This window comes from Peribacillus sp. 05N428 (assembly GCF_056397085.1).
This window is the reverse complement of record NZ_JBFTMS010000003.1, coordinates 113,905-229,247: the sequence shown is the minus strand read 5'-3', so window position 1 is coordinate 229,247 and position 115,343 is coordinate 113,905. Positions and strand designations below refer to the sequence as shown.

The 115,343-nt window shown below is 43.1% G+C and carries 107 protein-coding genes, 1 riboswitch and 2 other annotated features (2 of these 110 only partly in view); of the genes, 24 read left to right on the top strand and 83 right to left on the bottom strand.

Annotated elements, in window-relative coordinates; genetic code table 11:
• The 4 genes from AC1DIV_RS04420 to AC1DIV_RS04405 all read right to left on the bottom strand — a co-directional run.
• On the bottom strand, positions 1–131 hold the start of the coding sequence (locus AC1DIV_RS04420) for a (Fe-S)-binding protein (protein WP_477575839.1). Its footprint begins 1,195 nt before the window's first position; the window shows 131 of its 1,326 coding nt (coding positions 1–131); the start codon lies at positions 129–131; its stop codon lies beyond the left edge, outside the window.
• On the bottom strand, positions 128–1,540 hold the full coding sequence (glcD, locus tag AC1DIV_RS04415) for a glycolate oxidase subunit GlcD (protein ID WP_477575837.1): 1,413 nt from the start codon (positions 1,538–1,540) through the stop codon (positions 128–130). Before glcD ends, AC1DIV_RS04420 begins: the two co-directional genes overlap by 4 nt.
• A gap of 118 nt (positions 1,541–1,658) precedes the next feature.
• Positions 1,659–2,771 carry a PucR family transcriptional regulator gene (locus AC1DIV_RS04410; protein ID WP_477575836.1) on the bottom strand — a complete coding sequence of 371 codons (1,113 nt, stop codon included), beginning with the start codon at positions 2,769–2,771 and terminating at the stop codon, positions 1,659–1,661.
• Positions 2,772–2,844: 73 nt separating this feature from the next.
• Positions 2,845–4,533 (bottom strand): L-lactate permease, encoded by a 1,689-nt coding sequence (locus tag AC1DIV_RS04405; protein ID WP_072273361.1) that lies wholly within the window; start codon positions 4,531–4,533, stop codon positions 2,845–2,847.
• Positions 4,534–4,788: 255 nt separating this feature from the next.
• Here AC1DIV_RS04405 and AC1DIV_RS04400 point away from each other — a divergent pair, with 255 nt between their 5' ends.
• The 4 genes from AC1DIV_RS04400 (at position 4,789) to AC1DIV_RS04385 (ending at position 8,570) form a co-directional block, all read left to right on the top strand.
• The gene (locus AC1DIV_RS04400; protein ID WP_477575834.1) at positions 4,789–5,520 is read left to right on the top strand and encodes a FadR/GntR family transcriptional regulator; all 732 of its coding nucleotides are present in this window, start codon (positions 4,789–4,791) and stop codon (positions 5,518–5,520) included.
• A 181-nt stretch (positions 5,521–5,701) separates the two neighbouring features.
• A complete protein-coding gene (locus AC1DIV_RS04395) occupies positions 5,702–6,418 on the top strand; it encodes a (Fe-S)-binding protein (RefSeq protein WP_053535898.1) in 717 nt (238 codons plus the stop codon).
• Positions 6,419–6,441: 23 nt separating this feature from the next.
• On the top strand, positions 6,442–7,872 hold the full coding sequence (locus tag AC1DIV_RS04390) for a LutB/LldF family L-lactate oxidation iron-sulfur protein (RefSeq protein WP_340877167.1): 1,431 nt from the start codon (positions 6,442–6,444) through the stop codon (positions 7,870–7,872).
• Positions 7,866–8,570 (top strand): LutC/YkgG family protein, encoded by a 705-nt coding sequence (locus tag AC1DIV_RS04385; RefSeq protein ID WP_249595215.1) that lies wholly within the window; start codon positions 7,866–7,868, stop codon positions 8,568–8,570. The genes AC1DIV_RS04390 and AC1DIV_RS04385 overlap by 7 nt, the downstream gene beginning before the upstream one ends.
• A gap of 61 nt (positions 8,571–8,631) precedes the next feature.
• Here AC1DIV_RS04385 and AC1DIV_RS04380 read toward each other — a convergent pair whose 3' ends face one another.
• Together AC1DIV_RS04380 and AC1DIV_RS04375 are read right to left on the bottom strand one after the other, a co-directional pair.
• Entirely contained in the window at positions 8,632–9,717 is a 1,086-nt protein-coding gene (locus AC1DIV_RS04380) for a M42 family metallopeptidase (RefSeq protein WP_340877168.1), read from the bottom strand.
• A 64-nt stretch (positions 9,718–9,781) separates the two neighbouring features.
• Entirely contained in the window at positions 9,782–10,270 is a 489-nt protein-coding gene (locus AC1DIV_RS04375; protein ID WP_340878566.1) for a dUTP diphosphatase, read from the bottom strand.
• Between the two features lie 110 nt (positions 10,271–10,380).
• Between AC1DIV_RS04375 and AC1DIV_RS04370 the strand changes: the two genes are divergently transcribed.
• Entirely contained in the window at positions 10,381–10,761 is a 381-nt protein-coding gene (locus tag AC1DIV_RS04370; RefSeq protein ID WP_048681192.1) for a hypothetical protein, read from the top strand.
• Positions 10,762–10,814: 53 nt separating this feature from the next.
• Here the strand turns inward: AC1DIV_RS04370 and AC1DIV_RS04365 are convergent, their stop codons facing one another.
• The 26 genes from AC1DIV_RS04365 to AC1DIV_RS04240 form a co-directional block, all read right to left on the bottom strand.
• A complete protein-coding gene (locus AC1DIV_RS04365) occupies positions 10,815–11,384 on the bottom strand; it encodes a TVP38/TMEM64 family protein (protein ID WP_048681189.1) in 570 nt (189 codons plus the stop codon).
• A gap of 60 nt (positions 11,385–11,444) precedes the next feature.
• Entirely contained in the window at positions 11,445–11,720 is a 276-nt protein-coding gene (locus AC1DIV_RS04360) for a DUF1294 domain-containing protein (RefSeq protein ID WP_048681184.1), read from the bottom strand.
• Positions 11,721–11,787: 67 nt separating this feature from the next.
• Entirely contained in the window at positions 11,788–12,147 is a 360-nt protein-coding gene (gene rplT, locus AC1DIV_RS04355) for a 50S ribosomal protein L20 (RefSeq protein ID WP_034309067.1), read from the bottom strand.
• 35 nt (positions 12,148–12,182) lie between these two features.
• Positions 12,183–12,383: a 50S ribosomal protein L35 gene (gene rpmI, locus AC1DIV_RS04350; RefSeq protein WP_034309070.1), complete on the bottom strand. Its 201-nt coding sequence runs from the start codon at positions 12,381–12,383 to the stop codon at positions 12,183–12,185.
• 34 nt (positions 12,384–12,417) lie between these two features.
• Entirely contained in the window at positions 12,418–12,918 is a 501-nt protein-coding gene (gene infC, locus AC1DIV_RS04345; protein ID WP_034309072.1) for a translation initiation factor IF-3, read from the bottom strand.
• A gap of 98 nt (positions 12,919–13,016) precedes the next feature.
• Positions 13,017–13,153: a sequence feature (ribosomal protein L20 leader region), on the bottom strand.
• A 126-nt stretch (positions 13,154–13,279) separates the two neighbouring features.
• On the bottom strand, positions 13,280–13,774 hold the full coding sequence (locus AC1DIV_RS04340) for a GNAT family N-acetyltransferase (protein ID WP_048681181.1): 495 nt from the start codon (positions 13,772–13,774) through the stop codon (positions 13,280–13,282).
• Between the two features lie 53 nt (positions 13,775–13,827).
• Positions 13,828–13,998 (bottom strand): hypothetical protein, encoded by a 171-nt coding sequence (locus AC1DIV_RS04335; RefSeq protein WP_153246102.1) that lies wholly within the window; start codon positions 13,996–13,998, stop codon positions 13,828–13,830.
• A gap of 101 nt (positions 13,999–14,099) precedes the next feature.
• Positions 14,100–16,031 carry a threonine--tRNA ligase gene (thrS, locus tag AC1DIV_RS04330; protein ID WP_048681177.1) on the bottom strand — a complete coding sequence of 644 codons (1,932 nt, stop codon included), beginning with the start codon at positions 16,029–16,031 and terminating at the stop codon, positions 14,100–14,102.
• Between the two features lie 390 nt (positions 16,032–16,421).
• A complete protein-coding gene (ytxC, locus tag AC1DIV_RS04325) occupies positions 16,422–17,282 on the bottom strand; it encodes a sporulation protein YtxC (protein ID WP_054400048.1) in 861 nt (286 codons plus the stop codon).
• Between the two features lie 121 nt (positions 17,283–17,403).
• Entirely contained in the window at positions 17,404–18,342 is a 939-nt protein-coding gene (gene dnaI, locus AC1DIV_RS04320) for a primosomal protein DnaI (protein ID WP_048681168.1), read from the bottom strand.
• The gene (locus AC1DIV_RS04315) at positions 18,329–19,741 is read right to left on the bottom strand and encodes a replication initiation and membrane attachment family protein (protein WP_309138933.1); all 1,413 of its coding nucleotides are present in this window, start codon (positions 19,739–19,741) and stop codon (positions 18,329–18,331) included. The genes dnaI and AC1DIV_RS04315 overlap by 14 nt, the downstream gene beginning before the upstream one ends.
• 64 nt (positions 19,742–19,805) lie before the next feature.
• On the bottom strand, positions 19,806–20,267 hold the full coding sequence (nrdR, locus tag AC1DIV_RS04310) for a transcriptional regulator NrdR (RefSeq protein ID WP_034309080.1): 462 nt from the start codon (positions 20,265–20,267) through the stop codon (positions 19,806–19,808).
• A gap of 268 nt (positions 20,268–20,535) precedes the next feature.
• Positions 20,536–20,916 carry an adenosylmethionine decarboxylase gene (gene speD / locus AC1DIV_RS04305; protein ID WP_034311443.1) on the bottom strand — a complete coding sequence of 127 codons (381 nt, stop codon included), beginning with the start codon at positions 20,914–20,916 and terminating at the stop codon, positions 20,536–20,538.
• A 355-nt stretch (positions 20,917–21,271) separates the two neighbouring features.
• Positions 21,272–22,309 carry a glyceraldehyde-3-phosphate dehydrogenase gene (locus tag AC1DIV_RS04300; protein ID WP_048681161.1) on the bottom strand — a complete coding sequence of 346 codons (1,038 nt, stop codon included), beginning with the start codon at positions 22,307–22,309 and terminating at the stop codon, positions 21,272–21,274.
• A 158-nt stretch (positions 22,310–22,467) separates the two neighbouring features.
• A complete protein-coding gene (gene coaE, locus AC1DIV_RS04295; RefSeq protein WP_477575832.1) occupies positions 22,468–23,067 on the bottom strand; it encodes a dephospho-CoA kinase in 600 nt (199 codons plus the stop codon).
• Between the two features lie 21 nt (positions 23,068–23,088).
• Positions 23,089–23,721 carry a sporulation membrane protein YtaF gene (ytaF, locus tag AC1DIV_RS04290; protein WP_034309090.1) on the bottom strand — a complete coding sequence of 211 codons (633 nt, stop codon included), beginning with the start codon at positions 23,719–23,721 and terminating at the stop codon, positions 23,089–23,091.
• 78 nt (positions 23,722–23,799) lie between these two features.
• Positions 23,800–24,630 carry a DNA-formamidopyrimidine glycosylase gene (mutM, locus tag AC1DIV_RS04285; protein ID WP_048681155.1) on the bottom strand — a complete coding sequence of 277 codons (831 nt, stop codon included), beginning with the start codon at positions 24,628–24,630 and terminating at the stop codon, positions 23,800–23,802.
• A 19-nt stretch (positions 24,631–24,649) separates the two neighbouring features.
• A complete protein-coding gene (polA, locus tag AC1DIV_RS04280; protein ID WP_096337892.1) occupies positions 24,650–27,274 on the bottom strand; it encodes a DNA polymerase I in 2,625 nt (874 codons plus the stop codon).
• Between the two features lie 127 nt (positions 27,275–27,401).
• Positions 27,402–28,334, bottom strand: a complete 933-nt coding sequence (gene hflC / locus AC1DIV_RS04275) for a protease modulator HflC (protein WP_034309097.1) — start codon at positions 28,332–28,334, stop codon at positions 27,402–27,404.
• Complete coding sequence (hflK, locus tag AC1DIV_RS04270; RefSeq protein WP_048681237.1) at positions 28,331–29,365, bottom strand: FtsH protease activity modulator HflK; 1,035 nt, start codon at positions 29,363–29,365, stop codon at positions 28,331–28,333. Before hflK ends, hflC begins: the two co-directional genes overlap by 4 nt.
• A gap of 399 nt (positions 29,366–29,764) precedes the next feature.
• Positions 29,765–31,543 (bottom strand): two-component system histidine kinase PnpS, encoded by a 1,779-nt coding sequence (gene pnpS / locus AC1DIV_RS04265; RefSeq protein ID WP_072273368.1) that lies wholly within the window; start codon positions 31,541–31,543, stop codon positions 29,765–29,767.
• A complete protein-coding gene (locus AC1DIV_RS04260) occupies positions 31,540–32,259 on the bottom strand; it encodes a response regulator transcription factor (RefSeq protein WP_034309100.1) in 720 nt (239 codons plus the stop codon). The genes pnpS and AC1DIV_RS04260 overlap by 4 nt, the downstream gene beginning before the upstream one ends.
• A 240-nt stretch (positions 32,260–32,499) precedes the next feature.
• On the bottom strand, positions 32,500–33,435 hold the full coding sequence (mdh, locus tag AC1DIV_RS04255) for a malate dehydrogenase (protein ID WP_034309103.1): 936 nt from the start codon (positions 33,433–33,435) through the stop codon (positions 32,500–32,502).
• A gap of 121 nt (positions 33,436–33,556) precedes the next feature.
• A complete protein-coding gene (icd, locus tag AC1DIV_RS04250; protein ID WP_260088772.1) occupies positions 33,557–34,885 on the bottom strand; it encodes an NADP-dependent isocitrate dehydrogenase in 1,329 nt (442 codons plus the stop codon).
• 83 nt (positions 34,886–34,968) lie between these two features.
• On the bottom strand, positions 34,969–36,084 hold the full coding sequence (gene citZ / locus AC1DIV_RS04245; RefSeq protein ID WP_048681140.1) for a citrate synthase: 1,116 nt from the start codon (positions 36,082–36,084) through the stop codon (positions 34,969–34,971).
• 540 nt (positions 36,085–36,624) lie between these two features.
• The gene (locus AC1DIV_RS04240) at positions 36,625–37,086 is read right to left on the bottom strand and encodes a DUF441 domain-containing protein (protein WP_034309113.1); all 462 of its coding nucleotides are present in this window, start codon (positions 37,084–37,086) and stop codon (positions 36,625–36,627) included.
• Between the two features lie 193 nt (positions 37,087–37,279).
• Between AC1DIV_RS04240 and ytvI the strand changes: the two genes are divergently transcribed.
• On the top strand, positions 37,280–38,404 hold the full coding sequence (gene ytvI / locus AC1DIV_RS04235; protein WP_057276705.1) for a sporulation integral membrane protein YtvI: 1,125 nt from the start codon (positions 37,280–37,282) through the stop codon (positions 38,402–38,404).
• A gap of 84 nt (positions 38,405–38,488) precedes the next feature.
• Here ytvI and aceA read toward each other — a convergent pair whose 3' ends face one another.
• From aceA to dnaE, 10 genes are all read right to left on the bottom strand, one after another.
• Positions 38,489–39,772, bottom strand: coding sequence for an isocitrate lyase (gene aceA, locus AC1DIV_RS04230; RefSeq protein ID WP_034309118.1), 1,284 nt, complete (start codon positions 39,770–39,772; stop codon positions 38,489–38,491).
• Positions 39,773–39,810: 38 nt separating this feature from the next.
• Complete coding sequence (aceB, locus tag AC1DIV_RS04225) at positions 39,811–41,403, bottom strand: malate synthase A (protein WP_477575830.1); 1,593 nt, start codon at positions 41,401–41,403, stop codon at positions 39,811–39,813.
• Positions 41,404–41,753: 350 nt separating this feature from the next.
• Complete coding sequence (locus AC1DIV_RS04220; protein WP_034309123.1) at positions 41,754–42,146, bottom strand: FxsA family protein; 393 nt, start codon at positions 42,144–42,146, stop codon at positions 41,754–41,756.
• An 81-nt stretch (positions 42,147–42,227) separates the two neighbouring features.
• Positions 42,228–43,988, bottom strand: a complete 1,761-nt coding sequence (gene pyk, locus AC1DIV_RS04215) for a pyruvate kinase (RefSeq protein ID WP_063594385.1) — start codon at positions 43,986–43,988, stop codon at positions 42,228–42,230.
• A 126-nt stretch (positions 43,989–44,114) separates the two neighbouring features.
• Entirely contained in the window at positions 44,115–45,074 is a 960-nt protein-coding gene (gene pfkA / locus AC1DIV_RS04210; protein WP_340877178.1) for a 6-phosphofructokinase, read from the bottom strand.
• A 279-nt stretch (positions 45,075–45,353) separates the two neighbouring features.
• Entirely contained in the window at positions 45,354–46,355 is a 1,002-nt protein-coding gene (accA, locus tag AC1DIV_RS04205) for an acetyl-CoA carboxylase carboxyl transferase subunit alpha (protein ID WP_053535914.1), read from the bottom strand.
• Positions 46,352–47,215, bottom strand: a complete 864-nt coding sequence (accD, locus tag AC1DIV_RS04200) for an acetyl-CoA carboxylase, carboxyltransferase subunit beta (protein WP_063594386.1) — start codon at positions 47,213–47,215, stop codon at positions 46,352–46,354. Before accD ends, accA begins: the two co-directional genes overlap by 4 nt.
• A gap of 90 nt (positions 47,216–47,305) precedes the next feature.
• Positions 47,306–47,935, bottom strand: a complete 630-nt coding sequence (locus tag AC1DIV_RS04195) for a FadR/GntR family transcriptional regulator (RefSeq protein ID WP_105718762.1) — start codon at positions 47,933–47,935, stop codon at positions 47,306–47,308.
• 5 nt (positions 47,936–47,940) lie between these two features.
• Positions 47,941–49,182, bottom strand: coding sequence for an NADP-dependent malic enzyme (ystJ, locus tag AC1DIV_RS04190; RefSeq protein ID WP_323596514.1), 1,242 nt, complete (start codon positions 49,180–49,182; stop codon positions 47,941–47,943).
• Positions 49,183–49,295: 113 nt separating this feature from the next.
• On the bottom strand, positions 49,296–52,655 hold the full coding sequence (dnaE, locus tag AC1DIV_RS04185; protein WP_340877179.1) for a DNA polymerase III subunit alpha: 3,360 nt from the start codon (positions 52,653–52,655) through the stop codon (positions 49,296–49,298).
• Positions 52,656–52,838: 183 nt separating this feature from the next.
• Here dnaE and ytrH point away from each other — a divergent pair, with 183 nt between their 5' ends.
• The gene (gene ytrH, locus AC1DIV_RS04180) at positions 52,839–53,174 is read left to right on the top strand and encodes a sporulation membrane protein YtrH (protein ID WP_034309135.1); all 336 of its coding nucleotides are present in this window, start codon (positions 52,839–52,841) and stop codon (positions 53,172–53,174) included.
• Positions 53,171–53,674 (top strand): sporulation membrane protein YtrI, encoded by a 504-nt coding sequence (gene ytrI / locus AC1DIV_RS04175; RefSeq protein ID WP_251539779.1) that lies wholly within the window; start codon positions 53,171–53,173, stop codon positions 53,672–53,674. Before ytrH ends, ytrI begins: the two co-directional genes overlap by 4 nt.
• Positions 53,675–53,739: 65 nt before the next feature.
• On the opposite strand, the gene AC1DIV_RS04170 is transcribed toward ytrI, so the two are convergent.
• Positions 53,740–54,678, bottom strand: coding sequence for a DHH family phosphoesterase (locus AC1DIV_RS04170; protein ID WP_251539780.1), 939 nt, complete (start codon positions 54,676–54,678; stop codon positions 53,740–53,742).
• 168 nt (positions 54,679–54,846) lie between these two features.
• Here AC1DIV_RS04170 and AC1DIV_RS04165 point away from each other — a divergent pair, with 168 nt between their 5' ends.
• Positions 54,847–55,149, top strand: a complete 303-nt coding sequence (locus AC1DIV_RS04165; protein ID WP_034309143.1) for a YtpI family protein — start codon at positions 54,847–54,849, stop codon at positions 55,147–55,149.
• 27 nt (positions 55,150–55,176) lie between these two features.
• On the opposite strand, the gene AC1DIV_RS04160 is transcribed toward AC1DIV_RS04165, so the two are convergent.
• Complete coding sequence (locus tag AC1DIV_RS04160) at positions 55,177–56,496, bottom strand: DRTGG domain-containing protein (protein WP_034311452.1); 1,320 nt, start codon at positions 56,494–56,496, stop codon at positions 55,177–55,179.
• Between the two features lie 71 nt (positions 56,497–56,567).
• A complete protein-coding gene (locus AC1DIV_RS04155) occupies positions 56,568–56,792 on the bottom strand; it encodes a hypothetical protein (RefSeq protein ID WP_034309145.1) in 225 nt (74 codons plus the stop codon).
• A gap of 642 nt (positions 56,793–57,434) precedes the next feature.
• On the opposite strand from AC1DIV_RS04155, the gene AC1DIV_RS04150 reads away from it, so the two are divergent.
• Positions 57,435–57,686, top strand: coding sequence for a hypothetical protein (locus tag AC1DIV_RS04150; RefSeq protein WP_477575828.1), 252 nt, complete (start codon positions 57,435–57,437; stop codon positions 57,684–57,686).
• On the opposite strand, the gene AC1DIV_RS04145 is transcribed toward AC1DIV_RS04150, so the two are convergent.
• Entirely contained in the window at positions 57,683–58,363 is a 681-nt protein-coding gene (locus AC1DIV_RS04145; protein WP_048681095.1) for a metal-dependent hydrolase, read from the bottom strand. The two genes, AC1DIV_RS04150 and AC1DIV_RS04145, sit on opposite strands and share 4 nt — an antisense overlap.
• A gap of 118 nt (positions 58,364–58,481) precedes the next feature.
• Between AC1DIV_RS04145 and AC1DIV_RS04140 the strand changes: the two genes are divergently transcribed.
• On the top strand, positions 58,482–59,579 hold the full coding sequence (locus AC1DIV_RS04140; protein WP_048681093.1) for a M24 family metallopeptidase: 1,098 nt from the start codon (positions 58,482–58,484) through the stop codon (positions 59,577–59,579).
• An 81-nt stretch (positions 59,580–59,660) separates the two neighbouring features.
• On the opposite strand, the gene AC1DIV_RS04135 is transcribed toward AC1DIV_RS04140, so the two are convergent.
• Positions 59,661–59,846 carry a hypothetical protein gene (locus AC1DIV_RS04135; RefSeq protein ID WP_477575826.1) on the bottom strand — a complete coding sequence of 62 codons (186 nt, stop codon included), beginning with the start codon at positions 59,844–59,846 and terminating at the stop codon, positions 59,661–59,663.
• Between the two features lie 62 nt (positions 59,847–59,908).
• Positions 59,909–60,214 carry a hypothetical protein gene (locus AC1DIV_RS04130; protein ID WP_477575825.1) on the bottom strand — a complete coding sequence of 102 codons (306 nt, stop codon included), beginning with the start codon at positions 60,212–60,214 and terminating at the stop codon, positions 59,909–59,911.
• Between the two features lie 241 nt (positions 60,215–60,455).
• Here AC1DIV_RS04130 and AC1DIV_RS04125 point away from each other — a divergent pair, with 241 nt between their 5' ends.
• The gene (locus AC1DIV_RS04125; RefSeq protein WP_477575891.1) at positions 60,456–60,899 is read left to right on the top strand and encodes a universal stress protein; all 444 of its coding nucleotides are present in this window, start codon (positions 60,456–60,458) and stop codon (positions 60,897–60,899) included.
• Between the two features lie 42 nt (positions 60,900–60,941).
• Here AC1DIV_RS04125 and argH read toward each other — a convergent pair whose 3' ends face one another.
• Together argH and AC1DIV_RS04115 are read right to left on the bottom strand one after the other, a co-directional pair.
• Positions 60,942–62,321, bottom strand: coding sequence for an argininosuccinate lyase (gene argH / locus AC1DIV_RS04120; protein ID WP_323596519.1), 1,380 nt, complete (start codon positions 62,319–62,321; stop codon positions 60,942–60,944).
• Positions 62,318–63,523, bottom strand: a complete 1,206-nt coding sequence (locus AC1DIV_RS04115) for an argininosuccinate synthase (RefSeq protein WP_034309158.1) — start codon at positions 63,521–63,523, stop codon at positions 62,318–62,320. The genes argH and AC1DIV_RS04115 overlap by 4 nt, the downstream gene beginning before the upstream one ends.
• Positions 63,524–63,736: 213 nt before the next feature.
• Here AC1DIV_RS04115 and AC1DIV_RS04110 point away from each other — a divergent pair, with 213 nt between their 5' ends.
• The gene (locus AC1DIV_RS04110; protein ID WP_034309161.1) at positions 63,737–64,051 is read left to right on the top strand and encodes a hypothetical protein; all 315 of its coding nucleotides are present in this window, start codon (positions 63,737–63,739) and stop codon (positions 64,049–64,051) included.
• A 58-nt stretch (positions 64,052–64,109) separates the two neighbouring features.
• Here AC1DIV_RS04110 and AC1DIV_RS04105 read toward each other — a convergent pair whose 3' ends face one another.
• The 4 genes from AC1DIV_RS04105 to AC1DIV_RS04090 form a co-directional block, all read right to left on the bottom strand.
• Positions 64,110–64,622, bottom strand: coding sequence for a MogA/MoaB family molybdenum cofactor biosynthesis protein (locus tag AC1DIV_RS04105; protein WP_323596520.1), 513 nt, complete (start codon positions 64,620–64,622; stop codon positions 64,110–64,112).
• On the bottom strand, positions 64,619–65,461 hold the full coding sequence (locus tag AC1DIV_RS04100; protein ID WP_340877182.1) for an EcsC family protein: 843 nt from the start codon (positions 65,459–65,461) through the stop codon (positions 64,619–64,621). The genes AC1DIV_RS04105 and AC1DIV_RS04100 overlap by 4 nt, the downstream gene beginning before the upstream one ends.
• Positions 65,462–65,676: 215 nt before the next feature.
• Positions 65,677–66,882, bottom strand: coding sequence for an acetate kinase (locus tag AC1DIV_RS04095; protein WP_340877183.1), 1,206 nt, complete (start codon positions 66,880–66,882; stop codon positions 65,677–65,679).
• Positions 66,883–67,060: 178 nt separating this feature from the next.
• A complete protein-coding gene (locus AC1DIV_RS04090) occupies positions 67,061–68,047 on the bottom strand; it encodes a class I SAM-dependent methyltransferase (RefSeq protein WP_034309170.1) in 987 nt (328 codons plus the stop codon).
• Between the two features lie 657 nt (positions 68,048–68,704).
• Here AC1DIV_RS04090 and AC1DIV_RS04085 point away from each other — a divergent pair.
• Complete coding sequence (locus tag AC1DIV_RS04085; RefSeq protein ID WP_241634851.1) at positions 68,705–69,019, top strand: hypothetical protein; 315 nt, start codon at positions 68,705–68,707, stop codon at positions 69,017–69,019.
• A gap of 185 nt (positions 69,020–69,204) precedes the next feature.
• Here AC1DIV_RS04085 and tpx read toward each other — a convergent pair whose 3' ends face one another.
• From tpx to sppA, 5 genes are all read right to left on the bottom strand, one after another.
• Entirely contained in the window at positions 69,205–69,705 is a 501-nt protein-coding gene (gene tpx, locus AC1DIV_RS04080) for a thiol peroxidase (RefSeq protein WP_034309176.1), read from the bottom strand.
• A gap of 179 nt (positions 69,706–69,884) precedes the next feature.
• Positions 69,885–70,403 carry a GerW family sporulation protein gene (ytfJ, locus tag AC1DIV_RS04075; protein WP_477575823.1) on the bottom strand — a complete coding sequence of 173 codons (519 nt, stop codon included), beginning with the start codon at positions 70,401–70,403 and terminating at the stop codon, positions 69,885–69,887.
• Positions 70,404–70,419: 16 nt separating this feature from the next.
• Positions 70,420–71,112, bottom strand: a complete 693-nt coding sequence (locus AC1DIV_RS04070) for a DUF2953 domain-containing protein (RefSeq protein WP_477575821.1) — start codon at positions 71,110–71,112, stop codon at positions 70,420–70,422.
• A 99-nt stretch (positions 71,113–71,211) separates the two neighbouring features.
• Complete coding sequence (locus AC1DIV_RS04065) at positions 71,212–71,751, bottom strand: RDD family protein (protein ID WP_072273375.1); 540 nt, start codon at positions 71,749–71,751, stop codon at positions 71,212–71,214.
• A gap of 12 nt (positions 71,752–71,763) precedes the next feature.
• Positions 71,764–72,765, bottom strand: a complete 1,002-nt coding sequence (gene sppA / locus AC1DIV_RS04060) for a signal peptide peptidase SppA (protein WP_072273376.1) — start codon at positions 72,763–72,765, stop codon at positions 71,764–71,766.
• Positions 72,766–72,972: 207 nt separating this feature from the next.
• Here sppA and AC1DIV_RS04055 point away from each other — a divergent pair, with 207 nt between their 5' ends.
• A complete protein-coding gene (locus tag AC1DIV_RS04055; protein ID WP_034309184.1) occupies positions 72,973–73,773 on the top strand; it encodes an NAD kinase in 801 nt (266 codons plus the stop codon).
• 35 nt (positions 73,774–73,808) lie between these two features.
• Here AC1DIV_RS04055 and AC1DIV_RS04050 read toward each other — a convergent pair whose 3' ends face one another.
• From AC1DIV_RS04050 to AC1DIV_RS04030, 5 genes are read right to left on the bottom strand one after another with little or no spacing between them, the layout of a single operon-like run.
• Positions 73,809–74,579, bottom strand: coding sequence for a TatD family hydrolase (locus AC1DIV_RS04050; protein WP_477575819.1), 771 nt, complete (start codon positions 74,577–74,579; stop codon positions 73,809–73,811).
• Positions 74,580–74,597: 18 nt separating this feature from the next.
• Positions 74,598–75,341: an ABC transporter ATP-binding protein gene (locus AC1DIV_RS04045; protein ID WP_477575817.1), complete on the bottom strand. Its 744-nt coding sequence runs from the start codon at positions 75,339–75,341 to the stop codon at positions 74,598–74,600.
• Positions 75,325–76,107 (bottom strand): ABC transporter permease, encoded by a 783-nt coding sequence (locus AC1DIV_RS04040; RefSeq protein WP_048677939.1) that lies wholly within the window; start codon positions 76,105–76,107, stop codon positions 75,325–75,327. Before AC1DIV_RS04040 ends, AC1DIV_RS04045 begins: the two co-directional genes overlap by 17 nt.
• Positions 76,104–76,388: a thiamine-binding protein gene (locus AC1DIV_RS04035; protein WP_034309193.1), complete on the bottom strand. Its 285-nt coding sequence runs from the start codon at positions 76,386–76,388 to the stop codon at positions 76,104–76,106. Before AC1DIV_RS04035 ends, AC1DIV_RS04040 begins: the two co-directional genes overlap by 4 nt.
• Before the next feature lie 11 nt (positions 76,389–76,399).
• Positions 76,400–77,395, bottom strand: coding sequence for an ABC transporter substrate-binding protein (locus tag AC1DIV_RS04030; RefSeq protein WP_477575815.1), 996 nt, complete (start codon positions 77,393–77,395; stop codon positions 76,400–76,402).
• A gap of 133 nt (positions 77,396–77,528) precedes the next feature.
• Positions 77,529–77,638, bottom strand: a riboswitch (TPP riboswitch).
• 313 nt (positions 77,639–77,951) lie between these two features.
• Between AC1DIV_RS04030 and AC1DIV_RS04025 the strand changes: the two genes are divergently transcribed.
• A complete protein-coding gene (locus tag AC1DIV_RS04025; RefSeq protein WP_477575813.1) occupies positions 77,952–78,779 on the top strand; it encodes a protein-glutamine gamma-glutamyltransferase in 828 nt (275 codons plus the stop codon).
• Positions 78,780–78,873: 94 nt separating this feature from the next.
• Here the strand turns inward: AC1DIV_RS04025 and rarD are convergent, their stop codons facing one another.
• From rarD to ezrA, 7 genes are all read right to left on the bottom strand, one after another.
• Positions 78,874–79,803 carry an EamA family transporter RarD gene (gene rarD, locus AC1DIV_RS04020; protein ID WP_048677941.1) on the bottom strand — a complete coding sequence of 310 codons (930 nt, stop codon included), beginning with the start codon at positions 79,801–79,803 and terminating at the stop codon, positions 78,874–78,876.
• An 80-nt stretch (positions 79,804–79,883) separates the two neighbouring features.
• Complete coding sequence (locus AC1DIV_RS04015) at positions 79,884–81,485, bottom strand: amidohydrolase (RefSeq protein WP_477575811.1); 1,602 nt, start codon at positions 81,483–81,485, stop codon at positions 79,884–79,886.
• Positions 81,486–81,638: 153 nt separating this feature from the next.
• The gene (gene mbcS / locus AC1DIV_RS04010) at positions 81,639–83,222 is read right to left on the bottom strand and encodes an acyl-CoA synthetase MbcS (protein ID WP_421162824.1); all 1,584 of its coding nucleotides are present in this window, start codon (positions 83,220–83,222) and stop codon (positions 81,639–81,641) included.
• A 1,553-nt stretch (positions 83,223–84,775) separates the two neighbouring features.
• Positions 84,776–84,982, bottom strand: coding sequence for an alpha/beta-type small acid-soluble spore protein (locus AC1DIV_RS04005; RefSeq protein ID WP_034309203.1), 207 nt, complete (start codon positions 84,980–84,982; stop codon positions 84,776–84,778).
• 82 nt (positions 84,983–85,064) lie between these two features.
• Positions 85,065–86,276 (bottom strand): tRNA uracil 4-sulfurtransferase ThiI, encoded by a 1,212-nt coding sequence (gene thiI, locus AC1DIV_RS04000; protein WP_034309205.1) that lies wholly within the window; start codon positions 86,274–86,276, stop codon positions 85,065–85,067.
• Positions 86,273–87,421, bottom strand: coding sequence for a cysteine desulfurase family protein (locus AC1DIV_RS03995; RefSeq protein ID WP_477575810.1), 1,149 nt, complete (start codon positions 87,419–87,421; stop codon positions 86,273–86,275). Before AC1DIV_RS03995 ends, thiI begins: the two co-directional genes overlap by 4 nt.
• 218 nt (positions 87,422–87,639) lie before the next feature.
• The gene (ezrA, locus tag AC1DIV_RS03990) at positions 87,640–89,334 is read right to left on the bottom strand and encodes a septation ring formation regulator EzrA (protein ID WP_477575808.1); all 1,695 of its coding nucleotides are present in this window, start codon (positions 89,332–89,334) and stop codon (positions 87,640–87,642) included.
• 167 nt (positions 89,335–89,501) lie between these two features.
• Between ezrA and hisJ the strand changes: the two genes are divergently transcribed.
• On the top strand, positions 89,502–90,305 hold the full coding sequence (hisJ, locus tag AC1DIV_RS03985; protein WP_477575806.1) for a histidinol-phosphatase HisJ: 804 nt from the start codon (positions 89,502–89,504) through the stop codon (positions 90,303–90,305).
• Positions 90,306–90,319: 14 nt separating this feature from the next.
• Here the strand turns inward: hisJ and refZ are convergent, their stop codons facing one another.
• The gene (gene refZ / locus AC1DIV_RS03980; protein ID WP_034309217.1) at positions 90,320–90,964 is read right to left on the bottom strand and encodes a forespore capture DNA-binding protein RefZ; all 645 of its coding nucleotides are present in this window, start codon (positions 90,962–90,964) and stop codon (positions 90,320–90,322) included.
• Positions 90,965–91,118: 154 nt separating this feature from the next.
• Between refZ and AC1DIV_RS03975 the strand changes: the two genes are divergently transcribed.
• Both AC1DIV_RS03975 and rpsD read left to right on the top strand, forming a co-directional pair.
• The gene (locus AC1DIV_RS03975; RefSeq protein WP_477575804.1) at positions 91,119–91,598 is read left to right on the top strand and encodes a GAF domain-containing protein; all 480 of its coding nucleotides are present in this window, start codon (positions 91,119–91,121) and stop codon (positions 91,596–91,598) included.
• A 478-nt stretch (positions 91,599–92,076) separates the two neighbouring features.
• The gene (gene rpsD, locus AC1DIV_RS03970; RefSeq protein ID WP_034309220.1) at positions 92,077–92,679 is read left to right on the top strand and encodes a 30S ribosomal protein S4; all 603 of its coding nucleotides are present in this window, start codon (positions 92,077–92,079) and stop codon (positions 92,677–92,679) included.
• A gap of 401 nt (positions 92,680–93,080) precedes the next feature.
• Here the strand turns inward: rpsD and AC1DIV_RS03965 are convergent, their stop codons facing one another.
• A complete protein-coding gene (locus AC1DIV_RS03965) occupies positions 93,081–93,731 on the bottom strand; it encodes a hypothetical protein (RefSeq protein ID WP_477575802.1) in 651 nt (216 codons plus the stop codon).
• A gap of 723 nt (positions 93,732–94,454) precedes the next feature.
• A complete protein-coding gene (gene tyrS, locus AC1DIV_RS03960) occupies positions 94,455–95,711 on the bottom strand; it encodes a tyrosine--tRNA ligase (protein ID WP_034309231.1) in 1,257 nt (418 codons plus the stop codon).
• Positions 95,712–95,777: 66 nt separating this feature from the next.
• Positions 95,778–95,994: a binding site (T-box leader), on the bottom strand.
• 149 nt (positions 95,995–96,143) lie between these two features.
• Between tyrS and AC1DIV_RS03955 the strand changes: the two genes are divergently transcribed.
• Entirely contained in the window at positions 96,144–99,176 is a 3,033-nt protein-coding gene (locus tag AC1DIV_RS03955) for a transglycosylase domain-containing protein (protein ID WP_477575800.1), read from the top strand.
• A 128-nt stretch (positions 99,177–99,304) separates the two neighbouring features.
• Here the strand turns inward: AC1DIV_RS03955 and acsA are convergent, their stop codons facing one another.
• The gene (gene acsA, locus AC1DIV_RS03950) at positions 99,305–101,023 is read right to left on the bottom strand and encodes an acetate--CoA ligase (protein WP_048682278.1); all 1,719 of its coding nucleotides are present in this window, start codon (positions 101,021–101,023) and stop codon (positions 99,305–99,307) included.
• Positions 101,024–101,346: 323 nt separating this feature from the next.
• Between acsA and AC1DIV_RS03945 the strand changes: the two genes are divergently transcribed.
• Genes AC1DIV_RS03945 through AC1DIV_RS03935 form a run of 3 tightly spaced genes read left to right on the top strand, consistent with a single transcriptional unit; the run spans position 101,347 to position 103,830 of the window.
• Positions 101,347–101,979 (top strand): GNAT family N-acetyltransferase, encoded by a 633-nt coding sequence (locus AC1DIV_RS03945; RefSeq protein WP_034309235.1) that lies wholly within the window; start codon positions 101,347–101,349, stop codon positions 101,977–101,979.
• A 26-nt stretch (positions 101,980–102,005) separates the two neighbouring features.
• Positions 102,006–102,656: an acetoin utilization AcuB family protein gene (locus AC1DIV_RS03940; RefSeq protein WP_048682272.1), complete on the top strand. Its 651-nt coding sequence runs from the start codon at positions 102,006–102,008 to the stop codon at positions 102,654–102,656.
• Positions 102,649–103,830 carry an acetoin utilization protein AcuC gene (locus AC1DIV_RS03935; protein ID WP_318292180.1) on the top strand — a complete coding sequence of 394 codons (1,182 nt, stop codon included), beginning with the start codon at positions 102,649–102,651 and terminating at the stop codon, positions 103,828–103,830. The genes AC1DIV_RS03940 and AC1DIV_RS03935 overlap by 8 nt, the downstream gene beginning before the upstream one ends.
• Positions 103,831–103,919: 89 nt before the next feature.
• On the opposite strand, the gene ccpA is transcribed toward AC1DIV_RS03935, so the two are convergent.
• The 5 genes from ccpA to AC1DIV_RS03910 form a co-directional block, all read right to left on the bottom strand.
• Positions 103,920–104,924 carry a catabolite control protein A gene (gene ccpA, locus AC1DIV_RS03930; protein ID WP_048682265.1) on the bottom strand — a complete coding sequence of 335 codons (1,005 nt, stop codon included), beginning with the start codon at positions 104,922–104,924 and terminating at the stop codon, positions 103,920–103,922.
• Positions 104,925–105,304: 380 nt separating this feature from the next.
• Positions 105,305–106,381: a bifunctional 3-deoxy-7-phosphoheptulonate synthase/chorismate mutase gene (locus AC1DIV_RS03925; protein ID WP_034309244.1), complete on the bottom strand. Its 1,077-nt coding sequence runs from the start codon at positions 106,379–106,381 to the stop codon at positions 105,305–105,307.
• A 517-nt stretch (positions 106,382–106,898) separates the two neighbouring features.
• Positions 106,899–107,225, bottom strand: a complete 327-nt coding sequence (gene ytxJ / locus AC1DIV_RS03920) for a bacillithiol system redox-active protein YtxJ (RefSeq protein ID WP_057276733.1) — start codon at positions 107,223–107,225, stop codon at positions 106,899–106,901.
• A 118-nt stretch (positions 107,226–107,343) separates the two neighbouring features.
• The gene (locus AC1DIV_RS03915; RefSeq protein WP_053535945.1) at positions 107,344–107,916 is read right to left on the bottom strand and encodes a YtxH domain-containing protein; all 573 of its coding nucleotides are present in this window, start codon (positions 107,914–107,916) and stop codon (positions 107,344–107,346) included.
• Positions 107,917–107,963: 47 nt separating this feature from the next.
• Positions 107,964–108,473, bottom strand: a complete 510-nt coding sequence (locus AC1DIV_RS03910; protein ID WP_340877197.1) for a DUF948 domain-containing protein — start codon at positions 108,471–108,473, stop codon at positions 107,964–107,966.
• Between the two features lie 229 nt (positions 108,474–108,702).
• Here AC1DIV_RS03910 and AC1DIV_RS03905 point away from each other — a divergent pair, with 229 nt between their 5' ends.
• A complete protein-coding gene (locus tag AC1DIV_RS03905; RefSeq protein WP_340877198.1) occupies positions 108,703–109,815 on the top strand; it encodes an aminopeptidase in 1,113 nt (370 codons plus the stop codon).
• 47 nt (positions 109,816–109,862) lie between these two features.
• On the opposite strand, the gene murC is transcribed toward AC1DIV_RS03905, so the two are convergent.
• The 3 genes from murC to AC1DIV_RS03890 form a co-directional block, all read right to left on the bottom strand.
• Positions 109,863–111,167 carry a UDP-N-acetylmuramate--L-alanine ligase gene (gene murC / locus AC1DIV_RS03900; protein WP_034309255.1) on the bottom strand — a complete coding sequence of 435 codons (1,305 nt, stop codon included), beginning with the start codon at positions 111,165–111,167 and terminating at the stop codon, positions 109,863–109,865.
• A 284-nt stretch (positions 111,168–111,451) separates the two neighbouring features.
• Positions 111,452–114,277: a DNA translocase FtsK gene (locus AC1DIV_RS03895; protein ID WP_477575798.1), complete on the bottom strand. Its 2,826-nt coding sequence runs from the start codon at positions 114,275–114,277 to the stop codon at positions 111,452–111,454.
• A gap of 423 nt (positions 114,278–114,700) precedes the next feature.
• Positions 114,701–115,343, bottom strand: the 3' portion of a protein-coding gene (locus tag AC1DIV_RS03890; protein WP_048682306.1) for an amidohydrolase. Its footprint extends 545 nt past the window's final position; only the last 643 of its 1,188 coding nucleotides appear in the window; its start codon lies off the right edge, out of view; it ends in the stop codon at positions 114,701–114,703.

Sequence of the window (115,343 nt, the reverse complement as noted above, 5' to 3'; positions counted from 1 at the left end):
AGCCCCGATTCTATGTATGTCGGGCAATGGGGTAAGCAAAAGCCGCAGCGCATACAATTCAACAATTCATCTTCATTCATTTTTTCCGCGAATTGAATGGCAATGGTTTCCCTTTCCTGAACTGTCGTCATGTAGAAACCACCACCCTTTTCCTGGTTTCCTTGGCAAATACTTTGCCGGGATTCATGATGTTATTGGGATCGAAAGCCTGTTTAATCGCCCTCATGGCATCAATCCCTTCTTTCTTCAGCTTCCATTCAAGATACGGGGCCTTCATCGCTCCTACACCATGTTCACCGGTTATCGTCCCGCCAAGGTCGATAGCCGCTGCAAAAATGTCGGCAAAAGCGAGCTCCACCCTCTCCATTTCCTCATGATCACGAGCGTCGGTAATGCATGTCGGATGGAGGTTCCCATCCCCAGCATGACCGAACGTGCAAATGTCCACGTTATGCTTGTCAGCGATCTCATTAATCGCTCTAACCATTTTGGCAATTTCCGAGCGAGGAACGGTAGCATCTTCCAAAATGGTCGTCGGCTTGAGGCGTGCCAATGCGGAAAGTGCTGTCCGTCTTGCCGTTTTCAAGGCGACAGCGTCAGATTCAGTTTCGGCAATTTCCACGGAAACCGCCTTTTCCTCTAGACAGATATCGGCCATTCTTTTCATATCACGTTCCACCACTTCAGGCGGTCCATCCTGTTCAATCAGCAGGACGGCTTCCACATTGGTAGGTAAACCGATTTTCGCAAAGTCCTCAACCACGATCAACGTCGGCCGATCCAGAAATTCCAATGTCACAGGAATGATCTTATTTGAAATGATCTTGGCCACTGACTGGGCTGCAGCATCCAGATCTTGATATAAGGCAAGCATCGTCTTAGTCGTTTCCGGCATTGGAATCAGCTTTAAGGTCGCTTCCGTAACGATGCCCAAGGTCCCTTCCGATCCGACAAAAAGTTTCGTTAAATCATATCCGGCTACATCTTTGGCAAGCTTGCCCCCTGTTCGAATGATGTCCCCATTTGGAAGGACCACTTCAAGCCCGATGACATAATCACGGGTGACTCCATACTTTAAGCCTCGCAGTCCACCAGAATTCTCATTAATATTGCCGCCAATCGTGGAGATTTTCATCGAACTTGGATCCGGCGGATAAAACAATCCCTTCTCTTCAACTGCTGAAATCAAGTCCAAAGTGATGAGCCCAGGCTGTACGGTCGCCGTTAAGTTCTCCTCATCTATTTCAAGTAATGAATTCATTCGATTGAATAAAAGGACAAGCCCCCCCTCTGTCGGGCATGTGCCTCCGCTTAAATTCGTCCCAGACCCGCGTGGAACGATCGGAACATTGTATTCGTTGCAAACTTTGACGATGGCTGCGACTTCAGCTGTGCTGCCCGGTTTGATGACTGCATCCGGCATCGCTTGAAACCCAGGCGTTGCATCATATGAATAGACTAGACATTCCACATTCGAGTCATCGTAATTCTCCTGACCGACGATGGTAAGAAGTAGCTGCTTAACCTGCTTTGTTAACATGTACATCCCCCTCATATAAACATAGGAAATTCTAGATTTTTTATATGATGTAAGTATAAGAAAAAAAACACTCGGCCTTCTATGTATGAACATATAAAGTTTTGAGCTTTACATAGAATTAATTTGTATGTTTATCCAATACACTTACTGCTAAATACATCGTGACTAAATCGGCTAGCTTCCTAGGATTCAGCCGGGTCAAATCCTCTATGCGCTTGAGCCTGTAATGGAGGGTATTGATATGGATATGCAGGGCTCTAGCCGTCTCTTTTAAAGATAGATCACATGCAAAATACATGGTAAGGGTTTTAAGCAGCTCCTCATTAGGAAGCAACTCCTGAATCGTCCGGGATAAATATTCCTGTCTTGTTTCAGCGGTAACTTCATCAAGCAGGACCTCAAGTTTCAAGTCCTCGTCAAATATGATACCTGATGAAGAAGAAGCGATTTTCAAGGAACGTTCCGCTTTAAAAAACGCTGGCCTGAAAGTGGATCCTGATGCACGCGAACTAACTCCTGCACACACTTTATAACCCGAACTCTCTTCCAGCTTTTTTTGCAGTTTACTTAGTTTCATATATTGCTGGTTTTTTGAACCGATGAAATCGACCATTGAAAGAATGACGAATCGGTTCCTTCCCCAACGTACTGCGATGTCATTGGGATGCTGCTGTCTTATGAATATCTGAAGCGTTCTCCATACATGAGGTTCAATGATTTCCTCCGTCTTGAATTCACCAAGGGTGATGATCCGGTCCGCATGAACATCGACCCCAAGTAACTTGGCCTTCTGAAGGAAGTGCTCATTGAACGTCTGCAGCTGATGCCATTCAAACACAAAGAATTCCATCAGACGTGATTGGGATTCTGCTTGTTCAATATGATAGCTTTCCTGAATGAACATCTCCGTCATCTTTTTTAATAGTTCCGCATAAGGGGAAACATGTTTGGGGTCACCTGTAATTCCAATGACACAAACGGCTTCCTGATTAAAGAAAATAGGCAGGTTTATCCCTGCCTTCACTCCTTTCCAATTTCGTTCATCCTGTTTATTGATGATCAATTTCTCACGATTGTTGAAAGCGTGGATGGCCCCTTCATGAAAAGATCCAATACGGCTGCCATCGGTGCTGGCGATAATCATGCCAGCATGATCAATAATGATGATCTCCTCATCAATCAGTTTTCGAACCTCATGCACCAATTTTCCTGCAACAGCTGCCAATTGCATGATATGTCCTCCTTTTTTGAATGGACTTGAAAATATTTCGAGGCTCCCCGATGAAAAGGGAGCCTCATTCTACTTATGGAATCATCCAGGAAAGGACGCCATTTTGCAAGAAGGTAATCACACAAACAAGCAGCAATAAAAATAAGCTATGTTTAAGCGTGAATCTCAATAATTCCGATTCCCTGCCCGCCAATCCTACGGCAGCACAAGCTATCGCTATCGATTGGGGGGAAATCATCTTTCCGGTGACCCCTCCGGAAGAGTTCGCCGCCAGTGCCAGGACCGGTTCCATCCCCACTTTAAGCGCAGTCACTTTCTGCAGACTGCCAAATAAGAGGTTGGCTGATGTATCCGATCCGGTAATGAACACACCCAGCCAGCCGAGAACAGGTGCGAAGAACGGAAATAAATCACCCGATTTTGCCAGGGTCATCCCTAATGTTGTCGACATGCCTGAAGCATTCGTCACATAAGCAAAAGCGACCACGGTAGAAATCATCAAGATTGGTTTGGCCAACTCTTTCATCGCTTCAACAAAGGTGCCATAAAAGTCCTTTGCAGACATGTGTGCGATGAACTTCGTTACGATGGCAGCCAGTAAAATGGCCGTCCCGGCTGCTCCGAGCAGTTCTATTTTATAGAAAGCCGCAATCGGCAATCCATTACTTCCGATTATCTCATTATGCAGACCTGGCACTTCGATTTGGAAGGTTAATAGTTTCCCGATTTCATTGATTCCGCCAAGCAGCACATTGTTGCCTTCATAATGTCCGGATAGTGCCGGCTTTATTGGGTTCATTCCCCATATTGTGATGAAAAGCGTTAACAGAAGGAATGGTGACCAAGCATGGAATATCTGCCATTTCGTGTATTTTGTTTCCGTTTCGGCTGTATATAATGGTTCGACAGCAGCTGCCGTTTCCTCTGATGCAAAGCGAAAGATCGTTTTAGGTTTCCAGAATTTAAGGAAAATCGCCAATGCAAACAGTGACACTAACGCGGATAGGATGTCGGGTAATTCGGGCCCAAGAAAATTCGAACTTAAGTATTGTGTGATGGCAAAGGAAATTCCGGAAACCAAAATTGCCGGCAAGACCTCAAGCGACCTCTTCCACCCAGTCATGATTAAAATGAGATAAAGCGGAATGAAAGCCGAAAGGAATGGCAATTGGCGGCCGACCATTTTGGAAATCTCCATGGCGGCTATGCCAGTAGGGCCTTCCATGGCGATGATCGGTATTCCAACCGCCCCGAATGCTACCGGAGCGGTATTCGCGATCAAGCAAATCCCGGCTGCATATAGCGGGTTAAAGCCGAGACCGACTAAAAGTGCGGCTGAAATGGCGACCGGTGCTCCAAATCCCGCAGCACCTTCTAAAAAGGCCCCGAAAGAAAATGCCACCAATAATGCCTGGAGGCGCCGGTCTTCCGTAAGCGAAAGCACAGAAGAACGAATGATATTGAATTGTCCGCTTTTAACAGTCATCTTGTACAAAAATACGGAAGTGATGATTATCCATCCGATTGGGAGCAGCCCATATACGCCTCCTTGTGAAGCGGACATCACTGCTTTTCCTGCAGGCATCCCATATATCAATACAGCCACTGCAAGAGCTACAAGCAACGTGGTTATACCTGCCATGTAACCTTTCATGCGTTTGATGGTAAGCGCCCAGAAAAAGTAAAGAATTGGAATGAGTGCGGCAAGAGATGATAAAACTAAATTATCGGTAATCGGCGTAAAGTTTTGTGTCCATGTCATTCATTTCGACTCCTTTTTCAATAAATTTTTTAAAAAATTCAGAAATTAAACGCTAATTGAAACCCCTTACATATTCAAATATTCAAAGTCATCAGATGACTTGATGAGTACTCATTTAAATTAAATGATTGAAAATATAAAATCAAGATTTTTTTTATTTTTTGTTGATTTTTTAACGCTTCTGGAAGTGTCAAAGATCATTTGTGTTATATAATATTAACTAGAGAAACTCATAGAAAATAGAGGTGCTACTACTTGGTATATAAAAAAATAAAGCCGAAAAAAATTTATGAAGAAGTCAGCGATGAACTTTATGAAATGATTCGGTCAGGCAGCCTGAAACCAGGTGAACAATTGGATTCCATTCAGCAGCTTGCGGAAAATTTCCAAGTCGGGCGCCCGGCCATCCGCGAAGCATTAAGTGCATTGAGTTCAATGGGTCTTATTGAAATAAAACAAGGTGAAGGAACATTCGTCAAAACCTTCGACCCTGCCATCATGAACCACCCATTGTCTACCGCCCTTTTGATGGATCAAGACAATATCAAGCATTTACTGGAAGTTCGGAAAATCCTTGAGTCCGGTACGGCAGAAGTGGCAGCGAAGAAGAGAACGGAAGAAAACCTTATCGAACTCAAGGACATGCTTTTTAATATGGACAAGGTCTCGGATGATGAAGAGCTAAGTGATAAAGCGGATATCTCCTTCCATGTTGCCGTGGCAAACGCATCACAAAATGAGCTGCTGATTACATTGATGAACCATGTTTCAGAATTAATGACGGAAAAGATGCGTGATATCCGCCGGGTTGCGCTTTATTCCGAAGAGATGACACTCAAGCAGCTTTACCAGCAGCATGTCAGGATATATGATGCAATCGTGGCACAGGATGAAGACGGAGCCCGCAGTGCCATGCTGTTTCATCTTCAAAGCGTCGAGGAATCGCTGGACCGGGTCATCCAAAAAAATCAGCAAAAGAATCATTGACATTCCTTTAAATTTCAAAAATACCCTATACAAAAAAGGATTAAATTGATATATTATTTTGAAAACGATTACTTCATTTAAAAAATCTTGGAAATTGGTATCTTCACTTAGCCATTTCCTTTTTCCATTTCCTAGTCATCAGATGACCTGTTAACCTATTTTGAGTAAGGAGGAGTTCAGATTGAAAGTTACTCTCTTTGCAACATGTTTAGTGGATTTGTTTCAATCCAATGTCGGCAAAGCGACAGTGGAGCTACTCGAGAGATTAGGCTGTGAGATCGATTTCCCGGAGTCCCAGATATGCTGCGGACAGCCGGCATATAATAGCGGGTATACGAAGGAATCGAAGGAAGCCATGAAAAAGATGATTAAAACGTTCGCGGATGCTGAATACATCGTAACCCCTTCCGGTTCCTGTGCAGCGATGTTCAAGGAATATCCGGTTCTTTTCAAAGGCGATGCCGTATGGGAAAGGAAAGCGGCATCATTAGCTGCTAAAACATATGAATTGTCCCAATTCATCGTGGATGTCTTAAAAGTGACCGACGTCGGGGCGACCCTCAAGGGAAAGGCCACTTATCATACTTCATGCCATATGACACGGCTGCTTAAGGTGAAGGAAGCCCCTGCCATTTTATTAAGCCATGTCAGGGGGCTGGAAATGACACCACTTCCGGATGCCCAAAACTGCTGCGGATTCGGGGGGACCTTTTCGGTTAAGATGGGTGACATTTCCGGGCAAATGGTCGAGGAGAAGGTATGCAATATTGAAGCTACCGGTGCCGACTTTTTAATCGGCGGGGATGCAGGATGTTTGATGAATATCGGCGGACGGATCCAAAGGAAGGGGCAACCGGTGAAAGTCCTTCACATTGCGGAAGTCCTGAATAGCATTTAAAGAAAGCGAGGAGGGAAAAACTTATGGCTATGAAAACCAGCTCTGCCAAATTTAAAGACCGGGTGGATGAAGGAATACATAATGACTTTATGCGATTGGCCGTATCCAGTGCCCAAGAACGATTACACGGACGGCGGCTGACTGCCGCTGATGAATTGGGAAGCTGGGAGGATTGGCGATCCCTTGGGGAAGAAATCCGGCAGCATGTACTCAGTAACCTTGATTTCTATTTGCACCAGCTTGCCGAAAACGTTTCGAAAAGGGGCGGTCATGTCTTTTTCGCTGAAACCGCTGAACAAGCAAGCGGCTACATTAAGGATGTCATTGTAAAAAAGAATGCCAAAAAGGTCGTGAAATCCAAATCGATGGTCACGGAAGAGATCAATTTGAATGCAACTCTTGAGGCAGTTGGCCTCGATGTCGTTGAAACGGACCTTGGAGAATACATTTTACAAGTGGATGATCATGATCCCCCTTCCCATATCGTCGCACCTGCGCTCCACAAAAATAAAGAGCAGATCAGGGATGTTTTTAAAGAAAAGCTTGCCTATACGCAAACCGAAAAACCGGAGGAGCTTACCGCCCATGTGCGGGGCATTCTGCGGAAAGATTTTTTAAGCGCCGATGTGGGCATTACCGGCTGTAATTTTGCGATTGCGGAAACGGGCTCGATCGGACTGGTGACGAATGAAGGAAATGCCGATTTGGTCACTGCCCTCCCAAAAACGCAAATCACCGTGATGGGAATGGAACGGCTTGTACCTACATTCGATGAATTCGAAGTCCTTGTCAGCTTATTGACAAGAAGCGCTGTCGGCCAAAGATTGACCAGTTACATCACCGCACTTACCGGTCCGCGTGATGAAGGCGATGCAGACGGACCCGAGGAGTTTCACCTTGTTATCGTAGATAATGGCCGCTCCTCCATCTTAGGGACTGATTTTCAATCCGTTCTTCAATGCATTCGCTGTGCTGCCTGTATAAATGTCTGTCCGGTCTATCGCCAGGTTGGCGGTCATTCATATGGTTCAATATACCCCGGACCAATCGGTGCTGTGCTTTCACCTTTACTCGGAGGATATGATGATTTCAAGGAACTGCCATATGCCTCCACTCTTTGTGCAGCCTGTACGGATGCCTGTCCGGTTAAGATTCCTCTCCATGATTTACTGAGGAAGCATCGGGAAGTCATCGTTGAAAAAGAAAAAATGGCGCCGTTTTCAGAAAAGATGGCCATGAAGGCCTTCGGAATTGGTGCGGCATCGCCTATGCTTTATAAGTTCGGCTCCAAAATGGCCCCAACAGCGATGTCACCTTTTAAAACCGGGGATATCATCTCGAAAGGACCGGGACCGCTCAAAACTTGGACAGAAAGCCGCGAGTTCCCTGCTCCAGGAAAAGAGAGCTTTCGGGACTGGTTCAAAAATCGGGAAAAAGGAGGGAAACCATCATGAATGGAACCATCCATAATGAAGGGACATTTTTAAACAATATAGCCAAAAACCTGGGAAGGGCTCCTATTACGAAAGGCATCTCCGTTCCGGAATGGAAGCATGCCCCCCAAAAAGAAGTTTTGAAACATGCAACACAAAATGATCTTGTCGCGGAATTGAAGGAGCAATGTAAACGGGTGCATACTCCATTTCACGTTACCGATTCCAAGCAAGTGGTGAATTGCTTAACACAGGTGATCGAGGAACTTGGAAACGGACCCGTGATCATCCCTAAGGACGATCGATTTACCGAGTATGGGTTAGAGGGTATCTTAAAGGAAAAAGATGTCCATATATGGGATCACCAAGCCGGGAATGAAAATATCGAAAAAGCAGAAAGTGCTAACATCGGAATCACATTCAGTGAGATGACACTAGCAGAATCAGCGACCGTCGTCTTGTTCAGCGACAAGGACCACGGCCGTTCCATCAGCTTCCTTCCTTCCTGCCATGTTTCCATCATTCCAAAAAGCACCATCGTTCCGCGAATGACCCAGGCTGCTGCGGCCATCCGTTCAAAGGTTACCCGGGGCGAAGTCGTTCCTTCCTGCATCAATTTCATAACAGGGCCGAGCAATTCGGCTGATATCGAAATGGACCTTGTCGTCGGCGTCCATGGACCCATCAAAGCCGTCTATATTATGGTCGAAGACAAGTAGAAATAAGAAAAAGAAAATGGAGAGGACCTAAATTAGGCCTCTCCATTTTTAACTTACTATATTACTCGTAAATGATCCGATCAACCGCTTCACGATCGAGTCGTTTAATCACTTCGACAATGAGCTTAACTGCATTCTCATAATCATCCCTGTGAAGCATTGCTGCGTGTGAATGAATGTAGCGTGTGGCAATCGTGATCGCCAGAGCGGGAACACCATTTGCCGTTAAATGGATGGAGCCGGCATCCGTCCCGCCGCCCGGAATCGATTCGTATTGATAAGGAATATTCATTTCACCAGCCGTGTCGGTGACGAAATCGCGTAATCCCTTATGTGCCACCATCGATGAATCATAGATGACGATTTGCGGGCCTTCCCCCATCTTACTCATCGCTTCTTTTTCGGAAATCCCCGGTGTATCACCAGCAATGCCGACATCGACGGCAAAACCGATATCCGGCTGAATTTTGAATGTGGATGTTTTGGAGCCACGCAGGCCGACCTCTTCTTGCACTGCGCCAATTCCATAAACTACGTTAGGGTGGTCGCTATCTTTCAGCTGTTTAAGCACATCAATGGCGATTGCACAGCCAATTCGATTGTCCCAGGCTTTGGCGAGCAGCATCTTTTCATTATTCATAACCGTGAATTCAAAATATGGCACAACCATATCCCCTGGCTTGACGCCCCATTCCTTAACCTCTTCTTTACTGGATGCACCAATATCAATAAACATATCCTTAATATCAATCGGCTTCTTCCGCGCCTCCGCTGACAGGATATGTGGCGGCTTGGAACCGATAATGCCCGTTATATCACCTTTACCTGTAACGATCGTCACGCGCTGGGCCAGCATTACCTGTGACCACCAGCCCCCTACCGGCTGAAAACGCAAAAATCCTTTATCATCAATTTGGGTGATCATGAAACCGACTTCGTCCATATGCCCGGTAACGACGATTTTCGGTCCGTTTTCATCTCCCGTTTTCTTGGCAATCAAACTTCCCAGGCCATCTGTCGATATTTCATCCGCAAATGGTGTTATGTATTCGGTCATCACTTTTCTTACTTCACTTTCATTTCCTGCAATGCCTTTAGCATCCGTTAAGGCAGCAAGCATCTTTAACGTTTCATCCAATTGAGCCATTCCCTTACCTCCTTATAACTTACATTACAAGAATAATTATACAGACAAACGATTTCATAAACAATCAGTAGCCTTGCTTTTGCCTTTCGTAATTCACTTCATTTTTGCTTACATATGCTTTTTCCACATCCGCTGCGGAGAATCCAAGCAACTCCCCTAACTGTAAATAAGCAGTAAAAACCTTTTGGTAAGATGACTCTGTCAACTGTGTGCGAAATTCACTGATGTAGCCGTAAATGGAAGTAAATTGAACCGTCAAATCCTCCTGATGGAACTTTAGGGCAGATGGAGCTTCCGGTACAAATCCCCGTTCGATCCCGAGTGACAAAATGAAATGAATGCCATCCACGTATTCAGCCAAAATCGTTTCTTTATCAGAGGGTCCTTTAAGACTCCAGAATTTAAAACATCTTGTTTCATTGGCAAGCTCTCCAAGCTCCACTAAAAGAGCAAGTATCTTCCGTTCCACCAAGTCTTCCGCGCCCAAATCATGCTTGGATTGTATATGCTCATCCAAAGCCGCCTGCATTTCCATTAATTTACTTATGTTCATTTTCATCACTTCTTTCCTTCGTCTTCCCCTAAATTATATCAAATAAATGAAACTTATTAAAAACCCATACGTAAATGAAAGGGAATCACTCTGTTTAAGGAGGTAGCTCCATGGTATTGATCATGCGGTTCATTCTTTTGGCTCTCATCATTTTCTTAATTTATACAGTCATTAAATACCTATTTAATCCGAAAAGAAAATTAGAGCTGGCACATGAACAGAAAAAATTCTTTCTGCTCGACGATACAGCCAATATACGAAAGAATTTTCTATTGACGTACAACGGGGTGATGTTTGAAGGGGAAAAGTATTTAGGGACGACGGAACGCTCCTTCGAGGTCATCTCCATCTTCATTTGGCCTAAAAAAGTGGCAGGCCTGAAAGGCTTGAAGCGAAATGATTTCTTAAAAATCGAGGCAGCCATAAAAAAACAATATCCGGATGCCGTTATTGATTGGAAGAGCCCGGTCAAGGAGTTCTTACAAAATTGAAAAAAATCACACATAATGAAGAGCCTTGAGGAAAATGGACTCAAGGCTCTATATTAATCATCTGAACGAAAAAATTCCTTCCAGGGGACGACCGTCTGCTTCTCTCTCAATAAATAGATCAATAAGGTTAAGGATAATAAAATGATGACGATCAGCGTGGGACTGAAATCTGCAATATAGTGGCCAAAAACCGTGTATACGAATGCTACAGGAAGATTGGTCATGAAGGATAGGTAAAAATAATTTTTCAGTCCTTTATTGGATTCCAATAAACAAAGCGACAGTAAATAAAAGTGTATGAATGGTATTAGCCTGAGTACTGCAATTTGCCGGCTGTTCAGCTTTCGGTTTCCAAACAGCTTATTCTTAAGCCTCAGCAGCCTATCCTTTGTTTTCGGAAATTTGCCTATCACGAAATAAAAGGCCAGGCTGGACAGCGTCAAACCGATTACCGAATAGATGGTTCCAAAAGCTGCCCCGAATAATACTCCTCCAGACATGCAAACCACAATGACGGGAATGAATAAAAATTGCCTTAATAAATGAAAAGTGATAAAAATCAACGGTGCAAACACGCTTCCAGATTGAACGTAGCTCATCACAAGTGTCAGTTTATCATTCATGCTCTCCCTCCAGCTACTCTTTGCTGCTTCTACAAGCATATACACTACACGGGCTACATATTACAATTGAATGAATAACTTAATCAGTAAGCCTATCTGAAGAATCATCAATATAGGCAGGCCCCACTTAAAAGCGGCATGCTTCGTCTTATGGCGGAATTGCTTCATCCCCAAAAAGGATCCAGTCCCTCCTCCTATGACTGCCCAAAACCAAAGTGTCTTTTCACTGATCCTGTACTCCCCATTACGCGCTTTCCTTTTATCGATTCCCATTAAGGCAAAGCCGATGATGTTCGTGATGATCATATAAGCAGCAATGAACCATACTCCTTGCATTCCATTCCCTCCTTTAAATATGTAAAAAGCCACCCTCTTGAAAAGAGAGTGGCTGTATCAGTCAGACTTATTTGTCTAATTGTTGTTTAGCAGCAGTTGCTAATTGAGCAAAAGCTTGTTCGTCAGCAACAGCAAGATCAGCAAGCATTTTGCGGTTCACTTCGATACCAGCAAGCTTTAGGCCATGCATTAAACGGCTGTAAGAAAGACCGTTGATGCGTGCTGCAGCGTTGATACGAGTGATCCAAAGTTTGCGGAAATCACGTTTCTTTTGACGACGGTCACGGAAAGCATAGTTTCCTGACTTCATTACTTGTTGGTTAGCTACTTTGAAAAGAATATGTTTCGCGCCATAGTAACCTTTAGCTAATTTTATTACCTTTTTACGACGTTTGCGAGTAACAGTACCGCCTTTTACACGTGGCATGTTATTTCCCTCCTATTTAACTCGATAAATCGAACTTATTTAATGTTGTCTAGCATATGACGAATACGTTTGAAGTCACCTTTGCTTACAAGGCTAGCTTTGCGAAGCTTACGCTTTTGCTTAGTAGATTTGTTAGCAAATAAATGGCTTGTGTAAGCGTTAGAACGCTTAAGTTTGCCGGATCCAGTCTTTTTGAAACGTTTAGCAGATCCGCGGTGAGTTTTCATTTTAGGCATAAGGTATTCCTCCTCATTACAAATTACTTTACAATTACTTTTCGTTTTTCGGTGCTAAGATAATGAACATGCTGCGCCCGTCCATTTTTGGGTGTTGCTCGATTGTAGCCACTTCTTTACATGCTTCAGAAAAACGAACGAGTACACGTTGACCAATTTCCTTATGCGTAATGGCACGTCCTTTGAATCGGATAGAAGCTTTTACTTTATCGCCTTTTTCAAGGAATTTAATACCGTTGCGAAGCTTCGTATTGAAATCATGCTCTTCAATCGTCGGGCTCAAACGAACCTCTTTCAGACTGATGACTTTTTGATTTTTACGTGCTTCCTTGTCTTTCTTTTGCTGCTCGAAGCGGTGTTTTCCGTAGTCCATGATCCGGGCTACCGGAGGCTTTGCATTTGCAGCAACTAAAACTAGATCAAGATTTACACGAGCGGCAATTTCCAATGCTTCGAATTTCGTTTTAATTCCAAGTTGTTCTCCGTTTTGGTCAATAAGACGAACTTCACGGGCTCGGATGCCCTCGTTTACCATCGCGTCTTTACTAATAGTTAGCCACCTCCAAAGATATTGGCGAATACGAATATTTGAATAAATTCGGTCACGCTCACAACTCGCTTACAGGATATAATCATAATAAAAAAGTGTGGATGCATGTTGCACCCACACTGATAGACTCATTCAGAAAGATCCAAATAATCAAATCATGACCTGTTAACTGCATTGTTTGCGTCAACCAGGTGAGAAGCGGGTGCTTCTTCTTTTCCTCAAACACGTATTCAATTCACTTTAGAAATATATCATAAACACTGATGACTTGTCAAATGCTAATTTATTCGTTTTTCACAACAAAACTAATATTATCAGACATTCAGTTATTTGACAATACGTTTTTTTAAAGTAATTTGGACAAAAAATATTCATCATGATACTTTCCATCAAAAAACAGTGATTCCCGCTTTATTCCTTCCTTTTCGAACCCCATCTTTCGATATAAGGAAAGCGCAGGGGCGTTGTTTGCAATCACGGACAATTCCAGGCGCCGTATTTCGTTTGTCCGTGCATGCTCCTCCATTTTCTGAAATAGCTTCGGACCGATGCCTTTTCCTCTATCCTGTTCATGGATGCCGATGACGATTTTGGCGGAATGCCTCGTTCGGCCCATTTGATTGCCCAATAAGATTAGGTAACCATTCAACTCATTGCCGCTAGCAGAAACGAGGACAATGGAAGGGGGATTTTTTTCGATTTGCTCCAATTGCTTTTCCATTTGTTTCGCCGTAGCTTTTCTTTCCCCAGGGTTAAACAGCATATACCCGGAATCTTCTACATGATTGATCAGAGCAGCCAAGTTACCCGCGTCTTTCCTTGAAGCCTTTCTAATCTCCATTTATCCCCATTCCCCCTTTAGTTACAGTCCATACTGGCCAAAGCCATCCAAAGTTAAGAGTCTTCTTTCGCCTTTTTCTTTTTCTCAATGGCGTCCCAAGAAAATAGCGCTATCCAAAAAAACAGGACCGGGACGATGGCATATTGTCGATAACCATCCAATAACAATAAGATGATGATGACAAGGAATGTCGGTCCGAATAGATAAGTAAATTTCTTTTTCATGCTGCCCCTCCTTTTCATTGCTGTACATATTTTCACATGATGATTTCATCATGCCATAATTAAAAAGAGGGACACAACTATATGTGCCCCTCTTTTTGCTGTTAACGGCTCACTTCCGCCTTAATCGCTGAAACGAAATCTTCAAAAGCGATCGTTTCGGATTTTTGTTCACCGTATTTACGTACATTCACGCTGCCTTCTTTGGCTTCATTATCTCCAACGACCAGCATATACGGGATTTTTTGCATTTGCGCTTCACGGATTTTGTAACCGATTTTCTCGTCACGTGTATCCAGGTCGACACGAATGCCTTGCGCTTTAAGTTTTTCCTGTACTTCTTTCGCATAATCCAAGTGCACTTCAGGTGAGACCGGGATCACTTGTGCTTGGATAGGTGCAAGCCAAGTCGGGAATGCCCCCTTGTATTCTTCAATCAAGTAAGCGACAAAACGTTCCATTGTGGAAACGACGCCGCGGTGGATAACAACCGGACGGTGCTGCTTGCCGTCCTCACCGACATAATTAAGATCAAAACGTTCAGGAAGCAAGAAATCAAGCTGAACAGTGGAAAGCGTTTCATCCTTCCCTAAGGCAGTACGCACCTGAACATCAAGCTTAGGACCGTAGAATGCCGCTTCACCTTCCGCTTCAAAGTAATCAAGACCAAGCTCATCCATGGCGCCTTTTAACATGCTTTGCGCTTTTTCCCACATGTCATCATCATCGAAGTATTTTTCTGTATCCTGAGGATCACGATAAGACAGACGGAATGAATAATCCTTGATATCGAAATCTTTATATACTTCCAGAACAAGGTTCACAACGCGCTTGAATTCTTCTTTGATTTGGTCGGGGCGGACGAAAATGTGCGCATCATTCAATGTCATCCCACGTACACGCTGAAGGCCTGAAAGGGCACCTGACATTTCATAGCGGTGCATCAAGCCCAGCTCGGCAATCCGGATTGGCAGTTCGCGGTAGCTGTGGATGCTGTTTTTATAGACCATCATGTGATGCGGACAGTTCATCGGACGCAGTACAAGCTGTTCGTTTTCCATCTCCATGACCGGGAACATGCCGTCCTGGTAATGATCCCAGTGTCCGGATGTTTTATAAAGGTCCACGCTTCCCATTACAGGTGTGTAGACATGGTCATAGCCTAAACGTTCTTCCTTATCGACGATATATCTTTCGATTGTACGGCGAATTGTCGCGCCTTTTGGCAACCACATCGGCAGCCCTTGCCCCACTTTCTGTGAGCTCATGAACAAGTTCAATTCTTTGCCGATTTTACGATGGTCACGTTCCTTGGCTTCCTCAAGGAGACGCAGGTGTTCGGCCAAATCTTCTTTTTTATAGAAAGCCGTACCGTAAATGCGTTGAAGCATTTTGTTTTTGCTATCGCCTCTCCAGTATGCTCCAGCGATGCTCAATAGCTTGAATTCTTTGATTTTCCCAGTTGAAGGAACATGAATTCCACGACAAAGGTCAAAGAATTCCCCTTGCTCATAAAGTGTTACCTGCTGATCGGCAGGAATCGCATCGATCAACTCCAATTTATACTCGTCGCCGATTTCTTTAAAACGGGAAATCGCTTCATCACGACTCACTTCGATGCGGGAGATTGCCAAGTTTTCGTTGACGATTTTCTTCATTTCTTTTTCAATCAATGGAAGGTCTTCGGGAGTCAATGATTCCTCCAGATCCATATCATAGTAAAAGCCGCCCTCAATGACTGGCCCTACGCCGAATTTAGCGTTTTTGTACAAACGTTTGATCGCTTGTGCCATCAAGTGCGCTGTACTGTGACGCAATACTTCAAGAGCATCCGCTGCGTCCTGTGTGACGATTTCGATTGTACCATCTTGTTCAATCGGACGTTTTAAATCATATAATTCACCATTGAATTTTCCGGCAATGGATTTTTTCCTTAAACCAGGACTGATGGATGCAGCGATGTCTTCAGTTGTTGTGCCTTTAGCAAACTCCTTGACCGCTCCGTCAGGAAAAGATATTTTTAGTAGTTCTGACATTCAGTTTCACTCCTTCTTATTTGTTCGAACAAATTACAGGTTTTTGATTCCATTACAACACAAAAAAGCCCGCCCCTGTATAAAACAGGGACGAGCTTAGTAATAAATATCATTAACCCGCGGTTCCACCCTCGTTCCAGCTTGCTTTTCACGGCAAAATGGCACTTGTAACTTGGTAACGGCAGCTTCCCGTCAGCTCATATTCGCAGAATGCCTGCTTTCCGAGCCGAAGTTTAAAGGTGGTAAGTGTTCCATGCGAATAGGAAGCTTACAGCCTGTTGGCTTCCCTCTCTGATAATCGGCGACTAGAATACCCTTGTCCTCATCATAACTTTTAGTTTTTTAATAGTATGTAGGAAATTATAATTTGTTATACGGTGAAAATCAAGGTTAATTTTCTTTTTTCCACGAAAGTTCATTCAACTGCATAGAAAATGACGAAAGTGGCAAGATAGTCGCCCGTTCTTCGAAAATCCTTGAAATGGTCTGGATGAGCCCCTCTTCCTTGTCATCGGTATAGATGCACAAGTTTTCAGGAGCAATCGATAAAAGCGGGGCAAGTATCACCGTATCGAGAAAAAGAGAGCTTTTGGCAAGAAGCCTCCTGTCGATCATACTATTGATTTTTGGACGGTCGAGTTTGCTGAATTTCTGATCATAGAAGTGAAAACCATCCCGGTTGACCAGGTGAAGCTTTCTTAATTTCGACTCCTGCCCTTGAAGGCAATCCCGGAGCGTAGCAATGAAATTTTGATAGTCCTGTTCCAGCTTATATTCATCAATCGCCTTGACGACATACTTTTCCAAAGTGTGCTGAAACGATTTTAAACGGAAGGTCGTAAAAGAATCGAATGAAAAAGATACCTTTCCAGCCAAAATGCTTTGAAGTCCTTCCTCAATCAATCGTTTCTCCGTACTGAATGCTTCATCTTGATTCCTGGCTCTTTCCGCCTCGATGATGGATGATGCAATTTCAATGATGGCTTCAATTTCTTCCCGTTCCCTATAAAAAAATTTACCGACTATTATTTGCTCCAGAACAGGAAGCGTCTTTTCTTCCAATAAAAAAGAATGGAATGCATCACGAAGCAGAATTAGCCATTCATCACCTGAAGATTCCGTCATATCCACATGCATGCCTTGTTGAGGAATAAATCGAATATATGCTTGAAATTCTGCCCCCAGTGGATGGACAGAAACGAAATTCAGTAATTTCAATGCCTCTGAATCGTTTTGAAACAAAATTTGCACTACGACATCCCCCCTTCCCCCTTGCTTCTTTTTTCATGTATATGGGGATGTGGACGTGTTTAGAAGTAGGATGGGGCTTGTAAGAAGAAAAAAGTGACCTCCATTAAGAGACCACTTTTCTTCATCTTCTCCGATTCACGCCATCAAGCTTGACCGGCTCAGCTAAATATTGAATTCTTTCCAGTACCCGGGCCGCCTTCACTTCTTCTTTCTCACCGCGCTGTGAAAAGGTCAGGTGGTTCTCCAGGCCATTCAAGTCAAAATTCGAAGTGAAAAACGTCGGCAGGTTTTCCAGCATCCTAAATTGCAAAATCGGACCAAAAACCTCATCGCGTCCCCAGCTCGTCATGGATTCCGCTCCAATATCATCAAGCATGAGGATAGGTGCCGTTTTCACCATTTCAATTTTTTCATTGACTGTATTATCACCTATCGATCCCTTAAGTTCCCTCAAATAGTCAGGTACATAGACTATAAGGGAGGAAATTTGCCTTTTTGCAAGTTCATTGGCGATCGCACCTAATAAGTACGTTTTCCCAACACCGAATTTCCCATATATATACAAGCCTTTTTGCCTTTTACCCGGCTCATATTCCATAATGAACGACATCGCTTTACTTAGGACAGACAAGCGTTTGTTTTCATTATCCGTTTGGGTAAAATCTTCAATGCTCGCCTTTAAAATATCCTTCGGTACATACAGGCTGCGGATCAGCTTTTCCCGTTTCCGCTTTTCATCCTCTGCCAATTTCCTCGGGCAGACTTCATAATGCAGGTTCAGGGCTTTTCCTTGAACCACCAACTTAGGATAATACCCTTGCATCATATTGATGCAGCCATCCAAGCTCGGACATTTATCACACTTATTGCTCTGTGAAGTGAACTCATAAAGCTTCCCCAAGTTTTTATCAATCATTTCCTTCGTGACCGTCGAGCTGTTGGCATTCATGAATAACCGCACTTGTTCGTTTTCAAAAATCTCCTGTTTCAGCTTTTCATAACGCTGTTGAAATTGATTTGTATTGGCCAATTTATTAAGGGACCTATTAATCTTTTCCATCGTTCATTTCACCTCCCGCTTTCCACAGCTTCCATTTCTCCAGAAGTTCGCGTTTTTGGGCATCCAATTCAGGCTGATCCGCATTCTGCTCCTGCTGTGCTTCTTCTTTTTTCTCAAGCCACTCAGGAACCACTTCTTCCCGTATCGCCTTTTTCCGGCTGCCCTTCGCAGCATTCCTGCTTCCTTGAGCCCAGTCCTGATATTTCCTATGTTCATTTTTGGCCAGTTCCATCGCCTCGACGACTGTTGAGACCTTTAGCCGTGCCCAATGGCCTGCCAGCTTTTCCACATAACCCTTCGTGAACTTCATATCCGTTTTGAGCATGACATATTCAATCAAGACATTGACGACACCCGGATTCAGCTTTTGATTGATCATCACGCCCTCAACCACTTTCAAATCACCGCTTGACGGCTCTGCACCGCCAGACAATTGCATTAGCCGCTCCCTCGGGGAAATCGTCTCCAAATGACGGATTAACTCTTGTTCCTTTGTTTTCGGTTCTTCTTTTTGTGTCCGTTCACGAATTGGCTGCACCCGATTGACAAGGGAAGGCATATCGGCCTGCCGTTCGATCTGGTACCAATCCCTTGCCGCCTTTCTAAGCAATTCCTCATCAATCTCATCATCCAATGAAACGGCATCCATTACTAGTTTTTGCATTTCCAGCGGATCAATGCCATATAAAAAAGCGAGTTTGGCAATCGTACTTTTTATTTTCGGAGTAAAAGCCTTTTTCGGCACGATCGAGGATTTCATCCCGGCAAATAAAAGGTCAAAATCGAATAAGTCATCAAACCCCGATGGCTCAACGCCTTCCGCCCGATCGATGTATTGCTGTTCAGGCACCGGTTTCCATTCGTTTTTCGCTTCATCCGTTACATATAAAGAGTCCAAATGATCTGATGAGAATACTTCCGCAAAAGATTTAGTCACACCTTCATATTGATCGGTTAAGATATGGTCATCACAAAAGAATCTCTTTAACCGGTTGAATTGAGCTTTACCGATTTTTTTGTATAAGTAAATATTCAGCATTCCATCCGTGAAAAACTGCTGAGGTGAAAGCGGCGGGTTTAACTCATAAATGAATTCCTTCGTTTCATTTTTCGATTTCTTATATACATTCAACAGGCCGATTCCTTCAAGTAAAAGGCGTGCTTCGTAAATATCACCTAACTTAAGGCCGATGGTATTCATTAATTGATAATGCGAGGAGGTTTCCGACCATAGCCTGTTTTCCTCCAACTCACTCCATAACGTCATATATAGGCTAATGCAGATAGGTCCAATAAGAGGTTGATATAGTCGGGTAAGTATTTTCCGATCATAATCATGAAGCAGCCCCGCAGATGAGACCAAATATGAATCAGCTGGGAGCAATTCTTGCCAATGCATTGACATCTCCATTCAAACCTTTCAAAAGATGTAGTGAAAAAAGAGCCAAAGTGAATCTTCAGCTCTACTTTCTTTCTTTATTTATTAAATCTTTCAGTTCATCAATAAAGACATTGATATCTTTAAATTGTCGATAGACGGATGCGAACCTTACATAGGCAACCTCATCGACTTCTGCCAGCTTGTCCATTACCATTTCGCCGACACTGTCGCTTTTCACTTCCGATATGCCCTGGTTGCGTAGTTCTTTTTCTACATAACTGGTAATTTGCTCTAGTTCTTTCAAGGGAACCGGACGTTTTTCGCAAGCCCTGATTAAGCCACGCAGGATTTTATCACGACTGAACTCTTCACGTGTCCCGCCCTTTTTCACTACAATAAGCGGTGTTTCCTCCACCTTTTCAAATGTCGTGAATCGAAAACCACATGCCTCACATTCACGGCGTCGTCGAATCGATTTACTTTCATCGACTGGCCTGGAATCGAGCACTCTTGTTCCGTTATATTGACATGATGGGCATTTCATCATTATCAGCTCCGTATTTTATGTAGGATCCCCTATCTAAATGTTCCCCAAGGAATTACTTCTCTATCTTAATCTTATATTAAAAGGAACGGACAGTACAAGTAAAAAGTGTAACTTCCGGCAGCAGGCACTTTTTGTTCTGCCGTTGAAGCACCGTTGCCAAGGGCATTGTGCTACAAGGCAATCCTCTCCAATAAAGTGAAGCAGACTGCCGATTCATTGCATTAAAAAAGAGATGCACCCATGGCATCTCTGTGTATACATTTTTTTATAGGGCACTTATATTGGCTTTTTTCATTTGTACAGGACCTAATCCACGTGGTAATTCTATGTTTTCACGTGTTTGCGCATTCAAAGCTTCTGCAATATAATCTGCCGCAATATTCGGATCCAAGTTACCGCATGTATAGACATCAATGCTCGCATAGCCGTGTTCTGGAAAACTGTGAATCGTTAAGTGTGATTCAGAAATGATGACAACCCCGCTGACTCCTTGTGGAGCAAATTTGTGAAAGGCAACTTCTCGTACCTCTGCACCTGATTTCAAAGCAGCGTCAACAAAAATCTTTTCAATTAAATCGATATTGTTCAGTTTTTCAAAGTCACAACCCCAAAGTTCAGAAATGACATGTCTACCCATTGTTTCCATAGTGTAAGCTGTTTCCATATTAAGCTTCCCCCTTACCATGATTTAAAAATAAGTTCTGATAACTACCACGGGGGAAAGTTAGTCCAAAGAGGTCCTAACCCTTTAAGTAGCCATCATGCAAACCGTTTTGAAGAAGTTCACGATTCATAGTATATATGGTTTGAATTTTTTTTGCAACTCCAAATTTAATTTTTGGAAAGATAAACTTTATATGTAATGGGGATATAGCGAAGGTTCCCATGTGGACCAAATTCCGTCTTCGGTTTATTCAGCAGCATAAAGCAGGCGGGAATTCATTGATCACTGCATGAAAAATAGCCCGCTAAAAAATTTTAGCAGGCTCGGGTTTTTCATTTTATTTTACTGATAATTCGACTTCGGACATTTTTTTCAACTCGGAGCCAACCAATTTTACAAGGTCCACTACACGGTTGGAGTAACCCCACTCATTATCATACCAAGCAAGGACCTTCACTTTCCTGTCCCCGATCATCATCGTCGTCAATCCATCGATGATTGCAGAGTGTGGATTCGTTTTGAAATCACTGGAAACTAAAGGTTCCATCGTGAATTCCATGATTCCTTTGAGTTCATTTTCTGAAGCATCGATGAAGGCTTGGTTCACTTCTTCAATCGTGACATCACGGTTTAAATCCACAACAAGATCGACTAAAGATACGTTTGGTGTCGGTACGCGTATCGCCATTCCATGAAGCTTGCCTTTTAATTGCGGCAACACTAGTGAGATGGCTTTTGCAGCTCCTGTAGTCGTAGGAATCATGCTTTCCGCAGCGGCACGGGCACGTCTCAAGTCTTTGTGCGGGTTATCGATATTATTTTGATCATTTGTATAAGAATGTATCGTTGTCATTAAACCGTTGTCTATGCCGAATTTTTCATCAAGCACTTTTGCAACTGGTCCAAGGCAGTTCGTTGTACAAGATGCATTGGATATGACGAAATGCTTGTCAATTTCCAGCACCTCCTGATTCACTCCCATTACAATGGTAACGTCTTCATTTTTACCCGGGGCTGATAATATAACTCTTTTTGCTCCTGCGTCTAAATGAAGAGCCGCTTTAGAACGATCATTGAATTTGCCAGTGGCTTCAATTACAATATCTATGTTCATCTCTTTCCAAGGCAATAGCTTTGGATCGCGGTTATTTATTAGTTTTACTCGGCGGCCATTCACTACTAGTGAATCATCTTCAGCTATAATGATACCGTCGAATTTACCATGTATCGTATCATATTTTAGTAAGTGTGCTAAAGTTTCAGCTGGATAGCTTGCATTTATGGCAACAATGTCCAAACTCTCGTCTAATATGGCTTTTCGGAAAACCATTCTTCCAATTCTCCCAAATCCGTTAATCGCTATTCTTGAATTCATTGTTCGGACCCTCCAGAAATATTAGTGTTATACTTATTACCTTTCACATGTAATTAGTATAACATAATTCAAAGGAATTGTGCTAATAAAAATGCGGATTGTTCTTATTTTTTCAACATAAAAAGAAGAAACCGGGTGGTTTCTTCTTTTTATCATGATTATATGACATACCATTCACTAAGTATGGCCTTCACTTGCCGCTTCGTTTCATTAATGTCACCATTATTATCGATGACGGCATCCGCTAAGGCCTTTTTATCGGCCAAGGGCATTTGCGAATTGATCCTGGCAAGTGCCTCCGTCTCCGAAAGACCATTCCTGTTCATTAATCGCTCCAATTGAACTTGCTCATCCACATAGATCAAAAGCGTTTTATCCACCATGAATGTCAGCTTGCTTTCGAATAGGAGCGGAATATCCATGAACACCGTTTCTTCTCCTGATGATAGTGCCGCTTTCGTTTTCAGCCGCATCCAATTCCTGACGGCAGGATGCACGATGCCATTCAATAGCAATCTCTTTTCTTGATCATTAAATATGATCGACCCGAGCTTTACGCGATCTATATTCCCATCCGTCAATAAGATATCTTCTCCAAATGCCTTCACAACTTGGTGATAGGCTTCTTCACCTGGCTCAACGACAGCACGGGAAGCCAGATCTGCATCGACAATCGTGAATCCGAGTTCCTGTAAATAGAGGCTGACGGTGCTTTTCCCACTGGCAATGCCTCCGGTGATTCCGATGATTTGTCCCATAAGCTCCCCCTTTTACCCTTATCATAACTTGAATAAACCGATGATAATCAATAGTACCCCTGGAAGAAAGGTCAAATGCTGGACAACTTTATTATTCGAAAGCAATTTTCCGCTTTGAATTCCGCTCCAAATGAAAATCGAACTCATAACAGCGATGCACCCTGCGAGGATGATCGGTGAAATCCCGATCATAGCCGCTCCAACTCCGGCCCCGAACGCATCCAGCGAAAGTGCAAACCCCAGAACAAGCGCTTCAACACCTGTAATCGTACCTGATTTATCAAAATCGGCATTCAATGGTTTTTGTAAAATATTAATGACTACCCCAAGTGATTTAATTTCAAAATTAAAGATGATCTTTTCATGATATCTATCATCTTTCAAATCTTTTTCAGGCTTAAAATACTGGTATACCATCCAGGCACCAAGAAAAATGAGGATGATGCCGCCTGTTTTTTCAGCAGCCCCGATAGATATGAGCTGACTGATGAATTGTCCGATGACCATCGCTATACCTAAACTCAATGCAGAACAAAATGAGATGACCGCTATTGACCTTAAGGGGATTTTCATCTTCCGCATACCGAATGTCAAACCGACGCCAAATCCGTCAATACTAACTGCAAAAGCGAGAAAAATAATTTGTAGCCACATCGGAATATTACTCCTTCCCTACTCGTTGCTACCCTAGTATATGGAAGGAGCCCATCCGATGTGTTTGAAAAAACTGACCTATTTTAACGGCTGGCATGACGGGCAAATATGTGTGCCGCGTCCTGCAACAACCAGTTTTTCAAGTGGCGTGCCGCATGTTTTGCAGTTCTCGCCTTTTCGTCCATAAACATTCAGTTCCAACTGAAACATGCCGATTTGCCCTTGGGAATTAATGTATGAACGAATCGTGCTTCCGCCTTTTTCCACAGCTTCACCTAACGTCGCAATGATTTCAGCATGCAACGTTTCGATTTCCTGCAACGAGAGTGAAGATGCCATTCTCTCCGGATGGATACCGGAACGGAATAACGACTCGTCCACATATATATTCCCAATCCCGACGACAACGGTTTGATCAAGGAGAACAGGCTTGATTTTCCTGTTGGTTCTTGCCAACTTCCTGCTTAGCCCCTCGACAGTAAAATCTTCGGACAACGGTTCAGGCCCTAAGTGCAAGAGGGGCAACTGTTCAAATTCTTCCCCTTTGGCAAATAGATGCATCGTTCCGAATTTCCGGACATCCCTGTACCGAAGTTCACTGCCATCGGTGAAAGTGAAGATCACATGGGTATGCTTATCATACGGCTCTTCTTTTGGATGGACGCCGTATTTCCCTTCCATCCTTAAATGCGAAACCATCGAATAATCATCCAAGGTGAAAATGAGGAACTTGCCCCGACGGCCTATTGCAGAAATCGTCTGCCCCCTTAAGGCATCCTGAAACTGTTCGACAGGCTCAGGCGCTTTAATGATCTTTGGCCAGAAAACGGACACTTCCTTGATCTCTTTTCCGAGTACGAGCTGCTCTAGCGTTCTTCTGACTGTTTCCACTTCTGGAAGTTCTGGCATTGAAATCACCTATCTTTTATTATTTGGCATCAAACCATGTTGGCCCGAAAGCATAATCCACTTTAAGGGGCACGTTCAATTCAATGGCATTCTCCATTTCCTCCGGAACGATCACTTTAAGGATTTCGAGTTCCTCAGGAGGGGTTTCAAAAATCAATTCATCATGCACCTGTAGAAGCATTCTCGTTTTGAGCCCTTCCCTTTTCAGGCGTTTATTCATGTTGATCATGGCAAGCTTGATGATATCAGCGGCACTGCCTTGAATCGGCGTGTTCATCGCTGTCCGTTCGGCAAAACTCCTGATGTTGAAATTCCTGCTTGTTATCTCAGGTATATATCGCCTTCTTTGCATCAGAGTCGTGCTATATCCTTTTTGACGGGCCTCATGTATGCTTTCTTCCATATATTCCTGAACACCTGGAAAGCTTCGTAAATACTTCTCGATGAACTCTCCAGCTTCTTTTCTCGTGATTCCAAGACTTTGCGATAGTCCGTAATCACTTATACCATAAACGATTCCGAAGTTGACCGCTTTGGCATGACGCCTCATGTTCGAAGTGACTTGATCTGCCGATACATGGAATACATCCATGGCTGTCCTTGTATGGATGTCCATCCCTGCCTGGAACGCTTCCACCAATCCGCTGTCATTGGCGATATGCGCCAGGACACGTAACTCGATCTGGGAGTAGTCGGCAGCAAAAATGATCCAATCCTTTTCGGAAGGAATGAAGGCCTGCCTGATTTTCCTTCCTTCTTCCAGTCTGATCGGGATATTCTGGAGATTGGGATCTGTAGAACTTAACCGACCGGTCTGGGTCAATGCTTGGTTGAACCGGGTGTGCACCTTGTCCGTTTTGCCATTGACCACTTTAAGCAATCCTTCAATGTAAGTGGATTGCAGCTTACCAAGTTGGCGATACAGCAGTATCTCCTTAACGATATCATGCTTGCTCTCCAGTTTTTCCAGCACATCGGCTGAAGTCGAATAACCTGTTTTGGTTTTCTTCATGACCGGAAGCTCCAACTTTTCAAACAGGATGGCCCCAAGCTGTTTAGGTGAATTGATATTGAACGCCTCTCCAGCCAATTCGAAAATTCGCGCTTCGATATTTCTTAGGCGAATGGCTAATTCCTGTCCCATGTTTTTCAGTCGGCCTATGTCCACCTTGATTCCCTGCCATTCCATATTTGCCAGGATGATCGACAATGGCAGCTCCAGTTCCGTAAATAGGTGATACTGCTCGAACTCTTGCAGCTTATCTATCATCGGTTCTTTCAGAGAAAAGATCGCCTTCGATTTTCTGGCGATATGCTCCCTCAATTCCGCTTCCTCAGGTATTTTGCGTTTTGCACCTTTTCCATAAAAAACATCATCTGTTTCAAGCCGGATCGTACCTTGGGTTTTCGTGATTTCTGCGACTTCGTCCACTGACTCTGCCGGATCAAGGATATAGGATGCCAAAAACACATCAAAATCGATGCCTTTTATTTCGACTCCCCGATGACGCAGTGCCACGACCGTACGCTTCGCATCGAAAACCGTTTTCTTTTTTGTTTCATCCTCTGCCCAGGATTTAAATGCATCGGAACTCAGAGCATCCTCTCCATTGAAGTAAAAATGACCTTGTTCATTACTGATAGCGATCCCTATTATGTCGGCTCGATGATAATTATCTTCTAAAATTTCAACATACAAGGCACTTTCATCCGCAAACATTCCTTCTGTCATTTCAGCAGTGTGCACCTCTATCTTCTCCTGTTCAAGCGGTGCGCTTTCCGTTACATCCAATTTATCGAGCAAAGTCGAAAAACCAAGCTCCTTATAGAATGAGATGACTCGATCCTGATCCATGCCAGTGTACTCGGTCTCGTTAACGGAAACTTCAAGCGGCGCTTCCCTCGTTATCGTAGCCAGCTCTTTACTTAATAAGGCCAGGTCTTTATGTTCTTCAATTTTCTCTTTCAATTTTTGTCCGCTTACCTCATCAATCGACTGCAGAAGGTTTTCAACCGTTTCGAATTGATGCAATAATTTAAGGGCAGTCTTTTCACCAACACCCGGAATGCCTGGGATATTGTCGGAGGCATCTCCCATCAGCCCTTTCAAATCAATGATTTGCAAAGGGGATAGACCGTATTTTTCATGTATATGCTTTGGAGTGTATTCCTCAATTTCAGTAATCCCCTTTTTCGTGATGGAAACTGTCGTACTAGGAGAGGATAATTGCGTTAAATCCTTATCACCGGAAATGACCTTCACTTCAAAACCATCTTTTTCCGCTTGTAAAGACAGCGTACCGATAATATCATCGGCTTCGTAGTTCTCCAGTTCATACCTTTTTATTTGAAAACAATCAAGCAGCTCCCGAATGAAAGGGAATTGCTCGGATAATTCTGGCGGCGTTTTTTGGCGCCCCCCCTTATATTCTTTAAATGATGCATGCCTGAATGTCGTTTTACCCGCATCGAATGCCACAAGTATGTGCGTCGGCTTTTCTTCTTCAAGAATGCGGTTGAGCATCATGGTGAATCCGTACACGGAATTCGTATGGACCCCCTTATCATTATTCAAGAGCGGAAGCGCAAAAAACGCACGGTATGCGATGCTGTTTCCATCTATGAGCACTAGCTTTTTATCCAAATCCGTCTTCCTCCAGTCATACAGGTTTATGTAGTTATAGCTTCTATATAAAAACGCAAAAAGCCGTTCATTTTCCTTCTCTATTCTACCATGAGTAGAAGAGGAAAGAAAAATGACGGCATCAAGGTTATTTAGTATTTCCCATTAACAAGCTGGCATAAGGGGAATCAGAAGGCAGAACGATGACCGTTTGATCTCCAATCGTTTTCTTGTAGGATTCAAGAGTCCGGTATAGTTTATAGAATTCGGGGTCTTTGGAAAACGATTTATTATAGATTTTCGCTGCTTCCCCTTCTCCTTCTGCCCTGATCACTTCTGCATCAGCCTCCGCAGTAGAAAGCAGTTCCTTCACTTTCCGATCGGTATCCGCAATGATACGGTTTTTCTTCGCATCACCTTTGGACAGGTATTCTTGCGCTTTCGATTCCCGCTCGGAAATCATCCTCTTGAAGACGGATGCTTCGTTTTCGGAAGGCAGGTCAGTCCGCTTGATCCGGACATCCGTCAAGCTGATTCCATAACTGTCCTTTTGCAGCAAATCATTGACTTTTTCGGTTATGCGGTCGTTTAAACTTCCCCTGGATGACTTCTCATCATTGATGATCTCATCATAATTCAGCTGGCCCAACTCTGAACGAACTGCCGAATAGATGAACTCTTCCATTTTCGTTTCGGCATTCTCAAGTGTCCTTGCATTTGTAATCAATTTCTTCGGATCTTCTATTCTCCAAACTGCATAGTTATCGATCAGCATCCGCTTTTTATCTTTCGTATTGATTTCCGCTTCGGAAACATCGGAAGTCATCTGATACTTCGGTAAGGTCATGATACTCTGAATGAATGGCACCTTCGCCTTCAATCCCGGGGTCTTATCGATCCTTACCACCTCACCGAATTGGCGGACGACCTTGTATTCGCCCTCTTTGACTATATAGACATTGGTGAAGATGATTAGCAGCAGCGCGATGAAAATAATCAGGAAAATGCCGATTCTCACATAGCCCCTCCAATGAAAATCCCCTTTTTTCAACTCAGAGAAATCTATTATTTTTCCACTCATTGTTTAGTGCCCCCTTCCCCTGTCGCTTTTTCTTCCGATGCATTCCCTTTTTTCGTTTCTTCTTCAGGTATGGCGGCTTCATCAGGGGCAGGAGTTTTTTTCGTTTCCTCCTTTTCAAGCGAGCGAAGCGGCAAGTACTTCATTGTGTTTCCATCATCATTCATAATATAAATCTCTGCATTCGGCAATACTTCCTCAAGGGTCTCAATAATAAGGCGGTCCTTCGTAATCCCCTTATTGCCTTTATACTCACTGAGTAATTTTTCAAAGACCGCAACATCTCCGCGGGCAGCTTCCGTACGGGCAGCTTTATCCCCATTAGCCTGTGAAATGATGGCATCTTTTTCCCCTTCCGCTTCATTCATACGCTTATTTTCATATTTATCCGCTTCGTTGATTTTCGTATTCGCCGTTTCACGGGCATCCGTTACATTGGTAAATGCTTTCCGCACTTCTTCATTCGGTAACTCCACGTCCTGGAGTTTAACCGCAGATATGGAAATCCCGACATCATACTTCTCCATTAGCTGTGACAATAAATCGCGTACATCCGCTTCGATTTGCGCTTTACCAGATGTAAGGGCATCATCGATTTTCGTGCTGCCGATTATGCTCCGTAATGCAGCTGAAGTCGTATCGTATAATATTTTTTCTGGATCTTCTGCATTGTATAGATATTTTGGAGGGTCGGTGATTTTCCACTGAACGACTAGGTCGGCCAGCACAATATTTTCATCACCCGTAATCATTTTGGTCTCACTCGGGTAATCCGTCACCTCTCCATCCTCTTCCTTATATCCAAATTTAAGACTGAATGTTTCTTTGGATAATTTCTCGACCGATTGAACTGGCCAAGGCAGTTTAAAGTGAAGTCCTGGTTCCGTTATCGTCTCCTCCACTTTACCAAACGTCATTATGACAGCTTGATCGGATTCATCAACCGTGTACCAGGTCGATATCGCAACTACACCCAAAATTAAAATAAGAAAGACAAGTCCTGTAATTGTATATATTCTTTTTAAGCTAACGATATGTATCACCCCTTCTTTGCAGTTATATCTTATTTACGCAAGAAAGGGCCTAAAGTTTCATAAAAATCAAATATTTTCCTGGAAAAATAGGATAGAGGAATGGTTCCCGGGGAATATAGCCAAAATTAAAAGACAGAGACCATGTCTCTGCCTACAGTTTATTAAGGGTGTACGATTTGAATGTTGATTGGGAACTTAGACGCTATTCCTACAGGAGTTTTGTCTACCTGTTCCAATCATCTTTGCTTTAAAATTTTGGTTGAACTTCTAAATAATCAAACAGAGACTATGTCTCTGTCAATGTTTAACTCCTTGGATGAGGGGTTGTACAACCATTGTACCCCTGCATTATGAAGTCCGTTTTAAGGAATTGTAAAGGACATGTAAATAAGATGCCCGCTACATTTTCCCTTTTAAGCTTTTATTTAAAGTCACTGTAAAAGTCGTCCCGGTTCCAGGTGTGCTTTCCACGTTGATTTTACCTTTATGGACTTCTATTATATGCTTGACGATTGCCAGTCCAATGCCCGTTCCTCCTGAATCGCGGCTCCTCGCCTTATCGATCCGGTAGAACCGTTCAAAGATCCTTGGAAGTTCTTTTTCTTCGATGCCGATCCCGTTGTCTTGAACTGTAATATCGACGGTCTGTTCATTTTCAATGATGTCAACGGTGACCCTGCCGCCATTTGGTGTATAGGTCAATGCGTTCGTAATCAAATTGATGAAAACCTGTTTGATCCTGTCAGATTCCCCTTCAATGAAAACTGGTTCCGGTGATGTTTTAATTTCAAGGGATACCTCTTTTTCCTTCAGCTTGCCTATAAGCATCTCTTGTATTTCGCCAAGCACTTTCGTAATATCCACGACCCCTGCGTTTAAAACGAATTCCTGTTGCTCCATTTTGGATAAATTCAGAAGCTCCTGAATGAGTTCTTGCAGCCGGTCACTTTCTTTCAAGATAATCGATAAAAAGTGCTTTAAGGTCTTTTCGTCTTTTAAGGCGCCATCTAACAATGTTTCAGAGAAGCCTTTAATGGAAGTGATCGGAGTCCTCAATTCATGGGACACATTAGCCACGAAATCCTTCCGCATCTGCTCGAGCCTTTTCAATTCGGTGATATCATGGAAAATGAGGAGGATCCCCTTCCATTCATCATGATTCCCGATTATTGGAGCGCCGTAAATCTCAAAATGCTTACGTTCTATGGCAAGCGGTATCTTCACCTGCCGTTTTATCGTCTTTTCCGTTCGAAAGATCTCTTCGATGATGGCTATCACTTCCTGGTCTTTAATGACCGAATAATATTCCTGAAACAAAAACGTAGCAGCGTTCACACGGAAGCTTTTCTTGAATTCCCGGTTGATCAAGGTCGTATACCCTTTACTGTCTATCAGCAAGACCCCGCTACCGATATTCTCAACAAGAGTTTCCAAACGATCCTGATTCATTTCCCTCGCTATCTCTGTTTCCTGAAGATTCCTCGCCAATATGTTCAAGGAAGTTGTCAGCATTCCCGTTTCATCGGAATGCCTACCGAATGTCCGGGTTCCGTAATTCCCTTTTGCCAGTTCAATGGCTGCCATCGTCGCCTCTTCGATCGGACGGGTATAATATGAAGTGATTTTACTCGCAAGCATCAGGATGATGATCAAGGCAACCCCTAAACAAATGATCAATATTTGCCACATTTGTTTATTCACTTGATGGATGGCCTCTATTTCATTGCTATGGACGACAAAGCCTTCGATCTCGCCGTCCTTTTCAACCGTCTTCCAATAATAATGGAGGTCCGATTCGCCTTCGACCACTTCATACCCTTCCCCATTCTTAAGCCCTTTTTCCAAAGTTATTTTGCGAAGGACATTGGCATGGCTTTTAAGTATTTCATTGGATGATGTCGAATCGTATAATATTTCCCCACTCGCGGAAAGAATGGTTAAATTAGAATCTAAAAGGGGTGTCAGTTTTGCCGTCTTCCCTTTTTCCAAAAAGGACTCGATCCCGCCATGCTCCTGAATATATGTAGAAATGAAAAATGTTTCGTTCTGTATACGCTCATTGAACGTTTTAATATAATAACTTTTGAACAAGTGCCCTAATAAAAAGCCCACGGCCATCAGGACGACCATCACCAATGTGATGAGGGTATATAAGAGCTTTTTACGATAGGTCGTCATTCTTTTTTAGGCTCCTCAAGCTTATACCCCAAGCCCCTTATCGTTTTAATATAGAGTGGTTTTTTTGTATCTTTCTCTATTTTTTCACGAAGATGGCTAATATGGACATCGACGATCCGTGAATCTCCCGCGAAATCATAATTCCATACCGCACTGAGAAGTTGATCCCTGGTCAGCACTCTTCCTTTATTCTTCGCCAAATATAAAAGTAATTCAAATTCCTTTGGAGTCAATTCTAATTGCTGTTCATCAAAGAATGCTTCGTATCGTTCCGGGAACACTTTCAATTCCCCTAATTTCAGGAGACCCTCTTCCTGATCCTGATTTGACTCACTTCCGTTCGATTGCAACTGGGATCTTCTTAAAATGGCTTTAATCCGGGCCACTACCTCCCTGGGACTAAATGGCTTGGTCAAGTAATCATCCGCCCCCAGTTCCAGTCCCAGCACCTTGTCAAATTCATCGTCCTTAGCTGTCAGCATCAAGATCGGTATATTGATTTTTTGCTGGCGAAGCTGCTTACATACTTCAAGCCCGTCCATTTTAGGCAGCATTAAATCCAATACCACTAAATCGGGTCGTATATCCACGGCAGCCTCCAGCCCTTGTTCTCCATCCAAAGCTGTGATCACCGTATAGCCTGATTGTTCTAAATTGTACTGAAGTAAGGTAACTATTGATTGCTCATCATCCACTACGAGAATTTTCTTTGACATTAGATCCTCCTGAATTATGTATTACCCAAAAGACCAATTTCTTGGTCTACTCATCCAATTCCATTATAAAGAATATTATATGAAATTTACACATAAAAAAAACGGAAATAAAGTTATTCCTATCTTCAGCAGGGAGATTATAAGTTCCAGGGTTCTTTTGAAGCGGATTAAAAAACTGCCCGGAGTCGGAATAAGGCCGTGCCTTTTCTTCCAATATCCGGGCAGTTCGATTATGATCTCTTATTGAAGGACTTGCATGACTGCTTTAACTGATTCAACTGATTTTGAAAGTGCCGCTTTTTCGCCTTCAGTCAAATCAAGTTCGATGATTTGTTCAATGCCGTTTGCACCAAGTACAGTCGGCACTCCAAGGTAGATGCCTTCAAATCCGTATTCACCTTCGAGATAAGCGATTGACGGAAGAACGCGACGTTGATCTTTAAGGATCGCTTCAGCCATTTCCACCAGGGATGCAGCCGGTGCATAATAGGCGCTTCCGTTTCCTAGAAGGTTTACGATTTCCCCGCCGCCAGTGCGGGTACGAGCCACAATTGCTTCTAAACGATCTTGAGGGATCAATTTTTCCAAAGGAATTCCGCCTGCATAAGAGTAACGCACTAGAGGAACCATATCGTCTCCGTGTCCGCCAAGTACGAATCCAGTTACATCTTTAACGGATAAGTTTAATTCTTGAGCCACGAAAGTGCGGAAACGAGCTGTATCAAGAACACCTGATTGCCCGATAACGCGTTCTTTAGGGAAACCGGATTCTTTGTATACAGTATAAGTCATTGCATCTACAGGGTTAGTCAAAACGATGATTGTTGTATTAGGGGAATATTTAACGACTTCTTTAGTTACTGATTTCATAACTTTTTGGTTAGTTTGAACTAAGTCGTCACGGCTCATGCCGGGCTTACGGGCAATTCCGGCAGTGATGATCACCACGTCGGAATCAGCTGTTTCTGCATAGTCGGATGTACCGATGATGTTAGCATCGAAACCTAGAACAGGTCCTGCTTCCGCCATATCAAGAGCTTTACCTTTTGTAGGGTTTTCAGCTTGCGGAATATCAACTAAAACAATATCACCAAGCTCTTTTTGAGCTGCCAGGAATGCTGCTGTAGCACCAGTGAATCCAGCACCTACAACTGTGATTTTTTTACGTTTAGACATGTTATTTCCTCCTTAAAATATATAAATACTTTTGGAATACTTTTAACATCCTCTGAAAATATATATAAGCCTCCTGGAAAAGCAGCCCGTTCAGGCACTTTTCCAGAAAGCATATAATGAATTATTTAAGGTTTTTGATAAGCTCATCAGCGAACTCAGAACATTTAACTTCCGTTGCACCATCCATTAGGCGGGCAAAGTCGTATGTAACAACTTTAGAAGCGATTGTTTGTTCCACTGATTTAGTGATGCTGTTTGCAGCTTCGTTCCAGCCAAGGTGCTCAAGTAAAAGAACGCCTGAAAGAAGAACTGAAGATGGGTTAACTTTATCAAGACCAGCATATTTAGGAGCCGTTCCGTGAGTTGCTTCGAAGATGGCATGTCCAGTTTCGTAGTTGATGTTTGCTCCTGGAGCGATACCGATTCCGCCAACTTGTGCAGCTAATGCATCAGAAATGTAATCTCCGTTCAAGTTCATTGTTGCAACAACATCAAACTCTTTAGGACGAGTCAGGATTTGTTGTAAGAAGATATCTGCAATGGAATCTTTAACGATGATTTTGCCTTCAGCTTCAGCAGCAGATTGTGCTTTGTTAGCAGCTTCAGTGCCTTCAGCATCTTTAATTTTGTCATATTGGTTCCATGTGAACACTTTATCGGCGAATTCTTGTTCTGCAACTTCATAACCCCAAGTTTTGAATGCACCTTCAGTGAATTTCATGATGTTACCTTTATGAACAAGCGTTAATGACTTACGGCCTTCTTTGATCGCATAGTTAAGTGCAGCGCGAACAAGACGTTTTGTTCCTTCTTCGGAAATCGGTTTAATTCCGATACCTGAAGTTTCAGGGAAACGAATTTTTTGAACACCGAATTCATTTTGAAGGAATTCGATTAATTTCTTAGCTTCGTCAGAACCTTTTGCATATTCGATACCAGCATAGATGTCTTCAGTGTTTTCACGGAAGATGACCATGTCAGTGTCTTCTGGACGTTTAACTGGTGAAGGTACACCATCAAAGTAACGCACTGGACGAAGACATACGAATAAGTCCAATACTTGACGCAATGCAACGTTCAATGAGCGGATACCGCCACCGATTGGAGTTGTAAGAGGTCCTTTAATAGCGATTAGATATTCGTTAATGACATCAAGAGTTTCTTGTGGAAGCCATTCGCCCGTTTGGTCAAATGCTTTTTGTCCAGCTAAAACTTCTTTCCATTCGATTTTCTTTTCGCCATTGTAAGCTTTTTCAACTGCTGCGTCTAAAACGCGGGATGCTGCAGCCCAGATATCAGGACCGATTCCGTCTCCCTCAATATAAGGAACGATTGGGTTGTTTGGTACGTTAAGTACACCGTTAGTAACTGTGATTTTTTGGCTTTGTGTCATGTCTCTTACCTCCGATTCAAATTCAAAGGTTAGATGGCCTGCCCTTAAATAAGGCAGAACCACTAACCTTTTTTACTCACATCTATTAATTTACTACAAATTCGATGAAATAAAAAATGATTTTTCGAAAAAACTTTTAATTAGCGGTTTTCAATCGGTACATATTTTTGCATACCTGGTCCAACATACTCTGCACGCGGACGGATAAGGCGGTTGTTTGAATATTGCTCAAGGATATGAGCGATCCAGCCTGAAGCACGGCTTACAGCAAAGATTGGTGTAAATAGGTCATGCTCGATGCCTAAACTGTGGTATACGGAAGCAGAATAGAAATCCACGTTCGGCGGAAGATTCTTTTGACCGGTTACGATTTCATGAATTTTGATGGACATATCATAATATTGCGGTTGTCCAGTAAGTTCAGTCAGTTTTTGTGACATTTCTTTAAGGTGTTTAGCACGAGGATCACCTTTACGGTATACACGGTGGCCAAAGCCCATGATTTTTTCTTTATTGGCTAATTTTTCGTTGATATATGGCTCAACGTTATCAACTGAACCAATTTCTGTAAGCATTTTCATGACTTGTTCGTTAGCTCCGCCATGAAGTGGGCCTTTTAAAGCGCCGATGGCAGCAGTTACACCAGAATAGATATCAGCTAATGTAGCCACACAAACGCGTGCAGTGAATGTAGAAGCGTTTAATTCATGGTCAGCATGAAGAACCAATGCTTTGTTGAATGCTTCTTCTTCGATTGCCGTTGGTTCATTACCGCTTAACATATATAAGAAGTTAGCAGCAAAGCTTAAATCTGTACGCGGAGCAACAGCTTCTTTCCCTTGACGGACGCGAGCGAAAGTTGTTACCAATGTAGGGATTTTTGCTTGGATGCGGATTGCTTTACGATAGTTAGCTTCTTCACTCATTACATCTGCTTCTTCATCATAAAGACCAAGAAGAGATACTGCAGTGCGAAGAGCTCCCATTGGATGTACTTTATCAATTGGGTATGTTTTGAAGTGATTAACCACTTCAGCTGGAATTTCAGCATTTTCAGCAAGTTGTTTAGTTAATTCTTCTAGTTGGCTTTTGTTCGGAAGAGCTCCGTGCCATAAAAGATAGATTACTTCCTCGAATGTTGCGTTCGAAGCCAAATCATCGATGTCATAACCTACATACGTTAATGTGTCATCGATAATGGAGCTTACTGATGAAGTTGTTGCTACCACACCTTCAAGACCTTTTGTTGCTGTCATACTAAATCTCTCCTTTTCCTAGATATTCCCCTATGCCCTTGCTATTAGCGTATAAATGTAGCGCTTCCAAGAAATTAGCTATTGTAAACAACCATCTATTTTTTAGCAGAAGACATACATCTTGTATTGGAAGCGTTCACAGAATATGACCCCAACAATAGTAAAATGTACGATAATCTTTAATAAGAAATTCTAAAAATAATGCTTGTAGCTATTCCTAGTGAGCGCTTGCTCAATAACTACATCTTTTTTTTAAGATTCCTCAAAAATATCAATGATATTCTGAATCCCAATTTTAATAAATCAGAGCAGTTACATGATTATTATAAACAATAAACACTTTTTTGGGAATGAAAAGCACTTAAAATGTGAAAAAATTATTATTTTATTAGAAAAATTAGCTACATATTCTCTTGCTTTATTCATGCGTTTAAAATCGTTTTTTTCAAAAAAAATGTCTCAAAGCAGAATAAACGAAACATTAAATAGAAAATTTACATTTCCAGTACTGACGGACTTTTCTCCCCTTAGCCTCTCGCTTCATTTAAAAAAATTGAAGATCTGCATGCATAAATAAGCAATTCCTGCCCCGATTAACGGGCCGACAGCCACACCTTTGAATAAGGCGACCGCAAGAATCGTCCCAAATACAAGAGCGGTGGTAATGTGCGGATCATGCGACAGCAGTGTAATCCCATTTTTTGCTATGAGCGCAACGGCTATTCCGGATGCAAGTGCAATCCAGGCATAAGGGGATTTTATCGCGTCTCCTAGTTCCTTGAAACCAATCGCCCCGTTTGCTATGGGAATGAGTACGGAGATCGTGATGATCGTGACGCCCAGGTTGATTCCTTTCGCTTCCAGGTATGGAAACACTTTAGCGTCAAGGCCAATCAGTTTCATGCTTAAAAGAAAACCCGCAGCCATGATCAGTGAGGTATTTTTCCCAAACCAACCGATTGCAGCAAGCAGAATTAAAAATACGACAGGACCGTTTATCATTATCCCTTCACCTTCTTCCTTCTGTTTTTTGTTATTTTAACATAACAAACTCCCTTCTTCTTGGGAGAAAAATGATTTAAGGAACGATGCATCTGCAGAAAAAATTCAAAACGAAAGATGAAAGAATCTTTCCTTTCTTTTCCATCATCGTTACAATTATAATACAAACTTAATGGTTGAAGGAGGATATGACTTGAATCCGGTATATATGTATCGTTTCATTCGTTCTTTACTGGTCGTCGGAGGGATAATTTTAGGTGGAATTGCCTTGTTTTATTTATCTAAATATACATATCCTTTCATCATTGCCATGATCATCGCTTTCTTGATGAATCCCCTGGTCATTTTTTTCGAAAGGAAAGGACGGCTGCCACGGGGGTTGGCTGTATTCGTTTCCCTTTTACTCATTTTCCTTTTATTTGCAGGTCTTATCACCTTACTGGTCACCGAGATCATTTCAGGGACCAATTACCTTGCCGGAGTCATCCCGAAACACATTGAAACCATCGTGGATTATATAGAAACATATATCGCTACCACCGTCATCCCTTTATATAATCAAATAGCTGCCATGTTCAATAATTTGGATACCGAACAGCAAGACACAATCCTCAAGAATATCCAAAATATCGGTGAATCCATCACGACGGGAGTAAGCGGCTTCATTCAAGCCTTCTTGAAGAACATCCCCACAATCATCGGATGGTTTCCAACTACAGCAACGGCACTCCTTTTTACTTTGCTTGGCACATTTTTCATCAGCAAAGATTGGGATACCTTCGGCCGCATGACCGGAAAAGTGTTGCCTGATAAGATTTTTGCAGGTGCAAAGCGATTATTCAGGGATTTAAAACGGGCTTTATTCGGGTTCATCCGGGCACAATTCACTCTTGTTTCATTGACGACTGTCACGATTTTAATCGGATTTCTCATTTTAGGGGTGAATTATTCAATTACCATTGCCCTGATATGCGGACTGGTCGATATTATTCCCTATTTAGGGACAGGTACGATTTTCATTCCTTGGATCATCTTTGAATTCATCGCCGGGAATACAAGTCTCGCAATCGGTTTGTCCGTCCTGTACATAATCGTCGTTGTCCAGCGTCAGCTAATAGAGCCAAAAGTACTTTCATCCAGTATTGGTTTGGATCCGCTTGCCACTCTCATCGCCTTATTCATCGGATTCAAATTGATCGGTTTTCTAGGACTGATTGCAGGACCTGTCGTACTTGTCATATTCAATACACTTCAGCGTGCCAATGTCTTCAAGGCCATATGGACTTTCATCATCGGGGATACAAAGAAAACCACTTAAGGCAATCCAGACATCTATTAGCCACTCTTTTCCATTTAAAAATCCGCCTCGGGTACAAGGCGGATTTTTGGTTTTAAACTAGAATTATTTCGACGTCTCGAATTGTTCTGTTTCAGTAGATCCTGCAAGTGCTGTTGTGGATGATGTTCCACCAGAAACGACTTGTGCCACTTCATCAAAGTAACCCGTTCCCACTTCACGCTGATGACGTGTTGCTGTATAGCCGTCCGGCTCACTAGCGAATTCCGCTTGTTGAAGTTCAGAGTATGCAGCCATGCCGCGTTCTTTATAACCAAGAGCTAGGTTGAACATGCTATGATTCAATGAATGGAAGCCTGCAAGTGTAACGAATTGGAATTTATAACCCAATTTACCCAATTCCACTTGATAATTGGCAATCTCTTCATCACTTAATTTCGCTTTCCAGTTAAATGATGGGGAACAATTGTAAGCAAGCAATTTTCCCGGGAACTCTGCATGGATGGCCTCGGCAAAGCGGCGAGCATCCGCTAGATTAGGTTCAGAAGTCTCACACCAAATAAGGTCGGCATATGGCGCATAAGCAAGGCCTCTTGCAATTGCTTGGTCAAGACCTGCATTTGTGCGGTAGAATCCCTCTGGAGTCCTTTCACCAGTGATGAATGGTGCATCGACCGGATCTATATCGTCGGTGATCAAATCTGCAGCATCAGCATCCGTACGGGCAATCAAGATGGTCGGTGTACCCATTACATCGGCTGCCAATCGGGCGGAAACTAAATTACGTACTGCCGTTTGGGTTGGAAGAAGGACTTTACCGCCTAGGTGACCGCATTTTTTCTCGGAAGAAAGCTGGTCTTCGAAGTGAACGCCAGCCGCTCCAGCTTCGATCATGCCTTTCATTAATTCGAAGACGTTAAGGGAACCGCCAAAACCTGCTTCAGCATCCGCCACGATTGGAGCGAACCAATCGATATCATTTTTCCCTTCAGCAAAGCTGATTTGGTCTGCACGCTGAAGTGTCTGATTAATGCGTTTAACAACTTGCGGCACGGAGTTGGCTGGATATAAACTTTGGTCAGGGTACATTTGCCCTGCGATGTTAGCATCTGCCGCCACTTGCCAGCCGCTTAAGTAGATTGCTTTTAAACCAGCTTTCACCTGCTGCATGGCTTGGTTACCGGTCAATGCTCCTAATGCATTGATGAAATCCTCTGTTTTTAATAGATTCCATAGTTTTTCTGAACCGCGGCGTGCCAATGTTTGTTCAATATCGATGGAACCTCTCAGTTTAATGACTTCCTCGGCCGTATAAGGACGTTTAATACCAGTCCACCGTGAGTCATTTTCCCAGCTTTGTTGTAATTTTTGCGCTCTCTCATTCATCATCATTATTTCCTCCTAATTCATATTATATATTTTGAATATTAAGATAATTTTTCATATGCCTCGTTAGTTAAGAAATCTGCAAAGTCCTCGGCTTCAATCAATTGTTCAAATAGTTTAGTAGACTCTTCAAACTTTCCTGATTTGAAAGTTTCTTCCCCTACTTCCGATTTAATGACCGCCAATTCTTCTTCTTTGATTTGATGGAATAATTCCTCGGTTATTTTCCTGCCATCTTCGAGAATGCCTTTTGGATGACGGATCCATTGCCAGACTTGAGCCCTTGAAATTTCAGCGGTTGCAGCATCTTCCATTAAGTTATTGATAGGTGCCGCACCTCTGCCGCTTAACCATGAGGCGATATATTGGATGCCTACATTAATATTCGTCCTTAAGCCTGCCTCTGTGATCGTTCCTTCCGGTACAGCCAGCAACTCTTGTGCTGTTACATGGACATCTTCCCGTTTCCGGAAAATTTGATTCGGTTTTGGGACGAGCAGATCAAAAACCTCTTTTGCCGTGCTTACCATACCTGGGTGGGCAACCCATGTTCCATCATGACCGTCTCTTGCTTCGCGTTCTTTATCTGCCTTAACTTTCGCAAAAGCCTCATCGTTCTTAACCGGGTCATTTTTAACGGGAATTTGTGCGGCCATCCCGCCAATTGCAGGAGCATTACGGCTGTGACATGTTTTGATTGCCAGTAAGGAATACGCCCTCATGTTCGGGACGGTCATCGTGACCTGCTGTCGATCTGGGAAAATGACATCATCCGAGTTACGGAATTTTTTCAGGAAACTAAAGATATAATCCCAGCGGCCACAGTTCAGGCCTGCCGAATGTTCTTTCAGCTCGTACAGAATTTCGTCCATTTCGAATGCAGCAAGAATTGTTTCTATCAAGACCGTTGCCTTGATGGTTCCTTGCGGGATTCTCAAATCGTTCTGTGCATATACGAATATTTCATTCCATAATCTTGCTTCGAGATGGCTTTCCATTTTCGGTAAGTAAAAGTATGGACCGCTTTGTTTTTCGACCAATGCTTTTGCGTTGTGGTAAAAGTATAGTCCAAAGTCAAAAATGCTGGCTGATATAGGCTGTCCATCCAAAAGGACATGTTTTTCCTCCAAATGCCAGCCGCGTGGCCTTACCTTTAGCACAGCTGTTCTTTCATTTAATTCATACACTTTGCCATTTGGATTTTTAAATGATATGGTTCCGCGGATTGCATCGCGCAGATTCAATTGGCCATCGATGCAATTCTCCCAAGTGGGTGAATTGGCATCCTCAAAGTCCGCCATGAATACATTGGCACCTGAGTTCATGGCATTTATGATCATTTTACGATCAACAGGTCCAGTGATTTCAACCCTGCGGTCCTGCAAATCATTCGGGAGGTGCGCAATCGTCCAATCACTTTCACGAATATGCTTCGTTTCTTCAAGGAAATCAGGAAGCTTGCCTTGATTCAGTTCTTCCTGAACGCTTTTCCGCCGTTCTAGAAGTTCTGACCTTCTTCCACTGAAATGCCGTTCCATTCTTTCGATGAATTGAAGAGCTTCCGTTGTAAGTATTTGTTCATATCCTGGCTTAATGTTGCCTGTAATCTGTAAGCCTTTTGCTTCCGTAATCATGTTGCCTCTCCACACCCTTTCCAACTCTTTTATGTTATAATACAGATGTTTTATTTCCTGTTTGTATTATATAACACGTTGTATAAATTTGTCACCAGTTTTTTCTAAAAAATCTAAAAAAAGATTTTTTAGCATGGAAAAGCCTTATTTACCAATGTTTCCAAGGGTATCATTTAAAAATCCTGTTATTATACACATTTCATTCTCGTGGAAATCATCATTCAATGGTGAAACAGAGAGCCATTTGTAAAGCAAAAAAGCACCCCATAAAAAAACGGGATGCTGTTGCGGATCTTTTTCAAAGACCAAAAAGGCTGCCTAAAAGCTTACGCCTTTAGACAGCCTTATATTTATTTATGCCGAATAATGGTAACTTTCCCTTTATTCATCCTGTTCATGATAAACCGGATAACAATCGGTTTGAGGAGATTCCGGGTTGGCGGAAACACAAGGATCAATCCCATGATATCCGAGATGAGCCCAGGAGACAGCAACAGTGCAGCTCCGATAAAGATACAGATCCCATCAATGATTTCATTTCCTGGCATCATTCCGTAACGAATCTGTTCCTGTGCCTTTTTCCACGTTTCCATCCCTTGCCGTTTAGCCAAATAGGCTCCGATCAAACCTGTGGCTACAATCAGGAACAGCGTTGGCCAAAAACCAATCAGATTGCCTGACAGCAAAAGGACAATAATTTCAACGACCGGCATCGCAATGATAAACATTAAAAAATATTTCATCTTCATTCCTCCTGCACAGCCCATTTCTGGTGCGGTACATCCATCTTACCTCATTGGCAAGGAATCAGCCAAAATTTCGTTTTACAGAACGTTTGCATGTCCATCATAAATGACTCCACGACCTGCATCGACCGTTATTCTTTGACCATCCGTGAAAACCTTGGTTGCGTCCTCCGCCCCAACGATGACCGGTATGCCCAATGTGACTCCTACAACAGCTGCATGGCTTGTCAAACCGCCTTCTTCCGTAATCAATGCCGCACACTTTTCAATTGCCGGCATCATTTCGCGGTCAGAACCGATTGTAACCAATACAGAGCCTTCCTTCACTTTTTCCAAAGCTTCCTTGGCATTCTTAGCGATAACCACTTCACCTTTCGCTGATTTCCTGCCGATTCCTTGAGCCTTCAAAAGAACCTCTCCTAACACATGAATTTTCATCAAGTTAGTCGTACCTGTTTCACCTACAGGCACACCGGCTGTAATGACGACTAAATCCCCATGGGAAACTAAGCCAGAATGCAGGCTTTCATCTATTGCGGTTTGAAGCATTTCATCGGTAGTCGTCGCTTTTGGACCAATCTGCGGATAGACTCCCCATGCCAAAGCAAGCCTTCTTGAAACATGATCATTGGATGTAACCGCAATGATCGGTGCTTTAGGGCGGTATTTGGAGATCATCCTTGCCGTATGACCGCTTTCAGTAGGCGTGATGATTGCCCCGGCATTAAGATTAAGCGCAGTGTGGGCAACGGATTGACCAATAGCATCCGTGACATTATGACGGTTCACTTTGCTTCTGACTGATAAGATATCCCGATAATCAAGGGCAGTTTCAGCACGTGAAGCAATGTTATGCATCGTTTGCACCGCTTCGACAGGATAGGTTCCAGCAGCTGTTTCGCCAGAAAGCATGATTGCATCCGTTCCATCAAATATGGCATTGGCCACGTCACTTGCTTCTGCACGGGTCGGCCTTGGATTACGCTGCATCGAATCGAGCATTTGTGTAGCCGTTATGACTGGTTTCCCGGCATTATTACATTTTTTGATCATTTGTTTTTGGACTAATGGCACTTCTTCTGCAGGAATTTCCACTCCCAAGTCTCCACGTGCCACCATCAAGCCATCTGAAACTTCCAAGATCTCATCAAGACGGTCCACGCCCTCTTGATTTTCGATTTTAGGGATGATTTGAATATGTTCCGCACCATTTTGCTGCAATAATTCACTTATTTCAAGCACATCGGAAGCCCTGCGTACAAATGAGGCAGCAATGAAGTCGATACCCTGTTCGATCCCAAAAAGGATATCCTGTTCATCTTTCTCCGTTATGCCAGGCAGGTTAACCGAAACTCCTGGAACATTGACGCCTTTTTTGTTCTTAAGTGTACCGCTATTCAAGATTTTCGTATGGATTTCTTTTCTGACCTCATCAATCTTCAACACTTCAAGCCCGATCAATCCATCATCCAAAAGGATTTTAGATCCTAGGTGAACATCATGCAGAAGCCCTTCATAGGTAATGGAGAATTTTTCAGGTGTTCCCAGGACTTCATTCATGGAAATAATGACTTCATTGCCGGCTACAAGCTCCATAGAATCATTTTCCATATTATTTGTCCGTATTTCAGGTCCTTTTGTGTCCAACAGGATGGCAACCTGTTTACCCGTTTTTTCGCTCGCTTCTCTGATATTGCGGATTCTAGCTGCGTGTTCTTCATGATTTCCATGAGAAAAGTTAAGCCGTGCTACATTCATTCCAGCCTCTATTAATTGAACCAGCTTTTCTATACTTTCACTTGCGGGGCCAATCGTACAAACAATCTTGGTTTTACGCATAGTGTCATCCTCCTTTAAGGAAAACTCGCCGCCTGTCCACTTCTTGAAGACAGGGGGCGCAGTGTTTTATGTCTTCTTTTAAATACCCATTACTAAAAAGCGATTCCTATCGGTCAATAAAAATGATTAAATGGATAGCTCAGCGGATAATTCATACATTTTCTTGTCAATTGTATGCGGTTTAGCAAGAGCTTCGATGATATCATAATCAACAAGTTGATTTTGTTCGATTCCGACTGCCCTGCCCCCTTTTCCTTCAAGAAGCAATTCAACGGCTCTTGCCCCAAGCCGGCTTGCCAATACCCGGTCATTTGCAGAGGGAGATCCTCCGCGCTGAACATGGCCCAGGACAGTTACACGGGTTTCAATTCCTGCTTTCGCCTCAATACTCCTGGAGATATCAACGGCACTTCCAACACCTTCAGCTACTATGATGATACTGTGCTTTTTCCCTCGGTCATGTCCTCGGTTCAGCTTTCCAATCAAATCATCTATTTCATATTCATATTCAGGACAAAGAATCGTTTCAGCTCCGCCAGCCAATCCAGCCCAAAGTGCAATATCGCCGGCATCTCTTCCCATCACTTCAACCACATAAGTCCTTTCATGAGAAGTAGCCGTATCCCGAATTTTATCGATAGCATCGATGACTGTATTCAGGGCCGTATCGAAACCAATCGTAAAGTCCGTACCCGGTATGTCGTTATCAATCGTTCCAGGAACCCCGATACAAGGGTAACCCCTTTCCGTTAAAGCTCTCGCCCCGCGGTAAGAACCATCGCCACCAATTATGACAATGCCCTCGATACCATGTTTATTCAATTGTTCAATCGCTTTCAGCTGGCCTTCCTCCGTCTTAAATTCCGGACAGCGAGCCGTATGTAACATCGTGCCGCCTCTATGAATGATATCCCCGACCGACCCAAGTTCAAGCTTCTTTATATTGCCATTTATCAGACCCTGATAGCCATGATAAATACCGAAGACCTCCATTTCATGAAAAATTGCTTTCCGGACAACTGCTCGGACTGCCGCATTCATTCCTGGAGAATCTCCTCCACTTGTCAATACACCTATTCTTTTCATAAATGTCACCTCTCTACAGCACTAATCAATTTTAAGCTTCGCTATATCATTGTACCCTTTTTCAAGCTTCAATAAGCAGTAACTGTTTCACTTATGCATACTTGATGTTATAAGCCTAACCGATTCTCTTCAGAAATTGAAGTAAAATGGTGTGAAACTTTACATTCTACACACAAACCATATTCTTTACTCGTTTCGGTAATGAATACATATGCGCGAATGAAAGGATGAAAAAACGTGTTGCCCCAGGCAGCACGTTTTTCCTTTTCCAAAATGTGTTTATGAATGCTGTTCCACTTCCTTAGGTTCGCCCTCAGGTTGTTGTTTTGCAAATTCATATTCACCGATTTTCTTGAATTTCATATAACGCTGGTTGATAAGATCATCACTATTTAATGGCAACAGTTCATTGAATGAACGTTTCAGGATTTCCTTGATGGCTTCTGCCTGTAAATTCGAATCCCGATGGGCGCCGCCCCTCACTTCAGGAATGATCTCATCGATGACTCCTAAGCGGTTTAAGTCGGGAGCCGTGATTTTCATCGTTTCCGCAGCCCTCTTAGCCTGAGAGGCATCCTTCCACAGCAAGGCTGCAGCCCCTTCAGGGGAAATCACGGAATATGTTGAGTTCTCAAGCATGAAAATTCGGTCTCCGACGCCAAGCGCCAATGCACCGCCGCTTCCGCCTTCACCAATGACAATACTGATGACCGGGACCTTCAGTCCTGCCATTTCGAAAAGGTTTTTCGCAATGGCTTCACTTTGCCCGCGCTCTTCAGCAGCTTTACCAGGGAAAGCTCCCTTCGTATCAATGAAACAAATAATCGGCCTGTTGAATTTTTCAGCCTGTTTCATCAGACGCAAAGCTTTTCGATAGCCTTCAGGATGGGGCATGCCGAAGTTACGACGGATGTTTTCCTTCGTATCCTTCCCGCGTTGATGACCGATGACAGTCACGGCAAGTCCATTGAATTCTGCGATTCCAGAGACAATCGCTTCATCATCCCCATAATAACGATCACCATGAAACTCGATGAAGTCATTGAATAACAGCGGAATGTAATCAAGCGTCGTCGGACGGGCTGGATGCCGGGCAATCTGAACACGATCCCACGGTTTAAGATGGTTGTAGATATCCACTTCCAGCTTCTCTAAACGCTTTTCCAATGTTTCGATTTCTGCTGTAAGGTCTACATCAGCATCCTTCGAAATTGTCTTTAGCTCTTTAATTTTATTTCTCAGGTCCGTAATGGGACGCTCGAACTCTAATTCGTAAATCATAACCACTCACCGCCCGGGGCATGGATTTTAAGGATCGTCGTCAAGGTTTCCTTCATTTCCGTACGTTTGACGACCGCATCCAATTGACCGTGCTTCAACAAGAATTCAGCCGTTTGGAAATCTTCAGGAAGTTCTTCACGAATCGTCTGCTCAATGATTCTTCGTCCCGCAAATCCAATAAGGGCTCCAGGTTCGGCTAGATTAATATCGCCAAGTGACGCGAAACTTGCCGAAACCCCGCCTGTGGTAGGATGGGTCATCATTGATATGATCAGTCCGCCTTCATTGCTGAATATCTTGAGTGCTGCACTTGTCTTTGCCATCTGCATCAAGCTCAAAACACCCTCCTGCATCCGGGCGCCGCCTGATGCCGTAAATATGATGAACGGAATCTTCAATTCACCAGCACGTTCAATGGCACGGGTAATTTTTTCGCCAACAACGGATCCCATGCTTCCCATCCGGAAATTCGAATCCATGATGGCAGTTGAAACTTGGTACCCATTGATGCTTCCGACTCCTGTAACAACCGCCTCATTAATCTTGGCTTTCTTTCTATCTTTTTCCAATTTTTCCAAGTAATCCGGAAAATCAAGCGGGTTAACGGAAATCATTTCTTTATCAAATTCATTAAAAGTGCCTTCGTCGAATAAAAATTCGATGCGCTCATGGGAAGACATCGGATGATGGTACCCGCAATGCAGACAGACTTTCTTGTTTTTCACCAATTCTTTTGTATACATGATTTTTTTACAGCCGGTGCACTTTGTCATGATTCCTTCTGGTACATCTTGTTTCTCCCGATCTAAAGGAACCGTTGCATATTTCTTCTTAGACTTCGCAAATAGCTCTTTAAGCAAGCTTAATCCTCCCTTTACCACCAATTATCTATTTTATGATACTTGGTACAAACTATATCAGAAATAAAATTAGTATCGTGTAAAAAGGTGTCATTCGCCCTTCGACATATTTCTAATTCTAATAAGATACGTTTCGATGGCTTTTTCTTCATCACGTTCGAGCAAATATGTAAGAAGTGCCAGATAATCTTCTTTTTTCACATTACCCTGTACCATCTCTGATGTTCTAGCATAGCTGTTGACAATGCGCCAAATTCTTTCCAGCAAACGATTGCGATTCATAATGGCAATTCTTAAAAAGAAATCATCATCATGAAACTTATCCGCTTTGACCCAGGCCATTAATCTTTTGATATCCTCAGCCGTAGCGAAAAAAGCGACGATCCGCAAACAGTCAATTTCAATCAGCCTTTTCGTCTCAGCCAAATCTTCTTGTACTTTTTTATCTTGCAAAAAAAAGGTTCCCAGAAGCTCGACTAGCTTATGCTCCTGGAAATCCCTAATAAACGTCCCTTCACCACGCCTTGTTTCTATTAAACCTAATAGCTCTAAGGCACGCAATGCTTCACGGACAGAGGAACGCCCAACATTAAAACGATCCGATAACTCCCGTTCTGATGGGATTTTATCTCCCGGCAGGAGGCTGTCCGCTTCAATCATGCTACGTAGGCTCTCAACGACATCGAGATAAATTTTGGATGAAGAAGTACGACCTGCCAAATTAATTATTCCTCACTTTTTCCAATGATCGCTAATTTCTTTGTTTTTTCTTTAATTACCTCTGGATCTACATTGATTCTAGCTACTCCAGTTTCCATCGCTGCCTTGGCAACAGCAGCCGCAACGGCAGGTGCCACCCTCTCATCAAATGGAGCAGGGATCACGTAGTCTTCGTTCAACTCATGCTCCTGTATTAATCCAGCAATGGCTTTTACTGCAGCGACCTTCATTTTTTCATTGATATGAGTCGCACGTACATCCAAGGCACCACGGAAAATCCCTGGGAAAGCAAGGACGTTATTGACCTGATTCGGGAAATCCGAACGGCCAGTTCCAACAACCTTGGCACCCGCTGCTTTTGCATCTTCCGGCATGATTTCCGGATCTGGATTAGCCATCGCGAAAATGATCGCATCCCGATTCATCGAAGAAACCATTTCTTTTGTCAATGCACCTGCGGCAGAAACACCTATAAATACATCAGCGTTTTCAATGACAGATTCCAAAGGTCCTGAAACCCTATTTCGATTGGTCACTTTCGCCACTTGTTCTTTTGTATCATTCATACCTGTCGAACGGCCCTCATAAATGGCACCCTTCGTATCACACATGATGATGTCGCGAACTCCATAGCTATAAAGCAATTTAATGATGGCAATGCCCGCAGCGCCTGCGCCATTCGCTACCACTTTAATTTCTGACATTGATTTATTCACCAGTCGTAACGCGTTCACAAGACCGGCAACAGTAACAATGGCTGTACCGTGCTGATCATCATGGAAAACAGGAATATTCATTTCTTTCTTGAGTCGTTCTTCAATTTCAAAACAATTTGGTGCGGCTATGTCTTCTAAGTTCACTCCACCGAAAGTCGGTTCGAGTAATTTAACGGTCTCTACAATTTTGTCCACATCCGTCGTTTTTAAACAAATCGGGAAAGCGTCCACTCCGGCGAAACTTTTAAATAAAACGGCTTTTCCTTCCATGACCGGCATAGCAGCTTCCGGACCGATGTTTCCAAGTCCCAAAACAGCCGTTCCATCAGAAATGACGGCAACCGTATTCCCCTTCATTGTATAGTCATAAACGGTTTCCGGCTTATCGTAAATATCTTTACACGGTTCTGCGACACCAGGAGAATAAGCCAGGCTCAAATCTACTGCGTTCCTAACCGGCACTTTCGAAACTGTTTCTAATTTTCCTTGATTCAAGCGGTGCATATGTAACGCTTCTTCTCTTAATGTCATAGTTTCACTCCTAAAACAAATTGGGTAACCCATTATCTTATATGCTGAAATCTAGTGGTCAGACCACAGCGGCCTGTTTTCAATATAACATAACTATTAAAGTTGTAAAACAGTTATTCTTTCTTGTAAACCACATTCCCTTTTCCCACCAAGTCAAATAATGCCTGCATCAATCTATCTGTAGGATTGACCCAATCCCAATAAGATAGCTGTACATAGCGGTTTTCCCTCTCGTAAAAAAGCATGACCTTGGTTTCACCGCTATGCTGCATTAAAATTTTTTTTATTTTTTGCAGTGTATCCTTCGTTTGCTTGCCAGCCTCAATTTTCAGGAATATCGTTCCGTTTTTTTCCTCTTTCATCTGCTTCACTTTTTCAAGCGGGTACACGTTCCGGATCAGGAATTGAGTTTTTCCATCCCGCTCTTCCAATGTCCCTTGCAGCATAACGAGTTGTCCATGATTCAAGTCGGCAGAGTGGTTTTTATAAACATTTGGAAAAACGACCGCTTCAATATCCCCCTCTTCATCACTGACGCTCAAGAAAGCCATCACATCGCCCTTTTTTGTCCTTATGGTTTTAACCGAGGTGATGTAAGCGCCAAGTAAGACTTTCGATTCCTTTTTATTAATAGCTTCATCTATTGTCAAACAGCCGAAGTGCTGAAAAAGTTCTCTGTAGCTTGTCACAGGATGATTCGATAGATAAAGCCCCAATGCGCTTTTTTCCAACGAGAGTTTGTCCTCGATTGGGATAGGATCGACCCGGTGGTATTTCGGTTTGAGTGAAAACTCGCCATCCGAAAACATATCGAATAGGTCATCATCCGGATTAACCAATTCCGTATGATTGATCGCTACGTCCAAGCTCGCCAACAATGTTGCCCGGTCTTCACCGAATTCATCAAATGCACCTGAATGGACAAGCGCTTCCAACACTTTTCTATTTACGATTTTCCCCGAAACGCGCAAACAGAAATCGAATAAATCAGCGAACTTCTTCTGACGCCTCGCAGCAAAGATATCTTTTAGGACCGTCCCGCCTATCCCTTTTATGGCTCCAAGGCTATAACGGATCCCTTCCTTTTCCGGTAAAAACGGGTAACCGCTCCGGTTAATCGAGGGAGGCAGAACCGCTATCCCTTTCTTCTTTGCTTCTCGGATATATTGCGAAATCTTTTCATCATTCCCGACAACCGATGTCAAAAGTGCTGCCATGAAATATTCCGGATGGTGGGTTTTCAAGTAACCCAGCTGATAAGCGATGAAACTATACGCCACCGCATGACTTCGGTTGAATCCATAGTTAGCGAAGCGGACAATCAAGGAATAAATCTCATCTGCCGTTTTTTCGGAGTATCCTTGTTTCAATGCTCCGCTCACGAAATGCTGCCGCTCTTGATCCAGAACATCCTTCTTCTTCTTCGAAACGGCACGTCGGAGCAGGTCAGCCTCCCCTAATGAAAACCCTGCTAAGCGGGAGGCGATTTGCATGATTTGTTCTTGATAAACGATGACCCCGTATGTAGGCTCGAGGATATCCTTCAAATCCTCGTGCAGGTAATCAATCGGAGCAAGTCCATGCTTTCGCTCGATGAACAGCGGTATATTTTCCATCGGACCTGGACGATATAGGGCATTGACCGCAACGATATCCTCGAATCGGTTCGGTTTCAGCTTGATCAAAACCTTTCGGATGCCATCCGATTCAAATTGGAACACTCCGGTTGTTTCGCCTCTGCCTAAAAGGGCCAGCGTCTCAGGGTCATCCATCGGAATATGGGACAAGTCGAGCTTTTTCCCCGTTCCCTTTTTAATGTTATTTATAATATTATCGATGAGCGTTAAATTGCGGAGTCCAAGAAAATCCATTTTAAGAAGTCCCAGTTCTTCGAGAAGGTCCATTGGATATTGAGTCAGGTGGATGCCCTCATGGCCTCCCTGAATCGGGATATGCTCGGTCAGTGCCTGGTCACTGATGACGACGCCGGCGGCATGTGTCGAAGCATGGCGAGGCAGCCCTTCAAGCAATAGCGCGGTTTGAAATAGTTTTTGATTCAGGTCACTCTCATTAACAAATTCCCTAAGCCTTTTCGATTCCTTGAAAGCCTCGGGAAGCGTGATGCCCAGACGGCCTGGAATCATTTTCGATACCGCTTCCTGTTCCTTTGAATTCAGGCCGAAAACACGTCCTGTGTCCCTTAACGCAGCCTTGGCAGCCAATGTTCCGAATGTAATGATCTGTGCTACATGAAGTTCCCCGTACTTCTTCGCGACATAGGCAATCACTTCTTCACGGCGGTTATCCGGAAAGTCAATGTCGATATCCGGCATCGAGACACGTTCCGGATTCAGGAAACGCTCGAACAGCAAGGAATGTTCGATTGGATCGACATCCGTGATCGACAGCACATAAGCGACCATCGACCCTGCGGCCGACCCCCTTCCTGGACCAGTCAGGATTTGATGATCCTTAGCGAATTTCATGAAGTCCCAAACGATTAAAAAGTAATCGCTGAATTTCATCTTGGTGATGATATCCAATTCATATCGCAGGCGATCTTCATATTGAATGGATGGTTCCGGCACTCTTTTCTTCAGCCCTTGGAAGCAGATGGTTTCGAGCATTTCCTCGGCTGTGGCTCCATCCTCAGTAGGGTACTTAGGCAGAAGTGAACGATGAAATGAAATGTCCAGATTGCATTGCGCGGCAATATGCAGTGTATTTTCGAGTGCATCCGGCCTGTCATGGAATAGTTCTGCCATCTGAGACCGGCTTTTCAAATAAAATTGATCCGATTCAAGGACCATATGCGTCTCATCCGCCAGCTTGTCGCCATTTCCGATTGCCAATAAGACTTCATGAGCGAGTGCATCGCTTTCGTTCAAATAATAGACTGGATTCGTCGCGACAATCTTTATCTCTAAATCTCTCGCCAACTGACTTATGGCTTCGTTACCTTTTTCCTCTTCCGCAATCGAAAGTCTCTGTATGGATACATAAAAGTTATCATGACCAAAAATTTGCAGAAATCGCCCTGCTGCCTGTTTGGCTTCTTCAGGGTTTTCTTCTCTCAATAGCGTTTCTATTTGCCCCTCTGCACCTGGTGTGATTGCAATCAAGCCCCCGGAATAGGCTTTAAGCCAATTCATTGGAATGCCTGACGGGGATTTCGTTTTTATGGCACTGCTTATTTTAAGCAGGTTTTTATATCCTTGCAGACTCTTTGCCAATAAAAGAAGTCCATGTGGAGATTCCCGTTCATCAAGGACATCCGCAAGTATGCCGATAATCGGCTTAATGCCCTGCTTCTTGCATTCTTTATAAAAATAGACCGAACCGTACATAACATTTCGATCGGTTAAGGCAAGACTTGTACAGCCATCCGCTTTCGCTTTGGCCACAAGTTCAGTGATCTTCACCGTACTTGTCAGCAGGCTGTATCCGCTCTGAATATGGAGATGAGTATACACGTTTTTTTCTCCCACCTTTGTAAGGCATGTTTCTTTTCATTATAGTGTTTATTTCAAAAAAAGAAAATATGTTCTCATTACCAATGCAATTTAACTTCCTGATTTCCGGCGACTATCATAATACCTCTGAACATCCCATATAAATGGAATAGAAGAATATCAAGCAAAAAAGGATGATGATATATGAATGAAGCCTTTGTTCCAGCCTTCCTCAACAGCTTTTTCATATCGCTTGGCGTATTGCTTGGCGGCTCGATAATCGGGGGCCTCGCCGCTTTTTTTACTGGACAAGCCCCGATGACGACTGTATTCCGGCTGTCGGACAGCCTTCGTATTTGGGCGATTGTCGCTGCGATCGGGGGAACTTTTGATATGGTCTATAATTTTGAACGCGGTATTTTCCACGGGGAAACGAAGGATATAGTCAAGCAGGTCCTATTGATACTATCTGCACTTGGAGGGGCACAGACAGGAGCACTGATCATCAACTGGTTCACGCAGGAGCATATTTCACCATGAGGATTCCTCCCTATCACCGGACTCCTACCTGGCAGCGTTTTTTTGCCGGGGCCGCACTTGGCGGATTGATCAGCTGGGGGATATTCTTTTATATGCATGGTGTCCAGCAGGAGAAGCAGATCCTGACCCTTCACGAACAAAGAGAAAAGATTAAGGATTTAAACGGGAAGATCGCAATTTGGGAGCAGGATTATAAAAAATTGAACGAGAAAAACGAGGAAATCCTGACGATTCAGGAAGTGGAAGTAACGATCACGAATGAAAAATACAGTCTGGATCAGCTGAGTATTGCAGAAGCGGAGGATGTAATTGAGGACGACCTATCCTCTCTTCTCGCCAAAGATGTCGCCAGTGTCTATGACGGAAAGATGCTGTTGAAAAAATCGATAGAAAACAAGATCATGACCATCAATAAAAAGCGCTATCGACTTGAAGTCGTTGAAATCATGTTTTATACGAAAATGAATATAGAAATCAAACTAAAAAGGACTACTTCTTAAGGATGGGTGAGTATCCACCGAATTTAAAAGACCAAATCATTTGTGATTTGGTCTTTAAGTTTTTATCATTCCGCTTTATTCAACTCTTCCATGTCGGCAAGGATATTATCCACTTCATCCCAAGAATAGATCGAAGCCCCTGCTGCAAACGGGTGGCCTCCGCCGTTATATTTACGGGCAATCGTATTGATAATCGGTCCTTTAGAACGGAAACGGACCCTGATTTCTTGATCCTCTTCAATGAAAAAGACCCATGACTTAACATTTTTAATGGAACCTAGCGAGGAGACGAGCTGCGATGCCTCAGATGTGGAAGCATTGAATTTTTCAAGTATATCTTTCGTGATGATCATTTTCCCCGTTCCATATGGAAGGATTTCAAAATGCTGCAGCACATATCCATTCAACCGGACTATGCTTTCCTCGACGTCATACATCTCCTGATATAACTGCGGGCGGGAGAACGAATAGTGAATCAATTCACTGGCATAGGCAAATGTCTTTTCAGTTGTGCTTTGGAATAGAAAACGACCTGTATCGCCAACAATGCCTGCATATAGAAGGCGTGCCGCTTCATCACTCATCTTCAAGCCTTGTTCTTTACCGAACTGGTAAAACTCGTAAATCATTTCACTTGTGGAACTTGCCGATGTATCGACCCAACGCATATCCCCATACGGATCTTCATTAGGATGATGATCGATCTTAATCAGTTTATCCCCCGTCGTGTAACGTGCATCACATATCCGGTCCGTATTTGCGGTATCACAAACGATGACCAAGGCACCTTGATATGTTTCATCCGAAATCACATCGAGCCTTCTTAAATAATTCAATGACGGTTCCTCTTTCCCGACCGTATAAATTCGCTTTTCGGGGAAAGATGCTTTCAGGATTTCCGCCAATCCCCCCTGTGAACCATAAGCGTCCGGATCTGGACGGACATGACGATGGAGAATGATAGTATCATAACGCTTTATATCTGCTAATATTTCAGCTTTCATATTGATCTCCCCTTAACATATGTATTATCGAGCCTTATAAAGATGATATATTTCATTTAATCAAAAAATTGCGGAAATAGGAAGACTCATCTTGTTTACTGTGGCATTCTCTTTCATTTCCCGCTACAATAAAAAGGTACATATGTTAAATTGGGGGAATTTCAAACGATGCCTATTCTTGTCACCTTGATCGTTCTTTCACTAGGGGTCTATCTGTTTTATAAAATCAAATCGGTCCGAACCAGAATGCCGATGGAGAAAAAGTGGATTTCAGGGAAGTCTTCCATTGCCCTCGGTGCGTTTGTCGCACTATTCGGAATCAATCAGCTTTTTCTATTCCACACGACCATCACTTATATCATTGCCGCCGTTTTCATCTTCGTTGGCTTATTCAGTATTTGGGGCGGCTATAAAATGTATAAATTTTATTTGCCGCATGCAATCGAAGAAGCTGCAAATCAAAAAGGATAATCGAATTTCGATTATCCTTTTTATTTTTCATGATCGGTCCAGCAATTGACAAGTCAACATCGCCTTGCCGACAAGTTTGCCTTGGTTAAACACCTCGACATCGACTTTTCCGAATTTACGTCCTACATCAAGGACACGCGGATGGATTTCAAGCGTACTGTCGATCTGGACTGGCTTGATAAAGTAGATCGTCATGTTTTCCACGACCAAGTCACCGCGCTTATAGCTTCTAAGTGCACGATTTGCCGAGTCGGTGACCAATGTCGTGAACACACCGCTTGAAATGGTGCCAAGGTAATTGGTCATCTGCGGGGTGACGCCATAGTTATACACTTCCTCGCCCTTGCCGCGATTCGAAGTCATCACAAGCTGGCTGGTGATCGTATCGTCGATCGTTTCGCCGACCTGAGGCTGCCTTTGACTCATTTGCAATGCCTTCAGCACATCCTGCCTGCTCACGATACCCTTTAGGATATGACTGTCATTCACGACCGGGATTAACTCGATCCCTTCCCAAACCATCATATGTGCAGAAGATGCCACACTCATTTTATCGCCTACGGTCATCGGGTTTTTCGTCATCACCTTATCGATGAGCGTCATCTCTTCCTGTCCGATGATATCTTTTGATGTGACCATTCCTTGAACCTTCATATTGTCATCGACAACAGGGAAACGGCTATGCCCCGATTCCTGATTCAGTTCATGCCAGGTCTGAACCCGGTCACCCACTGTCAAAAAGGTCGTTTCCTGTACGGGTGTCAAAATATCCTCCACCAGCAAGATTTCCTTTTTGATCAATTGGTCATAAATCGCCCGATTGATCATCGTTGCAACGGTAAACGTATCGTAACTCGTTGAGATGACAGGCATCTCCAATTCATCGGCTAACCTTTTAACAGGCTCTTCAGTATCGAATCCCCCGGTGATCAGCACCGCTGCACCCGCTTTTAACGCGTGCTCATGGGCCTGTGTACGGTTCCCGACGATCAGCAGGTTTCCTGCCCCTGTATATCTCATCATGGCATCCAGCTTCATCGCCCCGATGACGAATTTATTTAATGTCTTATGAAGTCCCGTTTTCCCTCCAAGAACTTGTCCGTCAACAATATTGACTACCTCTGCAAAAGTGAGCTTTTCAATATTCTCTTTTTTCTTTTTCTCAATGCGGATCGTGCCTACCCGCTCAATCGAGCTCACGTAGCCCTGGTTCTCCGCCTCTTTAATTGCCCGGTATGCCGTACCTTCACTAACATTCAATGCTTTAGCTATTTGACGGACGGAAATCTTTTCGCCGACAGGGAGCCCATCGATATGTTTCAATATTTGTTCATGCTTTGTAGCCAAGCGCTTCACCCTTTTCACGGTATTCCTATTCTCCATTATAAGGTCAAAGAGCCTAGTTTATCAAACAACTACTAGTATTGGCGCAACCTTTTGTATTCCGGCTGTCGTTTTACCTTTTGTTTCTTAGGAGAGTATAGTATGCCCGTCAAGTTTCCAGCTACCGCCAACAATGCAAACAACAGCCAGGATCCAGCAAACAGGCCCTCCAGACCGCCACTTTCCAACGACAAACGCGGCACGGCATAATACAGCATCACACCGCATAAAAGCAAACACAGTAATAACCTCTGTTTCATCCAATCCCCCCTTTTTTTCATCTATTCATTTTATGCCTGTGAAAGGAAAAAAGACTTGGCTGCTGAGCGAGAGTTTACTTTCAGATAGATTCACTTTGTATGGATTCTTTTTTCATAAAAGAGGAGTGCATTTACTCGATATACATAAGGAGGGATTAGTTTTTGTCAAACATATCAATTCAATAATAGTTGCTTTGAGCGCCCTAACTATAGATGGATGTTTCGAAGCAGGTACTAAAGTGGCAGTCAATGGAGAGGAAAATGATTCTAAACAGACAGATAATAAAAAAGTGTCAGAAATAAAAATGAAGTTTAGAAAAGAAACTCACTGTACGGGGTAGTTTGCAAGGAAAACAGGAAGCAGTAGTATTGTAAAACACCAATCATCACTTGGTCTACAGCGGTGCAGACAAACGCACCAACAACCACGACTTTCCCATGCATTAGATTTGGAAACTGGACGCTATCTCGATAATGAGATATACGGAAGTGTATATGTAAAATAATGAACTTGACTTATTTTCCTAAAGTACTCCTTTTCTAGTAAAAAACAAAAAGTCTTTAGTAAAGGCGGATATAAATTGTTAAGTCTTAATGGAGAAAGAAAAAGTCAACTCACAAACCTTCCAAAACTGAGGGCAATTGGGTTTCTCTCTTAGTTTTAATGCAGAGTTGATTGGAGCGGGTGTGCGAGACTCCTGCGGGAATGCAAGTCCAAGGGAGACCCCGCAGGCGCATAAGCGCCAAGGAGGCTCCCGGACCGCCCGCGGAAAGCGAGTGCCTGCAGTGGAAAGAAACGGTCAAATATTACAAACCAAACTGTCGACACACTCCATTATCATCGAACTTATCTATAGTCTGATGGAAGCACCTGCAGGCTCCCGCTCCTTTTAAAAGTCTATTTCATCCCCGGCTTCCATGATCAGTCCATTTTCCTCTTCAAGCAAGTCGAGGAATTTTTCAGGATCCTGTTTGATGACAGGGAAAGTATTGTAATGAATCGGCACGACTTGTTTGGCTTGAAGGAATTTCGCTGCAAGTGCTGCATCTTCCGGGCCCATGGTGTAATTGTCGCCGATAGGCAAGAATGCCAAGTCAATCGGATGTCGTTCCCCGATCAGTTTCATATCGGAAAATACCGCTGTATCCCCTGCATGATAGATCGTTTTCCCTTCTATCGTAAGCAATATTCCAGCAGGCATTCCTAAATAAATGATTTGCCCCTCTCCATTATTGAATCCCGTTCCATGGAAAGCTGGCGTCAGTTTCACTTTTCCAAAGTCGAACTCGAAAGCTCCGCCGATGCTCATCCCGTGGGTCCTGACCCCTTGATCACCCAGGTAGTCGGCAATCTCTGCAATGCCGATGACAAGCGCATCATGCCTTTTGGCCAATTCAACCGTATCACCGACGTGGTCATTATGGCCATGTGTTAAGATGATCACATCCGGTTTCACATCTTCCACCTTCAAATCGGTCAATTCGTTTCCAGTAATGAATGGATCGATTAAAATCGTTTTACCATTCGTTTCGACTTTTACAACTGCATGTCCATGAAAAGATACTTTCATTTTTGATGCTCCCTTCCCATACCAACAATTTTTTTATGTAGCTTTCTTAGGCCTTTCCCATTTACTATACTTTTAAATATTGCTAAGGTAATTATATCTTATTAATGGAGGTACCGTCATGAATGAACGTTTGAAAGAACTACAAACTTGGCTACAGGCGAATGAAGCTGAAGCCGCTTTACTTACATCTACAGAGAGCATCTTCTATTTGAGCGGGTTTTTTAGTGATCCTCATGAAAGACTGCTGGCACTTGCCATTTTTGCAAATGCCGAACCTTTCCTTGTCTGCCCGCAGATGGAAGTTCCGGATGCTAAACAGGCTGGATGGGATGGAGATATCATCGGTTACACCGACATTGAAAATCCTTGGGAAAAAGTTAAGCAAGCAGTCAAGGATCGCGGTTTAACCATTCATACAATGGCCATTGAAAAAGAGCATATGAATGTGGAACGTTATGAAAAGGTCCAACAACACTTCGGAGCACCGAAGCTTGTTTCCGCAGAAGAAAAACTTCAAAAGATGCGAATGATCAAATCGGAAGATGAAATGGTCAAAATCCGTGAAGCATGCCGCCTTGCCGACTTTGCGATTGAAGTGGGTGTCAGCGAAATTCATGAAGGTAAAACGGAAATGGAAATCCTTGCAGCGATTGAATAYGAATTGAAAAAGGCCGGAGTGAGCCAAATGTCTTTCTCCACCATGGTCCTGACTGGTAAAAATGGCGCTTCCCCGCATGGCACACCTGGGAATACGAAGGTTCAGCGCGGCGACCTTGTACTCTTTGACCTTGGCGTCGTTCATGAAGGGTACTGCTCTGACATTACTAGAACAGTTGCTTACGGAGATATCAATGATAAACAGGCAGAAATATATGAAACTGTACGTAGAGCACAAGAAGCTGCCGTTGCAGCCAGTAAACCTGGTGTATCCTGTTCCGAGATAGACTTGACAGCCAGAAACATCATCAGGGATAAAGGATACGGTGAATTCTTCCCGCACAGGCTCGGCCACGGACTTGGGATCAGTGTCCATGAGTATCCATCCTTGACTGAAACGAATTCCCTCGAACTTCAATCCGGAATGGTTTATACCATCGAACCTGGCATATATGTTCCAAATGTTGCAGGTGTCAGGATTGAAGATGATCTATTGATCACCGATGCCGGCTGTGAGGTTTTGACCAAATTCCCGAAGAGCCTGCAAATCATAAAGTGATAATGCATGAACCATTTAATATAACGAAATCCGAATACCCCCGCCTTCATTTAAGACGGGGGTATTTTTTCAACATATCAACTAATCGGTCCGCAGTTCATACTTCATTGCTTTATCACTGCCGTCAAACCAAATGACCAGCCATTCACTGTCTATTCTTATGATTCCCCTCTCGTCACCGAGATAATAAACAACATTATCTTCCTCTTTAAAATATTCCGTTTCTGTTGGAGACCCTAAAAGCGTGAACACTTCATCTTTTGTCATGCCTATCAATTCATGTTCATTGGTTAAGTCATCTACCAGGTAGACTCTTCCTTTATCATCATTTAACCATCTTTCAGTGGTGAACCTTGATCAGATTCATTTACCCCTAACAGAACCACACAAAAAACTAGAAGGGCAAAGCCAAGGCTTGATATGACTATAAATCTAATCTTGAGTTTCCTTTTATTATGCTTATTGGTATATTTCCATGAAATCCATTGAAAAAATAGTAATAGAATAAATGGAAGCAGCAGTGCTGCTATACTCATAAAACTGATCGGAGCATGTATAAAATTGATGAAGAAAATATAAATGAAATAGATCAAAGCATAAATTAAAGCATAGTTTACTATTTTTGAAACACTCAAAGAAAAAACTCCCCTCTCACATCAAAGGTTACCATTAATAAACAAATAAGGTAAAAGGGAGAGATTTTCGTTATTTCATGATTCATTACATCATAATAAGGTTGGAATCATATGGTTTCATTTGCGATTTCCAGATTATTGGCATAAACATTCGCTAATTTGTTACAATTGAAATCAGATCCATAAGGTAAATCATTGTATAATAGGAATGAAATAGAAGGAGGAGATTCACTTGAATAGTATAGATTATAAAAATATTCTTGTAGCAGTGGACGGCTCGGAAGAAGCAGAGTGGGCCTTAAAAAAGGCCATCTACCTAGCAAAACTCAGTGACGCTACCCTTGTGCTCACACACATCGTGGATACAAGGAATTTCCCTACTGTCGAAGCTTATGATATGACTATCCGTGATCACTCTGAAACCTTTGCCAATGAGCTCTTGGACAAGTATAAAACGGAAGCCATTGCCTCCGGGATTACAAAGGTCCAAACAGAAGTTGCCTATGGTTCTCCTAAAGTTCAAATTCCAAGGGATTTAGCGAAAAAGCATTCGATCGATTTAATTGTCTGCGGTGCAACAGGCCTTAATGCAGTCGAACGTTTCCTTATCGGCAGCGTGTCGGAAGGCATCGTTCGCCATTCAAACTGTGATGTAATGGTCGTTCGTACGAATCAAAGAAAATGATAAAAAGCTCGTTCGCCAAATTGGTGAACGAGCTTTTTCCTGTTATTCACTTACCAGTTTTTCCGCTTTTTCAATCGCCAGCAGGACTTGGGCAAAACCTGTACCGCCCGCACTGTTACGGCGTTTAACTGCCTCATAAGGATTTAATGCATCATAAATATCCTGATCAAACAACTCGGAAGCTTCCTGGAATTGTTCAATGCTCAGGTCGACTAAATAGCAGCCATTCTGGACACAGAACAATACAAGCTTCCCAACCACTTCGTGCGCCTCACGGAAAGGCATTCCCTTTGAAGCCAGGTAATCAGCTAATTCCGTCGCATTCGAGAAGTCATTTTTTGTTGCTTTTTCCATTACGTCCGTTTTCACTTTCATCGTTGAAATCATGCCGGCAAATATTTTAAGTGAACCAACAATGGTCTTAACCGTATCAAAAACGCCTTCTTTATCTTCTTGCATATCTTTGTTATAAGCAAGCGGCAGTCCTTTCAAAACAGTCAATAACCCCGTTAGGTTCCCATAAACCCGTCCAGTTTTACCACGGATCAATTCCGCCATATCAGGGTTTTTCTTTTGTGGCATAATGCTGCTTCCAGTGGAAAACGCATCATCCAATTCAATGAATTGGAATTCCTGGCTTGACCAGAGAATGATTTCTTCGCTGAAACGGGATAAATGCATCATCATTGTCGCACTGTTGCTCATGAATTCAATGGCAAAATCACGATCACTTACCGCATCAAGGCTGTTTTCGTATATTCCATCAAACCCCAATAGCTCCGCACTGAGGTCACGGTCAATCGGGAAAGTCGTCCCAGCTAATGCCCCAGCACCCAATGGAGAAATGTTGATTCTTTTGAAACTCTCGGTGAAGCGCTGCTTGTCACGCTCAAGCATCCAAAAATAGGCCATTAAATGGTGGGCAAACGAAATGGGCTGTGCACGCTGTAAATGTGTATAACCTGGAATCAGTGTTTCCACATTTTTCTTGGATTGTCCCAAAATCGCTATTTGCAAATCATTGATGAGTTCCAGAATCACTTTCGTTTGGTTCCGCATATACAGATGAAGGTCGGTTGCAACTTGGTCATTACGGCTTCTTCCTGTATGAAGCTTTCCGCCAACTGGACCGATTTCGCTTATTAGCATACTTTCCAGGTTGAGGTGGATATCTTCCATCTCAACCTTAAAAGTCAATTCACCCTTCTCAGCTTTTTCCTGTAAACTTTTCAGACCCGCAATGATCTGATCCGCATCTTCTTCAGGTAAAATGCTGCATTGCTTTAACATGGTTACATGAGCTAAACTGCCTTGAATATCTTCAAGGACAAGTTCCTGGTCAAAGGAAATGGAAGCTCCGAACTCATCTACCCATTCTTCGGCAGATTTCGTAAATCTTCCTCCCCAAAGCTTGCTGCTCACACTGTCACCTTCTTGCTATTGACCATGCTGTTCACTTTCGTTGGAAGTCCCCATAGCTTAATGAATCCAACTGCTGCATCATGATCGAATTCGTCCGCTTTTGTATAGGTAGCCAATTTTTCGTCATATAGGGAGTACTCGGATTTTCTTCCTTCAACAATCGCATGACCTTTGAATAGTTTTACACGTACCGTACCCGTTACATTCACTTGTGTTTCTTTCAGGAATGCAGCCAAAGCTTTTTGAAGCGGAGAGAACCAAAGTCCCTCATAAATCAATTCAGTCATTTTCTTCTCGATCACCGGTTTGAAGTGAGCCAGTTCTTTAACAAGCGTGATATCTTCAAGTTCTTTGTGGGCAGCTATCAATGTCATCGCACCAGGAGCTTCATAGACTTCACGTGATTTGATCCCTACTAATCTATTTTCAACGTGATCGATACGTCCAACTCCGTGTTTGCCGGCAATTTGATTCAACTCGACGATCAGGTCAGCCAATTTATAGTTTTTATCATTCAATGTAACCGGCACACCTTGTTCAAAACCAATTTCAATGATATCGGCAGTATCTGGCGTACATTCAAGGCTTGTAGTCAAATCATAGGCCTCTTCCGGCGGAGCTGCCCAAGGATCTTCCAGGATTCCGCATTCGTTACTTCTTCCCCAAAGGTTTTGGTCAATCGAGAACGGGCTCGCCATGCCAATCGGAACGGGAATGCCATTTTTCGCTGCATATTCAATCTCCTCTTCACGAGACCATTTCCAGTCACGGACAGGTGCAAGGACTTGCAAATTAGGGTTCAATGCGGAGATGGATACTTCGAAACGCACTTGGTCATTTCCTTTTCCCGTACAACCGTGTGCAACGGCTACCGCGTTTTCCGCTTCAGCCACTTCCACTAATTTCTTCGCAATCAGCGGACGTGATAAAGCAGATACCAATGGATATTTCCCTTCATACAAAGTATGTGCCTGAAGAGCCGTCAATGCGAATTCATCAGCGAATTCGTCCTTCGCATCAATGACATAGGAACTTACCGCACCGACAGTGATCGCTTTTTCCTTAATGAAGTCCAAATCTTTTCCTTCTCCGACATCCAAGCAGCATGCCACAACTTCGTACCCTTGATCTTGTAACCATTTAATTGCAACGGAAGTATCCAAACCTCCGGAATATGCTAAAACAACTTTTTGATTTTCCATTTCCATCGTCCTTTCGTGTGAATAAAAATTCATCGTTTGTTATTTTTATTCAATCTATGATTAGTACTTTATCATCTTTATTAATGGAATACAAGGGGTATTTTAAAGATTTCGCTAAATAATCCGCTAATATTTTCAGGGAATTTACACATTGGATGCTTCCGCGAGAATATAGTAAACTAGGAGTATGATAAATCGAAAAGCGGAGGGCATATGAGAGAACTATTTATCTATGATGAAAGGCTCGGCATCTCCATTCCCGATTTGAATCTGGAGTGGGATGAATATACAAAAGGCGAGCAGCAGCAAATACTCGTACATTGGGAGAATATCCGGGGAAGCATCCCGGACCGCATCAAGGAACTGGAATCCACGATTAACCGAAAGCAGTTTCGGCTCTCCGATGAGAGTAATTTCGCCAAATCATGCCAGCTCAATTCCGAAATTGCGGAACTTGCTTCCATCATCAATGATTTATGGCTTTGGTATCGTGCCAATCAAGCCGTGACGGAAAAGATGCATAATTAAGGCCTATTCCATGCAAAAAAGCCACAGTTTAAAACTGTGGCTTTTTTTTGCATCCCTCTTATAAATCCTTGCGGAGTTCACCGACGACATGTCCCAATTCCGGAAGAATCAATTTATTCATCGCAAGCCGAACCGCCCCTGATGAACCCGGGGTGGAAAAAACCGCTTTGTTGTTCACGACTCCGGCAATCGCCCTGGAGAGAATGGCAGCTGCCCCGATATCCTCTTGATAGCTGAGCATACGGAAAATCTCACCAAAACCGGGTATTTCCTTGGTCATCAATTCTTTGACCGCCTCGATCGTTACATCCCTTTTGGCGATGCCAGTGCCCCCATTTGTTAATATGACATCAACCATACCGCTTTGGCTGCCAGAAGTGACCGCATCCTGAATCGCCTTTTGCTCATCTTTAACGATTACATATTCCGTCACTTCATGACCACTCGATTTCAATAATTCCTTCATCAGTGCCCCGCTTTTATCCGTTTCTTCATCACGCGTATCGCTGACGGTTATCACCATGCAGCGAACTGCCTCCGTGACGGCTTTTTTATGATTCTTGACACTCATTCTCCATCAGCCTTCTTCTCCAGTAAATAACGATATTGATAGAACTTCTGTGCAAATTCACTGACATTCCTGGTCATTTGATAATTGGATCCAGCCCCGATGGCCATGCTGATGAACGGTATGCCCCGAACCAGTTTTTTGCGGAAAACGGCAATGGATAATGCTTTCAACAGCTGCTTGAGCGGCTGTTCCATCCATGTAGGGTTTGTCAATTCTTCGATTCCTAAATAAAAATAGTCATCTTCTGCGGTCTGGACCTCCCGGATCAATTCTTCCCAGGCTATTCCTTGGAGCCTCTTTGGCATCGCTCCTGCATTGAATACCTTAAGGGCCAGCATCATTTCAAACGGTGTATTCACCTCGACACCATAAGACATCGCAATCAGCTGTACGATCCTGACATTGATGACGGTCATGGCCGGAATATCGCTCCCCAGCAGAAGCAGGCCTCCTGATCCGCTCATCCCTCCTTGTGCAAAAGAATATAAACGATGCTTAGCGATATGCTGATTGGCTATGTAATTCAACTGATCGATCGATAAGTGATTCAAATCACTCAACGTTTCGATTTCTTCATTAAACACGCGCGCAGATGCTAAAATCCGCTCTCTTGCATCTATTTGAACTTGTGAGCTCTGAACCATGGCATGCAAATGAAAAAGCCAAGTATCAAGCTTTTCAAAAAACTGTTGTTGGACGTTTTCCGGAAGCAGGGCAAACCCCTGCTCCAACCATTTATCATAATATGCAGCAAGGTCCGTTGGCTCATATTGATAGAGTTTTTCCTGCCATTCACTAATTTCATTCCAAACTTTCATTTCCCGGTTCGTGAATTCCATGCATCAAGCCTCCTATGTACAGAATTGGTGGATTCTCCCTTAAGTATACCATAGAAGGAAGCATTTCCGAGAATAGATGATGGCGATCCGGCGTTCAAGGGTATGGATTGCCAGTACAAAAAATCCATGAGAAGGCGAGAAATTCGATAGACTGCATTCACTGGAAAGACCCCCTTACCAGAGAGATAAGGAGATCATTATAAAAAAACAGGAAGTCATGCTTTCCAGGTTTCTTTCAAAGCTATTTTCACGGTATCCCTGACAATCATGATTTCTTCATTGGTTGGGATGACCATGACTTTGACAGGGGAATAAGGTGTATTGATGAACGCTTCCTTGCCCTTGGTATGATTGAGATCCTTATCCCAATATACCCCCATGAATTCAAGTCCCTCCAAGATACGCCCTCTAATCTTTTGGCTGTTTTCACCGATGCCCGCTGTAAAAATGATGCCGTCCACACCTCCCATTTTAGCTGAATAGGAGCCTATGTACTTGTGAATCCGGTCTGCAAATACTTTAAGTGCAAGTTCAGCCCGCTCATTTCCTTTATCCGCTTCAACTTGAATATCGCGCAGGTCGCTGGAAAATCCGGAAAGGGCTAGCATGCCGCTTTTCTTATTCAGGACATCCAGCACTTCATCTGCTGTTTTTCCCGTCTTCTCCATGATATAAGGAATCAGTGCAGGGTCGATGTTCCCTGAACGCGTTCCCATGGTAACACCGGCCAAGGGAGTAAACCCCATTGATGTATCAATTGATTGGCCTCCCTTTATGGCCGTAATGCTTGCACCATTCCCTAAATGGCAGGATATCAATCGAAGCTGTTCAATTGGGCGGCCAATCATTTCGGCAGCACGCTGCGATACATATTTATGTGAAGTACCATGAAACCCATACTTCCTTATTCCGTACTTTTCATAATATTCAAGAGGTAAGCTGTATAAATAGGAACCTGCTGCCATCGTTTGATGGAAGGCCGTATCGAATACCGCAACCGCTGGCACATCATCAAGTATTCGCCTGAAGGCTTGGATCCCGGTGATATTGGCTGGATTATGAAGGGGCGCCAACTCGGAAAGCTTTTCGATTTCCTCTATTACATCCTCCGTGATCAAAACCGATTCACTGAATACCTCACCGCCATGCACCACCCGATGCCCTACGCCATCTATCTCTTCAAAGGAGTCAATGATACGATGGTCAATGAGCTTTTTCAATAAAAGCCCTACAGCCACTTCATGATTGGGTATATCCACCGTTTCAGAAACATTTTCGCCTTCGACGCTTAAAGTGAATGCGGAATTTTTCAAGCCGATTCTTTCTACAATACCTTTTGTAATTACTTTTTCACTAGGCATCTCAAAAAGCTGAAACTTCAATGAAGAGCTGCCCGCATTAATAGCCATGACTTTTGACATCGATCCTGCTCCTTTACTCTAAGTTAGTTCTTCCATATGCATCTCAATGAAGACGTGCAGTGTATTGTACAATCTTATCATGGCATGCGATTACAACCAAATAATAACGAAAAATTGCCAATCATCACTTTTCCAAAAAAAAATGAAAGCCAATGCCTGCGGCATCAGCTTTCATTGATTATTTTTCCTCTTTAAACCAATCATCCATCTGTTGCATGACAGACCTTGTCGCTTCGAAATCCGACAACTTCGGAAGTTGTACAAGCAATGCCTTCTTCGGAGCTTCGATACCCTCTTTTTTCTTTTGAAGAATCAGGATGCTTTTGGCAGCCGATTCATTCTTGAACATGGAAAGCGGCAGTTGCACCATCCCTTGAATATGTGTATGCTTCTTCAGGAAATCATTGAGTTTCGGAGCTTCTTCCGAGACGAACAGGTTATTCGGGACAATGAAGAATAGGTGTCCGCCATCCTTCGCGTGTTTAACACCTTGTTCAATAAACAAATGATGTGCATACGAATGTCCCTTGTCGGCCTTCAATTCATATTCAGCTGCACGCACATCATTCGGGTAATAACCAATCGGCAAATCACTGACCACAACATCTGAAGGATCGATGAAAAGTGGCTCCAAGCTGTCCTGATTGAAAAATTCCAGTGGATGTTCTTGCAGGTTGGCACCAGCATAAGCAAGCCTGATCAAGGTTTCATCAATCTCGACACCATATGAAGCGATGTTTTTATCAGTAAGTTGATTCATGATCGCAAATAGTAAGTTCCCCGTCCCAATGGCTGGATCGAGCATGACTATCTCTTTTTGGTCCTTGGTGAATTTACCGACTAAATAGCTGACGAACATGCCGACTGCATCAGGAGTCATATGATGATTCGGCTGAACGCTTTGCTGCATGCCTTTTAAAATGGCAAGCTGATACGCCTTACGGATTGCTTCCTTCTCATATTTCTCTGGTGAAAAATCTGCATAATGCTTCGCTAACCTTTTCTTCGATACTTCACTGATTTCATCCTGCAGGACTTTCCCTTGGAAGAAATTCTCGCCCGTTTCGCCCAAGGCGTCCAGATACGTACATGATAGTTCACTTTGCAATATTTGAGCTGTTTCATCAAATTCATAAAATAATTGTTCAACTGGGGTAGACTTCACTTATTAATTCCTCCTGTTTGCTTCTGTCCCTATTTTAAAGGTAAGAAGAAAGAGATACAAGCCGTACGTCCTGCTCATCATTCTTCGATTATTTAACGTACCGTTTTCCGTTTTGAAATTCCTCCTATAAGGAATCTCGCGCGCCCACTCCCTTTTCAAAATTTTAACCATGAGTAAGTAAATAAATACGACGTTGATTTCCACTTCAGGCACTCGCTTTCCGCGGGCGGTCTGCCCTCGGCTTGCGCCTGCGGGGTCTCCCCTAGACACGCTTTTCCCGCAGGAGTCTCGTACCTTACGTCCAATCAAATTTGTTTTGAAATTAGATAGAAAACCTTTTATCTAAAAAAGTGGCTAGGACTGGTCACACCCCAAACCATGAAATGTTATTGGGGGACTTGATTTCCGTTCCAGGCACTCGCTTTCCGCGGGCGGTCTGCCCTCGGCTTGCGCCTCCGGCGGGGTATCCCCTGGACACGCTTTTCCCGCAGGAGTCTCGTACCTTACGTCCAATCAACTTTGTTTTGAAATTTAGATGGAAAACCTTTTGTCTAAAAAATCAAATACGGGTTGTGTTGTTGCCCTGTATTTTTTTATTACTTGGATAGGCTCAATGAAGGCCCAAACAGAATACCATGCATGAGGTGGTGATTATATATGGATAATCAATATCAAAACTATCATGGGCAGGTTAATCCGATAAATCAGCAACATGATATTCAGTCAGCAGATGAATTTAACAGGCAACAGCAGGGGTTTCAACAAGGTTTTCGACAAGGATTTCGACAAGGGTATCGACAAGGGTATCGAGAAGGTTATCGAGCAGGGCAACAAGCGGGGTTTTTCCCAGGAGGACCAAGACAAATGCCGTCGTGGCCTAATGAAATTGACATAAGAGTTGGAACACCTAATGGTCAGGAATGGTCTGGCAAGGTTGTTTTACCACAAAATGGTCCGACTTTCGAGCCTTAACTGAATCCAGATATAAAAAATGATACCCTTCAATAGAAATGAAATGTATCGATCGACACAACTCCAATGAACATTAAATCCTAAAAAGGACCTGTCCACTTCAACGACAAGGTGTTTATCAACAAGAAAATCAACATTATAACAAAAAACCGGGCACATTGTGCCCGGTTTCTTAAATTCGCATCTTATTTTGCCGCTTTCGCCGCTTCGATTGCACCTTCGTAATTTGGATGGTTGGTACCTTCACTCACATATTCTACATATGTGATTTCATCAGAGCTGTTCACAACGAATACAGAGCGAGCCAATAGACGAAGTTCTTGCATGACGACACCATATGCTTCACCGAATGAAAGGTCACGGTGATCGGAAAGAACTTGAACATTGTCCAAGCCGCTGGCAGCACACCAGCGTTTTTGCGCGAAAGGAAGGTCGTTACTGATCGTCAGTACTTTCACATTATCCAATTTTGCCGCTTCTTCATTGAATTTACGTGTCTGTGCATCACATACGCCTGTATCCACGGATGGAACAACGCTGATAATGCGGACAGAACCTTTGGAGTCGCTTAAAGTAACCGGTGATAAGTCATTAGCCAATACTGTAAAATCAGGTGCTTTGTCCCCAACTTTTAGTTCTTGTCCCACTAAAGTGATCGGGTTGTTTTTAAATGTAACTGAAGCCATTAATAATTCCTCCCTTTTCTGCTATATGTACAAGCATAATAATATTTGTTTTGCCGGAATTTTGCAATTAATTGAATCAGGAAATGTGAATGGTGCTTGCACAAGTTCTGCATCCGAGCTTTTTTTGTGTAGTGGAAGAATGCAGCAAAAAGAAAAACTCGGCGGATGCCGAGTCGCAATTAGAAGTCTATATCCTGTTTAGGTTCTTGGTATCTGTTCACAGCTGGTTGACTGCCGCCTTGGTATTGATTATTTTTTTGGTTTTGATTATTGCCTTGCTTTTGATTATTGCCTTGCTTTTGATTATTGTCTTTCTTGGATAGCATGGACTGAATCTTATCGACGACTTGAGGAGCTAAATCCATCATTTTTTCGAGAAGATGCGTCCCTTCATCAAGATGAATCATTTTCACTCCATGGGAACCGACAATCAAAAAGGCAATTGGCGTTATGGAAACCCCACCGCCGCTACCGCCGCCAAAAGGCTGCTTGGAACCACCTTGCTGTCCTTGATGGTTTCCATCCATCACAAATTCGCTGCCACCGGCTGCAAAACCAAAACCCACTTTGGATACAGTTAAAATGACACTTCCATCCGGAGTTTCTACCGGATCCCCAATGATCGTGTTCACATCGACCATTTCTTTAAGATTTTCCATAGCTTCTTTCATTAAACCTTGGATCGGATGATCTGACATTTAAATTCCCTCCACTCTAGAACGATTGTTTATTGGAATCATCTGATAGCTTCGCTAATTTCCTCGACTTGAAATGCGGCTTTCCGCCTTTCCAATAACGAAGCAGTTTTATTCCAGTCACCATAGCCTGCCCGATTCTGAATTGTAATATGCAGGAAAATGACGTGTTTGCCTGCCATCTCTGAAAGTCGGGTGTAATGGAATAGGAGGGCATGATCCGAAAGTTGAAATAGGTTGTCAGCAAACCGATGATTGAACCTTTAAGTGCCCAGCATGCACCAGTTAAAACACCGGTGTGTGCAGCATTTTTAGTACCGACCTTACTATGCCAGGTGAATTTTTTGACTTTGACTTTCCCAGTGAATTGACGGACGATCTTATGGAATCCGATTATATGCTGAAGCATCTCCAGAATGTCTGCGAATCCGTCACGCAAATCTTCGGCTGTGATTTTTTTCTTTTCTTCCTTTTTTGTTTTTCCGTTCATTTCTTGCTCTTCCTTTACAACTACGGTTGCCGAGTCATCTTCCATTTTCATGACCGGAACCTTGAATGTATAGTGAAAAAGCCCGTACCAAGCTGATAATTTAATATGTATTAGGTCATTCTTTTGGACACGTTTGTAGTCGATGGACACTTTTACTTTAGTGAAAACAACAATAAGCAGCACCAAAATGAGGATACCCATAATCAACAAAAGCCACTTCATGCACCCACACCCCTTCAGCCTATCATTATCGGCATATGCAAAAAAAATAAACCTGCAAAAGCGAAAATCACGCTCTTACAGATTTATGAATGGAAAAAATCATCTTCTGATCAACACAACGCCCGTGTCAGCAAAGACATCATGCAAAGCCTGTTTCTTCGGTAATAGGCCTGCCAAGAGATAGCCAATCCAAGTGACCTTTGAAATATAGCGGCCAATCAGCTCCCTGAACAATATCGTACCCCATGAAATGGTTTTTTTCTCTTCCTTCAAGGCAACGACTTTCAATCCAAAAATCATCTTGCCTAAGGTTTGGTTCCAGAATTTGGTCATCAAAACAAAGTATAGGAAGAATACGACCCCCGTTAAGAACCCCTCTGCGGAGAACCAAAGGTCATCTGTCCCTTCATAAAATTTAAAGATGGGATGAATCAAAATCCGGTTCAAGCTTCCGATAACCAATAGATCCGCTAAATAGGCCCAAAACCTCATCCAAAAACCAGCAAAATGCACTTTCTTGACTTCGTCATCATCCACGGCCTTTTTGGCTGGTGTAAATTCCTGCTGAACGGGAACCTCTTGATCTGCCATTAGATTGGATGAAGCGATTTGTTCATTGTTTTCATTTCGTTCCGTCATCCTTCAGCCCCCCTATTCCGCATACAAATACATTAAGCGTGGAGAATTTGAAGAGGAAAGGATTTTTGTCAAGACTGCCGTTTCCACATCATTTCCCAACATTTTTTGCGCACCCATACTGAATAATGAACCGAAACCTGCCTCATCTGTATAACGGATAACTTGAGCATCCTTTTTACCGATATCAGTTTTCATAGCGGCAATTACATCATCCAAATGGCCGAAATCATCGATAAGATGGTTTTCTTTAGCCTGGCGTCCATCATAAATGCGTCCATCGGCAATTTCCCTTACTTCCTTCTCAGTCATCCCGCGGCCGTCTGCAATGATTTTTACAAATTGATCATAAGAATTATCGATCATGTCTTGGAGTATTTCACGTTCTTCACCAGTCATTTCCCGGGTTGGACTCATAATATCTTTGTGTGGTCCGCTTTTGATGGTTTGGAACTCAACACCATACTTCTTGGCCAATTTCTCGTAATTATACCCCTGCATGATGACTCCAAGTGAACCGGTCATCGTTTCTGGGCTGGCATAAATCTTATCGGCTGGTGCAGAAATATAATATCCGCCTGAAGCAGCCATAGACCCCATTGATACATAAACAGGTTTTTTCACTTTCTTGATATCAAGGATCTTTTCATGAATCTCTGCACTTTCGACGACACCGCCGCCTGGAGAATTCACCCGAAGGATGATTCCTTTGATATCATCATTTTCCTCTGCCATCTTCAGCTTATCCATGAAGGCACGGTGATTATATGTTGTTGAACTAAGTAATGAGGCTTCTCCTGTATCTTGAATCGTGCCCTCTACATCAAATACGGCAATAACATTAGTGTAATCATCGCCTTCTATGACTTCCTCGTAAAATGCACTTTCGGAAGCAAATAATTCATCAATGATATTTTCCGTATCCGCTGTAAATAGAGTAGTGGCCGCCCCTACAGCAATAGAAACAAAAAATAAAACGGCTGCGATTCCAAGTGCAGCCCAACGCTTTCCATTCATCTGTTTTCCCCCTTAAATATATGTATCCTTCTTACCATACGAACTAATACCAAAAATGTTTCATTCCATGATAAACTAAGACATATAAAATTGTAGCAAAGAATCCTCAAATTGGAAATGCATTGGTCCATTTTGCACAAATTGCATTTATCGTAAACAGGTTAAAGAAAGCCCTTTCATCACCATACATACTAGGGGGGAAACATGATGAACACTCGAAGGAATATTTATTTTTTCCATGCACCGAATGAAGAGATGCTTAGCAAGGTTGAATACTTATCAGACTTGGCGAAGCAACATTCGTATGAAGTCATCCAGGATTTCACAAAAGCGAACATTATCGTAAGCATCGGTGATGACGGCACATTCCTGCAGGCAGCCCGTAAAACCGGGTTCAGGGATGACTGTTTATATGCGGGCATTTCCACGACAGGTAACTTGAATATGTATTGCGATTTCCACTTGGAAGACAGTGATAAAATGATTGATGCCATGACAAGGGAGCAAATCGAGGTGCGTAAATATCCAACCATCTCTATCCAATTGGACGATCAGCCCTCCTTCTATGCCCTTAATGAACTCAGTATCCGCTCTTCGATCACCAAAACGTTCATCATGGATATTTTCATTGATCAACTCCATTTTGAAACTTTTCGCGGGGACGGGATCATCATTGCGACTCCGACCGGAAGCACCGCCTATAATAAATCGGTCAATGGGGCCGTTGTCGATCCCCTTCTCCCTTGCTTCCAAGTGAGCGAGCTTGCTTCCGTCAATAATAATACCTATCGGACCCTAGGCTCCTCATTCATCTTAAGCGGTGCTAAGACGTTGACCGTCCACCTTGAACAAAACGGACCAAGCTATCCGATCGTCGGAATGGACAATGAAGCGTTAAGCATCAATCATGTCGAAAAGGTAAAGGTCCGGTTAAGCGGTAAGGTCATCAAGACCGTTAAGCTAAAAGACAATTCCTTTTGGGAAAAGGTTAAAAGGACCTTTCTCTAAACGAAAAAAGGTACCGGATATGATAACCGGTACCTTTATATATGATAAAAATCTTTCGTATTTTGATAAAGGGCTTCATAGACATCCTCAATCGGCAATCCTTTAATCGAAGCAATTTGACGCACACTTTCATGCATCATGCCGGGATGGGTCCATTCCCCATTGAAAACCCCTTCAAACGGCCATGGTCCATCCGTTTCTATCATCATCAGCTTAAGTGGATAGGCCGAAACTAATTCCTGTATTTCCCTCTCATAACATACATCAGGTGTAATCGAAATGCGGTAGCCCTTTTCTGCCATTCTTTCAACTGTCCGGATATCCCCTTTAAACCAATGAAAGTGTGCCCTTGTGATTTGATGCTTATCCAAAAGGTCGCAAACGATAGGTGCATCGTCATGGACGGCATGAAGGATAACCGGCTTTTCTATCTCTTTAGCTAAGGTCAGGAACCTCTCCAGTATCACTATATATGCTGAGTTATCAATATTGGGGTTTTCCTGCCTTAAGTAATAGGGCAGCCCAACCTCGCCTATGGCAACCATATTGTGACGATGTTCCCGCATCCAGCTCAATAATTCATTCACTTCTTCATCACTCGGGAGGGGCTGCTCTGGATGAAAACCAAAGGCAGGCTTAATTCGTGAATCTTTAAGTGAAAGCTGATAATTGTTAATCGAAGAAGCCAAATTCATGGAAACAGTCAGCAAGGATTCCAACTGAACCTTTTCCATGTCTTTCAGGATCTGCTTCCGCTTATCAATATCATACTTATCCAAATGGATATGGCTGTCGATGATTCTCAAATGGTATCGCCTCCTTACTTAAGTAGTGAAAGTTGGCTTGAGTGCTGCATATAATTCTCTCTTCAAAAGAATAAATTCATCACTAAGAAGCTGTTCTTCTCTTCTTGGCCTTGAAAATGGAACTTTCACTTCTTTGATAACAGCAGCCGGTTTTGCTGATAACACATAAATTCTATCTGATAGGAAAACCGCTTCATCTATGCTGTGAGTGACAAAAAGCACCGACCTCCGATTTTCTTCCCAAACCGACAACAGCCATTGTTGCATTTGCAATCTTGTCAGTTCATCCAAGGCAGAAAAGGGTTCGTCCAGGCACATCAAGTCCTGTGGACTTAAGATACTCCGAATGAATGCGGCCCTTTGCTTCATGCCTCCAGATAATTCATGCGGATATGCTTTATCGTATTCTTCTAAACCAGCTTTCATCAAAAGGGTTTTTGCCTTTTCTTTATCTCTGGTCCCAGCAAGTTCACTTCCAAGCAAAACATTTTCCAATACCGTTCTCCAAGGTAAAAGGGAAGGCTGCTGAGGCATATAGCTGATATGTCCCTTTAAGCCATTTATCTTTTTACCATCCAATGAAATGATGCCATGATCAGGCTTCAAAATCCCGCCGATCAAGTGGAACAATGTACTTTTACCGCTTCCCGATGGCCCAAGGATCGTGACAAATTCCCCATCATTCACATGGAAATTCATATTCTCCAATATATTCTGCTTACCATCGAAAGAATAGGAGACGTCTTTAATTTCCAGCTTCATCCTTTTCGCCCTCCTTTCTCTTCCAAGAAACCAAGTATTTCTCCAGGAAAGTGATGATTCCAAAAAAGATCAGGCTCATTCCCATAATGATGAAAATGGCTACAAACACCCGATCTGTCCTGAACGCTGAAGAAGCGAGAGTCATATAAACACCAATCCCCGATTTTGCCCCAAGCCATTCCGAAATAACAGCACCCATTACACTATAGGTAGCCGAAATTTTCAGGCCGGAGAAAATGAACGGGATCGAGTGAGGAAGTTCCAGCTTCCAAAATAACTGGTTTTTCCCCGCTCCCATCATCTTGAAATAATGCTTAAGCTCGTATGGTGTCTGGCGAAAACCGTCCAATGATGCGACCGCAACCGGAAAAAAACATACAAGTGAAATCACGATTAACTTAGGCAGCATGCCAAAGCCAAACCAGATCACCAAAAGCGGCGCCAAAACAATGATGGGTATATTTTGTGATAGTATGAGCAGAGGATAAACCGCGTCCTTCACACCTGGAAATAGGTGTAGGATGGCCGCGATCAATAAGCCGATGCAGCTTCCAATAAAAAATCCCGACAACGCAAGCTCGGTTGTGGATATAAGGTGTCCGTAAAGATTGCGGGACGACTCAATTCCTTCAATGAAAATGGCCGATGGAGCGGGAAGCAGCCATTCTTCAACTTTCAATAAGACTGTCACTGACTCCCATACAATCAGCAACAATAATAAAAGAAAGAAGGGAGCCCCCTTCTTCCAAATTCCCCTTCCGATCATGCCCGATATTTCTCCGTTAACGTATCCATCGTAATCCCGCTTGGCTGATATAATATTTTCACTTGGGAAATGACATTCGGCGATCCTATTTCAATCATTCTTACATTCATTTTTTCTATCACGGCAAAAAGTTCGGAAAGCTCCCCCTCCATTGTCGTTTCAAGCGGGTGAACCTCATACTTGACACCTGATTCTTCAATGATCTTGATTGCTTCATCGACCATAGGGATGACATTTTCCCCTTTAGGAATAATTTGTATACTAATTAATGAATTGGCCATTGTATTTCCTCCTAATTTGGTAAAAATTCATTGGTAAATGCCTTTTCAGGATCGAAATCACCTTCAAGAAGCTTATTTTCAGTCATCCACTCACTGTAATTCTTCCAAATTTCAAGCTTTTGTTCACCCCATCGCGGAGCATCATCCTGATACTTGGCTGCAAGCCACTCCTGGCTTTTCTTCACTAGTTCTGGATCAAGATCCGGTGCAGACTCAATTAACACTTCCGCTGCATCATCAGGATTCTTAATCGCAAACTGGTACCCTTTCGAAGCTGCATGAACGAATGCTTTAACAGTCTCGGGATCTTCTTTTATCATCTTTTCATTTGTAGTCAAAACAGGCGTATAGTAATCAAGCTTATCAGAGTATTCGGTTAAGTACACCATATTAAGCTTTTCATTTCGCAACTCAGCCTCAATGCCTGTCCAACCATAATAAATCCAGGCAAAATCTATATCCCTTTTAACCGAAGTGAAAAAATCCGTGTCTCCTGTATTGACTATGTCCACTTCATTTACATCCGCATTATCCTTTTTCATGAGTGAATCAATAATGGCCTTTTCAACCGGAGATCCCCAGCCACCATAAGTCTTCCCTTCAAAATCCTTGGGAGTCGTAATGTCCTTTGCCTCAGGGGAAGCGAACCCCGAGGTATTATGCTGGATGACGGCAGCTACCGAAACAATCGGCACGCCCTGCACGCGGGCCTGCGTTATGCCCTCCTGGTAGCTCACGCCAAATTCAGATTTCCCTGAAGCGACAAGCTTATCAGCTCCCGCTTCACCTGGCATGATAATCTCCACATCAAGACCTTGTTCTTTAAAATAACCTTTTTCCTTGGCTACATACAATCCTGTATGGTTTGTATTCGGTGTCCAATCGAGCACGACCGATACCTTTTTTAATTCTTCATTTTTAGATGCTTCTTCTTTTTCATTAGTTCCGCCTGCTCCGCATCCAGCTAAAAGGAAGAACGAAGTTAACAGTGGTAAGAATTTATTCAAGTCATTATCCTCCTACACATCTTATAAGATTCATATGCCGGAACCATGATGGGGCTCCAGGGCTATTCAAATACTGGATAAAAAAGCAAAAAACGCCCGAAGATGAATTCGGACGTTAACATACAAAACAGAAAATCAGTCATAATATGTTCCCTCCGCTGGCATCACCCAGATCAGGTTCAAAGAGTCAGCATCTAATGGATGCAATCTCAGCCAGCAGTACTGGCCCCCCTACATTTCTCGCACATATGAACTTTTCTCTCTCATTATATCAATTCATAGGGAAAAAGGAATACTAATTTGCTTCTACTCTCTAATTGGAAAGGTATTCCTTGCACTTCAGGATGTCTTGCAAAACATCTTTTGGAACGAAAATCATTGAAAGCAAAATAATTCTGCCTCTTTCTGTTCCAATCATTCCTGGCTGCAACGGTGGCGGACACGTTCCAAATAGTCATTTCTTTGCAAGCATTCATATAATGAGCATTACGTGTAGACATTTTTGTTTACTGGTTTTATTAAACCCTTAATTTCATAAGCAAAAGGTGGATATGTCATGATAAAGATTAATCACAAATGGTTAGATGTCAGTCAAATCCAACCAGGTACAGCCTCTGCCAAATCGCTTGAAACTCTTCAATGCTTGGAGGAAGATTCTAACGTTTTTGAATACCGGAACTTTGGGGATTTTAATTTCGAGATACAGCTGAGGAACCGGGTCATAGAGGCAGCTATTGCGTTGGATAAAAGCGGGCCGGAATTTTCCACACTTGAGGAGTCTCAATCCAATCAGCGTTATTGGCACCTTTCAAAGGATGGCACCTTTACCCTTCAGCCAGGGATTCTCCCTCATGATGCGCTCGTTGACATTTTCATGAATGGGGGGCTTTATGCCTTCGAATGCGGGACAGCAATAGTCGTCACTTTTTTAAAGGCGATTTTGGATTTAATCGGCCCCAGGAATTTCGACTATCTTTTTTCAGACCTATTTTTATATGACTGGCGCCCTCCAAGGAATATGGCTCTCAGCGTTCACCAGGGAAGGGACTATTTACCAGGTGATTGCGTTTACTTCAAAAACCCTGATCACGACTTGGCAACCCCTGAATGGCAAGGTGAAAATGCCATATTATTAGGGAATAACCTCTTTTATGGCCACGGGATCGGGATTACCACTGCACAGGGAATCATCGATGAATTAAATAGCAATAGAAAGCCGTACGCCACCATATCAGCATTCCTGACAACGCATATCATTTTCCTGGATAGTTCCTTCTATAGACAATTCCAACTGAATTCCCCCCGTGCCAATCCCGATAACAGTCCTGCCTGCCTTTCCAATTGTATTGTTTCTGAAATAGGTTCGAAGATATACCTTTCATGACCCTGGCATTTCGCCTATGCCATAAAACCGTTTTATTGAGTAACGACATAAAAAAAATGCTTGGGCAGAAATCTCCCCAAGCATTTTTTTCTTTTCACGCACCAATATTCCCTTTGCCTTTGAACCTGCGGGCACTTGCCTGCCCCCATTTCGTTATGGATAGTGTATAAACAGCCAAAGCTGACCATATGAACAAAAAGGCTAAAAGATGTGCTTTGGTGAAACTTTCATGATAGACGAATACCCCGATCAATAAAGATAAGGTCGGAGCGATATACTGAAAAATGCCAAGCATCGATAACGGGATCTTCTCCGCCCCTTTTGCAAAATATAAAAGAGGCAATGCCGTGGCAATCCCGCCGCCCACCAACAGCAAGCTTGTGCTTCCGTCTGTAAAGAATTGCATTTCCGACCTGTTCATCAAGTAAATCAGGTAACCTAGGGCCAGAGGCGTTACCATCATCGTTTCAAGCGTCAGCCCGATTGCCGATTCGGCCTTGATCATTTTTTTTGCCAGACCGTATAATCCAAAGGTCATGGCCAAAACAAGAGAGATCCACGGGATCGTGCCGAAATGAATGCCAAGGATCAAGACTCCGATTCCTGCAAGCAGGAATGAAATGATTTGGGCCCCGCTCAATTTTTCTTTTAAGACTATCACTCCCAATAGTACACTGACGAGCGGATTGATATAATATCCAAGGCTCGTGTCGAGGATCCGTCCTGAGTTAACGGCCCATATGAACACTCCCCAATTAGCTGTAACAAGCAGGGACGCCGTTAGCAATGCCGTAAAGAGTTTCGGATTTCCCATTATGTTTTTGACATAATCTAGAAACGCCTGCCATTTTTTCATGAACATCAATAAAACCAGCATGAACACGAAAGACCATAATACCCTCTGAGCTAAAATTTCTATTGCACCGACTCCCTGAAGGAACTTCCAGTAAACCGGCACAACTCCCCACATCATGTAAGAAAGGGCTGCATAAATCGCCCCTTCTTTTTGTTGATCCACTTTCATAACAAGCCTTCTTTCCATTTACATTCCTTTATCTAATTCCATCTAACAATTTTGTATTTCCATTTCTTTTTTTGCAACTGTTAATTTTTATCATACATGATTTTGTCATCGATGACCGTCATGACCGCCTCAGCTTTCAGGAGATCATCCGGTGCAACAGCAAAGACATCCAGATTAAACACGGTAAAATCGGCATCGTACCCTTTATTGATCACACCGCGGCGTTTTTCCTGGCCGATTGCTGCAGCACTCCCTTTGGTATACAATGCGAAAGCCTCGAAAACGGAAAGCCTTTCAGACAAACCATATACGGTACGGTCCTCACTGTTGATTTTCATCCTTGTGACAGCTGCATGAATGCCCAAAATCGGATTTAATGGTTCAATGGGTGCATCCGACCCTCCCGCACAAATGATGCCCAAGTTCAAATAGGTTCTCCAGGCATAGGAGGATTCCAATAGATCGGCTGGCACCTTTTCTTCCACCCACGGAAAATCGGACGGAACGAACCCCGGTTGGATATCAAAGATTACCGGCAGCTTCGCCGCCCGCTCCAAAAGCTCCGGCCGTACAATCTGCGCATGGATGAGCCGGTCCCTCTGTCCCTTTTTCGGGGGGAGGGCTTCAATTGCATTCAAGACGTATTCAAAAGCGAGATCGCCAATCGCATGGACAGCAATCGGCATTCCGCCAGCCCTTGCTTTTTTCACCCATTCCTGAAGCTCGTTTTCAGTGAATATCGCGACTCCATTTGTATTCTCTTGATCTACATAAGGTTCGCTCAACAGGGCTGTGCGTCCGCCTAAGGAGCCATCGGTAAAGATCTTCATGCTGTCGAATTTGATATATCGCGTACCTTTCTGATAGCCGCCGCCTGCTGCCAGCATTTCTTCAAACGCTTCGTAATGGACGAGCAAGTTGGCGCGAAAGGCCATTTCCCGGTCCTCGATTACCGATTTAAACGCCTGATATGTCGGCATGAAGCCATTGTAGTAATGGAGGTCCTCGGTATGCCCGCCAGTCAAACCTAGCTTATATGCGTCTTCTATGGCCTCTGTGAGCGCGTTTTCGATATACTCTTGATCAATGCCTGGAAGGCTGTCTAAAATGAGGTTCTGCGCCTGGCTTTCTTTAAATAATCCATTTAAACGTCCGTCAGGATAACGGCAGATCACCCCGCCTGAAGGTTCTTTTATATCTTCTTTAATATCCGCTTCCAAAAGGGCGCGCGAATTGACCACCAAGGCATGACGGCAGATCCTTTTCAATACGATGGGATGATCTGCCGATATCGCGTCAAGCTCATCCCGTAATATCAATTCAGGTCTCGGCCATTCATTTTCATTCCACCCTTCGGCAACGATCCACTTTCCGGCCGGGGTCTTTGAGCACTTTTCCTTCAAGGATTCCATGATCGACTCCCTGCTATCCATCAAAGAGAGGTCTAGACGAAGCAGCCTTTCACCATGTCCGACCAAATGAAGGTGACTATCCACTAATCCCGGCAGCATCGTTTGTCCTTTTAAGTCGATTTCCCTGGAAATATTGCCGGCATGTTCATTTTTCAAATGGTCCAGGCTGCCGGTATCAACAATTACCCCCTTTTCAGTGAAGACTGCCTCCACTTGATCATTTTCTTTAACCATCGTATAAATCGACCCATTGAACCATAACGTTCCCATTCCGGCTTTACACTCCTTATTAAATGATTGTTACTGTGCAGATATGCAGTAAGTGTACCATCTCATATCATGAATTCCCATATTTATGCTTTTACCCAAGCCCCTGTCAATAAAAAAAAGCCAGCCTTGGAGGCTGACGGTCATGCATTTCGATCAATTGTTAAGGAGTGCTTCTTCCCTTTTCCGTAAATCCACCCGTTTGATTTTACCTGATGTCGTTTTGGGCAGCTCTTCTAAAAATTCGATTTTCCTTGGATATTTATATGGAGCAGTCAATTCTTTCACGTGCGATTGAAGCGTCTTGATCAAGTCCTGGCTGTTCGGATCGATATCATCCATCAAGACGACATACGCCTTGACCACATTTCCCCTTATTTCATCAGGACTTGCTATAACGGCACACTCTTTAACATATGGATGCTTAACGAGTGCATCTTCCACTTCAAACGGTCCGATCGTATATCCCGAACTGATGATGATATCATCAGAACGACCCTCAAACCAGAAATAACCATCCTCATCCTTTTTCGCTTGATCGCCGGTGATATAATAGTCCCCGCGGAACTGCTGCGATGTCCGCTCGGGATCTTTAAAATATTCTTTAAATAGGGCAGGTGTATCGACATGTACGGCAATATCCCCCACTACGCCAGGTGAACAAGGTTTACCGGAATCATCGATGATTTCCACATGGTTGCCCGGAGTCGGTTTGCCCATGGAGCCCAATTTAATTTCCATGCCTTTCGTTACACCAACCAACAAGGTATTTTCGGTCTGTCCATACCCATCACGCACTTCAATCTGGAAATGGTTCTTAAAGACCTCGAACACTTTTTGATTTAAAGGCTCTCCCGCCGATACAGCACTGTGAAGATGGGATAAATCATAATCATCAAGGTTATCCACCTTTGCAATCAATCGATATTCGGTTGGCGTGCAGCATAATGCATTCACTTTGTAGTCCTGTAGCAGCTGAAGATATTTTTTCGCCTCGAACTTTCCATGATAGGCAAGGCCTGTCGCTCCTGTTCCCAGAACCGCCAGGAAAGGACTCCAAATCCACTTTTGCCACCCTGGGCCTGCCGTTGCCCAAACGACATCCGTTTCGCTGATCCCGAGCCAGTTTGCAGCAGACGTTTTCAAATGGGCATAAGCCCATCCATGTGTATGGACGACCCCTTTTGGATTCCCTGTCGTTCCGGAAGTATACGATAAGAATGCCATATCCTCACTCTTCGTGTCAGCGATGGTCAGCTGATCGGATTCCTCATCGGCGAGCTCATTCAAATCCAGCCAATTTTCAATTCGTTTTCCGATTGAAAACTTCAGGAGGCTTTCCGCTCCTTCTATTTCATTCAATTCGTCAGTATATTCATGATAACTGATGATTCCTTTGACATCACCATGGCTGACTCGGTACTGCAAGTCCTTCGCACGAAGCATTTCAGAACAAGGGATGACAATCATGCCAATTTTCAATGCGGCTAAATACACTTGATAAGCTTCCACCAAACGGGGGATTATGATGAGGACCGTATCACCTTTACCCAGTCCTTTTTTCTTGAAGGCATTTCCAATTTTATTTGCACTTTTTAATAAATTCTCATATGTAAGTTGTTTTTTATCTCCGGTTTCGTTCTCCCAAAGTACGGCAACTTTACCTGGATCTTTTGCATAACGTTCCATTTCACTCACTAAGTTGTAATGTTCCGGAGCCAATAAGTCTTCACGCTTCATATTCTTCCCCTCCAATTATGAACTCTTAGTACCTACTCATTATACAAGATACTTCTCTAAAATTTCTATTTATTTTTACAAATTAAAAAGAGAGCGGATTCCTACACCCGCTCTCTTTTAGCCTGTAGACAATTCCTAAAGTGAGTTTGCCTGCAGTTTTTCTTTTTAAAAATTCCGCTGATTTTCGAAACCCGCTCCCTTTCCGCCGACTGTCTGCCAAGCCTCATCAAAGCATGAACCTGTGGGGTCTTGGCTAGCCGTTATCCGGCAGGTGTGTCGCAAATCTCTTCCATCCTTTAAGGATTACAGAATAAAAACTATGAAGAGTAATCTAGTTTACCTTTAAAATTTTGGTTCGGGGCGAGAGCAATTCGGAACTCCTTTTGCCGAAAAATTGATGAAACCGCCAGACTAAAGACGAATTGGAGAAGAGGAGCCAGTTTCCCTACATATTTCTTAAAAAAGAAGTTCCAGTGATTGGAACGTAAGGTACGAGACTCCTGCGGGGAAAGCGTGGCCAAGGGAGACCCCGCAGGCGAGCGCCGAGGAGGCTCACGGACCGCCCGCGGAAAGCGAGTGCCTGGAGTGGAAATCATTACACATACCCACTTTCAGAAACTCGTTCCCTTTCCACCGACTGTCTGCCAAGCTCATCAAAGCAGCGCCTGTGGGGTCTTGGCTAGCCGTTATCCGGCAGGTGTGTCGCACATCTCTTCCATCCTTTAAAAACTATGAAGAGTAATCTAGTTTACTTTTAAAATTTTGGTTCGAGGCGAGAGCAATTCGGAACTCCTTTTGCCGGAAAATTGATGGAACTGCCCAACTGTAGACGAATTGGAGAAGAGGAGCCAGTTTCCCTACAATATTTCTTAAAAAAGAAGTTCCAGTGATTGGAACGTAAGGTACGAGACTCCTGCGGGAAAAGCGTGGCCAAGGGAGACCCCGCAGGCGAACGCCGAGGAGGCTCCCCGGACCGCCCGCGGAAAGCGAGTGCCTGGAGTGGAAATCATTACACATACTCCCTTTCGGTGGGGTCTCGGCTAGCAGGTGTGTCGCACATTTCTTCCATCCTTTAAAAACTATGAAGAGTAATCTAGTTTACCTGGTTCGGGGCGAGAGCAATTCGGAACTCCTTTTGCCGAAAAATTGATGAAACCGCCAGACTAAAGACGAATTGGAGAAGAGGAGCCAGTTTCCCTACAATATATCTTAAAAAAGAAGTTCCAGTGATTGGAACGTAAGGTACGAGACTCCTGCGGGGAAAGCGTGGCCAAGGGAGACCCCGCAGGCGAACGCCGAGGAGGCTCCCCGGACCGCCCGCGGAAAGCGAGTGCCTGGAGTGGAAATCATTACACATACTCCCTTTCGGTGGGGTCTCGGCTAGCAGGTGTGTCGCACATTTCTTCATTCCAATAAGGTTTAATATTATATAAAACAGTAAACAATTATGTAGTAAAACTAAGGAATTTATTAAATCGGCGTCCACGAATTCAGTCCGCAAACGTAAAGAGAGCGGGTGTTAAAACCCGCTCTCTGTAGCCATATTTATGAAATTATCTGTTGAAACCTCCGCCTAATTGTTGTTCAGCCATTTGAACAAGGCGTTTTGTGATTTCTCCACCAACTGAACCGTTAGCGCGAGATGTTGTGTCGGCACCAAGTTGTACGCCGAATTCTGTAGCGATTTCATATTTCATTTGTTGTAGAGCTTGTTCAACTCCAGGTACCAATAATTCGTTTGAGCTGTTGTTGTTTGCCATGTGTGTTTCACCTCCTTGTGATTATAGAGTGTGTTAAAACACATGGCTTCATTCGCACATTTTTATTGGTAATTAAAGGATATCAAAATAAGTCTTCCATCGCTTCTTCCTTATCGAAAGTCTGGCCCGGTTTAACCGTTAATATTTCTGTTTCGGAGACCGCTTTTTCGATCAAGGATTCAAAGTCGACGAAACTTTCATAGTAATTGACTTTTTCACGTTTCGGTTTCGTTTTTGGGCTTGCCGGCGTAAAGACCGTACAGCAATCCTCGTAAGGCAGATTGGATATTTCAAAAGTATCGAGTTCTCTTGCTATTTTGATGATTTCTGTCTTATCCATGGTAATCAGCGGACGCAGGATCGGTGTATTCGTCACCTCATTGATGGCAAACATGCTGCTCATCGTCTGGCTCGCAACCTGTCCAAGGCTTTCACCGGTAATCAGTGCCATGGCTTCTTCCTTTTCACGGATTCGATCGGCGACCCGCATCATTAAACGACGGGTTGTAGTCATGGAGTAGTTTTCCGGGATTTGTTTTTGAATCAATAACTGGATTTCCGTAAATGGAACGATATGCACTTTCATGCTTCCATTTATTTCTGCCAGCTTACCTGCCAAATCAATGACCTTTTGACGTGAACGCTCGCTTGTGAACGGCGGGCTGTAAAAATGGATCGCCTCCACGTCCAATCCCCGTTTCATCGAAAGGAACCCTGCAACAGGGCTATCAATCCCGCCTGAAAGCATCAGCATCGCCTTCCCGCTTGAACCGAATGGAAGACCGCCTGCACCCTGGATGATTTCACCTGTCAAATACACGGCTTCGCGTCTCACTTCCACTAGCAGGTTCAAATCAGGGTTCTTTACATCGACTTTTAAATCTTCTGTATTTCGGAGCAAATGCCCGCCGATTGCCCTGTTAATTTCATCGGTATTATATGGAAAATCCTTATCGGCGCGTTTTGTCGTGATTTTGAACGTGTTTACCTCTTCAAGGGTATGATTAAGGTAATACAAGGCTGCCGTTTTCATCACTTCCAGATCACGCTCTATTTTTATTGCAGGGCTTAATGACTGTATTCCAAAAATGCCTTTTAACCGGTCAATGACCGGCACATGGTCAGCACCGTTCAGGAGAACGTACATCCGCTCCCGGTTGGCTGTCAGCACTACGCCTTCTATATCTTTTAAACTCCAGCGGATATGTGCCTTCATTTTGTCTACAAAGCCTTTACGGTTTCTTTTTTTAGTGGAGATTTCTCCATAACGGATAATTATATGATCAAATTTCATTTAGCAACCCTCATTATTTTTTCTAAATTAGCGACTATTTTCTGTATCGCCGCCAGAACTTGCTTTGCTTCTTCCAGTTCATTTCCATAGGTAGTACTGATACGGATGACGCTTTCGGAACGAGCTGAATGATGGAACATCGCGTCCACCGTTTTGCTTACCGTCCTTTTTTTCGAAGAACAGGCACTAGTCGTCGAAACATATATTCCTTCCGATTCCAGTGCATGCAGCAATACCTCGGATTTAAGTCCCGGCACGGAAAAATTCAGAATATGGGGTGCACCCTTTTCGGGACTGTTAACCAACACCCCGTCCATTTCCTTCAAACCTTTATATAAATAAGTTTTGATTTGCTGAAGCTTATCATGATACAGCAATTGATTGTTCATACTAATACGCAAAGCCTTCGAAAGGGCGACGATTCCCGCAACATTTTCGGTGCCGCTCCTGATTTTCGTTTCCTGATTGCCACCATGGAAAAGCGGATCGACCCGAACGCCTTCACGAACATACAGGATGCCCGTCCCTTTCAAACCGTGAACCTTGTGGCCGGAAATTGTACATAAATCCACATTGGCTTCACGCAATGATAAGGAAACCTTGCCTGTTCCCTGTACATTATCGACATGAAAGAGCACGTTTGGGTATTGTTTTAACAATTTGCCCACTTCAGCAATCGGCTGTATCGAGCCAACTTCATTATTAACATGCATGACGGAAACCAAAATGGTATCTTCCCTCAATGCATCCTTAAGATCGGTTACATCAATTTGTCCAAATTCGTTAACGGGAAGATATGTGATCTCATATCCCATTCTCGTCAATGATTGGCATGCATCTTCTACAGAAGGATGTTCAATCGCTGTCGTGATTATGTGTTTGCCGCGATTTCCCTGAGAGTGGGCGGCCCCTTTAATGGCAAGATTATTTCCTTCCGTTCCCCCGGAAGTGAAATATATTTCCGAACTCTTCACCTTTAATAAATCAGCAATCTGCTTTCTGGCAGCGGAAAGCAGTTTTTCGGATTGCACCCCAAGTCCATGAAGCGAAGAGGGGTTCCCGAAATAGTCCGAAGTAACCTTCATGAATGATTCGATTACTTCGGGATACGGTTTTGTTGTTGCACTATTGTCAAAATAAATCATGGGTTCACCTTCCATGTTTTTATATCTATGATGGTCACTCTTCTAAATATAAGTTTCAATGTTGCTGTTGCAACTTCTAATATTAACATAATTGAATTTGAAAGAGAATGTAAAACACTGGTCCAAGAATGATAGGATACCTGCTTCTTTTTATTCCCGAGAATGATTTAACTTCCCACCTAAGCTATAAAAAGAAAAAAACCCGCCATGGCGGGTTTTCAGGAAAGGACTTCTTCTATGTTCGCCCCGATTTTTCGTAAACTGCCTGGGTCGACCTTTTCTATGGCTGTGGCTGCCGTTTCCAATGCGGCTTGATATTCATAGCTTCGGAATTTCGCTTCGGCTTCCCTTAGGCTCTCGGCTACCATATCGTGGCTGCTTCGATAACGATTTCCGAATTGGATCACCTTTTCGGCCAAATACATATGCTCGATCAATTCTTGGGCTTTTTCGTGGACCTTATCAACCTGTTGAACCGCTTTTTCCAAATAAATATAAACAGCGGCCATCTCAAGCGGCTTTTCTTCAAGTTTACCCTGAACGTCATCCATGCTTTCTTTGGCATCCTGAAGCACCACTTTATACTCTTCTGGAAGACCTGGAATATTGCTTTTTGAAATTAAACGTCCAGTATCGACCATTTTGCGCTTCAATTCTGCCAGTGAATCCCTGGCATCCATTTCATCTTTTCGTAAAGCCTGTAATTTAACGGTAAATTCTTTCTGATTTTCCTGTAATTCCTTCAACTGTACTGCAAGCCCCTGCATCTCTTCGCTGATAAGCGAGCTTGCCATCACATTATCCTCCATTTTCAAGACGAGCAATTGATGGCGTTTTGAAATCTGGGCAATCTGCTTTTCCATTTTCCGTTGGGCATCGAGCTCATTTTCCGTCAGATGATACGTGTGTTGAACATGTATGGTTTCAACTTTAAGTTTATCGTTTTCATATTCAAGGTCACTAATCGTTTTCCTGAGAATTTCATCATTTTTCAAGATATACTGTTTTGAAAGTACTTCTTTTTCCAAAAGGTCATAAAGAACCTCGATGCTTTCGCGCATTTCTTTAATGCCTTTTTCCACTGCTTCCGTTTCGGCATTTTCCAATTGTGTTTTATATAGATCCAGTTCTTCCTCAAGCCGTGATATCTCCTGCTCGAATTGGATATGGCTCAACAGGTACCCCTGTCCTGACATCTCCTCATAACCATCCTTCAATTCATTAAGCTGGGAATGCAGCTCGGATTGGCTATCAACCAATAATTTTGGGAGCATTTCCATTTTAACTGACAGAACCGCCAATTTGTCCTTAATGGTGAGAACAAGCTCCCTCGCATTCAAATAATTGCCGTTCACGGTCTCTTCTTCATATTTTTGAAGGATCTGCAACACTTCATCCAAGGAGCTTTCCAGCTTATCAGCCGCTTTCCCATAATTATGCCTGTGTGCAAGCAGGGATTTCTTCAATTGACGGTAGGATTCTTTGATATCCTCAATTTCCAATCGATTCTTTTCCTCACTGCCTACGAGTTCATTCAGTTCGTATAGGATCTTTTTGATCATTTCCTCTATTTCATTCAGCTTGACTGTAATTTTGCGCTGTATCTCTTTTGATCGGCTGAAACGGTATTTATCGACGAATTCCTCGGCATCGAATAAAAGCTCTTCGACTTCGGGCATATGATCCGTAATGATGGCATCCCATTCAATGCGCCAGTTTTCGAACATTTCCTCTGTTTCACCTGTCATGTTCAATTGTTTGACTTTAGAAAGCTCTTCCAGCACGGGGCGGTGCGTGATGCTTATTTTCCAGGATTCCAGTCGATCGATTTCTTTAAAATATTTCTTTTTGAAAAAATAACCCCAAATGATGAAAATCAAAATTAATACAATTACCCCAATTATGTAATCCATGGTAAGCCCCCTGTTCTAGTCCTTACAGTCTTGCTATTTATATATGAATTGTAAAAATGTTAAATTTAATGCTTTTATGATACCATGTTAGCAATAATTTTTGACGAGAAAAATGATTTTTTTGTAGAAAATTGCTACAAATACCTGTTTTTTGGGAGGGAAGGACCATGAAAGCTGACGGTCATGTGCACACTCCGTTTTGCCCTCACGGCTCTACGGATAAATTCGATGAATATATTACGCGGGGAATCGAGCTAGGATTAAAGGAAATCACATTTACGGAACATGCTCCATTGCCACGAAATTTTCAAGATCCTACGCCTGAAAAAGACAGCGGGATGGACGCTGCCCTGCTCCTGGATTACTTTCAAGAGCTCCGCGTACTGAAAGAACGCCATAAAGACAAAATCCTGATCAAAACAGGTCTGGAGGTTGACTTTATAGAGGGGTATGAAAAAGAAACAAAAGAATTCCTCGACGAAATCGGAGAATTCCTTGATGATAGTATACTTTCCGTTCACTTCATCAAGCATCAAAATAGCTGGCATTGCATCGATTTCAGCGAAAATGGGTTCGCTGAGATTGCCAATGAACTAGGTTCAGTGGAATCGGTTTATGCCAAATATTACGATACAATGGAAAAATCAATAGAAACTGATTTAGGCATTTATAAACCAAAACGGATCGGGCACATTACGCTTGTCCATAAATTCCAGCATCGATATCCGCCGGCATCAAGTTTTGACGAGCGGGTTTACAAGGTTCTCGAAATGATCAAGGATCAAAGGTATGAACTGGATTATAATGGAGCTGGGCTTGTAAAGCCGCTATGCGGTGAACCCTACCCTCCTGAACGATTTGCAAAGCGTGCTTTAGAACTCGGCATTCCGCTCATTTACGGTTCCGATGCCCATCAGGCTAAAGATTTGGGTCAGGGCCATCAGGCACTGATTGAAGGGTATAATGGGTAACTCATGTTTACACTTCAGCCCCGGCCAGCTAACAACGGCTGCAGGTCTTCGGCAATGAAAAGGGTATCTTGCAGAAAACGCCCGACTTCATTGGCATAAATATTAGTATAATACGCTTCCTGCGGGAATACATGAAGCACATCCATCGCATAATGGGTATGCAGGACAGGGGCCGTCAATAATCCCTTCAACTGCAGCATATACATGGGAACGGAGACCTGCTGGAAACTCCTGCTCTTGATTCCTTGTTCCAATATATATTGAAAATAAGACTTTTCCTTTGTAAAATAAGTCGAATGAATTTCACGGTTTAAATTGGAATCGAGTGAAGATTCCCCATATATGAACCGTGCAGCAAGGAAGTTTTCCCTCTGGAAAGCGAGGATATCCTTTACAAGGTTCATCAAGCAATGCTGCGGGCCTTTAAGTTCAAGCAGCGTCATGTTCGTCTCAAGGACCAGGATATATTCTTCTAAATAGGAAGTGAAACAGAATTCCAGCAACCCCTGCTTATTCTTGAAATAGTAGGCAATATTGGCAGCGTTCACTTTCGCTTTATTCGCAATATCCCGTATGGATGTAGCATGATAGCCTTTTAAATGAAATAAATGCAATGCAGCATCCACAATGGCTTGTTTCGTTGGCGTCTGGCGATTCATTCAGGCAATCCCTCGCTTTCTTTGAGACAAGTCTTATGGACTACTTCTTCACGAAAGAGCCTGAATCCTTTAGTAAGTTCTCGACAATTTCCCAACAATGGAGCATCATGATTAGAAAGTGCTGTAAAAATTTGAGGAAGACAGGTGAACGCTTTTGTTTAATGTCGAAATGTATCAAGGAAAAAAAGAAAAAAACTATGAACTGGTCCAAAAACAACTACTTGCCTTAATCGAAGATGAAACGAACAGGATAGCCAATTTAAGCAATGCGGCAGCTTTACTTAATCAGTTTCTCGATGAGATTAACTGGGTTGGCTTTTATTTATATGAAGAAGACCAATTAATACTAGGACCCTTCCAGGGGCTTCCGGCCTGTGTACGCATTCCAATGGGCAGGGGCGTATGCGGCACTTCAGCGGCAACTGAAAAAACCCTGCGCATTGAGGATGTCCACCAATTCCCTGGACATATCGCCTGCGATGCGGCATCAAGATCTGAAATTGTCATCCCGCTCATGAAGGATGGCAAATTGCTTGGTGTCCTCGATATCGACAGCCCAATAACGGGCCGTTTTGACGAAATGGATCAGCAAGGACTGGAGAAGTTCGCTGAAATCCTTTCCAATCATCTATAAAAGTTAAAGGGAGTGGCAACCCATGCCTGCTCCCTTTTCCATTTCAGTTCCCAGGTACAAGCCCTTTCCTGAACCCTTCTCAATATATAACTTCTCACCGGCCCTTTTGACATTTCACTTTTAAATGATGCAAAGGAAACCCGTGGCAAGGGCTCCCAAGTAATCCCGGAAACCATCCATAATTGTTGCATTCATACTCTCATGATAAAATTGTATTTTTCCTGCCGCCATTCTCTATTCTATAATTATCACAACTGTCCTTGACTCATTGAGCAGAATATTATACAATACTCTTTGTGTAAAATATTGCAGCCTATGTGATAGCCTTTATGTTCTCATTTTGTTCCTCAATCCAGAGGTGTATCTCGTAACCCTCTGCTGCTAGGGCGAAGGTACATGAAAACAAAATGGTCATGATCGTACATTCACACGGTTTTTATTTTACCAAAATAAAAACATTTAAAGGAGGAGTCATCCTATGGCTCGTTATACTGGCCCAAGCTGGAAACTATCCCGTCGTTTAGGAATTTCCCTAACAGGTACTGGTAAAGAATTAGAAAAACGCCCTTATGCTCCAGGACAACATGGTCCTAACCAACGTAGAAAAATTTCTGAATACGGAATGCAACTACAAGAGAAACAAAAACTTCGTCACATGTACGGAATCACTGAGCGTCAATTCCGCACAATGTTCGACCGCGCTGGCAAACTTAAAGGTGTACATGGTGAAAACTTCATGATTCTTCTTGAATCACGTCTTGACAACCTAGTTTACCGTCTTGGTTTAGCTCGTACACGTCGTCAAGCACGTCAACTTGTTAACCACGGTCACATCACTGTAGACGGAAGCCGCGTAGACATTCCATCTTACAAAGTGTCTCTTGGACAAACAATCTCAGTTCGTGAAAAATCACGCAACTTCTCAATCATCAAAGAATCAGTTGAAGCAACTAACTTCGTTCCTGATTTCCTTACTTTCGATGCTGAGAAATTAGAAGGTACTTTCACTCGTTTACCAGAACGTTCTGAATTGCCTGCTGAAATTAACGAAGCTCTTATCGTTGAGTTCTACTCTCGTTAATAAAAACGCTTTGTTAACAGCCATTAAAAAAACCCTAAAAACATTGATACATCAGTGTTTCTAGGGTTTTTTCTTTTTCTCCTAATTTTAGAATGGTGTATGATAACCTGTTTAATTAGGGGAGGTTTAGAAAACTCCACTAAAAAAATAGGTTGTGGACTGTCGCTTATTTTTACGTTCTCTTGAAATAGGAGGACGTTTTTAATATCAGAGAAGAATACTTTATAAAGTAGTGTAATAATTAAAAATATAGCGAAAGCCAAGTCACCACCACATTACTTAAATTATAAATGTAGGAGAAATACAGTAACGAAATAGGCTAAGACAATTATTGTAGATAATATATTCATTTAAAATAGATACTGTATTTGTTCTCCAATGATTTATAAACTGATGATTTCTTATTTATATTTAACTTTTATATAGGGAGCACCAACACCGTATGCAGTATTTGAATAATACGTATTTATAACCTTTCCAGTCGGGCTTTTTACTATGTGTTTAAATCTCTTGAAAGTAATGTCTGACCAAACACCTAATCTACTGTATTTTTTTGAATTAGCTGGGATTGTTGTAGAAACTGAGGTATTATGAGCTACGCTAACACCCACATTAAATCCATCATAACTATAAGAACCAGAAATAGTATATGATTTCCCACGAGAAATAGTATAACTGCTAGCTTTAGCCCAAGCGTTTGTAAGAGGGTGGTAGTGTACCCATTTTTCTTTTGCTGTATTAGTAGTAATGGTTGTTGTTGTTGTTGTAGTTTTATTACACGTTGCGCATATAGGAACAATTTTTATAATTTGGCTATCTAAATAAGCATTATAGTCTTCTACTGTATCAAAAAATACTAAGGTTCCATCGTCTTTTGTTAAACTGTAAGGAGCATCAACTGTTAATTCCACATTAGCTCCTTCAATTTCTACAATGGAATCGTCTCCACCTTCTGCAGAGACCCTTGATAAATTCAGGGATCCTATTAATAGAATAAACAGGCTGAAAAGACTAAGAAGTTGAATGTAAAACTTTTGGTTATTAATTCTCATTTTTTACCCCTCCGTTTTTTCTAAATTTTCTGATAATTATAGTATACACTTTTTAGTATATAATACAAATTAACCAAAGAGAGGTGATATTATGAAATTAATAGCCGGAACTATAGCATTATCTGTTTCTTTTATCCTATTTATTTATTTGTATGGCTTAAAAGTAGATCACTCTATTAAATACAACGGAAGCTTTTATACGTTTCCAGCAATACTATTATTGATAGCCATGTTTTGTTTTGTATCAATTATGAGGAAAAACAACAAAGACTAAACAAAAAAAAAATGTTGATTAGCTAAAAATCCTGACTCAAATTCGAGTAGACGTGATGGAGATTCCAGAAAATCATGATAATCAGTTACAGCATACCATTCAATGAAAGTAATTCTTACCTCCTTCTTATCTGCAGAAATCTCTTGCCTATTGGAGCTTAGACATAGCTGTTTCGGTACCTTTTCAAAGATAGGATCAAGTTCCAGGGTTAAACCCTTCCATGTAAGATTGGCTTTTGCACCCTTTTAAATCGTGACTACTGCAGATTTAGACTTAGGTTTCCATTCTCCTCCCCCCATTAAAATCATAGCTTATCCTCCCGACGGTTGCGGGTAAAGCTCCTCTAGGGGGTGCCCGCGGAAAGCGAGTGCCCACGTTCCAATCAACGTTTTTTTCAAAAAATTTTTGCAGAACAAAGCCCGGCTGGGATTCAGCCGGGCTTTGGACAATCATTTCACTAATGTGTATTTCTTCTTGCCGCGACGAACGAGGATGAACTCCCCTTCAATCTTGGCAGCTTCCGTCACTACATATTGCAGATCGGTCACTTTCTCCCCATTTATGGAGATTGCCCCGTTCTGAATATCTTCACGGGCTTGACGCTTTGATGGCGAAATTTTCGCTTCAACGATTAAATCGACCAAACCGATATCTTCCTTGCTTTCACGTTCGAAGCTAGGGACATCTTTAAAGCCCAATTTGATTTCCGCTGCACTTAAATTCTTCACCTCACCGCTGAATAGGGCGGCAGAGATTTTGATGGCTTGGTCAAGAGCTTCCTGACCATGAATCAAACGGGTCATTTCTTCCCCTAAAGCTTTTTGCGCTTTACGCAAATGCGGTTCGTTTTGTACGGATTGCTCTAACTCTTCAATCACCTCACGAGACAGGAATGTGAAGAATTTCAGGTATTTCACGACATCTGCATCTGCCGTATTGATCCAGAATTGGTAAAATTCATACGGAGTCGTTTTTTCCGGGTCAAGCCAAATCGCTCCGCCTTCCGTTTTACCGAATTTCGTTCCATCCGCTTTCGTTACGAGCGGGATCGTCATACCGAAAGCTTTGGCATTCTCGTCATTGGATTTCCTGATCATTTCAAGGCCGGTCGTAATGTTGCCCCATTGATCACTGCCGCCTATTTGCAATTTACAGTCGTAATTGCTGTATAAATGACCGAAATCAATTCCTTGTAAAATCGTGTACGCAAATTCAGTGAAGGAAATTCCCGTATCCAAGCGGGAAGCAACCGTATCTTTTGCCAGCATGTAGTTAATGCCGATGTATTTCCCGTAATCACGCAGGAACGTAACCATATCGATTTTGCCTATCCAGTCATAGTTATTGACCATGACCGCACCATTTTCACCGTCGAATTCAAAGATATGGGATAGCTGCCCTTTTATGCAGTCTGCATTATAAAGCACTTTTTCCAGCGTTTGCAGCTGACGTTCCTCTTTTTTACCGCTTGGATCACCGATGAGTCCTGTCGCACCGCCCACCAGCACAAGGGGACGATGACCGTGCTGCTGGAAACGGCGCAATGTCAAGAATGGCAATAGATGACCGATGTGCATGCTATCCGCAGTTGGATCGACACCACAGTATAAAGAAATTTTCTCTTTTTCCAAAAGGTTCTTAAAACCTTCTTCATCCGTTTGTTGATAAATAATTCCTCTCCACTCGAGGTCTTTAAGCAATTCCATTAAATATTCCTCCTCCATCTTAGAAAAAACCCGCAAAAAGCACACAAAAACGCCCCTTCATAAATATGAAGGGACGAATGAATTCGCGGTACCACCCAACTTGAGGACATAATATGCCCTCCGCTCAAGACGAATAACGGTCGTCAGCCGTTTCCTGCTACTAATCATTTCACAGCAAATGCTCCAGGAAGTAATTCATCATACCATTTGTACCGATTTCCACTAACCACCGGCTCTCTGAAACAGGGATAGTCTGACTACTGGGTCCTATCATCGCGATCACTTAATCATTTTATTGTTGTTAATAAACTTTTATCATACATAAGAATCCTTGTCAACATCACCCTTACAGATTATAGAAAAATAAGAAAGATGCCCTTTCCCCTACCTGTTATATGCTATAATATATGTGATTTCAGGGGGTATGATACGATGAATAATAATCAAAAAGATAGATTTCAAACAGTCTGGAAGCAGCTGACCCGTTTTTTCCAAAGTGAAAAAACACATAAGAACGCGCGGGTTACATACCAAGTCATTTGGAATTTAACACTGATCCTCATTATTGTCGGGATCCTAGGATTCTCATTCGCCGGCGGCGTCGGAGCCGGCTATTTCGCTGCCCTCGTCAATGATGAGCCAGTACGCTCAAAAGAAGATTTGAAAAAAGACATTTACAATTATGAAGAGACCTCTGAAGTATACTTTGCAGATGAAGTATACTTGGGCAAGCTTAAGAGTGACCTTGAGCGTGAGGAAGTGTCCATCGATAAAGTTTCCAAGCATCTTAAAAATGCAGTCATCGCTACAGAAGATGAGTATTTTTATGAGCATGACGGGGTTGTCCCGAAAGCCATCCTGCGTGCGATTTACCAGGAATTTTCGAATGCAACCGTCCAATCGGGAGGAAGTACATTAACACAGCAGCTCATTAAAAACCAAGTCCTGACCAACGAAGTATCGTTTGAACGGAAAGCAAAAGAAATTCTTCTTGCACTCCGGGTCGAAAAGTTCTTTGAAAAAGAAGAAATTTTGGAAACGTACTTAAACGTCTCCACTTTGGGACGAAACTCTTCAGGCCGTAACATCGCCGGAGTCGAGTCCGCCGCTGAAGGTATTTTTGGCGTGGAGGCCAAAGATCTGACACTGCCCCAATCAGCCTTTATCGCTGGATTGCCGCAAAGCCCTTTCGGCTATACACCATATACCCAGAAAGGAAAATTGAAGGAAAATCAAGAGCCCGGCATCAACCGGATGAAAACCGTTTTAAAGCGGATGTATAGTAACGGGTACATAACAAAAGCAGAATATGATAAAGCAAACGCATACGACATTACAAAAGACTTTATCGGTAAAACGGAGATGCCATCCGAGAAATATCCATGGCTCACCTATGAAATCGAAAAACGCTCCATCGAAATCCTCTCTGTCAGTCTGGCAAAAGAAGATGGATATGAAGAGAAAGATTTAAAGAATGATGATTTAAAAGCTCAATATCTAGCACTTGCCGACCGTAAGCTGCGGCAAAATGGCTATAAGGTTTATACGACCGTCAACAAAAAGATTTATGACAAGATGCAGGAAGTAACGAAAAACTATCCGAATTTCGGGTACGATAAACTGGCGCAAGTCCCCGACCCGGATACGAAGGAAATGAAGACCGTGAGCCAGCCCGTAGAGGCCGGAGCGATACTTATCGAGAATAAAACAGGGAAAATCATCAGTTTCGTAGGCGGCCGCGATTTCAAGCGGGAACAGACGAACCACGCCACCGCATCATTGCGCTCGAACGGATCAACGATGAAGCCGCTGGTGATATATGGTCCAGGCATCGAGCTAGGCAAGATCTCGCCTGGCAGCGTATCGGCCAACGTGCCGATCTCCATTCCAACAGGCGGCAAACCGTGGAGTCCAGGAAACTATGGCGGCGGCAGCTATACGGGAGTATCGACTGCCCGCGAGGCCCTGAAGAATTCCTATAACATCCCGGCAGCGCTCTTTTACAAGAAAATAATCAACCTGAGCCCCGCTTCGTATTTGGAAAAAATGGGCTTCTCCACCGTGACGAAAGGGGATTACTCCAATCTTGCCGTGTCATTGGGTGCGATGGAAAAAGGTGTAACCGTTGAAGAAAACGTCAATGCATATGGCACTTTTGCCAATTCAGGAGAATTCATCGATGCTTATATGATCGATAAAATCGTTTCGAAAGATGGTAAAGTCATCTATCAGCATAAAGTGAAACCAGTGGATGTTTTCTCTCCGCAAGCCGCTTACCTGACGCTTGATATGATGCGTGATGTCGTAAACAGCGGGACGGCGGCCTCGGTCAGGAACCGCCTTGCCTTCTCAAGTGATTGGGCAGGTAAAACCGGTACTTCACAAAACTATTGGGATGCCTGGTTTGTAGCCAGCAACCCGAATGTATCGTTCGGGACATGGCTCGGTTATGACAAGCCGAAATCCTTGCAAGGGACTTATAATGGTCTTGAATATAATAAACGTAATATGTATTATTGGGCAGATTTGATCAATGCCGCATATAAAGTCGACCCTAAACTCATCGATCCCGATAAGCGATTTGAAAGGCCTGGCGGAATTGTCAGCCGTTCCTTCTGTGGCGTTTCAGGACTGCTGCCTTCAAGCTCATGCCAAAAGGCCGGGCTTGTCAAATCGGATTTATTCATCGCGAAATATGCTCCATCCAGGGCGGATGATAGTTTCATAGATGGTCAATATGTATCAGTCGGCAGCAAACGCTACGCAGCCCTTCCGCAAACGCCTGGTGAATTCACAAGCGGCGGGTTCATGTTGAATCCCGATTCCTTTGCAGATATCGGATTGAAATATGTCGTTGACCCGGGATCTGTGATTCCCGGAGCCGAAAAATCAGGAAATGTCGTCGGGGCGACAGCGAAATTGAATGATAATGGCAAAGCACCAGATCCCCTATCCATAACGATCAGCAACGATAAGATTACATGGGGCTTGCATCATGAAGGGGATGTCGTCGGTTATCGTGTCTATAAAGACGGCAAAAAAGTGGCGAGCATCAATGCTGGGGAGAATCTCGTTTACAAAGTCGGCTCTGGCGGATCTTATTACGTAACGGCCGTCGACATTGTCGGTAAAGAATCAGCCCCTTCCCAACATGTTGAAAGCGGCGCTAAAAAGACAAGTTCCAAAGAAGACTCCACGAAAAATAAAGATGATCGCGGAAAAGATAAAATAGTTAACGAAGTTAAAAAGACTGACTCAAAAGAAGAGAACGGTCCAGATAAAAATACAGATAAACAACCGGAAAAAGATATACAACCAGAAAAAGAAACGGAAACGGATAAAGAAAAAGAGCCAGTTCAAGACAAAGAAAATACAGATAAAGAAATTCAAGAGACTGACAAAGATCAAGGTACAGTCAAGGATCAAGAGCAAGAAACGGATAAAGCGGAAGAAGAGGAAGAATGACACTCTTGAACTAAAACAGGCTGCCGGGATTACCCGACAGCCTGTTTCCTTATAATCTTCCAAAAAGGCATCCATGAAAGTGACAATGGATGCCTTTTCATTTTCAATAATCAGTATGACTCAGTTTCTCAATCCTCCATCGATGATAAATCACCGGTTGGCAAATCAAGTTCCCAAGCTTTCAAGACACGGCGCATGATTTTACCGCTTCTTGTTTTAGGAAGTTTATCCCTGAATTCAATTTCACGAGGTGCTGCATGTGCTGCTAGACCATGTTTTACAAATGTACGAATATCCTCAATCAACTCATCGTTCGCATCGTATCCGTCACGAAGGGCGATAAACGCTTTGATAATTTCCCCCCGAACCGGATCCGGCTTACCGATGACCCCCGCTTCAGCTACAGCTGGATGCTCGACCAACTTGCTTTCCACTTCGAAGGGTCCGACCCTCTCCCCTGCCGTCATGATGACATCATCAACACGGCCTTGGAACCAGAAATATCCATCTTCATCCATATATGCGGAATCTCCGGAAACATACCAATCACCTGGCATAAAGTAAGATTCATATTTCGCTTCATTCTTCCAGACGGTCTTCATCATCGAAGGCCAGCCTTTCTTGATGGCAAGGTTCCCCATTCTATGCGGCGGAAGCTCGTTGCCTTGATCATCCACTATTGCCGCTTTCACGCCAGGAATCGGTTTACCCATCGAACCCGGTTTGATTTCCAGGCAAGGATAATTGCAGATGACCTGAGCCCCGGTCTCCGTCATCCACCATGTATCATGGATCCGGTGATTGAATACCTTCATTCCCCAACGCACCACTTCCGGGTTCAACGGTTCACCGACACTTAAAATATGGCGGAGAGTGCTTAAATCGAACCGCTTAACGATCTCGTCACCCGCGCCCATCAGCATCCTGAAGGCAGTCGGTGCACTATACCATACCGTGACACCAAAGTCCTCCAAGGTCTTGTACCAGGATTCAGGCTTGAACCGCCCGCCTACAATGACATTCGAGGTCCCTGTCAGCCAAGGTCCAAAAATCCCGTAAGACGTCCCTGTCACCCAACCAGGGTCCGCTGTGCACCAGTACACATCCTCTTCCTGCAAATCAAGGACCCATCTTGCCGTTTGATAATGCTGGATCATCGCATTATGAACATGAAGCACCCCTTTTGGTTTTCCTGTCGAACCGGAGGTATAGTGAAGAATCAAACCGTCATTCCGATCGACCCATTCAATGTCGAATTTTTTGTCGGCTTCTTTTAATTTCTTATTGAAGTGATGGTACTTTCCTTCTTCTTTTATATTTTCCCCCACCAAGAAAATATGCTTTAAATGGGGCAATTCATCCACTGGCACGCGCGGCAAAAGTTCAGGTGTCGTCACAATCACACTTGCCTCACTATCTTCAAGACGATCCCTTATGGCACCTTCCATGAAGGCTTCGAACAACGGCCCTACGACCGCTCCCGTTTTAATCGCACCCAACAATGCAAAATACAGCTCCGGGGAGCGAGGCATGAAAATGAAAACACGATCACCTTTTTCCACATTGGCAATGTTCTTGAATACATTGGCCGCTTGGTTCGTATAATCTTTCATTTCCTTGAATGTATACTTTTCATTTCTTTTATCGTCTTTGTAATAAAGGGCCACTTTATTCTTTTTGTATGTTTCGACATGGCGGTCAATGGCTTCATACGCAAGATTCACTTTACCGGTTTCAGACCAGGAGAATTCCTTTTCCGTCTCAGACCAGTCAAACTTATTGTATTTTTCATCATAATTCTTTAAATTAAAATTACCTTCCACTACTGGTAACGCTTTCACATTCATACGACAAACTCCCCCTTCATTCGGCTCTATATTTTTATTATAGTATAAGAATCGAATTATCTCAATTTTTAAAATATTAATCGCTTCCATATTAGGGAAATCCCTTCTTGGTGAATGTTGAAAGATACTGGTATATGGTTATGGTCAAGGTGGATCCATATGATAGCCGGGGAAGAAGGAGCACTGTAACAAAAGCGCCTTGAACTTTCTGAATTATGCCCCTTGTTTTCATGTATAATTTATGTAAGCTTTCCATTCGGTTTAAAAGCGATGCTTCGGAATGCGAGAGTGTAAGATTACTATATAACAAGGGTGGTGAAAGAATGGAATATAGTAAGACCTTCTACACTAAGGAACTGCAGACATTAAGCGGAACGCTCATCATCGAGGGGCCGTTAAGCGGCGAGAAAATGTCCGCTTATGAGTTTCACGAAGACTTGGTCGCCTTTCGCCCCCCTGCTTTGCAGCATAAAGCGTTAATAGAGATAGCAGACTTGCCTGAGGGCAGGATCTTCATCGCCCGTGAAAATGAAACAATCGTGGGTTATGTAACTTACTTATATCCCGATCCCTTGGAGCGCTGGTCGGAAATCAAGATGGAGGACCTGATTGAGCTTGGTGCAATCGAGGTCATCCCTAAATACCGGGGTGCCTCCGTCGGGAAGAACCTGATCCGCCTTTCAATGGAAGACGATTCGGTTGAAGACTTCATCATCATCACCACTGAATACTATTGGCATTGGGATTTGAAAGGGACAGGGCTGAATATTTGGGACTATCGCAAGGTCATGGAAAAAATGATGAGCGCGGGTGGCTTGGTCTACTTTGCAACAGATGATCCTGAAATCAGTTCCCACCCGGCCAACTGCCTGATGGCCCGAATTGGCAAAAGAGTCCCGCCGGAATCCATCCAAAAGTTCGACCAATTGCGTTTTATGAATCGGTTTATGTATTAAAGAGGAGAGGAAGAGGAGGAAGGAAAATGATTGTTGAAACAATAATGAATGAGGATATCATCACCCTCACTCCAACGGATACCATCCATAGCGCTGTCTTGATCATTAGGGAGAAACGAATTCGCCATATACCCATTGTCGATGACAGCTTTCAACTTGTGGGATTAGTCAGCGACCGTGATATTCGGGATGCTGCCCCTTCTATTTTCCGTACCGAAGAATACAAAAATGATTTACAAAAACCATTATCAAGCATCATGAAAACGGAAATAATCACAGGGCACCCGCTTGATTTCGTGGAAGAAATCGGGGCTGTTTTTTGTGATAACAATATCAGCTGCCTTCCAATCGTAAAGGGCAGGAAGTTAGTGGGCATCATAACCGGTTCTGATTTACTTCATTCATACGTTGAGTTGACAGGAGTCAATCAGCCCGGTTCCCAAATCGAAATCAGAATCCCGGATAAGGCAGGTTCCCTTCATGATATTGCCCATATTTTCAAAAAGCGCAATACGAATATCCTGAGCACCCTTGTTTATCCTGAAAAAAATGGAACCGATTATAAAATTCTTGTAATTCGTGTACAGACGATGAATCCATTTATGGTGGTGGAGGATTTGAAGAAAGAAGGCTATACCGTTTTATGGCCTAGTCTACCGGGGATTTCACATGAATGATACATCCCTTTTCGTCTATTCGGATGAACTCCTTACCTACAAATTCAACGATGAGCATCCATTCAATCAAAAACGGCTTAAACTCACGCTTGATTTATTAAAAAAACACCATGCCATCAATGATGATCAAATTATCAAGCCCAGAATGGCTACCGATGCAGAATTGGAACTGATCCATGATCACCATTATGTAAACGCTGTCAGATTAGCGGGCCAGGGAAAGCTTCCCCCTGAAAAGGCAGTAAATTATGGACTGGGAACAGAGGATACCCCTATCTTCCCCAAAATGCACGAAGCAAGCGCCTTGCTTGTAGGCGGTACCTTGACCGCTGTGGATGCCGTCATGACCGGTCAGTCCCTGCACGCACTTAATCTTGGCGGTGGCCTGCATCACGGTTTCCGCGGGAAAGCCTCGGGCTTTTGCATTTACAATGATAGTTCGGTCGCGATTAAATACCTGCAAAAGAAATATGGGGCGCGTGTCTTGTATGTCGATACCGATGCACATCATGGTGACGGAGTCCAATGGTCATTTTATGATGATCCCGATGTATGCACCCTATCCATTCATGAAACGGGGCGCTACTTATTTCCCGGCACCGGCACGATTAACGAGCGGGGCCAGGGAAAAGGCTACGGCTATTCATTCAACATCCCGGTCGATGCGTTCACTGAAGATGAATCCTGGCTCGAATGCTATAGGGCTTCCTTTAAAGAGGTCATTGAATACTTCAAACCGGATGTCATATTAACGCAAAACGGAGCCGATTCCCATTATTACGATCCGCTCACCCATTTATCTGCGACCATGAAGATTTTTAGGGAAATACCAAAGTTGGCCCATGAAATGGCCCATAAGTATTGCGAAGGACGCTGGATTGCAGTAGGCGGCGGCGGATATGATATATGGCGCGTCGTCCCGAGGGCTTGGGCGAGGGTCTGGCTTGAGATGACGAATAATGATATTTCAGGTCCCCTATCAAAGGAATGGCTCGATAGCTGGCAGCCTGAGTCCCCTGTTCCCCTACCGACTGAATGGGATGACATGGAAGATATATACGAACCCATTCCGAGAAAGCCTGAAATTACCGAGAAGAATGCCCTGACGCTTGAAAAGGTCCTTTATCCCATCAGGTCTTCCAAGCAAACATCGAAAAGCAATGAACAAAGTTAACCAAAAGATCGTTGAAAAACGATCTTTTTTGTTCGGTCAAACATTTGGGAAACAAAAAGAGAGTGCCTCGGGACACTCTCCAAACCAGTTCATTTCGTTGATTGACGGTTTTCAATCCGATGCGGCAGGATCACCTTTTCAAGACCTTCCTCCACTTGTTCTTTATTCATCAACTTTGTAAGAAGCCTCATCGCAACCGCACCAATATCATATAAAGGTTGAACGATCGTTGTGATTTGCGGTCGCACCATCAATGTCAATCTTGTATTATCGAAGCTGATCACTTCAAAGTCTTCCGGCACATTATACCCTTTGTCCTGTGCGGCATGGACAATACCAAGCGCCATTTCATCAGCACCGGCGATGAATGCCGTCGGCCTGTCTTCAACTTCCAGGTACTTTTCAAAAGATTCAATTCCTGAATCATATGTATAATCACCTTCAACAATATACCTTTCATCAAATGAAAGACCAGCTTCTTTCAATCCTCGTTTATATCCAGTCAGTTTCATTTCATTAATCAGCGCGGAAGGGTTTCCGCTTACAAAAGCGATATGCTTGTGGCCTTTATTAGCAAAGAAGGTCACTGCGTCAAATGCCGCCGCCTCATAATCAATATTAACAGATGGAACTTGCCCGCTTTCATCCACCGAACCTGCCAGAACGATCGGAACCGGTGAATTAGTAAACTCTTTGACATGCTCATCAGAAATGTTGCCGCCCATGAATACGATGCCATCCACTTGTTTTCCAAGCATCGTATTCAGTAAATGGAATTCCTTATCTATATTCTCATCAGAACTGCTTAGAATGATATTGTATTTATACATGGTGGCTATATCTTCTATGCCCCGTGCCAATTCGGCAAAAAAGATGCTCGAGATATCCGGGATGATGACCCCGACAGTAGTCGTTTTCTTTGAGGCAAGTCCCCTTGCCACTGCATTCGGACGGTACCCTAACTTTTCAATCACATCGGAAACTTTCTTCCTTGTTGCAGGCTTTACATTTGGATTCCCGTTAACTACGCGGGAAACGGTGGCCATGGAAACATTCGCCTCACGTGCCACATCATAAATGGTTATATTATTCATTCATCCATTCCTCCATTTCTTTCATTTTCCCCATAAAAGACCCGAATTATTTCGGAAAAAAATCTTTTATGCGTTTTTCTCTATAAGGAAGATTATTTTAGGAACGATCTGCCTAACAAAAAACAGTCCTACTCTCTTCTCAGTCAAATATTCAATACCCTATTCAAGTATAAAATTCACATAGATATCACTTTATGTATGACTCAATCTTCCGAACAGTTCTCATTCTTGTTATTTATCATACGATAGTCGAATCTTTCCTGCAATCCAATAGTGCTTATTTCGAAGGTTTTTCTGTAAAAACTAGTATTTTACCATTAAAAAAAGCCCTTGCCAAGTTGGTAAGGGCCGTAAGTAAATCAATTCAAGACATTCTTAGCTTAAACAGTTACCCAGTTCAAACGTTTAATTTCATCGTAGAATTCATCAAATTGTTTGAAGTCCATTTGCTGTGCAGAATCCGATAGAGCAACGGAAGGATCCGGATGCACTTCAGCCATAACACCGTCAGCACCGATTGCAAGAGCCGCTTTAGCCGTAGGAAGCAATAGATCGCGACGTCCAGTTGAATGCGTTACATCAACCATGACCGGTAAATGTGTTTCTTGTTTTAGGATCGGTACAGCAGAGATATCAAGTGTATTTCTTGTTGCTTTTTCGTAAGTGCGGATACCGCGTTCACAAAGGATGATGTTGCCATTGCCCTGCGACATGATGTATTCCGCTGCATGAATGAACTCTTCAATCGTTGCAGCCAGTCCGCGTTTTAACAGAACGGGTTTATTTACTGCACCTGCCGCTTTTAGCAAGTCGAAATTCTGCATGTTCCGCGCCCCGATTTGGATGACATCGATATGATCGATCGCCGCTTCAATATCATTGGCACTCACGATTTCACTGATGACAGCCAAGCCGTATTCATCAGCAACGCGTTTAAGTATTTGTAAACCTTCCAAACCAAGCCCTTGGAAGTCATATGGAGATGTACGTGGCTTAAAGGCACCGCCGCGCATCAATTTCAAACCTTTAGCTTTAATGACTTCCGCCACCGCAGCTGTCTGCTCATAAGATTCAACGGCACATGGTCCGAAAACGAAGCTAGGGATCCCGTTACCTACCAATTCACCCTTGATGTCGATGATCGTGTCTTCAGCTTTTTGTTTTCTTGATACAAGAAGCGTCTTCTTCTGATCATCCTTTTGCAGCTCCAAGCCCAATTTAAAGATTTCTTTGAAAATATGTTTAATCGAACCAAGATCAAGCGGTCCTTGATTATTGGCTTCGATAAGATCCAGCATTGTTCTTTCACGGACCGGATCGTAACGGTTTACACCTTGTTTTTCTTTAACGCGACCAATTTCCTGTACAAGTTCAGCACGTTGATTAATAAGATGTAATAACTGAAGGTTCACATCATCCAGTTGATTACGAAGTCCATCAAGCTCTTTGTTGCTCATTACAAATCCATCCCTTCGTTTTTTAAAATAGAAATCGGTTCAGCGGACTCAAACTAAAAAAAATCCCATCCGGATTCTAGAACTTCCACCCCGATTGTTTTATCAATGAAAAATTTAGAATATTTCATGTATGATTAAATCAATTATAAATGAAGTGTCCATAAATGTCACGATATTTTTCTTTAATAATTAAACGCTTTTAAGCATTAAAGTTATAAATGCATAAAACTAGGTGCATTCATTCCAGAAAAACGATTACACAGAATATTGAAACACATCCATTGTAGGAATTATATTGGAAATAGAACAGGAAAGCTATCATTTAATTGATCATTTTTCACAAAAGCATAGAAAAGTTTAAATCTTCTGCCACTTGTCCGAAGCTGAGAAATGTTTAAAGAGTCTTTACGGAAGGGCCACTCTAGAAAAGGTTTCCCCAGGATAAACATCCTTAGGCCCGCCAATCAATGGAATAATAAAAGGCCGGACCCCTTACCAAAGGGATCCGGCCTTCCATTCATTCTGTAATGGCTTTGCTCAATGAATCATATGTAATCCGCCAATGAGATTCATTCCAGACAGGTTTTCCACCTTTAAAAAGGATTGCCTGAGGTGATTGATGTTTGACATCAAAGGTTTCCGCCACATAATTGGATAGTGGACGAGCTTCCTGGACGGCCAAATAGGCCGTTTTAAGTTGTTCGTTCCCTAAGATGTACCTCTCATATTGTTCAAATGCTTCAGCACTTACAGGGCATGTTACGCTATGCTTGAAAAGCAGGAATGTATCCTCTTTTAGAAGCTCATTGAATTGTTCTTCTGTTTCGATTTTGCTCATGACCATATAGCAGTCTCCTTTCCTTGTCATATAAATTTTACCATCAAAAAGGCGATGAAGCCATCGAAGCACTTCACCGCCTTATTCTTCGTCCCTTAATGACTCTTCATTCCCCTTAGGGAGTTTAATTCTTTAGTTTACTCTCCGTTTCATCAAATGCCTTTTTCGCTTCATCAAGTTTTAATTTTGCCGCATTCTTGTTTCCGCTTGTAGGATCTGCAGGATTATTTTCCGAATCATTGCTGTTAGCAAAGTTCGTTTCGACGGATACGATAGGAGCATCGGTAGTTCCGGTTACATCAATATCCTTATTGCTTGAATTCGTTGTATCATCAGCAGCGTCGCCGTTTTCTTTTCCTGTTTTCAGGCTCTTCACTTTGTTGACGATATTCGAAGATTTATTTGAAACGATTTCCGTGACGGAGCTTGTTTTTTCTTTTGCAGTATCAGCAAGGACTGTACCTTTTTCCATCGCCGTTTGTCTTAATCTTTCTGTTTTCTCGGAAATGTTTCTAGCTTGTTCATTGAAGTCATTCCTTAATTCCTTGCCTGTTTTCGGAGCCATGAACAAAGCTGTAGCCGCTCCGATCATCCCGCCGATCAAGGCGCCAATCATAAAGTCCTTAGAATTGATCGAGTCGCGTTCGTCCTCATATGATTTCTGATAGTCCTTTGTCGGAAATTCTTTTTGAGTCATAATACATTCCCCTTTCAATTTTCAGTTCATTTTTATTTAACTAGATTTTATGATCTAGAACGTAAAAACCTTTTTTTAGGTAAGTTATCTGTTTCCAGCGCTTCCCTTTCTAACTCTGCCCTTTCAGTCGGGGACGGGGCTGCCTGTTTGCTCCTGGACTTCCATTTGTCCCTGATCTCCATGGCTACATTGCTCCATTGTACAATTTGTGAGATTCTTTCTTGATTATTATCAATCTCAGCCTGCACTTTATGGGAAACCTTTTGGATGGAAGAATTAAAGCTGGAGATGGATGTACCTACATCCTTCACCGCATCCACCACCGTGTTCAGGTTTTCTGACTTTTGCTGCAAATCTTCAGCCAACGTATTCGTTTTATGTAATAACTGAGTAGTTTCGAGCGTTATGCCCTGCATTTGGCTCTCTAGTCCTGTCAGCGTCCGGGCCACACTGTCCAGGGTAGTTTGAAGTGATGTCAGTACCTTCGTTAAAAAAATAACGAGTACCAAAAAAGCTATCGCTGCAACAGCAGCACTTACGTATAAAATAATCTCCATTGGAACACCTCCGAAAAAAATCGACTTATTTAATAGCTGTTAGATATTAATTACCCCTTCCCTATTATTATAAACGTATTTATTTTTTCAATATACCCTATCAAACCCTAATCTGGAAATATTGTTGTCTGCATCCAGTTCCTCCTTGAAATTCATGGGTGACACTTATGGCAGGAAATCGGGTATGATAAAAAAGATAAGTCGAATTTAAACAATGGAGGTATTTTTTATGAAAGATCCCAGAATTGGTACATTGGCCAAAAACTTAATCAATTATTCCGTGAAGCTTCAAAAAGGTGAAAAAATCTTGATCGAAAACTTTGGATTGCAGCGTGAACTTGTTAACGCACTTGTGAATGAAGCCTATGCAGCAGATGGTTACCCATTCGTCCTGTTAAAGGACCACCAAGTGGATCGGGCCTTGCTGATGGGTGCCAAAGAAGAACAGTACAAGATGATGGGTGAGTTTGAAGCAAACGTAATGAAGCAGATGGATGCTTATATCGGGCTTCGTGCCGGGGATAATATCAATGAACAATCCGATGTCCCTTCCGAGAAGATGGCGATTCATGGACAGACAGTCGGTAAAGTACATAGAAATATCCGCGTGCCAAAAACAAAATGGGTCGTACTTCGCTACCCGACAAATTCCATGGCCCAATTAGCCAAAATGAGCACAGAAGCATTCGAAGACTTTTATTTCGAAGTCTGCAACCTCGACTATGGCAAAATGAGCGCAGCAATGGACAACCTTGTTGAATTGATGGATAAAACGGATAAGGTCCGCTTAACTGGGCCCGGTACGGATCTAACCTTCTCCATCAAAGACATTAAAGCCATCAAATGTGCGGGTGAGCTGAACATTCCTGACGGTGAAGTATATACGGCTCCAGTTAAAGATTCCATCAATGGAGTGATTTCGTATAATACTCCTTCCCCATATCAGGGTTTTACTTTTGAAAACGTGAAGTTGACATTCAAGGATGGAAAAATCGTTGAAGCGGTTGCGAATGATACGGAACGCATCAACAAAATTTTTGATACTGATGAAGGCGCACGATATGTCGGTGAATTTGCAATTGGTGTAAATCCTTATATTCTACACCCGATGCAAGATATCCTCTTTGATGAAAAAATTGATGGAAGTTTTCATTTCACTCCAGGACAATGCTATGATGATGCCTTTAACGGAAACCATTCAGACATTCACTGGGACCTGGTCAATATCCAGCGGCCTGAATATGGCGGCGGGGAAATCCACTTTGATGACGTCTTGATACGTAAGGACGGACGCTTCGTTTTACCGGAACTGGAAAATTTAAATCCGGAAAATTTAAAATAACCCAATAAAAAAACGACCGATCCGCTACTAACGGATGGTCGTTTTTTTTATTTTACCTGCAGTGAATGCTCATAGGCTGCTTGGAACTTTTGAATGTCCCCCGCACCCATGAATAACACGACACTGTTATCATGGTTTTGCAATATAGATGTTGTGTTCTCCGTAATCAGCTCGGCACCCGGAATCTTATCTTGAAGGTCTTCAATCGATAACTTTCCTTGATGTTCACGAGCAGATCCAAAAATTTCACATAAGTATACTTTGTCGGCCAAATTCAAGCTGTCGGCGAATTCATCCAGGAATGCCTGCGTTCTCGAGAAAGTATGCGGCTGGAATACAGCAACAACTTCACGCTCTGGATATTTCTGACGCGCCGAGTCAACAGTTGCAGAGATCTCGGTCGGATGGTGTGCATAATCATCAATAATGATCTGACTTCCGATTTCCTTTTCGGAGAACCGGCGTTTAACTCCGCCAAAAGTCCGCAATTGAGCTTTCACAGCTTCCGTATCCAAGTTTTCATATTTACAAAGTGCAATGACACCAAGTGCATTCAACACATTATGCTTTCCAAAAGTAGGAATAGTGAATGTATCATAGTAATTGTTCCTTACATGCACATCAAAAGTCGTGCCATCCGGAGTGACGGAAACATTTTTCGCTTGAAAATCATTTCCTTCTGCAAATCCGTAAAAAATAACCGGTACTTTCGCCTGAATATGTGGTAAATGCTCATCATCTCCGCACGCAATGATGCCTTTGTTGACTTGAAGGGCCATCGTTTGGAAAGCCTCGAACACGTCTTCGACATTAGCGTAATAATCAGGATGATCAAAATCGATATTCGTCATGATTGCATAATCCGGATAATAGGAAAGGAAATGACGGCGATATTCACATGCTTCGAAAACGAAGTAATCAGAATTCACGATTCCTTTACCCGTTCCATCCCCAATCAAGAAGGATGTCGGTTTAGCGCCCCCCATTACATGGGCAAGTAAGCCGGTCGTCGATGTTTTACCATGCGCTCCCGTAACTGCCACGCTGATGAAGTTTTTCATGAAATCACCTAGGAAACGATGATAACGGATAATCGGCAAATCAAGTTCTTTTGCCTTCAAGATTTCCGGATGACTATCCGGAAACGCATTTCCTGCAATGATGGTCATTCCAGGTTGAATATTTTCCTCGTTGAAAGGAAGGATTTTAATCCCGGCTTTCTCTAATGCCAATTGTGTAAAAAATTCTTTTTCGTAATCGGAACCCTGCACTTCAATATTCATATCATGCAGTATTTGTGCAAGAGCACTCATACCCGACCCTTTAATTCCCACAAAATGGTAAGCAGTCATAAAGCGAACCTCCACCAATCGTCTACCTGTATGACAGTATATGACGTCATCTTTTATTTGTTTTTCCATTACGAGACTTGTTAGTAACGCAATTTCTTCATAGGTTTTCAAGCTTTTATTTTCAATCATTCATCAACAAAAAACTATTATATCACTTTTTTATTCATTCATCCATGTCAGGCAGATGCCAATTTATCAAATCCTTGGCTTTTCCCTCAATTAAGGTGATAAAAAAGGGTTTTCACCCTTTCACATTATATACAATTTCCTTTTATTAGGTTCTCTTAATTAACATGTAAAAATTCCAGCTCTTCTTCCGTAATCAATACATCCCTTGGTCTTGAGCCCCTGGATTCGGAAACGACTCCCTGTTGCTCCATCATTTCTATTAGGCGCGCTGCACGGTTATATCCGACACGGAAACGCCGTTGGACACTCGATGCAGATGCGGCCTGCTGGCTCACGACAAATTCACATGCCTCGAAAAACAGTTCATCCGCTTCTTCCGTAACCTGGGCCCTGTTCAGCAAGTCTTCCTGTTCAAACAGGTATTTCGGCTGCTGCTCCCGTTTAACATGGTTGACCACTTGATCGATTTCTTCATCACTCACGAAAGTCCCTTGCAGGCGCACCGTTTTTGAAGAACCGTTTTCAGCGAATAACATATCTCCTCTTCCCAAAAGTTTTTCTGCACCGCCGCTATCGATGATTGTACGGGAGTCGACTTGTGAAGAAACCGAAAAAGCGATCCTTGTCGGGATATTTGCCTTGATCAATCCAGTTATGACATCGACTGAAGGTCTTTGAGTGGCTACAATCAAATGGATGCCGCAGGCACGGGCCTTTTGAGCAATCCGGCAAATCGCTTCCTCTACATCAGCCGGGGACATCATCATTAGATCAGCAAGCTCATCGATGATCACCAGGATATAAGGCAGCTTGCTTGAATATTGACCGGCTTTTTCCGCTTGTTCATTAAAGCGGGTGATATCACGTACACCGGCATGTACAAACAATTCATAACGCCGTTCCATCTCCTCTACAGCCCATTTCAACGCAGCCGTAGCGGCTTTTACATCGGTTATGACTGGACTGACCAAATGCGGGATCCGGTTATATGGGGCGAGCTCGACCATTTTCGGATCGATCAACAGTAATTTCAGCTCCTGCGGCGTCGCTTTATACAGCAAGCTGACCAGCATGGTGTTGATACAGACACTTTTCCCCGATCCCGTTTGCCCGGCTATCAAACCATGCGGCATCTTTCTCAAATCCGTGATGATCGGCTGACCGGATATATCGAGTCCTAAAGCCACGGCAAGCGGTGATTCATGCTCTTGAAACTCAGTACTTTCCAAAACCTCACGCAAAAATACCGGTTTGCTTTTCCTGTTCGGAATCTCGATGCCGATTGTATGTTTACCCGGAATGGGCGCTTCCATCCTCATATCCTGGGCAGCAAGGCTTAATTTGATGTCATCCATCAGGTTCGTCACTTTATTCACCTTCACTCCCGGCTCCGGATGCACCTCGAAACGAGTGACTGCCGGTCCTTGGGTGACATTGACGACCTTTGCACGGACATTGAAATTTTTCAATGTCTGATCAAGTAATACAGTCTGTTCCCCGAGCCACTCATCATCATGCACAGCATAAGTGGGAGGTGTCAGCAATTCGATATTCGGAAACACATAGTATGGATTATCATCCGCTTCCACGGATTCAAAAACTTCAAGGGCATTGCCCTGGCCACTTTCCGCAGTCTCTGTTAAAACGGCTTCTTGATACCCATCTCCAGAAATGGGGGATTCCTGTTCTAGAAGCGGCTTAGGGTCGGAACCAATAATGGATTTACCTGTATTTTCAGGCTCGGCGGCGGTTTCGGTGTCCAAAAAGGCAGGTGTAATGTCCAGAGTCTCCTCTTTCGGCATAACTCTGCCTTCCTCCGGTTTCCGTTCGGGAATGGCGGATGGTTCCACTTGTCCTGCCTCTATTTGGGCAGCATCATCCATAGCTCGTTTATCAGGTGAAACTACTGCCCTTTCCGGATTAAGGCTTTTTTTTTCCGGCATCATTTTATTCATGAAGCCATTTTTTTCCCGATCTTGCTTAAGCATCATCACATTAAATGGAATATGTTTTTTCGGACTTTTAGGCTGTACTTCAGGTATTGCCTCAGATGAGTCACTTTCAGGCATTGTCCCTTGACTAACGGATGATTGATTTGATTGTACAGCTGCCTCCCCATGAACCGATATCGCTTCAGGCCGTGTGTCGTCGGCCTGTTCCATGATGGATACAGCGACTTCGCGTCCAAAATCGACTTGGTCCTGTTCATTAGCCTCTTTTTCTACCTCAGGCTCAATTATGTTAGGCTCGCTTACCGCTTCTTCTGGCAATGACTCAATGGAATTTCTACGAAAGAAAGCGGGTATCTCCGTATCTTCCCTTTTTTTTTCCGCTTGTTCCGGTATAAGAATGGCGGGTTCTGCCGTCATTTCCTCATGTGACGCATCTTTTGAGATTTCAGGGAACGATACCGGAATCTCGATAGCGGGTTCTTCCTTTTTAAGGATGGGCATTTTGCTTTCCAATTCATATTCGACAATTTCTTCAGAAGGGACTATTTTTTTTTCCGGACGACGGAACCCGTAAATGGGTGATGGGATTTCCGTTGGGCGGAATGGAGTATTTGACGGGACTATTTTTGAAGTTTCCTCCCGGTCAAAGCTTCTCCGTTTTGGTTCAGGATCCCTTACAGGCCTTCTCGTTGTTTCTTTAGTCACATTCTTCCCCTGTTTGGGTTCGTTGTCTTCCCTGTTTCTTTCCCTAGGTTTTCTTTTATTCTGCTCCCGGTCTGGAATGAGAGGAAACTTGAACTGGCCTTTTGGATATTGAAACAGGATTTTCGTATCCGGGTCTGGCGTCTGGGACATTTTTTCCACTTTTTGATTGTAAACCTTTATTTCTTCTTTCTTTGACTTCGTAAGCTTCGAAAAATCCATTTTCCTCAATGTCTCTTCATCAAGCGGTTCATCTATAATAATCTCTTCGATTTCAATAATTTCCTCTGCTTGGAACCATTTTTTCATCTTATTTAGCCATTTCAAAACTATCACTCTTTCTACATCTGTAGTTATGTAACTAATTCTACCAGTTATTTTAAAAATATCGAGAAAATTTAAGCTAAATTGGATTAGTATCTACTTTTTTATCGCATTCTTACTACCTAAACGTATTTCGCAGAACTCCTACCCTATTAAACCCCTTCTGGAATGGGTTTAAACCTATCATCGCGAAATAACATTAGCTCCTAGTCTACTATTTAAATAAAACACAGCTATTAAATCGCGTTTACAAAGAGATTAAGTTTTCATGCTGACTTGAAACAGACTGGCCAATTCATTGCATCATCCTTCACGAAACCTCCGGCAGAATCCAAATGCCTGTCGCAACCCATAAAACACCGTTCGTTAATACCGAACGGTGTTTTGTGGGTTTCTCCGTTTTTTTTGCAAACAAAGACCAAGGGACTAGTTCCATTCATAAAAACGGCAAACAACCTGCGCCACTGATTTGGAAGCGATCAAAAGGGCATCTTCATCAATATCGAATTTAGGATGGTGATTGAAATATGCCTTCTCCACCCCTTTCGGTTTACAGCCAATGTAAAAGAAGCAGCCTGGTATCTTTTCTGCATAATACGAAAAATCTTCTGAACCTGAAAAAACCGGAAATTCGACAACCTTCTTAATCTCTTTGTCATTCATGCTTTCCAGGCTATTCTTCACGAATTCAGTCAGTTCAGGGTCATTATATAGCGGAGGATAATCGGGCACATATGTAAGTTCGCACTGAACATCGAATTCCGTTTCTATCCCTTTGACGATCCGGTGGATTTCCTTATCGATCAGCTGTTGGGTTTCCGCTGTCATATAACGGACATCCCCTTCAATTTCTATACGATCTTTAATGACATTAAAGCTTCCTTTTCCATCGAAGGAGCCAATTGTGACCACGCCCATATCAAAAGGGTTCAAGCGACGGCTGATTACGGTTTGTACGGCTGTCACGAAATGGGCCCCTGCCACAATGGCATCATTCGCCATATGCGGGGAGGAACCATGGCCGCCCACACCCTTTATCGCCAGCTTGAAATAGGTCCTTCCAGCCATC

What these genes read in the sequence shown, in the direction of transcription:
- glcD (WP_477575837.1), bottom strand. Translation starts at nt 1,540, where the DNA reads ATGTTAACAAAGCAGGTTAAGCAGCTACTTCTTACCATCGTCGGTCAG.
- AC1DIV_RS04410 (WP_477575836.1), bottom strand. Translation starts at nt 2,771, where the DNA reads ATGCAATTGGCAGCTGTTGCAGGAAAATTGGTGCATGAGGTTCGAAAA.
- AC1DIV_RS04405 (WP_072273361.1), bottom strand. Translation starts at nt 4,533, where the DNA reads ATGACATGGACACAAAACTTTACGCCGATTACCGATAATTTAGTTTTA.
- AC1DIV_RS04390 (WP_340877167.1), top strand. Translation starts at nt 6,442, where the DNA reads ATGGCTATGAAAACCAGCTCTGCCAAATTTAAAGACCGGGTGGATGAA.
- AC1DIV_RS04380 (WP_340877168.1), bottom strand. Translation starts at nt 9,717, where the DNA reads ATGGCTCAATTGGATGAAACGTTAAAGATGCTTGCTGCCTTAACGGAT.
- AC1DIV_RS04375 (WP_340878566.1), bottom strand. Translation starts at nt 10,270, where the DNA reads ATGAACATAAGTAAATTAATGGAAATGCAGGCGGCTTTGGATGAGCAT.
- AC1DIV_RS04370 (WP_048681192.1), top strand. Translation starts at nt 10,381, where the DNA reads ATGGTATTGATCATGCGGTTCATTCTTTTGGCTCTCATCATTTTCTTA.
- AC1DIV_RS04365 (WP_048681189.1), bottom strand. Translation starts at nt 11,384, where the DNA reads ATGAATGATAAACTGACACTTGTGATGAGCTACGTTCAATCTGGAAGC.
- AC1DIV_RS04360 (WP_048681184.1), bottom strand. Translation starts at nt 11,720, where the DNA reads ATGCAAGGAGTATGGTTCATTGCTGCTTATATGATCATCACGAACATC.
- rplT (WP_034309067.1), bottom strand. Translation starts at nt 12,147, where the DNA reads ATGCCACGTGTAAAAGGCGGTACTGTTACTCGCAAACGTCGTAAAAAG.
- rpmI (WP_034309070.1), bottom strand. Translation starts at nt 12,383, where the DNA reads ATGCCTAAAATGAAAACTCACCGCGGATCTGCTAAACGTTTCAAAAAG.
- infC (WP_034309072.1), bottom strand. Translation starts at nt 12,918, where the DNA reads ATGGTAAACGAGGGCATCCGAGCCCGTGAAGTTCGTCTTATTGACCAA.
- AC1DIV_RS04340 (WP_048681181.1), bottom strand. Translation starts at nt 13,774, where the DNA reads ATGGAGATTAGAAAGGCTTCAAGGAAAGACGCGGGTAACTTGGCTGCT.
- AC1DIV_RS04335 (WP_153246102.1), bottom strand. Translation starts at nt 13,998, where the DNA reads ATGAAAAAGAAATTTACTTATCTATTCGGACCGACATTCCTTGTCATC.
- thrS (WP_048681177.1), bottom strand. Translation starts at nt 16,031, where the DNA reads ATGTCAGAACTACTAAAAATATCTTTTCCTGACGGAGCGGTCAAGGAG.
- dnaI (WP_048681168.1), bottom strand. Translation starts at nt 18,342, where the DNA reads ATGGAAAAGATTAATAGGTCCCTTAATAAATTGGCCAATACAAATCAA.
- AC1DIV_RS04315 (WP_309138933.1), bottom strand. Translation starts at nt 19,741, where the DNA reads ATGCATTGGCAAGAATTGCTCCCAGCTGATTCATATTTGGTCTCATCT.
- nrdR (WP_034309080.1), bottom strand. Translation starts at nt 20,267, where the DNA reads ATGAAATGCCCATCATGTCAATATAACGGAACAAGAGTGCTCGATTCC.
- speD (WP_034311443.1), bottom strand. Translation starts at nt 20,916, where the DNA reads ATGGAAACAATGGGTAGACATGTCATTTCTGAACTTTGGGGTTGTGAC.
- AC1DIV_RS04300 (WP_048681161.1), bottom strand. Translation starts at nt 22,309, where the DNA reads ATGAATTCAAGAATAGCGATTAACGGATTTGGGAGAATTGGAAGAATG.
- coaE (WP_477575832.1), bottom strand. Translation starts at nt 23,067, where the DNA reads ATGGGACAAATCATCGGAATCACCGGAGGCATTGCCAGTGGGAAAAGC.
- ytaF (WP_034309090.1), bottom strand. Translation starts at nt 23,721, where the DNA reads ATGTGGCTACAAATTATTTTTCTCGCTTTTGCAGTTAGTATTGACGGA.
- mutM (WP_048681155.1), bottom strand. Translation starts at nt 24,630, where the DNA reads ATGCCAGAACTTCCAGAAGTGGAAACAGTCAGAAGAACGCTAGAGCAG.
- hflC (WP_034309097.1), bottom strand. Translation starts at nt 28,334, where the DNA reads ATGAGTGGAAAAATAATAGATTTCTCTGAGTTGAAAAAAGGGGATTTT.
- pnpS (WP_072273368.1), bottom strand. Translation starts at nt 31,543, where the DNA reads ATGACGACCTATCGTAAAAAGCTCTTATATACCCTCATCACATTGGTG.
- AC1DIV_RS04260 (WP_034309100.1), bottom strand. Translation starts at nt 32,259, where the DNA reads ATGTCAAAGAAAATTCTCGTAGTGGATGATGAGCAATCAATAGTTACC.
- mdh (WP_034309103.1), bottom strand. Translation starts at nt 33,435, where the DNA reads ATGTCTAAACGTAAAAAAATCACAGTTGTAGGTGCTGGATTCACTGGT.
- citZ (WP_048681140.1), bottom strand. Translation starts at nt 36,084, where the DNA reads ATGACAGCAACAAAAGGTCTTGAAGGTGTGGTAGCAACAACTTCATCA.
- AC1DIV_RS04240 (WP_034309113.1), bottom strand. Translation starts at nt 37,086, where the DNA reads ATGATAAACGGTCCTGTCGTATTTTTAATTCTGCTTGCTGCAATCGGT.
- aceA (WP_034309118.1), bottom strand. Translation starts at nt 39,772, where the DNA reads ATGATGAATGAGAGAGCGCAAAAATTACAACAAAGCTGGGAAAATGAC.
- aceB (WP_477575830.1), bottom strand. Translation starts at nt 41,403, where the DNA reads ATGATTACGGAAGCAAAAGGCTTACAGATTACAGGCAACATTAAGCCA.
- AC1DIV_RS04220 (WP_034309123.1), bottom strand. Translation starts at nt 42,146, where the DNA reads ATGAAATATTTTTTAATGTTTATCATTGCGATGCCGGTCGTTGAAATT.
- pyk (WP_063594385.1), bottom strand. Translation starts at nt 43,988, where the DNA reads ATGCGTAAAACCAAGATTGTTTGTACGATTGGCCCCGCAAGTGAAAGT.
- pfkA (WP_340877178.1), bottom strand. Translation starts at nt 45,074, where the DNA reads ATGAAAAGAATAGGTGTATTGACAAGTGGAGGAGATTCTCCAGGAATG.
- accA (WP_053535914.1), bottom strand. Translation starts at nt 46,355, where the DNA reads ATGATTTACGAATTAGAGTTCGAGCGTCCCATTACGGACCTGAGAAAT.
- ystJ (WP_323596514.1), bottom strand. Translation starts at nt 49,182, where the DNA reads ATGACATTAAGAGAAGAAGCGTTACATATGCACCGCTTGAATCAAGGA.
- ytrH (WP_034309135.1), top strand. Translation starts at nt 52,839, where the DNA reads ATGAATGAAGCCTTTGTTCCAGCCTTCCTCAACAGCTTTTTCATATCG.
- ytrI (WP_251539779.1), top strand. Translation starts at nt 53,171, where the DNA reads ATGAGGATTCCTCCCTATCACCGGACTCCTACCTGGCAGCGTTTTTTT.
- AC1DIV_RS04170 (WP_251539780.1), bottom strand. Translation starts at nt 54,678, where the DNA reads ATGAAAGCTGAAATATTAGCAGATATAAAGCGTTATGATACTATCATT.
- AC1DIV_RS04165 (WP_034309143.1), top strand. Translation starts at nt 54,847, where the DNA reads ATGCCTATTCTTGTCACCTTGATCGTTCTTTCACTAGGGGTCTATCTG.
- AC1DIV_RS04155 (WP_034309145.1), bottom strand. Translation starts at nt 56,792, where the DNA reads ATGAAACAGAGGTTATTACTGTGTTTGCTTTTATGCGGTGTGATGCTG.
- AC1DIV_RS04145 (WP_048681095.1), bottom strand. Translation starts at nt 58,363, where the DNA reads ATGAAAGTATCTTTTCATGGACATGCAGTTGTAAAAGTCGAAACGAAT.
- AC1DIV_RS04135 (WP_477575826.1), bottom strand. Translation starts at nt 59,846, where the DNA reads ATGACAAAAGATGAAGTGTTCACGCTTTTAGGGTCTCCAACAGAAACG.
- AC1DIV_RS04115 (WP_034309158.1), bottom strand. Translation starts at nt 63,523, where the DNA reads ATGGAAAATCAAAAAGTTGTTTTAGCATATTCCGGAGGTTTGGATACT.
- AC1DIV_RS04110 (WP_034309161.1), top strand. Translation starts at nt 63,737, where the DNA reads ATGAGAGAACTATTTATCTATGATGAAAGGCTCGGCATCTCCATTCCC.
- AC1DIV_RS04105 (WP_323596520.1), bottom strand. Translation starts at nt 64,622, where the DNA reads ATGAGTGTCAAGAATCATAAAAAAGCCGTCACGGAGGCAGTTCGCTGC.
- AC1DIV_RS04100 (WP_340877182.1), bottom strand. Translation starts at nt 65,461, where the DNA reads ATGGAATTCACGAACCGGGAAATGAAAGTTTGGAATGAAATTAGTGAA.
- AC1DIV_RS04095 (WP_340877183.1), bottom strand. Translation starts at nt 66,882, where the DNA reads ATGTCAAAAGTCATGGCTATTAATGCGGGCAGCTCTTCATTGAAGTTT.
- AC1DIV_RS04085 (WP_241634851.1), top strand. Translation starts at nt 68,705, where the DNA reads ATGGATAATCAATATCAAAACTATCATGGGCAGGTTAATCCGATAAAT.
- tpx (WP_034309176.1), bottom strand. Translation starts at nt 69,705, where the DNA reads ATGGCTTCAGTTACATTTAAAAACAACCCGATCACTTTAGTGGGACAA.
- ytfJ (WP_477575823.1), bottom strand. Translation starts at nt 70,403, where the DNA reads ATGTCAGATCATCCGATCCAAGGTTTAATGAAAGAAGCTATGGAAAAT.
- AC1DIV_RS04070 (WP_477575821.1), bottom strand. Translation starts at nt 71,112, where the DNA reads ATGAAGTGGCTTTTGTTGATTATGGGTATCCTCATTTTGGTGCTGCTT.
- AC1DIV_RS04065 (WP_072273375.1), bottom strand. Translation starts at nt 71,751, where the DNA reads ATGACGGAACGAAATGAAAACAATGAACAAATCGCTTCATCCAATCTA.
- sppA (WP_072273376.1), bottom strand. Translation starts at nt 72,765, where the DNA reads ATGAATGGAAAGCGTTGGGCTGCACTTGGAATCGCAGCCGTTTTATTT.
- AC1DIV_RS04055 (WP_034309184.1), top strand. Translation starts at nt 72,973, where the DNA reads ATGAACACTCGAAGGAATATTTATTTTTTCCATGCACCGAATGAAGAG.
- AC1DIV_RS04045 (WP_477575817.1), bottom strand. Translation starts at nt 75,341, where the DNA reads ATGAAGCTGGAAATTAAAGACGTCTCCTATTCTTTCGATGGTAAGCAG.
- AC1DIV_RS04040 (WP_048677939.1), bottom strand. Translation starts at nt 76,107, where the DNA reads ATGATCGGAAGGGGAATTTGGAAGAAGGGGGCTCCCTTCTTTCTTTTA.
- AC1DIV_RS04035 (WP_034309193.1), bottom strand. Translation starts at nt 76,388, where the DNA reads ATGGCCAATTCATTAATTAGTATACAAATTATTCCTAAAGGGGAAAAT.
- AC1DIV_RS04025 (WP_477575813.1), top strand. Translation starts at nt 77,952, where the DNA reads ATGATAAAGATTAATCACAAATGGTTAGATGTCAGTCAAATCCAACCA.
- rarD (WP_048677941.1), bottom strand. Translation starts at nt 79,803, where the DNA reads ATGAAAGTGGATCAACAAAAAGAAGGGGCGATTTATGCAGCCCTTTCT.
- AC1DIV_RS04015 (WP_477575811.1), bottom strand. Translation starts at nt 81,485, where the DNA reads ATGGGAACGTTATGGTTCAATGGGTCGATTTATACGATGGTTAAAGAA.
- mbcS (WP_421162824.1), bottom strand. Translation starts at nt 83,222, where the DNA reads ATGAAGCGTGAAGACTTATTGGCTCCGGAACATTACAACTTAGTGAGT.
- AC1DIV_RS04005 (WP_034309203.1), bottom strand. Translation starts at nt 84,982, where the DNA reads ATGGCAAACAACAACAGCTCAAACGAATTATTGGTACCTGGAGTTGAA.
- thiI (WP_034309205.1), bottom strand. Translation starts at nt 86,276, where the DNA reads ATGAAATTTGATCATATAATTATCCGTTATGGAGAAATCTCCACTAAA.
- AC1DIV_RS03995 (WP_477575810.1), bottom strand. Translation starts at nt 87,421, where the DNA reads ATGATTTATTTTGACAATAGTGCAACAACAAAACCGTATCCCGAAGTA.
- ezrA (WP_477575808.1), bottom strand. Translation starts at nt 89,334, where the DNA reads ATGGATTACATAATTGGGGTAATTGTATTAATTTTGATTTTCATCATT.
- hisJ (WP_477575806.1), top strand. Translation starts at nt 89,502, where the DNA reads ATGAAAGCTGACGGTCATGTGCACACTCCGTTTTGCCCTCACGGCTCT.
- refZ (WP_034309217.1), bottom strand. Translation starts at nt 90,964, where the DNA reads ATGAATCGCCAGACGCCAACGAAACAAGCCATTGTGGATGCTGCATTG.
- rpsD (WP_034309220.1), top strand. Translation starts at nt 92,077, where the DNA reads ATGGCTCGTTATACTGGCCCAAGCTGGAAACTATCCCGTCGTTTAGGA.
- AC1DIV_RS03965 (WP_477575802.1), bottom strand. Translation starts at nt 93,731, where the DNA reads ATGAGAATTAATAACCAAAAGTTTTACATTCAACTTCTTAGTCTTTTC.
- tyrS (WP_034309231.1), bottom strand. Translation starts at nt 95,711, where the DNA reads ATGGAATTGCTTAAAGACCTCGAGTGGAGAGGAATTATTTATCAACAA.
- AC1DIV_RS03955 (WP_477575800.1), top strand. Translation starts at nt 96,144, where the DNA reads ATGAATAATAATCAAAAAGATAGATTTCAAACAGTCTGGAAGCAGCTG.
- acsA (WP_048682278.1), bottom strand. Translation starts at nt 101,023, where the DNA reads ATGAATGTGAAAGCGTTACCAGTAGTGGAAGGTAATTTTAATTTAAAG.
- AC1DIV_RS03945 (WP_034309235.1), top strand. Translation starts at nt 101,347, where the DNA reads ATGGAATATAGTAAGACCTTCTACACTAAGGAACTGCAGACATTAAGC.
- AC1DIV_RS03940 (WP_048682272.1), top strand. Translation starts at nt 102,006, where the DNA reads ATGATTGTTGAAACAATAATGAATGAGGATATCATCACCCTCACTCCA.
- AC1DIV_RS03935 (WP_318292180.1), top strand. Translation starts at nt 102,649, where the DNA reads ATGAATGATACATCCCTTTTCGTCTATTCGGATGAACTCCTTACCTAC.
- ccpA (WP_048682265.1), bottom strand. Translation starts at nt 104,924, where the DNA reads ATGAATAATATAACCATTTATGATGTGGCACGTGAGGCGAATGTTTCC.
- AC1DIV_RS03925 (WP_034309244.1), bottom strand. Translation starts at nt 106,381, where the DNA reads ATGAGCAACAAAGAGCTTGATGGACTTCGTAATCAACTGGATGATGTG.
- ytxJ (WP_057276733.1), bottom strand. Translation starts at nt 107,225, where the DNA reads ATGGTCATGAGCAAAATCGAAACAGAAGAACAATTCAATGAGCTTCTA.
- AC1DIV_RS03915 (WP_053535945.1), bottom strand. Translation starts at nt 107,916, where the DNA reads ATGACTCAAAAAGAATTTCCGACAAAGGACTATCAGAAATCATATGAG.
- AC1DIV_RS03910 (WP_340877197.1), bottom strand. Translation starts at nt 108,473, where the DNA reads ATGGAGATTATTTTATACGTAAGTGCTGCTGTTGCAGCGATAGCTTTT.
- AC1DIV_RS03905 (WP_340877198.1), top strand. Translation starts at nt 108,703, where the DNA reads ATGAAAGATCCCAGAATTGGTACATTGGCCAAAAACTTAATCAATTAT.
- murC (WP_034309255.1), bottom strand. Translation starts at nt 111,167, where the DNA reads ATGACTGCTTACCATTTTGTGGGAATTAAAGGGTCGGGTATGAGTGCT.